The sequence below is a fragment of the Lactiplantibacillus brownii genome (assembly GCF_031085375.1).
Classification (GTDB): domain Bacteria; phylum Bacillota; class Bacilli; order Lactobacillales; family Lactobacillaceae; genus Lactiplantibacillus; species Lactiplantibacillus brownii.
In genome coordinates, this window is the sequence record NZ_JAVCWF010000001.1 from 2,364,531 (window position 1) to 2,479,873 (window position 115,343).

Annotated in this window: 99 protein-coding genes and 1 pseudogene (2 of these 100 cut by a window edge); 25 read left to right on the forward strand and 75 right to left on the reverse strand. The window is 43.7% G+C overall.

The window, feature by feature from the left end; genetic code table 11:
- From RA086_RS11160 to RA086_RS11170, 3 genes are all read right to left on the reverse strand, one after another.
- Nucleotides 1-794, reverse strand: partial view of an ABC transporter permease gene (locus RA086_RS11160; RefSeq protein ID WP_407659092.1) — the 5' portion only. The gene continues 1,783 nt to the left of window position 1, outside the view; the window shows 794 of its 2,577 coding nt (coding positions 1-794); it begins with the start codon at nucleotides 792-794; the stop codon falls past the left edge of the window.
- Between the two features lie 10 nt (nucleotides 795-804).
- Entirely contained in the window at nucleotides 805-1,506 is a 702-nt protein-coding gene (locus RA086_RS11165; protein ID WP_308703862.1) for an ABC transporter ATP-binding protein, read from the reverse strand.
- Between the two features lie 236 nt (nucleotides 1,507-1,742).
- Nucleotides 1,743-2,363, reverse strand: a complete 621-nt coding sequence (locus RA086_RS11170) for a sugar O-acetyltransferase (protein ID WP_308703863.1) — start codon at nucleotides 2,361-2,363, stop codon at nucleotides 1,743-1,745.
- Between the two features lie 222 nt (nucleotides 2,364-2,585).
- Between RA086_RS11170 and lepB the strand changes: the two genes are divergently transcribed.
- Nucleotides 2,586-3,212 carry a signal peptidase I gene (lepB, locus tag RA086_RS11175; RefSeq protein ID WP_308703864.1) on the forward strand — a complete coding sequence of 209 codons (627 nt, stop codon included), beginning with the start codon at nucleotides 2,586-2,588 and terminating at the stop codon, nucleotides 3,210-3,212.
- Nucleotides 3,213-3,435: 223 nt separating this feature from the next.
- On the opposite strand, the gene RA086_RS11180 is transcribed toward lepB, so the two are convergent.
- From RA086_RS11180 to RA086_RS11210, 7 genes are all read right to left on the reverse strand, one after another.
- Nucleotides 3,436-3,909 (reverse strand): hypothetical protein, encoded by a 474-nt coding sequence (locus tag RA086_RS11180; protein ID WP_308703865.1) that lies wholly within the window; start codon nucleotides 3,907-3,909, stop codon nucleotides 3,436-3,438.
- Between the two features lie 5 nt (nucleotides 3,910-3,914).
- Nucleotides 3,915-4,373: a GNAT family N-acetyltransferase gene (locus RA086_RS11185; RefSeq protein WP_308703866.1), complete on the reverse strand. Its 459-nt coding sequence runs from the start codon at nucleotides 4,371-4,373 to the stop codon at nucleotides 3,915-3,917.
- Entirely contained in the window at nucleotides 4,370-4,627 is a 258-nt protein-coding gene (locus tag RA086_RS11190; protein WP_308703867.1) for a hypothetical protein, read from the reverse strand. Before RA086_RS11190 ends, RA086_RS11185 begins: the two co-directional genes overlap by 4 nt.
- Nucleotides 4,628-4,651: 24 nt before the next feature.
- Nucleotides 4,652-4,957 carry a hypothetical protein gene (locus RA086_RS11195; RefSeq protein ID WP_308703868.1) on the reverse strand — a complete coding sequence of 102 codons (306 nt, stop codon included), beginning with the start codon at nucleotides 4,955-4,957 and terminating at the stop codon, nucleotides 4,652-4,654.
- A 95-nt stretch (nucleotides 4,958-5,052) separates the two neighbouring features.
- Entirely contained in the window at nucleotides 5,053-5,682 is a 630-nt protein-coding gene (locus RA086_RS11200) for a histidine phosphatase family protein (protein WP_308703869.1), read from the reverse strand.
- A gap of 172 nt (nucleotides 5,683-5,854) precedes the next feature.
- Nucleotides 5,855-6,298 (reverse strand): universal stress protein, encoded by a 444-nt coding sequence (locus RA086_RS11205; RefSeq protein WP_308703870.1) that lies wholly within the window; start codon nucleotides 6,296-6,298, stop codon nucleotides 5,855-5,857.
- A gap of 87 nt (nucleotides 6,299-6,385) precedes the next feature.
- On the reverse strand, nucleotides 6,386-6,955 hold the full coding sequence (locus RA086_RS11210; protein WP_308703871.1) for a sugar O-acetyltransferase: 570 nt from the start codon (nucleotides 6,953-6,955) through the stop codon (nucleotides 6,386-6,388).
- 124 nt (nucleotides 6,956-7,079) lie between these two features.
- Between RA086_RS11210 and RA086_RS11215 the strand changes: the two genes are divergently transcribed.
- The 3 genes from RA086_RS11215 (at nucleotide 7,080) to RA086_RS11225 (ending at nucleotide 9,540) form a co-directional block, all read left to right on the forward strand.
- A complete protein-coding gene (locus tag RA086_RS11215) occupies nucleotides 7,080-7,940 on the forward strand; it encodes an alpha/beta hydrolase (RefSeq protein WP_308703872.1) in 861 nt (286 codons plus the stop codon).
- A 15-nt stretch (nucleotides 7,941-7,955) separates the two neighbouring features.
- Nucleotides 7,956-8,639 carry a YjjG family noncanonical pyrimidine nucleotidase gene (locus RA086_RS11220; protein WP_308703873.1) on the forward strand — a complete coding sequence of 228 codons (684 nt, stop codon included), beginning with the start codon at nucleotides 7,956-7,958 and terminating at the stop codon, nucleotides 8,637-8,639.
- A gap of 190 nt (nucleotides 8,640-8,829) precedes the next feature.
- A complete protein-coding gene (locus RA086_RS11225; RefSeq protein ID WP_308703874.1) occupies nucleotides 8,830-9,540 on the forward strand; it encodes a uracil-DNA glycosylase family protein in 711 nt (236 codons plus the stop codon).
- A gap of 231 nt (nucleotides 9,541-9,771) precedes the next feature.
- On the opposite strand, the gene RA086_RS11230 is transcribed toward RA086_RS11225, so the two are convergent.
- The 13 genes and pseudogenes from RA086_RS11230 to RA086_RS11290 form a co-directional block, all read right to left on the reverse strand.
- Nucleotides 9,772-10,758 carry a zinc-binding dehydrogenase gene (locus tag RA086_RS11230; RefSeq protein WP_308703875.1) on the reverse strand — a complete coding sequence of 329 codons (987 nt, stop codon included), beginning with the start codon at nucleotides 10,756-10,758 and terminating at the stop codon, nucleotides 9,772-9,774.
- A 12-nt stretch (nucleotides 10,759-10,770) separates the two neighbouring features.
- Nucleotides 10,771-11,364, reverse strand: a complete 594-nt coding sequence (locus tag RA086_RS11235; RefSeq protein WP_308703876.1) for an NADPH-dependent F420 reductase — start codon at nucleotides 11,362-11,364, stop codon at nucleotides 10,771-10,773.
- A 114-nt stretch (nucleotides 11,365-11,478) separates the two neighbouring features.
- On the reverse strand, nucleotides 11,479-12,645 hold the full coding sequence (locus tag RA086_RS11240; protein WP_308704469.1) for a MalY/PatB family protein: 1,167 nt from the start codon (nucleotides 12,643-12,645) through the stop codon (nucleotides 11,479-11,481).
- A complete protein-coding gene (locus RA086_RS11245) occupies nucleotides 12,635-13,501 on the reverse strand; it encodes a DUF3737 family protein (RefSeq protein ID WP_308703877.1) in 867 nt (288 codons plus the stop codon). The genes RA086_RS11240 and RA086_RS11245 overlap by 11 nt, the downstream gene beginning before the upstream one ends.
- Before the next feature lie 112 nt (nucleotides 13,502-13,613).
- Nucleotides 13,614-14,717: pseudogene (locus RA086_RS11250) on the reverse strand (MFS transporter); the annotation flags it as partial.
- Between the two features lie 35 nt (nucleotides 14,718-14,752).
- On the reverse strand, nucleotides 14,753-15,646 hold the full coding sequence (locus tag RA086_RS11255; protein ID WP_308701964.1) for an IS982 family transposase: 894 nt from the start codon (nucleotides 15,644-15,646) through the stop codon (nucleotides 14,753-14,755).
- Between the two features lie 204 nt (nucleotides 15,647-15,850).
- Nucleotides 15,851-16,459 (reverse strand): L,D-transpeptidase, encoded by a 609-nt coding sequence (locus tag RA086_RS11260; protein ID WP_308703878.1) that lies wholly within the window; start codon nucleotides 16,457-16,459, stop codon nucleotides 15,851-15,853.
- A 195-nt stretch (nucleotides 16,460-16,654) separates the two neighbouring features.
- Nucleotides 16,655-16,789 carry a hypothetical protein gene (locus RA086_RS11265; RefSeq protein WP_308703879.1) on the reverse strand — a complete coding sequence of 45 codons (135 nt, stop codon included), beginning with the start codon at nucleotides 16,787-16,789 and terminating at the stop codon, nucleotides 16,655-16,657.
- Between the two features lie 44 nt (nucleotides 16,790-16,833).
- Entirely contained in the window at nucleotides 16,834-18,621 is a 1,788-nt protein-coding gene (locus tag RA086_RS11270) for an ABC transporter ATP-binding protein (protein WP_308703880.1), read from the reverse strand.
- Nucleotides 18,621-20,372: an ABC transporter ATP-binding protein gene (locus RA086_RS11275; RefSeq protein WP_308703881.1), complete on the reverse strand. Its 1,752-nt coding sequence runs from the start codon at nucleotides 20,370-20,372 to the stop codon at nucleotides 18,621-18,623. The genes RA086_RS11270 and RA086_RS11275 overlap by 1 nt, the downstream gene beginning before the upstream one ends.
- Before the next feature lie 170 nt (nucleotides 20,373-20,542).
- Entirely contained in the window at nucleotides 20,543-24,466 is a 3,924-nt protein-coding gene (locus RA086_RS11280; RefSeq protein WP_407659067.1) for a YhgE/Pip family protein, read from the reverse strand.
- A 25-nt stretch (nucleotides 24,467-24,491) separates the two neighbouring features.
- The gene (locus tag RA086_RS11285) at nucleotides 24,492-25,046 is read right to left on the reverse strand and encodes a TetR/AcrR family transcriptional regulator (RefSeq protein ID WP_308703882.1); all 555 of its coding nucleotides are present in this window, start codon (nucleotides 25,044-25,046) and stop codon (nucleotides 24,492-24,494) included.
- A gap of 87 nt (nucleotides 25,047-25,133) precedes the next feature.
- Nucleotides 25,134-25,463 (reverse strand): ArsR/SmtB family transcription factor, encoded by a 330-nt coding sequence (locus RA086_RS11290; protein ID WP_308703883.1) that lies wholly within the window; start codon nucleotides 25,461-25,463, stop codon nucleotides 25,134-25,136.
- Nucleotides 25,464-25,647: 184 nt separating this feature from the next.
- On the opposite strand from RA086_RS11290, the gene RA086_RS11295 reads away from it, so the two are divergent.
- A complete protein-coding gene (locus tag RA086_RS11295; RefSeq protein WP_308703884.1) occupies nucleotides 25,648-25,908 on the forward strand; it encodes a hypothetical protein in 261 nt (86 codons plus the stop codon).
- 592 nt (nucleotides 25,909-26,500) lie between these two features.
- Complete coding sequence (locus RA086_RS11300; protein WP_308703885.1) at nucleotides 26,501-26,968, forward strand: VOC family protein; 468 nt, start codon at nucleotides 26,501-26,503, stop codon at nucleotides 26,966-26,968.
- Nucleotides 26,969-27,016: 48 nt separating this feature from the next.
- On the opposite strand, the gene RA086_RS11305 is transcribed toward RA086_RS11300, so the two are convergent.
- The 14 genes from RA086_RS11305 to RA086_RS11370 all read right to left on the reverse strand — a co-directional run bounded on the left by RA086_RS11305 (nucleotide 27,017) and on the right by RA086_RS11370 (nucleotide 42,514).
- Nucleotides 27,017-27,958, reverse strand: coding sequence for a DNA/RNA non-specific endonuclease (locus RA086_RS11305; RefSeq protein ID WP_308703886.1), 942 nt, complete (start codon nucleotides 27,956-27,958; stop codon nucleotides 27,017-27,019).
- Nucleotides 27,959-28,032: 74 nt separating this feature from the next.
- Nucleotides 28,033-28,584 (reverse strand): GNAT family N-acetyltransferase, encoded by a 552-nt coding sequence (locus RA086_RS11310; protein ID WP_308703887.1) that lies wholly within the window; start codon nucleotides 28,582-28,584, stop codon nucleotides 28,033-28,035.
- 524 nt (nucleotides 28,585-29,108) lie between these two features.
- Complete coding sequence (locus RA086_RS11315; RefSeq protein ID WP_308703888.1) at nucleotides 29,109-30,617, reverse strand: MFS transporter; 1,509 nt, start codon at nucleotides 30,615-30,617, stop codon at nucleotides 29,109-29,111.
- Nucleotides 30,618-30,860: 243 nt separating this feature from the next.
- Nucleotides 30,861-31,391 (reverse strand): GNAT family N-acetyltransferase, encoded by a 531-nt coding sequence (locus tag RA086_RS11320; RefSeq protein ID WP_308703889.1) that lies wholly within the window; start codon nucleotides 31,389-31,391, stop codon nucleotides 30,861-30,863.
- A gap of 75 nt (nucleotides 31,392-31,466) precedes the next feature.
- The gene (locus tag RA086_RS11325; protein WP_308703890.1) at nucleotides 31,467-31,769 is read right to left on the reverse strand and encodes a metal-sulfur cluster assembly factor; all 303 of its coding nucleotides are present in this window, start codon (nucleotides 31,767-31,769) and stop codon (nucleotides 31,467-31,469) included.
- Complete coding sequence (gene sufB, locus RA086_RS11330) at nucleotides 31,769-33,178, reverse strand: Fe-S cluster assembly protein SufB (protein WP_308703891.1); 1,410 nt, start codon at nucleotides 33,176-33,178, stop codon at nucleotides 31,769-31,771. The genes RA086_RS11325 and sufB overlap by 1 nt, the downstream gene beginning before the upstream one ends.
- Nucleotides 33,171-33,617 carry a Fe-S cluster assembly sulfur transfer protein SufU gene (gene sufU, locus RA086_RS11335; protein WP_308703892.1) on the reverse strand — a complete coding sequence of 149 codons (447 nt, stop codon included), beginning with the start codon at nucleotides 33,615-33,617 and terminating at the stop codon, nucleotides 33,171-33,173. Before sufU ends, sufB begins: the two co-directional genes overlap by 8 nt.
- Nucleotides 33,614-34,831 (reverse strand): aminotransferase class V-fold PLP-dependent enzyme, encoded by a 1,218-nt coding sequence (locus RA086_RS11340; protein ID WP_308703893.1) that lies wholly within the window; start codon nucleotides 34,829-34,831, stop codon nucleotides 33,614-33,616. The genes sufU and RA086_RS11340 overlap by 4 nt, the downstream gene beginning before the upstream one ends.
- A complete protein-coding gene (sufD, locus tag RA086_RS11345) occupies nucleotides 34,824-36,098 on the reverse strand; it encodes a Fe-S cluster assembly protein SufD (RefSeq protein WP_308703894.1) in 1,275 nt (424 codons plus the stop codon). Before sufD ends, RA086_RS11340 begins: the two co-directional genes overlap by 8 nt.
- Nucleotides 36,099-36,108: 10 nt before the next feature.
- The gene (sufC, locus tag RA086_RS11350; RefSeq protein WP_308703895.1) at nucleotides 36,109-36,903 is read right to left on the reverse strand and encodes a Fe-S cluster assembly ATPase SufC; all 795 of its coding nucleotides are present in this window, start codon (nucleotides 36,901-36,903) and stop codon (nucleotides 36,109-36,111) included.
- Nucleotides 36,904-37,217: 314 nt separating this feature from the next.
- Nucleotides 37,218-38,045: a phosphotransferase gene (locus RA086_RS11355; RefSeq protein ID WP_308703896.1), complete on the reverse strand. Its 828-nt coding sequence runs from the start codon at nucleotides 38,043-38,045 to the stop codon at nucleotides 37,218-37,220.
- Nucleotides 38,046-38,461: 416 nt separating this feature from the next.
- Nucleotides 38,462-39,661 (reverse strand): CPBP family intramembrane glutamic endopeptidase, encoded by a 1,200-nt coding sequence (locus RA086_RS11360; RefSeq protein ID WP_308703897.1) that lies wholly within the window; start codon nucleotides 39,659-39,661, stop codon nucleotides 38,462-38,464.
- An 89-nt stretch (nucleotides 39,662-39,750) separates the two neighbouring features.
- Entirely contained in the window at nucleotides 39,751-41,373 is a 1,623-nt protein-coding gene (locus RA086_RS11365; protein ID WP_308703898.1) for an ABC-F family ATP-binding cassette domain-containing protein, read from the reverse strand.
- A gap of 343 nt (nucleotides 41,374-41,716) precedes the next feature.
- Entirely contained in the window at nucleotides 41,717-42,514 is a 798-nt protein-coding gene (locus tag RA086_RS11370) for a Cof-type HAD-IIB family hydrolase (protein WP_308703899.1), read from the reverse strand.
- A gap of 600 nt (nucleotides 42,515-43,114) precedes the next feature.
- On the opposite strand from RA086_RS11370, the gene RA086_RS11375 reads away from it, so the two are divergent.
- Nucleotides 43,115-46,606 (forward strand): SEC10/PgrA surface exclusion domain-containing protein, encoded by a 3,492-nt coding sequence (locus RA086_RS11375; RefSeq protein ID WP_308703900.1) that lies wholly within the window; start codon nucleotides 43,115-43,117, stop codon nucleotides 46,604-46,606.
- A gap of 181 nt (nucleotides 46,607-46,787) precedes the next feature.
- On the opposite strand, the gene RA086_RS11380 is transcribed toward RA086_RS11375, so the two are convergent.
- Nucleotides 46,788-48,614, reverse strand: coding sequence for a DUF2207 domain-containing protein (locus RA086_RS11380; RefSeq protein ID WP_308703901.1), 1,827 nt, complete (start codon nucleotides 48,612-48,614; stop codon nucleotides 46,788-46,790).
- Nucleotides 48,615-48,783: 169 nt separating this feature from the next.
- Nucleotides 48,784-50,439: a hypothetical protein gene (locus tag RA086_RS11385; protein WP_308703902.1), complete on the reverse strand. Its 1,656-nt coding sequence runs from the start codon at nucleotides 50,437-50,439 to the stop codon at nucleotides 48,784-48,786.
- A gap of 181 nt (nucleotides 50,440-50,620) precedes the next feature.
- Here RA086_RS11385 and RA086_RS11390 point away from each other — a divergent pair, with 181 nt between their 5' ends.
- From RA086_RS11390 to RA086_RS11410, 5 genes are all read left to right on the forward strand, one after another.
- On the forward strand, nucleotides 50,621-53,131 hold the full coding sequence (locus RA086_RS11390) for an excinuclease ABC subunit UvrA (RefSeq protein WP_308703903.1): 2,511 nt from the start codon (nucleotides 50,621-50,623) through the stop codon (nucleotides 53,129-53,131).
- Nucleotides 53,132-53,352: 221 nt separating this feature from the next.
- On the forward strand, nucleotides 53,353-54,273 hold the full coding sequence (locus RA086_RS11395) for a proline iminopeptidase-family hydrolase (protein WP_308703904.1): 921 nt from the start codon (nucleotides 53,353-53,355) through the stop codon (nucleotides 54,271-54,273).
- A 3-nt stretch (nucleotides 54,274-54,276) separates the two neighbouring features.
- Complete coding sequence (locus RA086_RS11400) at nucleotides 54,277-55,644, forward strand: APC family permease (RefSeq protein WP_308703905.1); 1,368 nt, start codon at nucleotides 54,277-54,279, stop codon at nucleotides 55,642-55,644.
- 670 nt (nucleotides 55,645-56,314) lie between these two features.
- Complete coding sequence (locus RA086_RS11405) at nucleotides 56,315-56,575, forward strand: type II toxin-antitoxin system Phd/YefM family antitoxin (protein WP_308703906.1); 261 nt, start codon at nucleotides 56,315-56,317, stop codon at nucleotides 56,573-56,575.
- Entirely contained in the window at nucleotides 56,575-56,835 is a 261-nt protein-coding gene (locus RA086_RS11410) for a Txe/YoeB family addiction module toxin (protein ID WP_308703907.1), read from the forward strand. The genes RA086_RS11405 and RA086_RS11410 overlap by 1 nt, the downstream gene beginning before the upstream one ends.
- A gap of 62 nt (nucleotides 56,836-56,897) precedes the next feature.
- On the opposite strand, the gene RA086_RS11415 is transcribed toward RA086_RS11410, so the two are convergent.
- Nucleotides 56,898-57,590 (reverse strand): EAL domain-containing protein, encoded by a 693-nt coding sequence (locus RA086_RS11415; protein ID WP_308703908.1) that lies wholly within the window; start codon nucleotides 57,588-57,590, stop codon nucleotides 56,898-56,900.
- 96 nt (nucleotides 57,591-57,686) lie between these two features.
- Between RA086_RS11415 and RA086_RS11420 the strand changes: the two genes are divergently transcribed.
- Nucleotides 57,687-59,042, forward strand: a complete 1,356-nt coding sequence (locus RA086_RS11420; protein WP_308703909.1) for an FAD-dependent oxidoreductase — start codon at nucleotides 57,687-57,689, stop codon at nucleotides 59,040-59,042.
- A 194-nt stretch (nucleotides 59,043-59,236) separates the two neighbouring features.
- Nucleotides 59,237-60,193, forward strand: a complete 957-nt coding sequence (locus RA086_RS11425; protein ID WP_308703910.1) for a Dyp-type peroxidase — start codon at nucleotides 59,237-59,239, stop codon at nucleotides 60,191-60,193.
- A 290-nt stretch (nucleotides 60,194-60,483) separates the two neighbouring features.
- Here the strand turns inward: RA086_RS11425 and RA086_RS11430 are convergent, their stop codons facing one another.
- Genes RA086_RS11430 through RA086_RS11440 form a run of 3 tightly spaced genes read right to left on the reverse strand, consistent with a single transcriptional unit; the run spans nucleotide 60,484 to nucleotide 62,528 of the window.
- Entirely contained in the window at nucleotides 60,484-60,840 is a 357-nt protein-coding gene (locus RA086_RS11430; RefSeq protein WP_308703911.1) for a hypothetical protein, read from the reverse strand.
- 19 nt (nucleotides 60,841-60,859) lie between these two features.
- Complete coding sequence (locus RA086_RS11435) at nucleotides 60,860-62,152, reverse strand: Y-family DNA polymerase (RefSeq protein WP_308703912.1); 1,293 nt, start codon at nucleotides 62,150-62,152, stop codon at nucleotides 60,860-60,862.
- On the reverse strand, nucleotides 62,133-62,528 hold the full coding sequence (locus RA086_RS11440; protein WP_308703913.1) for a hypothetical protein: 396 nt from the start codon (nucleotides 62,526-62,528) through the stop codon (nucleotides 62,133-62,135). The genes RA086_RS11435 and RA086_RS11440 overlap by 20 nt, the downstream gene beginning before the upstream one ends.
- Nucleotides 62,529-62,696: 168 nt before the next feature.
- On the opposite strand from RA086_RS11440, the gene RA086_RS11445 reads away from it, so the two are divergent.
- From RA086_RS11445 to RA086_RS11460, 4 genes are read left to right on the forward strand one after another with little or no spacing between them, the layout of a single operon-like run.
- Nucleotides 62,697-63,074 (forward strand): nuclear transport factor 2 family protein, encoded by a 378-nt coding sequence (locus RA086_RS11445; protein ID WP_308703914.1) that lies wholly within the window; start codon nucleotides 62,697-62,699, stop codon nucleotides 63,072-63,074.
- Nucleotides 63,075-63,100: 26 nt separating this feature from the next.
- Nucleotides 63,101-63,535 carry an Rrf2 family transcriptional regulator gene (locus tag RA086_RS11450; RefSeq protein ID WP_308703915.1) on the forward strand — a complete coding sequence of 145 codons (435 nt, stop codon included), beginning with the start codon at nucleotides 63,101-63,103 and terminating at the stop codon, nucleotides 63,533-63,535.
- A 30-nt stretch (nucleotides 63,536-63,565) separates the two neighbouring features.
- A complete protein-coding gene (locus RA086_RS11455; RefSeq protein ID WP_308703916.1) occupies nucleotides 63,566-63,976 on the forward strand; it encodes a nuclear transport factor 2 family protein in 411 nt (136 codons plus the stop codon).
- A 25-nt stretch (nucleotides 63,977-64,001) separates the two neighbouring features.
- Nucleotides 64,002-64,865, forward strand: a complete 864-nt coding sequence (locus RA086_RS11460; RefSeq protein ID WP_308703917.1) for an SDR family oxidoreductase — start codon at nucleotides 64,002-64,004, stop codon at nucleotides 64,863-64,865.
- 19 nt (nucleotides 64,866-64,884) lie between these two features.
- Here RA086_RS11460 and RA086_RS11465 read toward each other — a convergent pair whose 3' ends face one another.
- Nucleotides 64,885-65,208, reverse strand: coding sequence for a winged helix-turn-helix transcriptional regulator (locus RA086_RS11465; RefSeq protein ID WP_308703918.1), 324 nt, complete (start codon nucleotides 65,206-65,208; stop codon nucleotides 64,885-64,887).
- Between the two features lie 101 nt (nucleotides 65,209-65,309).
- On the opposite strand from RA086_RS11465, the gene RA086_RS11470 reads away from it, so the two are divergent.
- A complete protein-coding gene (locus RA086_RS11470) occupies nucleotides 65,310-65,717 on the forward strand; it encodes a nuclear transport factor 2 family protein (protein WP_308703919.1) in 408 nt (135 codons plus the stop codon).
- Nucleotides 65,718-65,801: 84 nt separating this feature from the next.
- Here RA086_RS11470 and RA086_RS11475 read toward each other — a convergent pair whose 3' ends face one another.
- The 11 genes from RA086_RS11475 to RA086_RS11525 all read right to left on the reverse strand — a co-directional run bounded on the left by RA086_RS11475 (nucleotide 65,802) and on the right by RA086_RS11525 (nucleotide 80,565).
- Nucleotides 65,802-66,281 (reverse strand): hypothetical protein, encoded by a 480-nt coding sequence (locus RA086_RS11475; protein ID WP_308703920.1) that lies wholly within the window; start codon nucleotides 66,279-66,281, stop codon nucleotides 65,802-65,804.
- Nucleotides 66,278-67,858, reverse strand: coding sequence for a tyrosine-type recombinase/integrase (locus RA086_RS11480; protein WP_308703921.1), 1,581 nt, complete (start codon nucleotides 67,856-67,858; stop codon nucleotides 66,278-66,280). Before RA086_RS11480 ends, RA086_RS11475 begins: the two co-directional genes overlap by 4 nt.
- Nucleotides 67,859-67,865: 7 nt before the next feature.
- Entirely contained in the window at nucleotides 67,866-69,962 is a 2,097-nt protein-coding gene (locus RA086_RS11485; protein ID WP_308703922.1) for a tyrosine-type recombinase/integrase, read from the reverse strand.
- Nucleotides 69,955-71,100: a tyrosine-type recombinase/integrase gene (locus RA086_RS11490; RefSeq protein ID WP_308703923.1), complete on the reverse strand. Its 1,146-nt coding sequence runs from the start codon at nucleotides 71,098-71,100 to the stop codon at nucleotides 69,955-69,957. The genes RA086_RS11485 and RA086_RS11490 overlap by 8 nt, the downstream gene beginning before the upstream one ends.
- Nucleotides 71,101-71,515: 415 nt before the next feature.
- Complete coding sequence (locus RA086_RS11495; RefSeq protein WP_308703924.1) at nucleotides 71,516-72,949, reverse strand: 6-phospho-beta-glucosidase; 1,434 nt, start codon at nucleotides 72,947-72,949, stop codon at nucleotides 71,516-71,518.
- On the reverse strand, nucleotides 72,942-73,892 hold the full coding sequence (locus tag RA086_RS11500; RefSeq protein WP_308703925.1) for an ROK family protein: 951 nt from the start codon (nucleotides 73,890-73,892) through the stop codon (nucleotides 72,942-72,944). The genes RA086_RS11495 and RA086_RS11500 overlap by 8 nt, the downstream gene beginning before the upstream one ends.
- A 35-nt stretch (nucleotides 73,893-73,927) precedes the next feature.
- Nucleotides 73,928-75,310: a PTS sugar transporter subunit IIC gene (locus RA086_RS11505; protein ID WP_308703926.1), complete on the reverse strand. Its 1,383-nt coding sequence runs from the start codon at nucleotides 75,308-75,310 to the stop codon at nucleotides 73,928-73,930.
- Between the two features lie 77 nt (nucleotides 75,311-75,387).
- The gene (locus RA086_RS11510; RefSeq protein WP_308703927.1) at nucleotides 75,388-76,383 is read right to left on the reverse strand and encodes a LacI family DNA-binding transcriptional regulator; all 996 of its coding nucleotides are present in this window, start codon (nucleotides 76,381-76,383) and stop codon (nucleotides 75,388-75,390) included.
- A 114-nt stretch (nucleotides 76,384-76,497) separates the two neighbouring features.
- A complete protein-coding gene (locus RA086_RS11515; RefSeq protein WP_308703928.1) occupies nucleotides 76,498-77,745 on the reverse strand; it encodes an MFS transporter in 1,248 nt (415 codons plus the stop codon).
- Nucleotides 77,742-79,043, reverse strand: a complete 1,302-nt coding sequence (locus tag RA086_RS11520) for an alkaline phosphatase family protein (protein WP_308703929.1) — start codon at nucleotides 79,041-79,043, stop codon at nucleotides 77,742-77,744. The genes RA086_RS11515 and RA086_RS11520 overlap by 4 nt, the downstream gene beginning before the upstream one ends.
- A gap of 691 nt (nucleotides 79,044-79,734) precedes the next feature.
- On the reverse strand, nucleotides 79,735-80,565 hold the full coding sequence (locus RA086_RS11525; RefSeq protein ID WP_308703930.1) for an alpha/beta hydrolase: 831 nt from the start codon (nucleotides 80,563-80,565) through the stop codon (nucleotides 79,735-79,737).
- 202 nt (nucleotides 80,566-80,767) lie between these two features.
- Between RA086_RS11525 and RA086_RS11530 the strand changes: the two genes are divergently transcribed.
- The gene (locus RA086_RS11530; protein WP_308703931.1) at nucleotides 80,768-81,490 is read left to right on the forward strand and encodes a GntR family transcriptional regulator; all 723 of its coding nucleotides are present in this window, start codon (nucleotides 80,768-80,770) and stop codon (nucleotides 81,488-81,490) included.
- A gap of 357 nt (nucleotides 81,491-81,847) precedes the next feature.
- Here RA086_RS11530 and RA086_RS11535 read toward each other — a convergent pair whose 3' ends face one another.
- From RA086_RS11535 to RA086_RS11550, 4 genes are all read right to left on the reverse strand, one after another.
- The gene (locus RA086_RS11535) at nucleotides 81,848-85,072 is read right to left on the reverse strand and encodes a mucin-binding protein (RefSeq protein WP_308703932.1); all 3,225 of its coding nucleotides are present in this window, start codon (nucleotides 85,070-85,072) and stop codon (nucleotides 81,848-81,850) included.
- A gap of 41 nt (nucleotides 85,073-85,113) precedes the next feature.
- The gene (locus tag RA086_RS11540; RefSeq protein ID WP_308703933.1) at nucleotides 85,114-87,417 is read right to left on the reverse strand and encodes a MucBP domain-containing protein; all 2,304 of its coding nucleotides are present in this window, start codon (nucleotides 87,415-87,417) and stop codon (nucleotides 85,114-85,116) included.
- Between the two features lie 72 nt (nucleotides 87,418-87,489).
- The gene (locus RA086_RS11545) at nucleotides 87,490-88,305 is read right to left on the reverse strand and encodes a KxYKxGKxW signal peptide domain-containing protein (protein ID WP_308703934.1); all 816 of its coding nucleotides are present in this window, start codon (nucleotides 88,303-88,305) and stop codon (nucleotides 87,490-87,492) included.
- An 820-nt stretch (nucleotides 88,306-89,125) separates the two neighbouring features.
- Nucleotides 89,126-91,426: a collagen-binding domain-containing protein gene (locus RA086_RS11550; RefSeq protein ID WP_308703935.1), complete on the reverse strand. Its 2,301-nt coding sequence runs from the start codon at nucleotides 91,424-91,426 to the stop codon at nucleotides 89,126-89,128.
- Between the two features lie 282 nt (nucleotides 91,427-91,708).
- Between RA086_RS11550 and RA086_RS11555 the strand changes: the two genes are divergently transcribed.
- Nucleotides 91,709-92,083, forward strand: coding sequence for a MarR family winged helix-turn-helix transcriptional regulator (locus RA086_RS11555; RefSeq protein ID WP_308703936.1), 375 nt, complete (start codon nucleotides 91,709-91,711; stop codon nucleotides 92,081-92,083).
- A gap of 1 nt (nucleotide 92,084) precedes the next feature.
- Complete coding sequence (locus RA086_RS11560) at nucleotides 92,085-92,453, forward strand: rhodanese-like domain-containing protein (protein ID WP_308703937.1); 369 nt, start codon at nucleotides 92,085-92,087, stop codon at nucleotides 92,451-92,453.
- A gap of 60 nt (nucleotides 92,454-92,513) precedes the next feature.
- Here RA086_RS11560 and rsgA read toward each other — a convergent pair whose 3' ends face one another.
- The 6 genes from rsgA to RA086_RS11590 all read right to left on the reverse strand — a co-directional run bounded on the left by rsgA (nucleotide 92,514) and on the right by RA086_RS11590 (nucleotide 98,314).
- Nucleotides 92,514-93,584 (reverse strand): ribosome small subunit-dependent GTPase A, encoded by a 1,071-nt coding sequence (gene rsgA, locus RA086_RS11565; protein WP_308703938.1) that lies wholly within the window; start codon nucleotides 93,582-93,584, stop codon nucleotides 92,514-92,516.
- Nucleotides 93,585-93,876: 292 nt separating this feature from the next.
- Nucleotides 93,877-94,932, reverse strand: a complete 1,056-nt coding sequence (locus tag RA086_RS11570; RefSeq protein WP_308703939.1) for a hypothetical protein — start codon at nucleotides 94,930-94,932, stop codon at nucleotides 93,877-93,879.
- 170 nt (nucleotides 94,933-95,102) lie between these two features.
- On the reverse strand, nucleotides 95,103-95,987 hold the full coding sequence (locus tag RA086_RS11575) for an ROK family protein (RefSeq protein WP_308703940.1): 885 nt from the start codon (nucleotides 95,985-95,987) through the stop codon (nucleotides 95,103-95,105).
- Between the two features lie 213 nt (nucleotides 95,988-96,200).
- On the reverse strand, nucleotides 96,201-96,707 hold the full coding sequence (locus tag RA086_RS11580) for a DUF2798 domain-containing protein (protein WP_308703941.1): 507 nt from the start codon (nucleotides 96,705-96,707) through the stop codon (nucleotides 96,201-96,203).
- 181 nt (nucleotides 96,708-96,888) lie between these two features.
- A complete protein-coding gene (locus RA086_RS11585; RefSeq protein ID WP_308703942.1) occupies nucleotides 96,889-97,128 on the reverse strand; it encodes a cytochrome b5 domain-containing protein in 240 nt (79 codons plus the stop codon).
- Between the two features lie 646 nt (nucleotides 97,129-97,774).
- Complete coding sequence (locus tag RA086_RS11590) at nucleotides 97,775-98,314, reverse strand: PTS glucose transporter subunit IIA (RefSeq protein ID WP_308703943.1); 540 nt, start codon at nucleotides 98,312-98,314, stop codon at nucleotides 97,775-97,777.
- Between the two features lie 415 nt (nucleotides 98,315-98,729).
- Here RA086_RS11590 and RA086_RS11595 point away from each other — a divergent pair, with 415 nt between their 5' ends.
- On the forward strand, nucleotides 98,730-100,292 hold the full coding sequence (locus tag RA086_RS11595; protein ID WP_308703944.1) for an Nramp family divalent metal transporter: 1,563 nt from the start codon (nucleotides 98,730-98,732) through the stop codon (nucleotides 100,290-100,292).
- Between the two features lie 675 nt (nucleotides 100,293-100,967).
- Here the strand turns inward: RA086_RS11595 and RA086_RS11600 are convergent.
- From RA086_RS11600 to nrdD, 5 genes are all read right to left on the reverse strand, one after another.
- Nucleotides 100,968-102,098, reverse strand: coding sequence for a GGDEF domain-containing protein (locus RA086_RS11600; RefSeq protein WP_308703945.1), 1,131 nt, complete (start codon nucleotides 102,096-102,098; stop codon nucleotides 100,968-100,970).
- A gap of 19 nt (nucleotides 102,099-102,117) precedes the next feature.
- Complete coding sequence (locus RA086_RS11605; RefSeq protein ID WP_308703946.1) at nucleotides 102,118-102,810, reverse strand: EAL domain-containing protein; 693 nt, start codon at nucleotides 102,808-102,810, stop codon at nucleotides 102,118-102,120.
- Between the two features lie 143 nt (nucleotides 102,811-102,953).
- Nucleotides 102,954-103,544: a VIT1/CCC1 transporter family protein gene (locus tag RA086_RS11610; protein ID WP_308703947.1), complete on the reverse strand. Its 591-nt coding sequence runs from the start codon at nucleotides 103,542-103,544 to the stop codon at nucleotides 102,954-102,956.
- 82 nt (nucleotides 103,545-103,626) lie between these two features.
- The gene (gene nrdG / locus RA086_RS11615) at nucleotides 103,627-104,175 is read right to left on the reverse strand and encodes an anaerobic ribonucleoside-triphosphate reductase activating protein (protein ID WP_407659068.1); all 549 of its coding nucleotides are present in this window, start codon (nucleotides 104,173-104,175) and stop codon (nucleotides 103,627-103,629) included.
- Nucleotides 104,141-106,363, reverse strand: coding sequence for an anaerobic ribonucleoside-triphosphate reductase (gene nrdD / locus RA086_RS11620; protein WP_308703949.1), 2,223 nt, complete (start codon nucleotides 106,361-106,363; stop codon nucleotides 104,141-104,143). The genes nrdG and nrdD overlap by 35 nt, the downstream gene beginning before the upstream one ends.
- Nucleotides 106,364-106,864: 501 nt before the next feature.
- Between nrdD and RA086_RS11625 the strand changes: the two genes are divergently transcribed.
- Nucleotides 106,865-107,356 carry a hypothetical protein gene (locus RA086_RS11625; protein WP_308703950.1) on the forward strand — a complete coding sequence of 164 codons (492 nt, stop codon included), beginning with the start codon at nucleotides 106,865-106,867 and terminating at the stop codon, nucleotides 107,354-107,356.
- 622 nt (nucleotides 107,357-107,978) lie between these two features.
- On the forward strand, nucleotides 107,979-108,536 hold the full coding sequence (locus RA086_RS11630) for a hypothetical protein (protein ID WP_308703951.1): 558 nt from the start codon (nucleotides 107,979-107,981) through the stop codon (nucleotides 108,534-108,536).
- A 95-nt stretch (nucleotides 108,537-108,631) separates the two neighbouring features.
- Here RA086_RS11630 and RA086_RS11635 read toward each other — a convergent pair whose 3' ends face one another.
- From RA086_RS11635 to RA086_RS11655, 5 genes are all read right to left on the reverse strand, one after another.
- Nucleotides 108,632-109,777, reverse strand: a complete 1,146-nt coding sequence (locus RA086_RS11635) for an ArgE/DapE family deacylase (protein WP_308703952.1) — start codon at nucleotides 109,775-109,777, stop codon at nucleotides 108,632-108,634.
- A gap of 130 nt (nucleotides 109,778-109,907) precedes the next feature.
- Nucleotides 109,908-111,890 (reverse strand): glucose PTS transporter subunit IIA, encoded by a 1,983-nt coding sequence (locus RA086_RS11640; RefSeq protein ID WP_308703953.1) that lies wholly within the window; start codon nucleotides 111,888-111,890, stop codon nucleotides 109,908-109,910.
- A 324-nt stretch (nucleotides 111,891-112,214) separates the two neighbouring features.
- Nucleotides 112,215-113,801, reverse strand: a complete 1,587-nt coding sequence (locus RA086_RS11645) for a TIGR03766 family XrtG-associated glycosyltransferase (protein ID WP_308703954.1) — start codon at nucleotides 113,799-113,801, stop codon at nucleotides 112,215-112,217.
- Nucleotides 113,791-114,219 carry a 6-carboxytetrahydropterin synthase gene (locus tag RA086_RS11650; RefSeq protein WP_308703955.1) on the reverse strand — a complete coding sequence of 143 codons (429 nt, stop codon included), beginning with the start codon at nucleotides 114,217-114,219 and terminating at the stop codon, nucleotides 113,791-113,793. Before RA086_RS11650 ends, RA086_RS11645 begins: the two co-directional genes overlap by 11 nt.
- A 2-nt stretch (nucleotides 114,220-114,221) precedes the next feature.
- Nucleotides 114,222-115,343, reverse strand: the 3' portion of a protein-coding gene (locus RA086_RS11655; protein ID WP_308703956.1) for a TIGR03111 family XrtG-associated glycosyltransferase. Its footprint extends 234 nt past the window's final position; 1,122 of the gene's 1,356 nt are visible here — the last part of the coding sequence; its start codon lies beyond the right edge, outside the window — the gene reads right to left on this strand; its stop codon occupies nucleotides 114,222-114,224.

Below are 115,343 nucleotides of genomic sequence, written 5' to 3' on the forward strand. Positions count from 1 at the left end.
GGTGCCAACCGACGACGTGCTTGTTGTTGCAAACGATATTGTCGTTTTTGAGCTTGTGGCTTCAACCAGCGTTTTAATTTGGCCGTATTCGCACGATTAAGTCGCCGATAAGTGGCCGTATACGGTTTGACACCCTTTAAATTTTTAAATTGGACATCAATACGAGTCGTAATGGTCATTTTCAACGTCTTGGGTCGGACATAGGCAAAGTAATCCAAGGTTCCCTTGCCAACCGTTGTCACACCACGACTAGTATTTTCAACGTAACGCGGTGAATTCACAAACCCGACCACTTTAAAACTGCGCCGTTTAAACTTTCGGTTAAGTGCTCGGCTGCTAACAATCCGGTAAGTCGAACCCAGTTTCAAGCTTGGCTGTAAGGTTTTAGCTTGCGAATCTAAGACAATCTCGTTCGCCTTTCGGGGCAACCGACCACTCACGACGCGCAATTGATTTAGTTTTTGCGTTGTGGGTAGCTCAGCAACCCGCACAACTCGATTATTATTCAATTGATTGACGTCAAGATACTTCACGGCTTGATAAGTCAGTTCATCCTGATGGTTTTTTAAAACTTGTTCATCAGCTTTAGTCAATCCTAGCGTTGATTGCACACTATTCGTGGCCAACCTTTGCTTTGCAAAATAATCCGTTGCTGCCTGCAACATATCTGGTCCAGTGGCTCGAATTCCCGTATAGAACGCCACTCCCAAGAAAATAATTAATAGAATCGAAAAGAAACGTGCTTTAGATCGCCAGATTTCACGTCGAATTGCTTTAAAATAGGCTTTTGTCATCATCATTCACCTACCATTCGATTTCTTCGATGGGCGTTGGATGATCATTGTGCACGATTGATTGGACTTGAGCGTCATTAATCCGGATAACTTGGTCACCTAACTTGGCAATCGCACTATTATGCGTGACGATGATGACCGTTGTTTGTGTTTCACGGGCCGCGGCCTGAATGACTTGTAACACTTGTTTGCCAGTCCGATAATCCAAGGCACCAGTCGGCTCATCACAAAGTAATAATTTAGGATTCTTAGCGACCGCGCGCGCAATCGCGACACGTTGCTGCTCCCCACCTGAAAGTTGCGCCGGAAAATTGCCAGCACGAGCGGTCAAACCGACTAGTTTTAACGTTTCATCAACATCACGCGCGTCTTTGGTGATCTGTGACGCCAACTCCACATTTTCACGTGCAGTCAAGTTCGGAACCAAATTATAAAATTGAAAAACAAAACCCACGGCCTGGCGGCGATAGGTCGTCAATTGTTTGGCCGAAAACTGAGCGATATCTTCGCCGTCAATCAAAACTTGACCACTAGTCGGCGTATCCATCCCGCCTAAGATATTCAACAACGTTGATTTGCCGGCACCACTGGGCCCTAAAATCGTTACGACAGACCCTTGGGCAACCTCAAACGATAGGTCTCGATTTGCGACCGTTCGTTGGTTGCCATTCTGAAATTCACGGGTCTCTTTAATTACTTCAATATACGCCATACTTGCGCCCTCCCTATGTATTCGGTTACATTTCTATCATACCTTAAATTGATTGATCTGCGCAGCTTGGATTGCTAAAAGGCCTGTTTACGACCATCCGTTTAGCTTGCCACTCTGGTTGGTCTGGACATGCTGGAACGTGGTGGGCACATTTGCGAGCCATAGTATAGTCACATCGATCAAAAAAATAGCGCTAACCTGACTCATCATCAAGTTATCGCTATCTCAATAGTTATTTATTCCTCATCACGATCCGCATAGTAGGCCTCTTTTTGCTTTTGCCAATACTGTTGATCTTGCGCGGTAATTTTCCGCAGGACGTGGCAGGGATTTCCTACAGCAACCACGCCATCCGGAATATCTTTTGTGACCACGGAGCCAGAACCGATCACAACATTGCTTCCTATAGTCACGCCTGGATTAACGACCACATTGCCGCCAAACCAGACATCGTTACCAATCGTGATTGGCAAGCCATACTCTAATTGTTCCGCCCGAATCGCCGCGTCGATTGGATGACCAGCAGTATATAAGCCGACACGTGGTCCCATAAAGACATTATTGCCAATCGTAATCGGTGCCACATCAATAAAAATTGCATCATAATTCGCGTAAAAGTTATCCCCAATGGTTGTATGACTACCATAATCCGTGTGAAATGGTGGTTCAATGTAGCCATTTTGTCCGATTTGCTTGAATAACTTTCCGCGCAATTCTTCGCGATAATCACTTTCACCTTCAGTGGTCTGATTGTAAAGTCGCGTCAATTTTTTACCGTGATGACTTTCCCGACTTAATTGCGCATCATCCGCAATGTACAATTCACCAGCCAACATGTGTTCTTTTTGTGTTTTCATAGACGAATCAATCCTCCGACATTCTAAAAATCAGTTACTGCTAAAGTTAACCATATTGTGATAACGATTTCAACGGCTTAACGGGCCATTTCTAAAAGCTAACTGTCCCATTTTCTCGACGCCCAATAATTAGTTCACCAAATCTTTTAGGCTTTTTTATCACTACTCTGTCAACCATTCGTATATAATAAGACATATACACACTTAAGGGAGTCGAATTCAGTGAAAACATTTAAGAATATTATGAGCTGGGTATTGCCAATTGTGATTGGACTCGGATTGGCACTGCTCATTAAGCAATTCTGGTTCACTATGGTACGTGTTGACGGGACCTCCATGCAACCAAACCTACAAAATAATGAACGGGTTGTCGCCTTCAAGACAAGTAAAATCAAAGCGGGATCAGTGGTCGTATTCAACGCCTACAACGTCGATCCAGACCAAACCGCGAAAGACGCCGTTTACGTGAAGCGGGTCATTGGGATGCCTGGGGATAGTGTCCGCTATACGAGCAATGGTAAATTGTATGTCAATAATAAACTCGTCAAGCAAACGTATTTGAAGAATAGTTATCAACAGACCACCGGCTCATATATGGCAAACAGCCACAGCAAATTTACTGGCTGGGACTTAACCAGTCTGAGTCATGATCAAGACGGCTGGCGAACTAAAGTCACGACCAACAAAGTGCCAAAAGGCTATTACTTTGTCCTCGGTGATCACCGTAGTGTTTCTAACGATGGGCGTTACTGGGGCTTCGTTCCTAAGAATAAAATGATTGGGGTCGTCAAAGCTTGGCCTTGGCAGAATCGCAAACAATACATCAATAGTTTCCAACCAAACGATTAGACCTAACTATCGAGCGTGTGACAAAAGCCATTTGTCACGCGTTCTTTTTTGATATTAGGATAATTTTTTAAAACGAATCATTCATTGTCCATTTTCGTTGGCCACCACGTTCCAGCATCGTTCCAGACCAACCGAAGCGACAAGTTATCCACAAAAAAGGCTGACCAACACTCAAAATTTCAAGTGCTGGTCAGCCTTAATTTTATCCACAGTGGATAACTTGTCATGACTTGTGTTGTTTAGCTTGATAATCTTTCACCCAGAAATAACCACAGATGATGGGACTAATTAAAACTAAAATCACTGCCATCAAAATATTTTTAAAGAAATTAATGAACTCATCCATAAAATCGCTTTTAGCTTCCACTTGCGGCGTTAACGCAGTCGGCACCGGTTTCGGCTTAGTCCGTTTAACAGGTGCCGACCAGGTGTGACCAGAATCCTGAATGATTTGATCATCGTCCGGCCGCGTCGACGGCGTCTCTTTAGGCTTACGCCGCCAGACTTGAAAAACTTTAGGCCACCGATATTTGATGATTGGCAACAAAACTAACGCACAAATAAGACTATAAATGACTATTGGATTAAATTCTAAAACAATGTGATTTACAGTCTGACGTGCAGTAAAAAACATAATGATAAATACCGCAATCGCCCCATAAAACCAACTCGTTATTAAATTACCTGCTCGCCACATCTCAGCTAACCTGCCTTCACGTTTAGCGCTAACCGCACCATACTTTTACATTGAATACCATTTTCATAAATTGGTTCCGCATAGTTATCCACAAAATAATTCACCCAAACGGTCGTTATTTCAAATCCAGCCCGCTGATATAGGGCTAATTGCCGTAAAGATGAATTACCAGTGCCGATTTGAAGTTGTTCACAGGTCGTAGCCTGTTGACAACTTTTAATAACTGTTTGTAATAATGCTCTGGCAATCCCCCGGTGTTGATAACTTGGGGATACTGCCACCACCATAATTTCTTGAACCTGTGGCTTCAGCGGTTTCAATACCAGCACACCCACAACTTTACCAGCCAGCTGATAACCATAAATGGTCGCACCTTCAAGTGAGCGCTGAACTTTTGACCAGTCGGGGTCTGCTAATAACAAAAGCTGTTTGGGCACCTGACTGGCTTTAACCAGCGTAATCATCGTGATTGTCGCCGACCCGCATGATGTTGAAACCCATTGCCCCAGCATACATAAGGAATGATCACCGCGATAATCGCTAAACAGTACTCAGGAATCGTTAAATTAGCCGCATGTAAAACGACCACGTACGCTAAAAATACGGTCCATAAAACAGGTACAATGCCGCCAACCCAAAAATAACGGCTGGCCGAAAACACCAATTCTTCTAGGACAAAAATAACGAGGCCAATGAGTCCCAATGTGATTAAGTTCATAACTTATGCCCCCCTGTTGATAACTTATTTGGTTTTTAATTGTGTCAACATATCCACAAAACGGCCAATTTGTAAGTTATCCACATCTTCATCTGAATAATAAATAATCATTTGTTGCTGCTGTTCCGCGGATAAATTGGCTTGTGACCCAAAATAAACTAAATAAACCGCGGCTTCCTTTTTGCTGAGTGTCTCACCGTAATCAGTATCCAAGGTGACCGTATAATCTGAACCTAATTGTTTGCTCAAGGCAGCGATAAAGCCTTGAATAGCCTTATTCGTCACTGTTTCTTGACCAGCAACAACACTTGTAACAACATAAACTTGCATGACTAAAACCTCGTTAATTATTAAATTTTATTCTTGATTCCTTACTCACATTATCGCAGATTTCTTGCAATCGCAAGGACGCTGGTGCTCCTGTTTTAACGCAGGGTAAACTTATCCCCAGCCTGATCCACAACCGTCACCGTGCCGGGTGCCACTTGTTCACTGGTCGCTGTCTGACCGGTAATGTCAAAACGCAAGCGCCGCAAGATCACCGCATCCACGATGACCAATGCTCGGCCATGATCCGGAGTCGTGGCAGCTACTTGTGCTAATCCTTTTTGATATCGTTGCCAGAATTCATCGCCACTTTCAGCTAAACTATCCACATCATGATCATGGATCAAATTCTGAATTTCAGTCGGTGTTTGGTCAGCTTCAAAAGCAGCAACCGTTGGATAGCCCAATTTTGTTGCAAAACCGGACCAAACAGCAGAACGTTCAATGCCCTCAAAGCCGCCGTAAAATGGTGACCGCAAAGCCGATTTGGTCTGTATTTCTACCGAATTTGCTTGTGCTGCTAAAATTGCGCGAGCGGTTTGCGTCCCACGACTGGTGTCGCTCGCAAAGGCCGTATCAAATTTAATCGTTGCCAATCGCTGGCCGACCGTTTGACTCGTTTGTTGACCCGCGGCCGTCAAAGGCGTGCCGCTCCAGCCTTGAAAGCGATCAAGTTGGTCAAAATAAGTCGTTCCAGTCACAGCTAAATACAAGGTGATAGTTTTCATATTGTGGTCCCACTTCCGTTTGTTTTTATCTTCCAATCATAGCATAAAAGTGCCTGTCTCACCGATTTCCCCACTTTTAAACGATTTTCTTAACAACTAATCGTCCCATTAAAAATACGCCTCATCATCAGCAACTAGGCCGATAACTAGGCGTATTGGATTTGTTTTAAAATTAACGCACGACCAAAACTGAAATTGGTGAATGTTTCGCCATGTAAGCTGCTTGCGACCCAAAATACTTGCGGACACCTTGCTTAGAAATCGACCCAATGACGAGTAGATCTGGTTTGATTGCCGGAATTATATCTTTCACAATCGTTTCGCCAGGATCACCTTCGTCAACGATTGAACGAACATCCTTAACACCAAATTTCGTCGCTAACTTTTCATATTGTCGGACATGTTCTTCCAAATCTGCCCGTTGGCCATGAATAAAATCTTTGCTCATGGCTTCGTACACATTCATATTATCTTGTTCCAAAATTGACACGATGGTCAACTTAGCACCATCCGTCTTGGCACGATTAATCGCATACCGGAAAGCTAACTGCGCATCGTCTGAATCATCGACGCCCACTAAAATATGCTTAAATTCCTTAGGACTCATTTCTGACATAATCAACGTCCTCCCCAATTGGTTAAATTTTAGACTGATGACTTACTGGTCAATCCCATTCTTACCGACTGATACGTGCTTGTCAACCTAGGCGCTTGGTTTGTTTTCCTTCAAGACTCGCGCTGGATTACCAACGACGACCACATTATCTGGAAATGAATGCGTGACCACGGCACCGGCACCGACGACCACGTTATTACCAAGCGTCACCCCTGGTAAAACCATCGCGCTACCACCGATCCAGCAATCATTGCCAATCGTAATTGGTGCGGTACGTTCAGCTTCAGTTCGGCGGACGGTTGGATCAAGTGGGTGAACTGGCGTGTATAAGCCGACCTTAGGGCCAAATTTACAATCATTTCCGATCGTGACTTGGCCTTCATCACAGATTTCGACACCATGGTTCGCGTAAAAATGATCCCCAATTGTGATATTAACGCCATAGCTAAATTCAAAAGTTGGTTCGACAAAGAACCGGTCACCAACTGAACGTAACAATGAAGCCATCCCTGCATTTCGTTCCTCATTATCAGCAATTTGATTGTACTTCATAATTTGGCCACGGACATAGTTTCGCCGTTTGAGTAATAATGGTGATTCCATGTACAAGTCACCGTTGATCATTTGTTGATACGCTGGGTCATTATCGATTTCCATACTGAACTTCCTTTATTAAAATTATTATGACTGATCAGCTTCGTCAACTGACCAATCTTCCTATTTAAGGATACCACATTGGGCCAACTTGCTGTATGATGACCCTAATCAGGAGGTCTTGAACATGAATGAAGCAACAGTAGAGCGTCAAAATCACGATCAACATCAAAATACCATCACCAACGACCAATGGGCTGCGGAACGGACTCGGACTGAATCCTTTAAACTTAGCACCGGCGATACCGCCAAAATTTTCAGCCATGAGCCCAACTACGTCCAGTCTAAGGGCATCATTATTGACTTCCATGGTAGCGGTTTTGTTCATTTACATAACGACCATGATACCTATTTTTGTAAACGCATCGGCATTGCCACTCAATATACGGTGCTCGATTTCGATTATCCATTAGCCCCAGAGCACCCTTTCCCAGCGGCATTGAATGCTTGTGATGAATTAGTCCAACACGTTCAGGCACACTATGCCGATTACTGTGCCGCCAAGCCACAACGCTTAATTTTAATCGGCCACAGTGCTGGCGGCAACTTAGTTGTTGGCACACAACTACGGGCTCTTAAACGCGCACAACCCGTGGCCACATTGGCCATTTTAGACTATCCAGCCCTCGACTTGGACACCGATCCCGATGACAAGTCCTATCCAGCCGGTGCAGTGATTTCGGCCGCACAAGCAAAACGCTTTAATCGTTTTTACCGTCAAAATGAACCGTTAGGCAATCCTGAAGTTTCCCCAGTACTTGCGAGCGTTTCGGCACTCGTGGGCTTCCCTAAAACCGTGATTCATACCGCTGACCATGACACATTGGCAGCTGAGGCGGAATTATTTGGGCAACATCTGCTGTTAGCACATACTTCGGTCACCATGCACCGTTATCTCAACTCCCTGCATGGCTTCACCGTTTCTTTGACCGGTGCTTATCAAGCCTCATTTGACGATCTGGTGCAACAAATCCAACAACTAATTTAGAAAAGAGTTGTCCACATGCTAAAATACGTCATTTTTGATTTAGACGATACACTACTGGATTTCAGCCGCGGTGAGCAGGAATGTATCACCTACCTGTTGCAAAAGTACGGCGTTACTGATTTGCCACACGGCATGCAAGTCTATCAAGCCCACAATCACTGGGTCTGGTCGCAAATTGAACACGGTGCTGAGCGTCAGCCGTTGCTAGATCAACGTTTTGCGGTTGTCTTTGCCAAATTAGGAATTAGCGTCAACGGCCACGCCTTACAACAAGAATACAACACGATGCTGGCCCATAATTTCCATGTGATTCCCGGCGCAACCACCTTATTGGACCAATTGCAATCAGCCGGCCTCACCTTAATTGTCGGTACCAATGGCGTTAAAACGACCCAGCTGAGTCGTTTACAAGGTTCTGGACTCGCGTCCTATTTCCGCCAAGCCTTTATTTCTGAAGACCTCGGCGTCTCGAAACCAGATTCAAATTTTTTCACGGCAATATTTAACCAACTGCCCAATATGACTGTCAATAACACCATCATGGTTGGGGATAGCCTGACCTCCGATATTCAAGGTGCCAACAGCGTAGACTTGCCAAGCATCTGGTATAATCCACGACATTTGAGCAATGATCACGACTACCGACCGACTAAAATAGTGACTGATTACGACCAATTGAAACGACTATTAAGTCACTAAAAAAGCTTTATTTGTAGTACAAAGAGTGTTAAAAACCGCAAGTAAAAATTACTTCTTTCGTTGGAAATAGCATCTGCCTGTTTTAATAAAATTCATATTTTCCCAACAGATCAGAAAACAAACATTTCCGCTATTGCTTTGGTTATATTGTTAACACAGTAAACATTATAGAAAAACGACAGGTGAGTAGATGGACAATCAGAATACTTTTGAAGAAAACATAGCGAGATTTAATGCAGCACTAGGGAACATTTCGATTGATTTACCAAAGAACTATATGATATTGAATCCATATTCTGGCGAAAAAAAAGAATTAATTAACAAAATGAGTGCTATTTTTTATAGGAAATTTTTTAACGATACTTATCCACGAAAATTGATATTGGGAAGTTCTCCGGCTAGAAGAGGGTCTGCAGTAACTGGGATTCCTTTTGAAGATATCGAGCATTTACAGCAAGAAACAGGTATAAAAATTGATGGCTTTCGTATAAATCAAGCTTCTTCAAGTTTTCTGTATGAAGTAGTGAGTAATTATGGCGGTATTCAAAAATTTTATTCAGATTTTTATATGAATTTTGTTTGTCCACTTGGAATAGTGCAAAAGAATTCTAAAGGAAACTATGTAAACTGTAACTACTATGAGAACAAAAATATTTTAAGTATTTTACTCCCATTTCTGGTTGATTCACTTCATAAAATTATTTCTTTTGGAATAGATACCTCAGTTTGTTATTGTATTGGCAGCGGCGAAAATTATAAAGTTTTAAGGACAATAAATGACAACTATAAGTTTTTCAAAAAAATCATTCCGCTAGAACACCCTAGATATATTACTCAATATCACTCGGAAGATAAATATGAATACTTAAATAAATACATGCAGGCACTCAGTGAAGGCTAATGCGTTAGAACAACTTTCAATAAAAATTAATTTCCAGAATGACAAGAATGAAATGAGAAATACTGGCAGAAAATTAAGTAGAACCTTTGGGATTAAAAAGTTCTTAAAATAACTAATAACGGTAGTAATCTTATTGGGAATACCGACTTGGTGATCTCAACTTATTAGACTGTGATCAAAAACTTGAACAGCTGCTATTGCACTAAAAAAGACGCTCATCAGCGTCTTTTTTTAAGCGGTCACTTGAATCACCAATTTACCCACATTACGGCCACTCTTAATTGTTTGTAGCGCCGTCGGAACTTGGTCAAACGGTTGAACGTCCCCAATCAATGGGTCCAATTTAGCCGCGACCACTAATTTTGCCACGGCCTGTGCCATCACTGCCAAGTCGTGAATCTGCACCGGATCATTTGAGCGATAAACGCCGCCAAGACCTGATCGAATCAGTGCTAACGCGTGGTCATCAAAATCAAAATGCTGCGGCATCCCATCACCAATCGCGACAATTTGACCATTGTAGGCCATTCGGGCTGCATCAGCGGCCAATTCGGACCCACCAATCGTGTTCAAACTCACATCCACCCCACGGCCCTCAGTGGCTTTTAATACTGCCGCCGTCACGTCTTCTTGGTGATAATCAATAATCGTGTCAGCCCCGACTTTTTCAACTAATGCGCGTTTACGCGCAGACACCGTCGTGATCGTCCGTAGCCCAAGCTGCTTCGCAAGTTGTAACGCCGCAAGACCAACGGCCCCACCCCCGGCATGGATCAAAACGGTTTGCGCATTGGTCAAGTTCACCTTACGTATTAATGCTTGATAGGCGGTCAAATTGGCACACAAAATAGCGGCGCCCTGAACATAGCTTAGCGCGTCGGGTAGTTTCGCGACGCTGGCTGCCAAAGTCACGTTGTACGTCGCCAGTGCCCCATTGCGACGAAGATCACTATGGTAAAAGACACGGTCACCGAGCTTGAAGTCAGTGACATCCGGCCCCACCGCGCTGACTTCACCGGCAACGTCGATCCCAATCGTATGCGGATATTGCCAAGCCGCCACACCACTATCAATAATTTTGTAATCAACTGGATTCAAGCCTACTGCCTGAACTTTTACTTGTAGCTCAGCCACTTGTGGTTTGGGGATCGGGACATCCAATAATCGTAACTGTTCCAAGCCTAAGTGTGCTTGATTTTTAACGACCCATGCTTTCAAATTATAGCCTTCCTATTCTTCGATTTGAATAAAGTGTGTGTTGCCTAAACCACCACCGACTTGCATGACACTGCCACCATGACGTAACCGCCCCAAATTAACTGGTCGGAAATTCAAGGGTCGTAGTAGCGCTGCAAATTCTTTCTTGGCAGCCACATCGTCTCCCGCGTAAAATAACACACGACGACCGTCACCGTTAACATGACCATCCATAAATTTGGGTGGTAAGGTGTTAAATGCTTTGATGACGCGCGCATTATGTGCCGCCGAGGCAATAACTTCGCTACCCGTTAATGGTGCCGTTTTAATTTTTTTGAAGTCCGCTGTAAATTGATTCGTCACGTCGATTACGAGTCGTTGCTCATAATCCGCAATTTGATGCAAAACAGCCGGCGCTTGTTCGAATGGGACCGCAATGATCACCATCGGCTGCTGTAACGCTACGTTGACTTCGACAAAATCGACTTTTGATGAAAATTCCGAACGTCGCGCCGCTAAACTTGACGCCCCACTATGCCGACTCAATTTAATTTGATTATCGCCGCGTGCAAAGGTCTGTGCTAAGACGGTTCCAACAGTGCCAGCACCAACAATTCCAATTTCCATCTGCTCACCCACTCGTAAATTTATAGTTAATACCACCATTTTAGTGGAAGATCGCCTGAATAGGAAATCATAAGCAAAAAAGACGCGCCAAAATTTCTAGGCGCGTTCTTATAATTATTGTTGTTGATAAGCGTCAATTCCGGCCTGTAATCGTTGTAAGCCATCCGTCAATTCCGCCGTTGGACAAGCGATATTAATTCTTAAAAAGTGTGACCCGTTACCGCGATAGACATCGCCAGCCGACAAGAATAACCCCGTCTTAGCACGAATAAATGTCGCTAAGTCATTGGCATCCGTCGCCACAGCACTAATATCTAACCAAATCAGATACGTCGCCTGGGCTTCAATTACTTTGACACTAGGCAACTCAGCCGCAATAAACTGCTGCAACTGACGTTGATTAGCCGCAATCTTAGTTCTTAACGCTGCTACCCAAGCATGACCCTCTTGATAAGCGGCCAAACTACCTGGAATTGCAAACGAGTTTGGTTCTGCTAGTTCATCATTATTGACGCCACGACTGACGCGCTCACGAATCGTTTGATCTGGCATAATCAAAGTAGCCGCATGCAAGGCAGCCACATTGAACGTCTTGCTTGGCGACACACAACTGATGCTGTTAGCTGCAACTGGCGCACTCAGTGATGAAAATGGCGTATAGTCATGGCCGTTTAAGGTCAGGTCACAATGAATTTCGTCAGCCAACACCAAAACATGGTGCTTCAAAGCTAATTCACCCAGTCGTTGTAAAATTTCACGCGACCAAACAATGCCAATAGGATTTTGCGGATTACAAAGAATCATCATCGTTGTGAGCGGGTCAGCCAATTTCTGCTCCAAATCTTTAAAGTCTATTTGGTATTGGCCATCCTGTTCAACTAAATCACTCGATAACGTGTGCCGGCCATTATTTTCAATTGAATGATAAAAAATATTATAGACCGGTGCCTGTACTAAAATATTATCCCCAGGCGTCGTCATCTTACGCACAATTGATGAAATAGCTGGCACAACGCCGGTACAGAACATGAGCCAGTCGACTTGCGGCCGAAAATGATGCTCAGTTGCCCACCAATCCGCGACTGCTTCATAATAAGCAGTTGGAATCTCTTCATAGCCAAAAACACCAAAGGCAGCGCGCTTTTTCAAGGCCGCCGTAATGGCTGGCGCCGTTTGAAAATCCATGTCGGCGATCCACATCGGGAGTTCGCCTGGTTGAACGTTCCACTTGGCCGAATTTGTGTGTCGGCGGTCAATGACCGTTTCAAAATCAAACGGCATGACGCGCACGGCTTTCATTGTCGACTGAGATCACAGTTTGTTGTGGATCAATTTCGGGATCATCAAAAATGACCTTTTGAATCGCCTGAGCATGAATTTTACCACTTATCGGATTCTTGACACTATCGATAGTTGAATTGATTTCGGCATCAATATTTTGACAATATTCAAAGGCCAAATCCGTATTCAGTAACGTACAATTTTCTAATGTCAGATCGTCCATGTAGCATAGGCCTTGGTCACTTTCAATCGTACAGTTCACAAAACGAACATGCTTGGAATTCCAGCCTAAATATTCACCAATAATTTTGGAATCATAAACGGTGACATTTTCACAATTCCAGAAAGCATCTTTGGTCATTAAAGTGGCGTTGTGAATTTCAACATTCTTGGCACCATCAAACGCATAGTTACCAACCAAATCAAAGTCACGAACCTGAATAGCTTCACTATTCATGCCAAAATAATCACCAGCGGCTTGAACGTCATGGATCTCAATATTTTGACTGTTCCACAGCGTTTCTTCCGCATGCGGCATATGCACATGGTCTAATTTAATGTGACTGGCGCGCCGGAATAGCTTAGGCGCTTGCAACGTACTGTTCGTAATTGCAATATCATCGGTATACCAAATACCGGAGCGTGACATCTCTTCAAAAATCGAGTTGTTCACTCGAATATGGCGACTATACCATAAGGGATATTTCCACTTGAAGATTGATTGTTCAAGCTCAATATTGGCACTCTCTTTCAATGGGGATTCACCATTGGCAAAAGTACTATTTTCAATGTGCAGATCACGAGCTTTAAATAGGGCCCGTTCACCAGTTGATAATTGTTGTTTAATTGTTTTCATTAAGATAAAACTTCCTTTTCAAAAACTGACGCCAACTAAGCATCTGTAATAACCTTACTAGCTTATAGTAGGTCGAAGGCAAGTGATTTATCTGAATTTTTTCAAAAAAGACTTAATCTTCCGGGCGTAATATTGAAACAGTTGTTTGATGGCGAAACTTCAGCTGAACCAATCCAGTCGCTACTATTAAGACACCACCTAGCCCAATCAATGCCCAGCGCCCCCACCATTGCGTTAAAAATGGTGCTAAATAAGCCCCTAGCGCGGCAGTGCCATCCGTAAATACGAGGGTGATAGCTAGTAGCCGACTCACAAAAGCCGGCGAAACCGCCGTTTGCAAGTGCGTATAAAAGGTCAGATTGAATAACCCCCGCAGTAATCCCAACAACCACAATCCCAGTCCTAATAACGGGGCTACCGGAATTAACAACCCTAGGCTCAACGGCAAGCCATAGCTCAGTTGCGTCACCGTCAGCCGTGGTAGCCAACGTTGCACAAATGGTGCCATGATGATGCCTAGTGCTTCGAGACCTAAATAGACACTCAGAACTAGTTTTGATTCCCAAGTTGCCAGCACTAACCAGGGGACAATGACCGCAACCACTGCATCCACAAGGCAACCAATAATGGCAAGCAACGTTAAATGACGAAGGTCCGACCGTTGGCGAAATAAGCGCCAAGCCGGACTTAACTTGGCATGCGTGCCAAGCTTCTTTTGGCGCCTTGGTCGCAAGTAGAACTGGCTATCTAATAACGCTGATAGCAAAAATGCCAGCCCCATCCCGAAAATAATCGTCTGTGCCGAGACCCATATCAATAAACTCGCAATGAACATTGAAGCACTAATAATAGCAACTTGGCGCACTTGTGTTTGAAATCCATTAACTTTGATAATCTGATTAGGGGCAAATAATTGTGGTACGATCGTCTTATTGCCTAATTTATAAAAGACCCCAATCGACTTATTACACACCGAAACAACTGCTAAAATGGCAATTTGCCAAGTTGACTTTACCATCAGTAACGCCGCAAAGACAAATAAAAGTCCCGTTAACAGGTCCGTCACCAACATGACTTGCTTTGGATTAGTTCGTTCAATGAGCACCCCGGCCACCAAGTTAAGTGCTAACGCTGGCGCCATGGTAATCGCCATGACTTGACCCAAAAGTTTGGGACTGCCGGTGGCTTCAATTAATTGTACGGAAACTAAATAACGCGTAGTGCTAGTTCCGTAATATTTCTAGTGAAGCACTAATTTATGCTAAGTCCGCTTTTACCTTGAGCTAGATTGCTATGAACCTTGATAATGTTCCATAAAAATAGTGCCGCTAATCGGCTACCTAGGCCGATTAGCGTTCGGGTTCCAGGATGTTCAAAATGGCCAACGATATTCAAATTATTAAAACCTGTTTCAATATATCGTCGTTGATTTTTTAGAAATGAGGAATTTATATGATCTGTTTTCCTCATGTTCTTTCGCAGTGGAAACCAGAAGTTGATTCCTTGTGATTTTAATCGTTCTTGAAGCTTCCGGCTCAAGTATCCGCCGTCTGCTAAGACTTGATGAGCCGGTGCTTCTCGTAAAAGCTCTTCAACTGGTTTTCTATCATCAACGTTTGCTGGTGTCAGTTCCCAGTTCACAAAATAACCGTCATTATCCATCACCGCATGTAGCTTGAAGCCATAATAATATAGTTGCTTGGTTGCGTTATAGCCTTTATGAGCTACACCTCGTAAGACTTTTGCTTGATTACTTCGTCTTGCTGAGACCAAAGTGATTGGGGCACTATCAATGATTTCATAAGTGCTGCCATGCCGATATCGCTTCAATAGATACTGACGGATCAACTTCATTATTTGAAGAAGGTCGCGACACCGACGATTGTAACGACTTCGTTCTGGAACAACCACTCCGGAAGCCGCCAAAGTTTGATGGAAGTGGGTTTCTGAAGGGTCACGTAACGCTATTCGCGCAAGCATACAAGCGATAATCGTGACGTCATTAACTTTTAGTTGACGATAATTTTGACGAAAACGAAATCTTTTTGGCAATAGTTGGTAAATTGGTGTAATTATTTTGATGAATTCTTGGACGGTTGCTTGAATTAAATTGAATTTTGGGATAGCTTTAAGGAGGCCTTGCATTTACGGTTCTTCTTTCTGGGTTTAGTCACCTTAGAAGCTACCGCAAATGCGGGCTTTTTGCATATAATTTGATTTAATCAATGAACTATCCGACAAATGTTACAAGACTAGCACTACGCGTTAAATACATAAACCCATAAAAGCCAAAGAATGTAATCGCCATACTAATCAGGTAATACCAGAAATTGTATCGCGTCCGCCGCATCAACTCACTGTCACGGGCGTGTTTTGCCGAATGTTTTCATAGAGCCATTTGGCATCCGCAATCGTTAATCGAACACAACCATGGGAATTCGCGACTTTACCCAGTTGTTCCGCTTCAGTGGTCACATATTTGCCACTCGCATCGACGGGAACTGAGTGGAATAAATAAATCCCATGATCCTTAAATGAGACCCAGTAGTTGGCCCCTTCTTTGGATTCAGCGTTATAAAAGTGTAACCCACGCTCAGCCTGGACTTGAAACTGCCCTTTAGGGGTTTCGTCACCTTGACGGCCAGTAGAAGCCAACATGGTATAAAGCACCTTGCCATTTTCACGTAAATAAACGCGTTGTTTAACTGTTGAAACCTCAATTTGCAAATTTGGATGGGCCTGAACTTTAGGATAAGCCTGAGACATTGACGGTTGATGCCAATCCAATTTCTTGGCGACCGTTTTCACCTTTGTGACTGACTTAGGCCGAACAGGTTTCACCCGTGCCCGCGCATTTTCCATTTGTTTAGCGGTGAAGACTTGATGAAAGCCCACTGCTAAAACACTACTGGCACTTAAAAGCGCCAGCACTAAAACCAATCTACTCTGCACCTTCATTTCAATACTCATCCTCATCTTATCATCTTTAGCTGCCTTGTACACTAACGATAACAGCAGCCCAGTTGTTCGTGCCCTAATTGTACGCGTCCCTTGGCCTAAAAACTAGCGCGTTTATATTTGTTAAAAATGATAATTTAATTGATAAAAAAATAGTTGGTAACGGCTCAAAATTCTGAGTCGTCCCAACTATTTTTACTTCAACTTGATTTTTACTTTGAGTTTCTTTGGATAAGTCGACTCTTGAATTTTCAAAACGGCTAGGATCAAATTCAAACCACCCAAGAGAAAACTTAAGCCAGCCACCAAGACCGAAAGTTTTCGTAACATTCGCGCCACCTCGCGTCCAATTTACGTTCAGCTTAACATAAGTTCTACTTCGCGTGGGCAGAATTCTGCAACTGGATCATATCGTAATAGTAACCACGTTGTGCCAACAAGTCGTCGTTGGAACCGCGCTCCACGATTTGACCTTGATGCAACACTAAGATCAAGTCCGCATTTTGAATGGTTGAGAGCCGATGGGCAATCGCAATCGTCGTCCGGTTTTGTTGAATCCGATTAAGACCAGTCTGGATCATCTCTTCGGTTTCAGTGTCGACGTTAGCCGTTGCTTCATCTAAAATTAAAATTTTAGGATCCGTCACAATGGTCCGTGCAAAAGAGATCAATTGACGTTGACCAGACGAATAACTCGCCCCACGTTCAATGACACGTGAGTCGTAGTTTTGTGGCAGTTCATCGATGAATTCATCGGCAGTCACAAACTTAGCCGCAGCTTGAACTTGTTCATCCGAAATTGTGTCATCAAACATCCGAATGTTCGACTTAATATCCCCATAAAACATGAACGGTTCCTGCAAAACGAGCCCTAGTTTTTGTCGAAGTTCTTTCGCAGGATAATCACGAATATCACGATCATCGATCAAAACTTCGCCGGACTGAAATTCATAGAATCGCATTAAAACATTGATTGTCGACGTCTTGCCACTCCCCGTTTGACCAACTAAGGCAATCGTTTGACCTGGTTCAGCCACAAACGACACATCTTTCAACACTGGATTCACCCCATCGTAGGCGAAAGTCACATGTTTAAACTCAATCTTTCCGCGGGTAATTTTAGCGTTAGGATCAGCATGCTGGGTGGGGGCAATCGTGGGATCGTCCATCACACGTAAGACCCGCGATCCGGCAACGACCCCATCTTGAAAGTCAGATAAATTATCCATCATTTGCGTCATTGGATTATAGAAATTATCCAGATAAGTGATGAAGGCATAAACGACCCCGGCAGCCACGTAACCATTTAGCCCACGTACCCCGAAGAAGCCTAAAATCATCACCGTGCCTAACGCGTAAAACAAATTAATAATTGGACTCAATAGTAGTGAGTTCGTCCGAATCATCGCTTGTCGCGTCTTAAAGTAAGCATTATTCGTCTGGTCAAACTCGCCATTGATCCGGCGTTCTTGCCGAAACTGTTGAATCACACTAATCCCGGTAATCGCTTCACTTAACTTAGTATTTAACTCACTCAACCGTTCCCGCATCCGCCGATAAACACGCGAACTATACCGTTGATAGTACCAAATAGCCACGGCTAAAAACGGCATAAAAACGAGTAACCAAAGCGCAATTTCATGATCGGTAAAATACATCGCTAAGAAAGACGAAATAACCGCAAAGAAAGCCGTAAATAACGTATTAAATAGCGCCCAAAAATTTGAAAACGACATCGTATCATTGGTCAGTCGCGATAAAATCGAGCCACCAGGGACTTGATCAAAATAACGCATCCCCATCCGATGCAATTTCTGGAACATTTTACGCCGGACATTTTCTAACATGTATTCGGCACCCATCGTACTGGTATAGTTTTGGAAAAACTGCATCGTTGCCCGCACAATCATGCCAAAGAAATATAAGCCGGCGAAATACCACATAATCGCCAACGTCGCATGCCCGGTCCGTAAATAGCGATCGATAAACAGTTGTAACACTTTTGGTAGATAAATATTAACTAAACTAATTAAACCTGACATGATAATGGTCGCAACAAAAAACCACTTGAAAGGTTTTGCGTATGGCAAGAGTCGGCGAATCACCGTCAGTTGTTCCTTGACTGGCATACTCCGTGCCCAAACTGATTGTCGTTCTGCCATTATTGCACCGCCCCTTCCACTTTGGTTTCTAATTGCTGACGATCAAAGATTTCACGATACCAACCATGTTGTTGCATTAATTGGCTGTGAGTCCCCCGTTCAATAATCCGACCGTCATCCATGACAATAATTTCATCCGCATTCATGACTGAACTCAACCGATGCGCCGCAATAATCGTCGTTTTATCGGCCCGTTCAGCTTTCAAATTAGCTAAGATTTCAGCTTCAGTTTCAGCATCGACCGCGGATAACGCATCATCCAAAATAAGCAATTCAGGATTAATCAATAAGGCGCGCGCAATCGCCAATCGTTGGCGCTGACCACCAGACAGTGAAATACCTTCTTCACCAACCTGGGTGTCGTAACCGGCCGCCATTCCAGCAATCTGACCACTCAGATCACTCTTGGCCGCCACCGCTTCAACCGTTTCCTGAGAAACTTTAGGATCAGCAAAGCGGATATTTTCACGAATCGTATTTGAGAATAAGAAGCTATCTTGTGGCACGTAGCCAATCGCCGGTAAATAACTGTCTAAAGCATAATGTTTAATATCGTGACCACCATACTGAATCTGACCATCATAATTATCAAATTCACGCAAAATCAGTTTCATAATAGTTGATTTACCGGAGCCAACCCGGCCAACGATTCCCAGCGTCTGGCCTGCTTTTAGGTCAAATTGAACCTGACTCAAACTCGTCCCAGCATCATCGGGATAATTAAATTTATCAATTGCATAATGCATACTTCCCGTTGGTCGTTGCTCCAAGCCATTTTTACGATCAATAATCGCACTTTTTTGATTTAAGAGTTCCATGACCCGATCGTAGGACGCATTACCACGCTCCATCGTGTTAAATAGCATGCCGACCGCAAACATCGGCCAAACCATCATCCCTAAATAAGTGATGAACGAGACAAGGTTACCGATCGTAATGACATGGTTAACCACATACATCCCGCCTAAAATGATCGTCGCGGCATATGATAACGCGATAATTAATGTAATAGCTGGGTCAAATAAAGAATCTAAGAAATTAACATGGCGATTGATCTTAATCGTTTGGTCAATTTGGCGGTCAAAGTCATCGACATCTGCTTTTTCCTGACCGAGCGCTTTGATCACTTTAATACCGCTGATACTTTCCTGAGCCTTGTTGTTCAACCGCGAAAAGGCGGCTTGCGAGGATCGGAAAGCCACGTGAATTTTTTGGCCTAAATACCATGAAACGACGGCCAACAATGGAAATGGCACAACGGCAATCAATGTTAAGCGCCAATCAATCAACATCATCATCGCAATCAACGTGGTGCCACCAGTAATGATGGAATCCGCAAACTGTAGAATTCCGCCACCGGCGACTCGTTCCACAGCGGTCAGATCATTGGTGGCATGTGCCATCAAATCACCAGTCCGATATTTCTGATAAAAGGTTGCATCCATCTTCATGAAATGCCAAAATAACCGTTCCCGTAGTGTTCGTTCCAAACCAGCCGCGCCACCCCAGATGGCATTTCGCCATAAATAACGCGTCAAATACTGTCCCACGGCCGCCACTGCAATAATTGCTAAATAAAGGGTCAAGGAACGCGCAGTCAACCGGTGTTGATTAATCCCGTCGACCACGTCCCCAATAATTCGTGGCGGCACAATCCCGATGACAGCCGTCAAAATAAGACCAATCACCCCCGCCAAATAGAGCTTCCACTCACGGCGAAAGTACCAGCCTAACTTTAAAAATATGCTCAAAATTGCACCTCCAAAATAAAAATTAAAATTCACTGTGACATCAAATCATCATACCACATTATGGGCCTAAACTTAGCGTTGCTGTTCGCACGTCCTGGCGATTAATTGAAACAAGTTGGCCAAACAAAAAGCCCTCAACTTGAGTTGGTTGAGGACTAATCGTTTAACGCTTATTTACCAGCCTTCATCTGAATTGGTTCTTCGGCTAGTTCTTGCATGTTGTGTTTTTTCAAAAATACCATTGATGCCCACAATAGGATCAATGCGATGATGGCAAAGACTGCCAAAATCACAATTGATGAAACGAACGTCCCATTGCCCCAGCCACCTGTTAAGGATTGCCGGAACGCCAGAATTGAGTACGTTAATGGTAAGAATGGATGGATCACATTGAAGAAGTGATTCGTAATTTCCATTGGGAAAGTCCCACCAGAACCACCAAGTTGTAGCATCAGTAAGACCATTGCGACAAATCGACCTGGATTATCGAACAACATCGATAAGAACATGACAATGAACATCGACGCCAGTGCGATCATAATTGCTGTCGTGAAGTAACCAGCCATGCTGATTGGCTTCAAGCCAACAATGAGTAAGGCCACACATTCAATAATCGCCATCAAAATTGCGACCGGTGCGCCAACTGCGACTTTGCTCAAGAACCATTGTGTTGGTGTGCCATCATCATCAGACATCCGCCGAATTGGATAAGCGAAGTTGAAGACGATTGCCCCAACATAAAGTGCTAAGGATAGCACATATGGTGCTAAAGCATGACCATAGTTAGGCACATAGCTGTAATTTGAATGCGTCAATTTTGAAGGTGTCGCGAACATTTGGGCATTCGCATTCTTCAAAGGTGTCGCATTGACCGTGTCAGCCCCACTCTTCAAGGACTTCGCTAAGGTTGCATTACCATTTTTGATCTTCTTATTACCAGCTAACAATTGTGGTGAATTTTCATCCAATTGATTGGCACCATCAGCGAGTTGTTGAACACCACTCGTTAATTGACCAGTACTGCCTTGTAAGGTTTGTAGACCAGTATTCAGTTGACCAGCACCTGTATCAAGTTGTTGGACACCGGAAACCAGCGTTGGCACTTTGCCATTCAAAGTAGTCAAGCCAGTGGTTACTTGGCTAGAACCGCTGAACAATTGTTGCACACCACTAACTAAAGCAGGCACTTTACCGTTCAAGGTCACTAAACCACCAGTCACTTGGCTTGAACCATTCTTTAATTGCTTAACGCCAGAAACTAAGGTTGGCACTTTACCATTTAACGTAACAAGGCCAGTCGTAACTTGACCAGAGCCATCCTTTAATTGTTTAACACCAGAAACTAGGGTTGGCACCTTGGTATTAAGTGTCACCAATCCAGTAGTCACTTGACCAGAACCATCAATCAGCTTCACAACGCCAACTTTAACTGCGCCAATGCCATTAGTAACTTTACCAGAACCTACTTGTAATTGATGAATACCCGTTACCATAGCAGGGACTTTGCCGTTTAAGGTCTTTAAGCCACCAGTCACTTGTTGAGAGCCATCAAATAATGCCGAAACCCCTGATACCAAGGTTGGCACTTTACCATTTAGTTCTGCTGAACCATTAGCTAGGTCACTAGCGCCTTTGGTTAATTCAGTAGACTTTGCCGTTAATTCTTTGGCACCAGCATTAGCTTTATTAATTCCACCAATCAGCAACGGTAATTTCGCATTTAAGTCAGTTAAACCACCACTAAGTTGACCTGCACCAGTATTTAAACCTACTGAACTCTTAACTAACTTACTAGTCCCATTAGATAACGCGATACTGCCAACAGATAGTTTATCAATGCCACCAACTAAGGTTGGCACTTTACTATTCAAATCAGTTAAGCCACTGCTTAATTGTGTCGTACCAGCTTGTAATTCTGCCAATCCGCTCGTTACGGTCGCTGAACCACTACCTAATTGATTAGCCGTTGAAGACATCGTATTAACATTCTTAATTAAAGCATTAACACCCGCTTCTAAATCCTTAAAGCTCGTCAATAAACTAGCATCAGTCTTACTTGTTGCGGCAGTATTAGTACTAATCAATGACTGCAACTTTGTCATGTTAGTATTTAGCGTTTTGGCAGCCTGTTGATCAGAACTATCCGTAGTCGCTTCAGTTTGACCAACCGTTGCTAAACTACTTTCCAAGGCTTTAACCTGAGCATCACTCAAATTTTGTGAGTCTTTTAATGCTTCAATTTTGGCATTAATTTGTTGTGTAACCGTACTATTATCAGCTGTTTTGGTAGCAGTTAACTGTTGTACGTTAGTTTGCATGTCGCTAACAACTGCATCCACTTTAGTCGTATCAGTTTGATTGTCTGAAGTAGTAGCTAATTGCTTTTCAAGATTTGTCAATGCAGTTTCCATTTGACTCATCTCACTTTGCAAGGCGGCAATCTCTTGTTTACTCGTATCGCTTCCACCAACAGCAGCTAGCTTTTGTAATCCTTGTGTCACTTGGTCACTACCAGATTTCAAGGCTGTCACACTACCATTAACAGTTGTCGCACCGGTAGTTAGCTTATCAACACTGCTTGGCAAAATTTTGCTCTTTGTTTTAAGTGTACTAACACCGCTGTTAACATTTTGAGCGCCATCATCAGCAGCAGCAACCCCAGAAGTATAGTCTGAGACACCAGTAGCCAACTTATTAGCACCCGTAGCTAAAAGTTCAACATTACTTGATACTTTGCCAGTACTCTCATCCAAAGCCTGCAGCCCTTCTGATAACGTGTAAACCCCATTGGTATAAGTAACCACACCAACGCTTAGTTTCTTAGAACCATCGGCTAAGTCTTTTGCACCTTTTGTTAACGTACCAGTTTCACCATTCAAACTGTCCAAACCTTTTGTGACCTTACTAGACCCTTTAAACAATGCCGCTACTGAGTCTGGTAATGCCGCAGTTTGATCACTTAGTGCAGTGAGACCAACTGTAACTTGATTAGAACCATCGCTCAAGGCTGGCAATTGTTTATTCAAACTATTTAAGCCACCTGTAACCTGACCAGAACCGTCAACTAGTTTAGTAACACCACTGGCCAATTCACCGGTCTGACTATCCATGGTCTTTAAGCCATTCGTTACTTGGCCTGAACCGTCAACTAATTTAGTGACACCACTGGCTAATTCACCCGTGCTGCCATCTAAGGTCGTCAAACCAGTCGTTACTTGACCTGAACCACTAACCAATTTAGTGACACCACTGGCTAACTGACCCGTACTGCCATTCATGGTCTTCAACCCATTGGTCACTTGACCTGAACCATCAGCTAACTTAGAAACACCGCTAGCTAATTCACCGGTACTCCCATTCAACGTGTCTAGCCCAGTCTTCAACGCACTACCACCGTTCGCTAACTTCGCGATTCCGGCTGGTAATTGTTGAACTTTGGTATTAAGTTCCGTGGTCCCGTCTTTCAACGTGTGCACGCCAGTTGTGTAAGTTGTCAAACCATCTTGTAGCTCAACACCACCATTTTTCAACTGGGTCGCACCAGCAGCGGCTTTACTAAAGCCTTTTCCAGCTGTTTTCACTTGTTTAAACATTGCTAAGGCATAAGCTTTGGTCACCGCGGCCCGCACGTTTTGGTTCAGCTGGGTCGCACCAGCGTCACTAATCACTTTAGCAATGTAATTCAGCGACGCATTTGTTGAGTAATGTAACTTCATCCGTTTGGGATGCTTACTCGTGACCGTCGTTGCGTGTTTTGAAAAATTAGCTGGAATCGTGACAACCGTATAATACTTGTGATTAGCTAAACCGGCCTGCGCTTCGTCCGCCGAAACGAAATGCCAGCCAAGCTGATCATTTTTCTTAATGTTCGTCACCATTTGTTCCCCAACTGCAAAACGTTTACCCTGATAAGTTACCGGTTTGTCTTCATTAACCACTGCGACCGGTAAATTCTTGGTATCTCCATATGGATCCCAGACCGAAGTCAGGAAGAATACACTATACAAAAATGGAATTAAAATCATGACTGCCACCGAAATCCATAGAATCTTGCTATGGAAAATCGACCGCCATTCCCCGCGAATCATTTTCACAACCTGAAACCTTCCTTCAAAAAAATTAAATCATATGTTGTTCTAATGAGAACAACGATGCTAACGTTGTCTCAATTGCTGCTTGAATCTTTGGATCGCCACCGTCACGGCGATCACTACTTAACCACTGCACGATACTTGTAATGGCCCCACTAACTAAGTATGCGGTCAGATCTGGTTGTCGCGCATTACGAATCATCACGAACACGCGATCCGTGGCCCCAGTACGCGCGATTGCCAAAAAACAATCATTGATCACTTGCTGCGAGCGTGCATTGTCACCCTCTGTATTTGTCACCAATAAGTGCCGTAAGATTTCGGTATGCGTGCCAATAAAACGTGACATCACGGCCGAACCAGCGGCATCCGTTTGTTCAGCCGCCAATAATTCTTCCAGCGCTCGCATGACCATCTGTGCTAATAAATCAAACTTATCAGTGTAATACCGATAAAAACTACTCCGATGAATCAACGCACGCTGACAAATTTGTTCCACGGTAATCTGTGAGATCGACCGTTGTGCCAATAACTCGTACATCGCACGTTGCAAATCCAGCTCCGTCCGAATTGAAATTGCCACCACCCCTTTTTATGATATTCGTTCATTCGAATATAAGAATACTATAGACCGAAAACAACGTTGCTCCCGCGGCAACGAATTTAGTCCCTAATGTAAATATGGCTTTAACTTTAAGTCTTCACGTAATGTATGAATTAAATGTTCAACCTTAGTTAAAGGGCCATCAAATGTCACACGGTAATAGTTTCGTGTTCCTTGACGCTCAACGCTCACAAAATGATGATCCTTTAACGTTTTCAACTGATGGGACACCGCTGGCTGCGAGATCTGCATAATCTTGGTCAATTCCCCGACCGTTAACCCCTTAGCATGCTGAGTCAACTCGATCATGATCTGCTGCCGGCGTTCATCCGCTAAGACTTCAAAAATTGGAATCGTTTCACGGAATTCTTGCAAAGCTGCTTCGTTTGGATTCATTTATTTCCCTCCTTATATTCTTATATTCAAATATTAGAATGTATCAATATTACCCCCATTTTTAAGTTTTTGCAACGGTTAGTTTATTCTGTCTGATTCTAAAACAAAACGAGTCAACTGGTCTGTTAGTTCTCAAAGATAGCGGTTACAATAATCTCAAATCAGTATTGGGGGGCGATATACCATGAAACCATTAAATCAAGATGCTATTATTTTACGTTTAGGATTAGTCACCGGTTGTTGGGTATTAGTCCAATTACTATTATTGCCGTCTGCATTGTTGGCCAATGCGACGGTCTTACGAGTTTCAGCCGATGCGCTACTGGCCATTATTCTGACCATTGGCTTATTAGATGGCTATCGTGCTTGGAAACAGCGCCTTAATTGGCGTTATGCCGCCACCGATTTAGTGTTACTGATCCTCGTTGCTATTTTACTGTGGTAACTTAAAAGCCAGCCTTACGCTGGCTTTTTTTGACGCTAAAATTTCATAATAACTGATTACTGGTCGGTCTCAGTGGGTGCTGTGAGACCGCACTTTGGCTCACAAACGTGACCACCAAGTTCCAGCATCAGTCCGGATCAACCGGAACGGCAAACAAGCATTTTGACAAGATTATAGATTTAAAAAAGTGGCACCAAAAAACGCCCGGCAAATTGCCAGACGCTACAAGGGTCTTAATTCCAATCAGACTGATTGAATAGTATAACTCAGTTGGGAGCCAAGTTATTTATATGGAAAATCACAGGTATCTCTGGGAAGGAATTACGTGTGATCTGAGTCTAATTTACTGACTAGCGTTACTTGCTAATTTATTGAGAGAAAAATTGCAATTAACGGCGGTTAAGCAACGCTATGCCAATTAGTATAGCGGGTTTTACAGACTTTACTAGCACCAAATCAGTTAGTTGTCGTAGAATACGACAATTTTCATAGATTGTCCTAATTTTGATTACCAAAGGCTTAATCGGTTGCCATTGGAAACGGTTAATGGGACAATTTGATTGCGTTCACAATATTACTTGGAGATGAAAAAATGCAATCAAAATTTTATCCTTACTTAGCTTTTGACAATGCCAAAACGGCAATCGCCTATTACCAAAAAGTTTTTGGTGCGACCGATGTTTATCGTTTGAGTCCCAAACCGGAACAGGCCAAAACGTTTGGCTTACCCGCGGATGCCGATCTTGATAATCTGACGATGCACGGTGGCTTCACCGTCCTCGGTGTAAAAGTCGAATGTGCGGATGCCTTCGGTCATAGCGCTAAGCCGTCAGATCAGATCACCTTAATGATCGATATTGATAGTGAAGACGAAACCAGTGCTCAGGCTGCTGACGCGTTCTATCAACAGTTAGTTGATTCTGGCGAAGTTGAGATTACAATGCCTTTCGCCGAACAATTCTGGGGTGGTAAAATGGGCCAGTTCACCGATAAATTTGGGGTTCACTGGAGCTTGCATTCTTCACCTTGGTCCATTGCTTACGACCATCAAAATAATTAACCTGTCAAAAATCCCAGCTAACGATTTTAAATTAGCTGGGATTTTTTATTAATTGACCGCTTTTTTTACTGCTTTATAACCATACTTTAGTAGCTCACGTTCAACTTGTTTTGAAGTCGTCGTGTGGCTTGAATACCGACTAGCCTTAGTGTTGGCCGTGCTAGTCACTTTATCAGCGCCCGCAACTTGCATTTGGCTATCTGCTTTGCCACGACCGGTCGCATAATCAAAACTGACACCGGGTTCGACATTCCAAATATAAACATTAAAATTGACGCTACCATCTGTCGAAACAGCTTGTGACCAGTAGCCCCGTGGCATTAATTCATTACCACGGAAAACCGTCGTAACACGATAAATGACTTTCTTACCTTGTTCCAATGCAGTCCGAACTTGATCCTCATAGATCTGCATGGTCCGTTGATTAGAATAAGCCGTTTGCGTCGCTAGGTTCTTAGGATTATCCAGACTGCCACCCTCGCCATTTCGGAACTGACCATCCTGTGTCAGATTAAACGAAATCGTATAGGCAATCAAATGACCACGATTTTGTGGAAAAACACGTTTGCCATTTACGGTAATCGGTTGATTATGCCAACCGGTTGGACTCCAAGTCTGTGCTGCACGTCCAGCAGACCGGCCTAAATTAGCCTTGCTCAAATAAGCCGTATCCGTAGTCGTTCGGTTCAAGCCATCTAAATTACCATAATCAATTTTAGAATTTTTCCACAAACTCGACTTCAAGGTACTTTTACCACTATTGACCTTGATAGCCGCTGCGGCACCGGATTGATAAGTCTGCTTTGCCAAAGTAGCATAAGTTGTTTTATCATCCCCACTCGTCCCTGCCGCAAACGCCGTGCGCTTACTGCTAGACGCGGTGTGACTACTCCCATCAGAAGAGAGTTGATTGACTGTGCTACAGCCACTAAGTAGTACGGTTAACCCCAAGATTCCCATTAAACGCGCCAAATGCAGTCGTTTTATCATTTTGAATTCCGCCCCATCTTTTTTTGATTACTGTTTTCATGATAACGTACTTTCATGAGGGGAACAAATGTTTTTTAATGAGATTTCAGTTGTAACAGTTGCCAGTCTGACCGTAAAATACCATACTTTACTGAATCATAATACTGTCCCTGCCAATACCGAACTTGTGGGATCCGTCCCTCTAAATTTAAACCAATGGCCGCGGCCAAATGCATCATCCGAGTATTGCCCGACCAAGTGGTTAGCCCAATATGTGGCAAAGTCGTCACTTCGGTAAATAAATGAGTCAACCATAACGTTAGCGCTCGCCGACCGACTTGTTGGCCCCAATGGCGATCATCATAAATCAGAATGCCAACTTCCAGCCAACGCTTTAAGTCGCCATCGACAAAATGCTGATTCACATTGCCAACAATCTGGTCATCGACAGTTATAACCCAGTTTTTAGGTTGCTTGAGCCAATCACGGGGACCAATCACCGTTTCAAAAGCTTGTTGACTTGGTAACTGATCTTTAAAATACGGCCCATTCCATTGCGTCCAAGCCGCTTGTGGCTGACTAAAACCAAGTCGCCACAATTGTGTTAATTCCGATGCTTGAACTGGTCTAATTTTAACAACTGTCATGCTGATCCCCTCTTTTTAATTGACTGCTAGTTATACCTAAAATAGATACAGATACACCGTAACTATCCTAATTTATAAGTATCTACTTAACTTTACCGCTCCGGTTGGTCTGGATTGATGCTGGAACGTGGTGGCCACGTTTGTGAGCCAAAGTGCGGTCTCACAAGCCGGGCTTTCTCTAAGCTGGAAGGCCACCAGCAAAGAGAAATTTCACCACTGAGCATCATTCAGCCCGCCCTGCGCTAATTAGTATTTCTAACATCAATTGTATTTTGGCGCTATTCAGATTCACAACCACTATTTGACGCCGGAGTGGACCAGTTTGTTTGCCGTGTCGAGACACTTAGCTGGGCGAACGTTACCCAGGTTAGTGTCTGGCCGACTTTTAAGACGTGATTTTCGGCTTGAAAGCGCCCTGCAGACCGTTCTTTGGCTGCAGGTCTGCCTCACAGCAAACGAACTGGTCCACGGAGGCGGACAAAATTAATCAATGATTCAAATATGACTGTTACAATGCATCAGAATCAATTGGAATGATGCATCACAGTCGTCTTGCCGACAATTCGGGATCGTTTAGCATGTGCGGGCCGAAAGACAAAGATATCGACCGCTAACCCAATCACCAATAGGACGAAAGCTAAGCCCATAATGTGGTGCAAACCAGCATGCAAAATCGTCCGCATAGCAGGTAATAACTTTGCCGACAGCGATTTGGCACTCGTAGCATCACTCAGTTGGTTCATCATCGTCATCGTGATTTTACCATTGGATTGGGCCACGCCTTGCGTTAAGGAGTGATTCAAAACAACACTATAAATCGACGACATGAACGTCTGCCCCAACATCCGTACCAGCAAACTAAAGGACGTCGCAATTGGGACATCACGATGCGCGGCTTGCTGCTGGACACTAACTTGCAACACGGTAAAACAGATCCCAATACCGACCCCTTGAAAAGCTCCCGCGACAAGTAAGAGCCAGTAACTCGTTTGCCGCGTCGCTAAGGCCAAGAGTCCAGCAGCAATTAACATGCCACCAAAACCAATCATGACGATCGTCCGGGTTGACCATTTTTGCTCTAAATTAGAGCTCCATTGGGCCCCCAAAAAGTTCGTGATAGACCCCGGAATCTGAGTGACACCCCCGATCACGGCCGTCGTCCCCAGTAACCCTTGCGCCCACATTGGCACGTAAACGTTGAAGCCAACGAAGAACCCATAGATCAAGAAAAACATAACAAATGAGGCGACTAAATAGCGATTTTTAAATAACCGACTGGGAATAATCGGGTCCGCAGCTCGCGTCTCAGCGACCAATAAACCGGCTAATAAACTTAGTGCCAAAGCTAAAATAAGGCCGACACCCCATGGCGATAATTTGCCAATCATTTCAATACCCACTAGCAAACTTACCAGACCACTCGTCAATAAGGCCGCGCCGAGGTAATCTACTTTGGAAACAGCTACTTTGATCTTTGGTGCTTGATAGAGCCATTGAATAATCGCAATCGACGCCAGGCCAATCGGAACATTGATATAGAAGACCCAGTGCCAACCAAAGTTATCCACGATAAACCCACCAACTAACGGACCAATGATGGCCGCCGTACTAAAGCTGGCCGTGACATAACCGAACACTTTGCCCCGTTTGACCGGATCTTTATAAATCTCCGCATAGATAATGTAAGGAATCGCAGTCATCCCGCCACTCCCAATCCCCATAATCGTCCGCGCAATAATTAAGAAATAAATATTTGGCGCTAACCCTTCAAATAATGCCCCTAACACAAAAATCGTGGTCGAAATTTGATAAGCACGTTTATTGCCAATCCGTTCACCTAGCTTGCTCCACAGAGGTGTTGTGACCGCGCCGCCCAACAGGAAGACCGCCACAATCCAACCCATCAACTGAATCCCATGTAGATCACTGATGATGGCCGGTAATGCCGTGCTGATAATCGTACTATCTAGACCATTCATGGCATTTGATAATAATAAAGCCACGGTCACGATCATAACTACTTTCTTCGACAACTCGATTCCTCCAAATATGTACTAAAAACTAATTCTAAAATAACGCTACCCTATTAGATTACACTATTTAGCACTGGTCGACCACGTGTTTTTCTGAAAATAAGGTTCAAAAAAAGAACTATCAATCTGGCTGAAGGACTGATAGTTCAACTATTTAGGCGATTCTACGTTAAATGATACTTTTCATTTAACATTGAGCGGTAACTCAACAAATTAAGTATATGACTTGAAACGCGTTCCAGGTCAAGCACTTTTTGTGCCTAACCAAGTTTTTTTCGATAAGGCATAACGCATGACGTGAATCAGCTCACCATTATCTAAAGTGAACGTGTCCATTTCACCAAAGTCTTGCATTCCCATTTTAGCCATGACCCGACCAGACCGTGGGTTAGCACTGGCATAGTGCGCTTCTAATTGGTCATAATGTAACGTTTCAAAAGCGTAGGACATCAAGGCCTGCCCGGCTTCAGCCACGTAACCGTGACCCCAAGCGCTTGGGCTTAACGCATAGGTCAAGACACCCGTATTGGCTTCATCATGAAATTCATAAAACCCGATCAAGCGCTGATCACTTTTCCGTTCAAGGCCAAAGACCGTCTTCGCATCGGCCAAAAAGTGGGTCTTAAATACTTCAGTAAATTGTGCCGGCGTTTGAATCGACCGATAACGTAGATAGGCCACCACTTGTGGCTCTAAAATCATCGCTTGTAAGGCGTCATGATCTGTCGGCCGTAAAGGGCGTATAATGAGGTGTTGCGTTTCAAATTGTGCCACTGTTTTCATCCTCCAAAAATCTGTTAATGAAAACAATTATATTTGTTTACAACATTTTTTCAACGATTCTGCTCGTTATACCCCCAAAGTTAGGCGAGCCGTCCGTGACATCCGCGCGATCGACCATGCCGGTGACCAGACTAAGTTAATTTCAACCGTTTTAACCGTTGGTAGTGCCAATAGTGCGGTCGTAATCCCATCGGCTAACAGGTCTGTCAATGGGCACCCCATCATCGTGAGCGTCATCGTGACCACACAATGGCCAGTTTCATCATTGGTCACATCATAAATCAAACCCAGACCCACAATGTCGACGCCTAATTCGGGGTCAATGACCTTAGCCAGTGCTGCCATACCGGTTGCTTTAAAAGTTGTCATTAGCCAATCGATCCTTCCATTTCAAAGCTGATCAAACGATTCAATTCAACCGCATATTCCATGGGAAGTTGTTTCGTAAATGGTTCAACAAATCCCATAATGATCATTTCAGTTGCTTTTTGTTCAGAAATTCCACGACTCATTAAGTAGTACAGCTGTTCTTCAGAAACCTTTGAGACCTTGGCTTCGTGTTCCATTGACACATTGCCATTTAAAATTTCGTTATACGGAATCGTGTCACTTGAAGACTGGTCATCCATAATGATCGTATCGCATTCAACGTGCGCAAACGACCCATCAGAATGGCGGCCAAATCGGACCGTGCCCCGATAATCAACCGCCCCACCATCTTTCGCAATAGATTTAGAAACGATTGACGAAGTCGTATGCTTAGCATTATGAATCATCCGCGCACCAGTATCTTGATCCACATTGTGCCCAGCGACCGCAATTGATAGCATAGTGCCATGGGCACCGTCGCCATTCAAATAAACTGAAGGATACTTCATCGTAATCTTTGACCCCAGGTTACCGTCGACCCATTCCATCGTCGCGTTCTCCAAGGCTTGGGCGCGCTTCGTTTCCAGACTATAAACATTGTTTGACCAGTTTTGGATTGTCGTGTAGCGACAAGTCGCGTTAGCTAACACGTTGACTTCAACGACGGCCGCATGCAAACTATCGGAATCATAACTCGGTGCCGTACAACCTTCAACATAATTCACACTAGCCCCCTCATCAACAATTATCAAGGTTCGTTCAAACTGCCCAGTCATTTCAGCGTTGATTCGAAAGTAAGCTTGAATCGGCGTCGTCACTTTGACCCCCTTAGGAACATAGATAAACGACCCACCAGACCAAACAGCCGCGTTCAAAGCCGCATAAATATTAGCATCCGGCGTCACTAATTTCCCAAACCATTTTTTAAACAACTTAGGATACTTTTGTAAAGCGGTATCGGTGTCGGTAAAAATAATTCCTGATTTTTCGAAGGCTTGCCGCATACGATGATAGACGACTTCCGACTCATACTGCGCACTAGAGCCCGCCAAATACTGCCGTTCAGCGGCTGGGACTCCTAAACGGTCAAAAGTTTGCTTAATTTTATCAGGGACATCCGCCCAATCACGGTATTGTTTATCGGTCGCCTTCTGAAAATATTTCATATGCACCAAATCTAAGCCGGATAAATCTGGCCCAAATTTAGGCGCCGCCATCGTCTGATACAGGGCATAGGCCTTTAACCGATAGGCCAACATCCACTCCGGCTCATGTTTTTCCGCTGAGATCTGACGAACCACCGCCTCACTCAAGCCCTCACCAGTAGAATAAACCGGGGTCACCTCATCATGAAAGCCATATTCGTAGTTTTCAGTCCCACGCACCACTGCCTGCACCTTATCACTCATTAGTCCCCACCTCCGCGATTGCCTGTGCGGCTGCATGCCAAGCCAGCATCGCACAACGAATCCGCGTTGGAAACGCTGCGACACTTCCGAGCACGGTCGCCTCACCTAAAGCTTTTTTCAGGGACGTCGAAATGGGCGTCCCAATCACTAACTTGGAAAACGCTGCAATCAACGCCGTCGCCTTAACGACCGTTTGACCAAGCAAGACATCCGTCATGACACTGGCCGAGGCTTGTGAAATCGTGCAGCCCGTGCCACTAAATTGCAATTGCGTAATTTTACCCGCCACGACCACCAATTGAACAGTGATGACGTCCCCACAAGTGGGATTCGTTAGTGTTGTGGCAGGAACACCGGCCAATACACCATGATGATGTGGGGTCTGAGCATGTTCTAGGATCAGGGTTTTATATAAATCTTTTAGTTGTAACAAACTCATGATTGGAAAAACTCCCTTACTTCTCGTAATATTGCCAAAAAATGGTCGATCTCAGCGGGCGTATTATAAAAAGCCACGCTGGCACGCACGGTGGCCGGGACTTGTAGCCACTGCATTAAGGGTTGCGCACAGTGATGTCCGGCACGCACTTCTATCCCAGCAAGGTCCAACCCCGTGGCGATATCGTGCGGATGACAACCGATCACATTGAACGCGACCACCGGACCATGTTCGGCCACTGATTTTGGCCCATAAACCGCCACACCGGGCATGTTCAGTAAGCCGTTCAGTAGTTGCGCCGTCAGCTGTTGTTCTTGTGTTCGCAAGGTGTCAAAGCCAATTTGTTGGATATAACTGATGGCTGCGCCCAAGCCAATGACCCCACTAATATTAGGCGTTCCGGCCTCAAAGCGTTGTGGGATTGCGGCTAGCGTGGTGTGTTCCCAAGTAACCTCACCGATCATTTCACCCCCGAATTGTGGCGGTGTCAGTGTTTTCAACAAAGCTAATTTGCCATACAAAACACCGACGCCAGTTGGACCAAACATTTTATGACCTGAAAAAGCATAGAAATCAGCGTCCAGTGCCTGAACATTGACCGGTTGATGCGCAACCGCTTGAGCGCCGTCAACGACTAAAATCGCGCCATGTTGATGAGCCAATTTCGCCAAAGCACTGATTGGATTTGTCACGCCTAAGACATTTGAAACCTGAGCGACCGCAACGATCTTAGTACGGTCAGTCACCATCGCTTCAGCGGATTGCCAATCCAATTCACCGTTTGGCAATAAGCCGATAACTTTTAACTGGGCGTGTTTGCGCAACGCTAACTGTTGCCAAGGAACGAGGTTACTGTGATGTTCCATGGCTGTCACCACGATCTCATCACCGGCCTGAACAGCTTGTTCACCATACGTTTGCGCCACCCAATTCAAACTATCTGTCGTTGAACGGGTAAAAAACACGCTTTCTCGCTGTGGCGCCTGAATAAATGCCGCCACTTGATCACGAACCGCTTCATATTGCGCCGTTGCGCGAGCTGCCAACGTGTAAACGCCGCGATGAACATTGGCATTGGCGGTAGCATAGTACCTACTGATCGCGTCAATCACCACTTGTGGCTTCTGCGAGGTCGCCGCATGATCTAAATAAATTAACGGTCCACCATTGATTTTAGTGGTTAAAATGGGGAAATCTGCCCGATAATCAGTCATTGTTCACCGTCAGCCGCCTTTCAATCAAATCGTTCAATTCTGTTCGCAATCGTTGCGACTTTAGTTCAGTAATGACTCCGGCTAAAAAGCCCCGAATCACTAATCGTTCAGCGACCGGTCGTGGGATGCCGCGACTCAACAAATAGTACATTTGTTGTTCATCAACGCGACCAACACTGGCTGCATGTCCAGCCTCCACATCATTTTCGTCAATCAACAGAATGGGATTCGCATCGCCACGCGCCTGAGATGACAACATTAAGAGTCGATTCTCTTGATCAGCTTTTGCGCCGTGTGCGCCCTTAATAATGTGACCAATCCCATTAAAAATTAACGTTGCGGCATCTAAAATAATGCCGCGTTGCACGATCTTAGCAGTCGTTTTCTGCCCATAATTCGTCACACGCGTGTCAATCCCTTGGGTTTGTTGCCTGTTCGCAATGGCGATTGTCTTAACTTGAGCGGTGGCACCTCGCCCTTTCAATTCTGTATCAAAATCCGCGACCACGCGACCGGCATTCATTTCGGCTAGCTCCCAGTTCAGCTGAGCATCCGTCGCCAAATAGCCGCGTCGATTCAAATAAGCTGTCGTTTGGGCATTCAACGCATCAATTCCGGCAAAATCCACTTGTGCCTGCGCTTCAGCAATCACTTCAACGAGAACATGTGCTGCGTTGGCTTCTGAGCCGATTGTTCGCAACCGTTGAATGACTTGCACACGACTATTTTCAGCCGCAATCACTAAACTGTGATTGAAAAAGTTTTGCGGTTGGCGACTATCTACGAATTGGGTGATCTCAATGGGTATCGTCAACTGAACATCAGCGGGAATATAGAGGAAGAAGCCATTCGTCATCAAGGCCGTGTTCAACGCGGTCAACTTATCCGTCCCAAGTTTCAAAGCTTTACGCATCAAATAGCGTTGAACTAAATCACCATGCGTCCGAATCGCTGCGCGCAAGTCTGACAAGATGACCCCTTGTTGAATCGCTTCAGTGGGTAAACTCAACTGGATCGTCGTCGACCCCACCGAGTAAAATTGTTGCTGCCTGCCCAAGTCACCGGCTGGTTCTAAGCTCTCGTGTCCAGTTGGCACCGTAAAGTCAAGTAGCGGCCAAGTTGCATAACTGATCTTCTCAAACTTCGGTAAAGGTAAGGCATCATAAACCGCCAAGGCTTGCTCTCGCAGCGCTAATAGCCAACTGGGTTCTTGTTGTAACCGAGAATATTGTCGAACTCCCGCTAATAACTCATCTTTGTTCACCATTGGCCCTCCCTTACTCGACATCATCGTCCGTCAAAGCAACGCTCAAACCGAGTTCATCACGTAAGCCAGCATAACCCTCTGCCTCTAGTTTCGTCGCCAGTTCAGGGCCGCCCGTTTTCACAATGCGACCAGCCATCATGACATGAACAAAATCGGGAACGATATAGTTCAGTAAACGCTGATAATGCGTGATCATCAAGGTACCAAAATCTGGCCCAGCCATGGCATTGACCCCTTTGGCAACCACTTGTAACGCGTCAATGTCTAATCCAGAATCAATTTCGTCAAGAATCGCAAATTTAGGACGAATCATTAATAACTGTAAGATCTCATTACGTTTTTTCTCGCCACCCGAAAAGCCTTCGTTCAAATAACGTTCAGCCATCGCATCAGACATATTTAACAAGGCTAAGTTATGATCCAACAAGGCCAAAAAATCGGATATCGGCAGCTGGTCATCATCGGCTCGGCGCGCATTAATCGCCGCCCGTAAGAACTCAATATTGGTCACACCTTTAATTTCAGCTGGATATTGCATCGCTAAAAAGAGGCCAGCACGTGCCCGCTGATCAACGGTCTGGCTCAGAACATCTACCCCATCTAGCGTGATACTGCCACTAACCACGTGATACGCTGGATTTCCCATGATTGTTTCAGACAACGTCGACTTACCAGTCCCGTTAGGCCCCATGATGGCATGCGTTTCACCCGTTTTTAACGTTAAGTTGACACCGGTCAGAATCAACCGTTCTTGCTCATTTTCTGTGACTGAAACTTGTAACTCTTTGATGACTAATGTTGACATAATCGGCCTCCATTTCTAGCTATGACTACTTTATGTAGTTAGTAATTTTATACTTGATACTATCCATTGTGTTTTTTGTCAATGAGTCCAGTATACGTTATTAAGTGCCAGCTTTGGGAATCAATTGTAAACAAGTTAGCCGCCAGTCAACCATCAGTTGACTAGTATGTACATGACATCTATGACACTTTTTAGCTTAAAACACGCTGATTGATCCGTGGTTAGTGTGTCCAATCCTCAACTAACCTAACCATCTCAAAATTTTTCATAAAAAAAGACCACTGCTTGTTCAACCCGCAGTGGCCTTACTTATCTCAAGTTAAATCGTGTTCAACCGCTTGCAGCATTCGCTGTCCGACTCGCTCAAATTGCGGGTCGGGCATTGCCTGGACATAGCAAAAAATCCCTACGGCAGTCCTAAAAGTTAGCCAACCTTTCGTCAGCGGCGATAAGATTGGTAAGGCCCCATAACCGGCCAAAAAAGCTGATCGACATGCCGGCTGATCAGCAAAATCTTGATAAAATAGTTTTTGCAACTCTTCTTGTGGATAGCCCATTTTAGCACGCTCAAAATCAATCAGTTGCAGTTTTCCCTCAACGAACTGATAATTACGACAACTGACATCACCATGCAAGCCCAGCAACTTAGTTTGCCCTAGTTCAGTTTTGATGGCGCCAGCCTGACGTTCAAAAATTGACATTAAGGCCGTTAACCGACCGACTAGCGGTGTCACTGGCAAACGCGCAATTTTAGCTTCAGTATCCGCAAAGTCAAACACTGCCAAAGTCTTCGGAACGGGTAAGCTGACTGTCTGATGAAAATGCGCCAGTACCTGACCCATCTGAGTCGCTAATGCTGGCGTGATTGGCGTGGACAATGGCGTCACTGATAAGTCACGCATCACCAAGATCCACTCACCAGCTGGACCTTGCCAACTCGTTAAGACCCGGTCATTGAGCTGCTGATTAACACAACGTTCTATTTCAAACTTACCACGCCGTTCCGGTGTAAATGCTTTAACAAAAACCACCTGTTGCCAACGTCGGCTGTACCCGGTAAACATCCGATTGAACGACGGATGCACGATTGGGACTAAATCCGCCTGCAACTGTGTGGCTAATTGATGACTCAAATGATCCATAACGGGCTCCTTTTTTGGCCAAAAAAAAGACTTAGACAAATTGCCCAAGCCCTTCCCAACAACGATCGGTTTCGACTACCCACTGAGGTAGTTGCTATATGTGCCCCGTCATGAATCCTGCCCATTCCGAGAGGTATTAAGCTGCCGCCAAACTTAAGCTGTGCCATCTGAGGTAGACCGACCCAACCCACCGATAGTCAAACCGTTTGGTGCAAAATATGTATAGTCCAATTAAACATTAACCACAGTATAACTGGCGGATATTGCTAAGGCGTGACATGGTTGTTACAAACAGATTACATCCAGTATAAATTGGTTAAGAATGGGGTAAAAAGCTTGTCTTTAATCGTTCGGCCTGCTTCTGAACAGTTAGTTAAACCAAAAAAGCCTCACAATCGCGAGACCTACTTAGTCCATCAATAACGATCCACTTGGGCTTGCATCACTTGACGCCGTTTCCCAGTCAAGAAGAAAATCGTGATCAAACCGAAAACAATGACCGTAAAAATAATTGTTTGCCATTCAAAGGCATCCGGTTTAGCCATCGTTTGCGAGCCGGAAGCCATCATACTAAAAATGTCAACGCCAGCGTGAATGGTCATCGGCACTAAGATACTCCCCGAATACAAATAGCTGATCGCCAAAAAGCCACCCAACGACGCCGCAAAAATCATTTGTTCAAGGGTGGCGGTCAACGCTTGACCAGCTAACGCATTTGTTAAATGCCACAGTCCAAACAAGCCACTACTGAGTCCGACCGCCCAATCCAATTGATGACGATGTTGCTTAAACGCTCGCAATAACAAGCCCAAAACGGCAAAACGGTAGAGCCATTCTTCAGCGATGCCCGGCTCCAGACCACCTAAAAACATCTTCCAAGAAAATGCCTGTAATTTGAATGCGAATTGGGTAAAAGTCGTTTGCCAAGACTCACCAGCGCCAAAAGCATTCCAAATGATGAACGCGACACTGACCACGCCAATCAACGTCAGCCAACGCCAATCGGCTTGTTGATTGAGTCGCCAAGCTGGCCCGCGAACGCCCCAAACCATTAGCAACACGCCCACCGTCAGAACGAACCCAAAGGCTCCCAAGATACCACTATTTCCAACCATCTCAAAAACGGCTGGCGCCTTTAGTACCGGCCAAGCCAGCATCGTTGCTTGGGCCCCAATCAAGCCACTAAACACTACCGAAATCAAAAGCAGGATACGCCCAATTAACGATTTAACCGGTTCCATCGTGACATAACCGATCGGCACAAACATAAAAATCAAGTAGAAAAAAGCCACCGCAATCAGGCCTTGTGAATCAAGCGGTGTCCATTTACTCAGCATGGCCACCAAATTCATGACTAACAATGGCATCACTGTAAATTGAAAAATCGCTTGAAAGTAATGATTAAAGCGACGAAAATGCGGCCAGTCACGATAATCGGTCCCCGTTTCATAGGCGGGTAATAAACCACCTAAAAACAGGATTATCAGTAAAAGACCCCCAGTCGCGAAATAATCACCATTTTGAACGATCAATAATTGTAATAACGCTGCCCCCATTAGAACCACCAGCTGACCTAGATACCAGCGGCGAAACGGCTGGTCCACATATGCGGTCATAAAAAAATCCCCCAATCTGATTATGAGTTAATCATACCAGATTGACGGATTTGGTTGGTCATTATTTGTTTAACTTAAGTGATTGCTTACTAATATAAATCTTTGACCCGACCTTGGGTAGCTTCATGATTCAAATAATCGTCGTAAGTCGTATCGCCACGGTCAACGACCCCTTTATCACTAACTTCAACAATATGATCCGCAATCGTTTGAATAAATTCGTGGTCATGTGACGTAAAGATAATGGCGCCAGTGAAATCAATCAAACTATCGTTTAACGCGGTAATGGATTCCAAATCTAAATGGTTCGTCGGATCGTCCAATAGTAAGACGTTGGCCCGACTTAACATCATCTTGGATAACATGCCGCGGACTTTTTCGCCCCCGGAAAGCACGTTAACCTTGCGTTTCACATCTTCGCCAGAGAACAACATCTTCCCTAAGAAACCACGCAAGAAGGTGTTATCACTTTCTTCTTTAGGTGCGTATTGACGTAACCAATCAATAATCGTTAAGTTTTCATCGGTGAATTGATCATTGATATCACGTGGTAAATACGTCCGTGACGTCGTTTGTCCCCAAGTGACGGTCCCCGAATCAGGCTCAATAGCCCCCGCAATAATCTGCATCAGAGTCGTCGTAGCTAAATCACTACGGCTAATCAGGGCCGTTTTTTCATTAGGACGTAACGTGAAGCTGATATGATCTAAAATCTTCACACCATCGATCGTCTTCGACACATTTTCAACCCGAACTAAATCATTCCCAATTTCGCGATCGGGCGTAAATTTAATAAATGGATATTTACGTGAGGATGGTTTAATATCATCCAGCGTAATCTTTTCCAATTGTTTCTTACGTGAAGTGGCTTGTTTCGACTTCGAGGCATTGGCACTAAACCGGGCCACGAATTCTTGTAATTCTTTGATTTGGTCAGCCTTTTTCGCATTAGCATCGGTCTTGAGCTTAGCGGCTAATTGGCTAGATTCCATCCAGAAATCATAATTTCCGACAAATAACGTAATCTTTCCGAAATCAACGTCACACATATGCGTACAAACTTGGTTCAAGAAATGACGGTCATGGGAAACCACAATAACGGTCTTATTATAATCAGCCAAGAAGTTTTCAAGCCAACTGATCGATTGCACATCTAACCCGTTGGTCGGTTCATCCAAAAGTAACACATCGGGACTGCCAAATAAGGCTTGTCCAAGCAAGACTTTAACCTTTTGTGGTTCCGTCAATTCACTCATCTTTTGATGTTGCATTGATTCGTCGATACCTAAGTTTTGTAACAATTGATCCGCTTCAGATTCCGCGTTCCAGCCGTCCATTTCAGCAAATTCGCCTTCAAGTTCAGCTGCCCGAATCCCGTCAGCGTCACTGAAATCAGGCTTGGCATACAAAGCATCTTTTTCGACCATGATATCGTATAACTTTTCGTGACCACGAATAACGGTGGACAAGACTTCTTCATTTTCAAAGGCGAAATGGTTTTGGTTCAAACTGGACATTCGTTCGTTTGGTCCCATCGACACATTCCCAGTCGTTGGTTGTAATTTACCTTCCAAGATCTTCAAGAAGGTCGACTTACCAGCCCCATTCGCACCAATAACGCCATAACAGTTGCCCGGCGTAAATTTCAAGTTAACATCATCATAAAGTTTGCGAGTCGAGAACTGCATACTGACATTACTTACGGTTAACATTCGTATCCCTCACTTTTCTAGAGTGTGTTTAAAGGCGCATAGCTGGTGAGCATTGGCTGAGCTAACAGCTTGATGCGCTTCTTGCATCCTGCTGCTAGCTTTGCCAAGCGGAACCCGCTGCCTTTAAACACACGTTTCGACAATATAAATAACCACCGTCAACGGCCAAAAATCATCGAATAATCACACTCAATCATTCAGCCTAAGCGATTCTGGTCGTTGACAATATAAAAGAGGTCAGGATATCGCGTCCCAGCCTCCGTTCGTTTCCATCTAGTTGCAGTGTAGCATGGCGCTGACCCTTTTGGCAATCAAAAACCGGCCATTTTCAGAAATCAGCTCTTTATTTTCGTAAAATTTCATTTTCAATGTAAGCTAAGACGCCATCTTGTTCATTCGATTCCGTGACAGTATCCCCTTTTGTCTGCATCATTGCTGGGGCATTGCCCATTACCACACCCGTTTTCACGTAACGCAACATTTCTAAATCATTGGTCCCATCGCCAAAAGCCACCATTTCTGTTGACCGAATGCCTAATCGACTGCCCAGTAATTTAAGCGCCCGACCTTTATGCATTCCCGGTTGAATGAGATCCATGCTCCCTTGACCACCCGAAGCCGGCACCGCAATGCCTGCCAATTTAGGCGTTAATTCATAAACAAGTTGATCCGTCATGGCGGGCGCACAAATAATATCGAACTTCACTACTGGATCAGTGACTTGTGTTAAATCGGTCACCGTTTCTAATTGATAGTAGTAATTACCCATAGCAGCAATAAATCCGGGATCAGCCTGTTTAAGCACATGCACCATTTTTGTGCCACACAGTGCGATCTGAATTTCAGGATAGGCGGCCAAAGTGGCCAAAATCTGTTGTGTCGCCGCAGCTGAAAAAGTTTCAGCCGATAAGCCAACTTTCGCATTCATTAATTCGGCCCCATTGCCGCCGATCATCCACATACTAGGATAGTCTTTAAAAAAATCAACCAGTTCGACTGCTTGGTGACCGCTAGCAATGACAAACTGAATGCCACGCCGTTGTAATTCCGCATAAATTTTAGCGAACCACGAACGATTGTAATCCCCGTGATTATTGAGAAAAGTCCCATCCATATCCGTCGCAATTAATTTTACTGTCATTAACCTCATCCATTCGTTTCCATTTATGTAAGCCTTTACTTTGTCAAGCGTACAGTTAATTGGACTGGACCGCAAGTTTTTTTAAACGTCATTAGTTCCTAGACGAATGTCCCGTTTGGTCTGTCGAAAATAAGCAGCCCTATTTAATAGTAAGATCATGATTCTGGTTTTCAATTTAGTGGCGCAAAACTGATTGGTTTCGACACTCTAATAACCGTCATCACTTCTGGAGATAATTACTAAGCTTTATCAAAGCTACTCTGCCCATTAATCATGGTTATTTACTAAATCGTACTGTTTAACTACAATCAGTAAAAAGTACAATTTCCATTAAAGTGGGGTAAATTTTGACCAGTCAACGGTGACGATAATCAGCCATTAATCAAATTATTTGGCCACCAATATGCGCCTTAATCGTTATGTGCTAAAGCTTTCAGTAATCTGATCATAATTTCATTAAAATACCATCCCTTTTTGATAGTTATTGGCGTAAACTATGTATATGGTCACGGATGGTAATGAGCGTCATTAATGTCATGCTTACAGGCCATTTGTGAACCACAAACTTTCTAAAACTATCCCAAAAGGAGTGTTTTAATTTTGAATCAATCCAAGTCCGTCACCACCGCTGTCTTAGTTAGTATTGCTGCTGTAGGTGCGGGGGTTGCACCTAGCCTCAATGCTAACGCCGCTACCACCGGAGATAACAGCCACATTGCCCGTTCAGTCACTACCGATTTCTCAGATATTAACCAAGCTCAAGTCAACGTTACCCAAGCCCAAGCCGCTAAGGACCAAGCTCAAGTTAACGTGGATTCTAAGACTCAGGCTGCCAAGGATACTCAAAACAAGTCTGATGCGACCAACCAATCGGTCCAAGACAACAAGAATACCGTCACCTCAGCTCAAAACAAGGTTAATTCAGCCCAAGCCATCAAAGATGAAGCTACGCCTGACAACATTTCAAAGGCTAAGGACAAGGTTACTACTGCTGACACCAGTGTCGGTGCTGCTAAGGACACACAAACTTCAAATCAAGGCGTGGTCAACCAAGCAACTGATGCTGTCAATACCCAACAAGGTCAGACTGATCAGGCCCAAAAGAATGTAAATGCGGCTCAATCTGCCGCTAACACTTCTCAACAAAATGTTGATGACAAGACAAACACTTACAATCAGTTGACCCCTGACAACTTAAAAGCTAAGCAAGATCAAGCCAACAAAACAATTAATACAACTGAGGCTGCTCAATCTGCTGCTGACACGAATTTAACCACGGCCAACGCAAATGTCCAGTCCACTCAACAAGCATCCGACAAGGCCAAACAAGACGCCAATGCTGCTGCCTCAACCACTGCGGATGCTCAACACAAGCAGACGGATGCACAAACAGCTTCTGACAAAGCCAATGCTGACAAGAACGCTGTCCAAGGTTCACATGATGGCGCAATTAATCAAGCCAACGAAGAACAAAAGAAGCTGGATGCACTAGACACGGGTAAATTAACTCAAAAGGTTACTGACACTCAAAACAGTATTAACCAAGACAACTCAGATATTGCTAATACGCAACAACAACAGCAACAAACTGCGGCTGACAAGGCAAATACTGATAAAGATGTTCAAAACAAAACCAACAATTTAAACAACGCTAACACTAACCTTTCAAATGCTCAAAACAAGGCTAACAGTGCGAATGCTAATCAGGTCAATGCCCAAAACGATTTGAATCAGAAGAACCAAACCATTAACGACATTCAAAGCCAAATTGATGCTGTACCTGTTTTGAACATTGATAAAGCAGCGTGGGAGAAAGCAGTTAATGGGCTGGTGCCTGCCGATCAAATTGCCAATATGACAGATGCCGAATACGCAGTTTATGAACAAAAATGGAATGCATATTGTCAAGAGTTCTTCAACAAAACCTATGAGGCTAACAAATTCAAATACACTACAAACGATCAGAACACTAAGATTACTAGCATTTCTCAACTAACAATCGCTCAATATCAAGACCTAGTGAACTATGCCTTAATTCTTTTAAATCAAGGTCGCAATATTTGGCGCGGCGATAATATCGAAATGAAATCACAAGTTGTTGATTTAAATGCCGCCAAAGATGTAGCACAAGCCTACAACGACGCCGGATTAAATGTATTTGACGAGAAAACCCATTTAAGTGATGCCGTAGATAAGGTTGCAGCGAAATACCATGTGGGTATCGGTAACTATGTAGGTCTTGGAGAAGACTGGGGCCAGACATTTATTGATAACATGATCAAAAAGAATGGTTCAATTTCAATTGCCCAAATAAAAGGGCAATTAGTAACCGTAATCGAGTTAATGTTATTTGGTGATGGTGGCAACAACAGCTGGGGCCATTTTCATTCAATGATGGGTGGTTCAGAAACTAGTGAAAATTACAACAACCAATATTACTTTGGATTGGCATTTGATCAATATGGCCATGTACATTTCACGACTCGCTCTGATGCAAATATCAACGGGACCACTCCAGATACAACGCCAATTATCACTACCCCGTCTTTGAACGAACTAAACACGTACTTGGGTACAGCAACTAACACTCGTAATTCCGCTCAATCAGCTTTGGACGCCGCTAAGCACGCTAATGTAACTGCAACTCAAAAACTTCAAGATGCGAAAACCACACTTACTAATGCGCAATATGACTTAGCTACAGCCCAAAACACTCAATCTAGTCTTGCCAACAAAATTCAAGCATTATCAGTGCAACTACAACAACAATCAGACAAGTTAAACACTGATCAGGCCACTTTAACACAAGCTAAGTCTGACTTAAGTAACTTGCAAGCCACACGAGATGCCCAAATTAAGGTTGTAGCTGCCGCGCAAGCCAAGGTACAATCAACCGGTGATGCTTTAGCTCAGGCAACTGCTAACGCTGACAATAAGGCTAAGTTACTAACTGCTGCTAACCAAACTTTGGATGCCGCTAAACAAGTTCAATCGATTGCGGATGGTAATGCCCAATCCGCTGCAACTGCCGCACAGGATGCCGTTACTAAGGCTAAAAACGCCACTGATGCTTTAGCAGCCACTAAACAACACGTTGCTGATGCCAAAGCTGAATTAGCATCCATCACGGCTGAACTGGCTGATTTTGCGAACGTGAAAGCCCACGCTTTATCTGAATTAAACAGCGCTAAGGCACTTTTAGCCAATGCACAAGCTCAATTGGATAGTGCTAAATCTACCCTTAACGGTCAGCAAAAAGCATTAGATACCGCTAACCAGGCACTCGCAAACGCCAAGACTAGTTTGGAAACTGCCACTCAAGCTGTTAAGGACCGCCAAAGCGAATACGAAACTGCTAAGGCAAAGTTATCACAACTGGAAAATGCGGACGCTACTTTAGCTGCTGCTAAAAGTGCATTAAACGATGCAACAATTACGCTAAAGCAAGCAGAACAAAATGACATGTCGGCCAAACAAAAAGCTGAAGCTGCCAAGCAATCACTTATAGAAGCAAAATTAGCCTTGATCAATGCCAATTCTGCTTATGATCGCGCTAAAACAGTCTTGGATAGTCTCCAAGTTAAGCATGACTTAGAAGTGAAATTGGCTGAAGAACGTGCCAAGCAAGCGGCTGACAACGCGGCAGCTCAGACCAAAATCGAGGAACTTGTCAATCAGTACAATGCTGCCAAAGAAGAGCTAGCCAGACTCAAACGGTTAGCTGAAGACACTGCAACGCCGACCAACCAAAATTATCAAGCTGCCCTCCTCAAAGTTCAATCACTGGCTAAAGCCATCGATGCTGCCAAAGCTGCTGCTAACTTAACGACACTAGCTATGACACAACAGTCGGAAAACGCTCAAGCAAATTCAGTTCTTTCAATTGGCAACCATACCGGTGTCGTTCTACCAACGAGTACTAATAATCATCGTGCCCAGCCACTATCCATGCTTAGCAAGAATAGTGCACTGCCACAAACTAGCGAATCTAGCCACAAAGCTACTTCAACTTTTGGCACTGCTCTTCTAGGCTTGTTATTGGGAATCCTAACTTTGGGAACCTTTAAGTTTCGCAAGCCTCACCGGAACTAAGTCAAACGATTAGTCCGCTTCTTTACTGAGTAATCAACATTCATAGCATACCAAAAGACCGGCTATTACTCGTTTCAGCTTCGAGTGATAGTCAGTCTTTTTTCTGATTTTTATAAATATCAAACAACCTGTAAGCTGTGATTGAAGCTAGCTTAATGCGATTCATCCGCTCAAAGCTCAGTTAAAATGCGCCCCCACCGGAGCCACCGCCAAAGCCACCCGAACTCCCGCCCGAAAAGCCACCGGAACCACCAGCTGGTGAGCTAGCCCCACTTGAGGCATCGAGTGCCCCTGAAAAGCTGTCACTTAGCGTCCCTGATAAATCAAAATCAAAGCCATCATTGGCAAAGAAGATTGGATAGTAAATGCCAATGCCCGCTGCGAGCGTGGCCGTACCGAAATCAATCGCCAACTTATTCGCAACCGGTTCTGCTAAGCCAAATGCAGCCGCATATGGTAAGATTTGTTCCCATAAAACCAAGTCACCGATCTCAGCTGTATTAAAATGGCCAATATCTTTTAGCATCTGCCGAAAACCAGTAATTTGATTCACCAGCGCAAGGCCCTCATCCGTATTGATCGTAATTTTACGATAATTAACGATTGCCAGCAGCCAGATCAGCCCAGTTAAAATTGCCACGACTATCCCAGTGATCAGCGCCAACAAAGGACTGATTAGTAATCCAACCAACGTCGCCAAGAGACTGATAATTGTCGTTGCCACACCAAAGCCTAACCAAATATGGCGTAACCGATAGTTAGTTTGATCTTGATAGGCGGCAACTGCCTCGTCAATCGTGTGTTGCCACTGTGTAAACCATTTATTTAGCCGTCCCTTGGTATCCTTTTCTCCAAACTTCTTTAGTTGATCTAACCGTAATTCATCACGAACCGCTACCTTATCAAAGCAGTGCGCTAAAAATGAATTCGTGATGGGCGCTAATTTAGTTAGTTTTACAGTCGGTTTTCGTTTTCCTAAGATTGGTTCAAGCGTCAACTCTTTGTCAGCGGCCGCTTGCAAAATTTCTGCCGATAGTGCCCGCGTATCCGGTGACGCGGTTCGCCACAAGGATTGCGCCACGGCTGGTTGCACTGTTGGCACATCAAATGAGTGATTGATTGGAATTGGCCGCTGATGCGAATTAGCAGGATGGCGTCGCAGCCACCACCAATAACCCAGCACAGTCACGACTAATGCGACTATCGCTAATCCATACAACACCTTGCCGATCAACGATTGTCGCCGCCGCTTAGCATTAGCCGCTTTCGCCAACGCAGCCTCTTGCTTTTGCGCTGCAACAAGACGTTTTTTGGAACTAGTTCGCTGATTAGTTGCTGTCACGCTAGTTGGAAATAGCAAGTGACTTTCAACAAAGGAATTCTCTGGATTGCTGGGCAAAGTCATCGTCACGCGACCGTTCCTTTTATCGACCTGCGTGTGACCAGTCAGCGGTCCATGCGTCCAAGCTTGCAACTGTTTAATATTTTTAGCGGGTAACTGGATGGTTAACCGGACCTTCTTCAGCGGTTCATCCCAACCCGTTCCAATAATTTTCCAGTTTAGTTCAGCCGTATCTTGATAATTCGTAATAACTCCGAGTAGGCGATAACGATAGGCGACCCGAAGTTCATCACCAGCGCTGACCGCGCGATAAAGTTTCACTCGAAATTGTTTTTTCGTTTGAGTCAGTTGATAGGTGTTATTAGCCTCGTTTTGCGTCGACCGCGCAGTTTCTGTCATCCCACCATTTAACCGCGTGGCGACCCCTTCAAATTGTGCACCTTGGATACCATGCAGATCTTGCACGTTATAGACCCCATGGTAATCGTCGCCAAAGAGATAGTTTATCTCCTGGCTGACTTCTGCACTCCCATCTTTAGCCACATCTACATGCACATCATAATTTTTGATCGTATAATCTGCTTGCACAGCCAACGGTCGCCAACTGAGTGTGATGATGGTTACAAACATGCTCGCAATGATGAACCACCAAAGTCGTCGTTTCATAGGCCACCCCTCATTTCCCCGATTTAGCTCAATTTTACCATACCAATTCGGGCACAGCTAATCTTACGATAAGGCGCTCAATTTTGGTGATTGCTGCTCGCTGCAGTGGTCCGAAAAGTTTCCATTCAACAAAAAATGGTCACCCGTTTAGGCGACCATTTGACCGTATTTAAGGCTTACGACTGAGACTAATTCCTAAACCAACCCAAGTAACTAAACTTATGGCAATTAAGGGGTAGTCAAAACTAGGCGCTTGGGCTTTGACGACCAACTGATTACGGCGTTTTGGCAATTTTAATCTGAGATGATCCGTCGCTAAGCTTTTAACTGGCTCACCATTAAGGGTCATGTGGTAAGTGACGCCACGATATTGTGCAAATGCCAGATCTGTCACCCGGCCCTTTTGTGGCGTTTCAACCAGATAAATGCCACGATCACCCGTGCTGTGTTCAAGCGTTAATTTAGTCTGATTGTGTATTTCTAAGACGTCCTTGCCAGCCTTCGACTTTGGATGATATTCAGGTAAATAACTCGTCGTATTTAACATCTGAAAATAGGTGCCGCGCGCAACGATGCGATGCGGATCACCCGCCGGCACCGGATGCATCGACTGGTTGAATAAACCCAGCGAGCTGAGCGCCATTAACGTGATGACTGCCATACCACTCCAATAAGTCCGGCGTTTCAACGGATGCTGATTACAATAAAGCACTAGCGTAACCATCGTTAATAACGCGGTGGCACACAACAGTCGACCCCAAAACTGAATCACGCCCACTGGTGACTGGGCTAACTTTTCCCATGGCCACCAGCTTAAAGTGATGACGATACTGAGCAAAGTTAGTTTTAACCACGGAATCCAGGTTTCCTGCTTATAACTTGCAGCATACCGGAACCATTGACTCACCAAGAAGCCCAAGAGCACCATGACTGGTAGCCCTACGCTCCAACTACTCGCAACTTCACTAAAACGATTAGTGAGCCACACTTGTTGCACCTGTGCCAAATCAATCGTGATTAAATTTCGAAATGGTACCGTCATTTGATTATTAAAGCTGACATAAATAAGATTGCCTAAGGAATAAGCTGAGGCCCCTAAGGCAACGATACCTGCTTTTAACAAACCAAATAACTCAGATCGTTTAAGCTTGCGTTGCCACCAACGGATTGCTTCGATCAAGCCAAGGACAAGGCTAACGACTAATAATGACAACACATGACTATTCGCGATTCCGGCCATGCCGACTGCCAACCATAGCCAACCCCGATTGACCCGTTCAGACTGCCAGAGCTGTAAACACCCCAACAAGACTAATGGTAAAAATAAGTACGCCAACAGCTCACCCATCGCAGTACGCGCATATAACAATGCCAAATGATAGGTATTCAATAAATAAATCGTCACACCTAATAGCTGATAACGGCGGCTACTGGTTAACTGTCGGCAGAGTAACCAACTAGTGAGGCCAGTCAGCCAGTTAACGAGTAAAAAACCTATCGCCATGGCTAATATCGGACTCGCCACTAAAAAGCGGGGCCCGATAAAAATAACTGCCGTCAGCCATGGATACATGCCATTGACCGCTAAGCCCTGCTGACCAAAGCCAAAGAAATTAACTAATGGTGGTAATTGTAAACCCTGCAATGACCGATAAACCTGTTCAAGTCGTGTAAAATGAATGCGACTATCCGAGGACATAATAACCGCATGATGCCAAAATTCGGGCACGGTGATTAATAATCCTAATCCTAAAATTCCTACAACCAATGCCATACTTCGATACCGCTCAATTCCCCATGAACGGCATTTTGCGATCACTTCCACAACTATTTCCCCCATACTTTTGACCAATCATTATGACCCAACCGTTTGCTTGATTGTACTAATTATCATAGTTTAACATACGTGCGAATCCGAATACACTTCAATGTGCAAATCTAGCCGGTTGTTGTAGCATAGAATTAATCGTTCAATCACCATTAATCAGAAAGGAAGTCTCGATTTCATGCCTAATTCCACCATCCCGACCCATATCAAGGTCCGCGGTGCCCATGTCAACAACTTAAAAAATATGTCTGTTGATATCCCTTTAAATTCATTTGTGGCCATCACCGGTCGTAGTGGCTCCGGTAAATCTTCACTCGCCATGGGCGTGCTTTACGCTGAAGGGGCACGGCGCTACTTAAATGCGCTCTCCACTTTCACTCGGCGCCGGATTAACCAAGTCGGCAAAGCCAATGTTGATTCGGTTGAATATTTGCCATCCGCATTGGCCTTGCGCCAACGCCCACAAGTCCCAGGAGTCCGTTCGACCGTTGGGACCATGTCTGAAAGTTTAAATATTCTGCGACTAGTCTTTTCGCGACTCGGTTCACCCGTCTGTCCTAATGGGCATCGCCTGAAACCAACCTTAGCGATTGCTGAAAATATGGGCCATTTAACTTGTCCAGTTTGTGGCGTACATTTTACCGCCTTTGGTGCAGAAAGCTTTGCCTTCAATTCCACCGGTGCTTGTCCCACCTGTGGCGGACTCGGTGAAGTCCGCCAGATCAACGCCGATTTGCTCATTGCGGATGAAGATCAAACCATTCGTGAAGGCGCGGTGGCTGCTTGGCACTTACCAGGCCGAAATTTCATGCCCATCGTCGCCAATGGTATCGGCATTCCTATCGACGTGCCCTACAAAGATCTCAGTGCCGCCGACAAGCAGCGAGTGCTACACGGCGACAAACAAACCGTTGAAATCAGCATTCCCAGTGCTAAAGGAAAAATTTTCCACATGAACAACGCAGTCTATGAGAATGCCTTTGCCGCAGTGGAAGACAGCATGGCAACGACTAAAAACGAACGGACCATCAAACGTTTGAATCGCTTCTATACTTTTGACACCTGTCCCGATTGCCACGGCTCTCGCTTCAATCCAAAATTGTTACAACAATTATTGGTTGGCAAAAACATCGCCGAAGTCAGTGATCTGACGGTCGCTGATCTACATCAATTTGCTAAAAAAATCGTGGCTTGGCTCCCAGACAGTATGCAGACTTTGGGTCAATCTCTAGTTTCTGAATTATTATTAAGCCTACAACCAATGGAAGACCTCGGCTTAGATTACCTCACTTTAAGTCGCCCAGGTGCGACCTTATCCACTGGTGAATTACAACGAATCCAATTAGGACGTACATTGCGGAGTGCCACTACCGGGGTTCTCTATGTTTTAGATGAACCCTCCGTTGGCTTACATCCGGCCAATGTCGCCGGGTTAATCAAGACCTTTCGTGGCCTAGTTGCCCAAGGAAACTCTGTGGTCGTCGTCGACCATGATACGAGTATCATCTCCGCCGCAGATTACGTGCTTGAAATTGGCCCAGGCGCGGGTAAAAACGGCGGCACGATTGTCGACCAAGGGACCGTTGCAACGATCAAGCAGCAATCGACCTCCTTGATTGCCCCATTTTTAAACGGCACAGCCACCTTGCGCGAGCGTCCCGTCTTAGCAGATCGTGACCTCTGGACTAAGGGCAGTCTTGATATTGAAGTAGCGCATCGTTTCAACATCCAAGATATTACCGCTCATATTCCCAAGAATCGGCTCACAACAATTACTGGGATGAGCGGTGCGGGTAAAACGACGCTGATCTTGGATAGCTTGATTCCAGCTTTAGAAGCGACGGCCAAACATCTACCACTACCAAAACACGTGACACATTTTAACAATAATCATGTCCGTCACGTCATTAAGGTAGATTCCGTTCCAGTTGGTAAGAATGTTCGGTCAACCGTGGCCACCTACACCAACATTTTGGATAATTTACGGCGCCTATTTGCAGCGACCCCTGCCGCTAAGCAAAAAGGTTGGACCGCCAGTCAATTTTCTTACAATGTCGCGGCGGGCGCTTGTCCAACTTGTGGCGGGACTGGCGAAATTTCGCTAGACGTGCAGTATCTGCCCGATATCAACGAAGTCTGCCCACAATGCCATGGCGCTCGTTACAATAAAGAAACTTTAACCATCGATTGGCAAGGCAAAAACATCGCCGAGATTCTCGCCCTATCCGTGGATGAAGCGTTGGACTTTTTCAAAGCCGAAACGAGCATTGAAAATACGTTACAGATTCTTCACGACATGGGACTAGGCTACTTGTTACTTGGTGAAAGTACCCCCGCACTATCCGGTGGTGAAGCGCAACGCCTAAAGTTAACTTCACGAATCGGGAAACGCCAAAATGGGACTTTATTTGTCTTCGATGAACCTTCCGTTGGCTTACATCCGCTAGACATTCAGCAACTGGTCAAAGTTTTCAATCAGCTGATCCAACAAGGTGCCACGGTCATCGCCATCGAGCATGATTTAGATGTCATCGCTAACGCCGACTATATTATTGATATGGGTCCGGCTGGTGGTATCAACGGTGGTCACATTGTGGCAACCGGGACACCTACCGAGGTTAGTCATAATTCGGCTAGTGTTACGGGTAAATATTTGAAACAACATTTAGCCTTATTTGGGCAAGCCTGACATGATTTAAACAAACAGAAGCAGTTGCGTTGACCTTGATGAACGGGTCATCGCAACTGCTTCTGTTTGTTTTTCCAGAGAATTAGTGTTTGTTAAGTGATAAATTGCTTCAAACCGATAGTCTACTGACAACTCGGTTTAAAATTAGAATTCGATTTGAAAAAGATGAGAATTAAGTGTATTTTAGTCAGTATTAACATAAAAAGGTGGGTGTCGGATTCATGCGAAATATCACGCGAATTTTAACACTAAAAAATGGCTATCATATCTGGACACATACAAATAATCTAGGCGGCAAAACTAAATTGCTCTGTCTTCACGGCGGCCCAGGTGATACTCACGAAGTTTTTGAACGCTTTGGCCCGGAGCTGGCAGACCTCGACATTGAAGTGACGATGTATGACCAACTTGGTTCTTGGTATTCGGATACGCCTGACTGGGATGACCCAGCGATTAAAGCGACGTATTTGACTGAAGACTATTATCTGAGTGAAGTCGACGAGGTTCGACAGCTACTCGGCTACGATCATTTCTTTTTAGCGGGGCATTCTTGGGGTGGTATGCTCGCCATGACCTACGCTGCGCAACATCAGGAACAACTCGCAGGTCTCATTATCATCAGTATGATCGATAATATTCCGGATTACGTGACCCACATCAAAGCGATTCGTGCCGCCGAATTCTCACCGGCAGAAAATGCCTTCATGGCGGCTATTGAACGCCGAGGGCAGTGGTCAAATCCACATTATCGGCAGTTGATTGCTCACTTGTATCACGGTTATGTCAATCGTCGCCAACCAGCGATGATGTCTCATACGGTCGATATTCAGGCCAAACCCGTCTACAACCATTTTCAAGGCGACAATGAATTTGTGGTTGAAGGTGACCTCGATCACTGGGACTTCTCTGAGCAATTAAAAACCATTCAGGTCCCCACGTTGTTGTCGTTTGCAGATCACGAAACGATGCCGCTGACAACGGCTAAACGCATGCAACACAACATGCCAAATGCGCAACTGGTCGTGACCTCGGATAGCGGTCATAACCACATGGTCGATAATCCAGTAGTCTTTTTTACTAACCTAAAAAATTACTTTTTAGATTTACGCCATGGCACCTTCAATCAAACTAAGGAGAACTAGCCAATGGCAACTAATCAGATTCACAATGATCAAAATGCCAAACTTAGCGATTTTGGTTATAAACAGGAGCTCGACCGAACGTTATCGGTCAAAGACTTAGTGGTGTACGGCTTGATCTTCATGGTGCCGATTGCTCCGATGGGAATTTATGGATCCGTCATTTCCGCGTCACGCGGCATGATTGCGCTCACTTACGCCATTGGGATGGTCGCTATGTTTTTTACTGCTTTGAGCTACGGTCAACTGTCACGTGCGTTCCCAATTGCCGGTTCAGTGTATGCTTATGCCAAACTTGGCATTAATCAAACTATCGGTTTCTTATCCGGTTGGATGATTATTTTGGACTACATTTTCGTCCCAGCGTTGCTCTATATCATTTCGGCCAATTCGCTCAAATCATTATTACCGACCGTCCCTACTTGGATCTGGTTAGTCATCTTCATCACGATCAATACCTTGATCAATGTCCGAGGCATTGAATTTACCGCCATTGCTAATCGAATCTTCTTGATTGGGGAATTAATTGTGCTCGCCTTCTTTGTCATCATGGGCGTCTACGGTTTAATGCACGGCGTGGGTAACGGCTTTACTTTGAAACCATTTTACGATGCCAAACAGTTCAATCTTAACTTTGTCATGACCGCAACTTCCGTGGCCGTCTTGAGTTTTCTAGGCTTTGACGGCATTAGCACCCTCGCTGAAGAAACCACTGGCGGCAACAAGACGGTGGGTCAAGGGATCATGTGGTCACTCATGATTGTCGGGATACTCTTTATCTTGCAAACTTATCTGGCCGCCTTAATTGTCCCTAATTGGCACTCATTTAGTGATTTAGATACAGCCTTTTACGTCGTGGCCGGTAAAGTCGGTGGCCCCTTTTTGATGTATTTGACCACCATTGCCACGATCCTTTCCTGGGGATTTGCCAACGCCTTAGCCGCTCAGGCCGCAATTTCAAGAATTCTCTTCGGCATGTCACGTGACCATAATTTGCCTAAAGTTTTAGCTAAAGTTCATCCTAAATATAAAACACCCTATGTCAGCACGATTCTGGTCTCAGTGATTTCCTTGCTCGTTGGCCTAGCCTTTATGAACAACAGTGGCGTTCTTTCTGAAATTGTGAATTGTGGTGCCCTGACGGCTTTTTTAGTCATCCATGTCGCCGTCATCAATCATTTTCTAATCAAAGAACGGTCCCACGATTATTGGCATCACCTGATTGTTCCCATTATCGGCTTTGCCGTCATCCTATTTGTCATGTTGAACTTAAACTTGCTTGCGAAAGAAATTGGGGGCACTTGGCTAGTTATTGGGCTCATTTACTATAGTATTTTGCGATTGACACAGCGAAATACGGAAATGACTTTATAGTTAAAGGTTGAAAGATTCAAAAGCATCACAAATGTTGTCGTACCGGTAACCAGACTCACCTAAATTTAGCGCTCCGTCAGTCAAAATCGGTGTGCTGTGGGGGGCGGCGCCAGCCAAGGTACGGTCTGACGCCTCAATTCCAAGCCGATAAAACACGTCTTTGAATTGCCCCGCGAGATTAGTCAGCCAAGAACGCCGACTAATCTCGCCGACACTGCACACCGATTTTGACTGACTCCGCTAACCGTAAATAACTACTGACTTAGCTGGAGGTTGTTGCTGATAGCATCGGACGTGCAGGTAGTGTTTGACCGGCGTTCTTTTGCCGGCCTTACACCACGGACGGTCCGGGAGATTTGCGGCTTTGGCAAAGTTTCCGGGCGAGGTTCAAGACGTTTCTATGGCTTGAACCGGTCCCTCGTCCGCATGTTATCGGCAACAACCGGAAGCGGCAGTAGTCGACTAGTTTTCATTACCGGATTGTTGACGTAGTGGTGCAGACCGGCAATTTTTAACTTTCAACCTTTAGTTTATAGTTAAAAACCGCATGACGAATTTCATGCGGTTTTTGCGTATTTGCTTCATGTCATCAGCTAAATGATCATCCTTTTTAATTGCGTACGCGAAACGCGTACGTTAAAATAACATTGAACAATTGGAGGTCAAAATAATGCAAGAAACCTTTACACCCACTAGTGCACGTAAAGATCTATACCAAATTTTAAAGCATGTCGCACTTGACCATCAACCTGTCACGATTCAGCAAAAGGACGAAAATCTGGATACCGTCATTCTCAGTAAAAGTGATTATGACGCACTCCAAGAAACCCTAACACTCGCAAGTGATGGGACTCTCGCCAAAGTTGCTGAACGTCAACACGATGCCTCAGGCGTAACCGCTATCGATGACCTTGACTGGAATAAACTGTAATGTATACCGTTGTGATTAAAAACTCAGCAAAAGCTGATCTAAAAATGGGTAAAGAATCTCAGCTGGTGACCAACTTTCTCACGATCATTGCACAACTCAAACAAGATCCTTATTTTCCTAACCAAAGTTTAGAAAAGTTGACACCACCGGCCTCAGGTCTATATTCACGCCGCTTAAACATTCACCATCGAGTCGTTTACACTATTGATCACAAAACTAAAACCGTTGTGATTTATTCTGCTTGGAATCACTACGCTTAATCACCGCACAAAACAAGCCCAGCACACTCAATCATCGTTGAGGGCGCTGGGCTTGTTTTAGGTTATGCTAATTGTGCATCTTGTGGTAATTTCAATAATTGTGGTCGACTGAAATAGTAACCTTGCTTGAGCTTAATTCCTAATTGCTTGCTCAATTGGTTGTCTTCATGATCCTCAATACCTTCTAGCACCATCCGCAAACCATACTCGCGGCTAATCGCATGCCAGAAATGAATTTTCTTTTGAATATTCGGATCTTTAAATTGCTTGTTAAAGTTTTGCAACGCAAATTTCACTTCTGAAACTAATGGCAATAAGTCTTGGATTTCATTAAAATAATTATCGCCAGTGCCGACATCATCCAGTGAAAGCTGCATGCCGCGATTGAGGAACGTTTTTAGCTGCGGCAATAATTCAGCAACCGTATACTTTTGTGGTCCGTCCTCTTCAGTTAGCTCAACAGTCAGCTTAGTTGGATAAAGTTGTTCTTGGCTCTTAATAATTGCCGCCGCAATGGAAGTCGTCATCAGCTGTTCACGGCTGACGTTAACCGAACAATAGCGCACTTTCAACGAAAGTACCCGCGTGGATTCTACTAAAAGATCCGCAATAATTTGTGGATCAATTGCCGAGAATGATTCCGGTAAGCGCCAGCCCTCCGGTGTCCATTGCTTCATCAGTAATTCATACCCAAAGATTGACTTAGTATCAGTATTAATTTGTGGTTGTACGAAATAACGATAAATTGGCTTCAATAAATTTATTCTCCTATAAAATGCGAACTAAAGGTTTAATTAAATTAACATTATACTATAATAAAGTAACTACTAGCAGAAAGAAAGGATTATTTTATGAAAGTTGTTGTGATTGGATGCACCCATGCGGGTATCGCAGCGGTAACGCAAATTTTAAAAAATTATCCCCAAGCAGATATTACCGTGTTTGAACGTCAAGCACAGATTTCCTACCTGTCATGTGCGACCTACTTACATATCAAAGGAACCGTCGAGACACTTTCAGATGCATTATACGCCGAACCGACCGACTTTGTGAAGCAAGGTGTTCATATGCAGATGCAACATGATGTGATTCGCGTCGATGCTAAGGACCATACGATTCTCGTTCAGAATTTAACGACGAAAGCTATGACGACGGTGAGCTACGACAAGCTCATCATGGCAACCGGCTCCGTGACGGCGATTCCGGCCATCACCGGGATTGAGAATCCTAAGGTCATGTTATGTAAGACTTACGACCAGGCTCACGATCTCTGTCAAAATACAGCCAATGTTAAACGGATTTTAATTGTTGGTGGTGGCTATGTCGGTGTCGAGCTTGCGGAAGGCTATGCGGATTCTGGGCATCAAGTTTTATTGATTCAGCAGCCTAGCCATTTGCTCAATGCCTATGTGGAACCTGAACTTTCGGAAGCGATTGCCAAAGTCATTCGCGACCATGGCGTTCAAGTTGTCACGAATACAACGGTGACGGCCTTTAAGGAAACCGACACGGGCAGCCTTCTTGTCAAAACGGATGATCAAGATTATGAAGTTGATATGGCCGCCATTAGCGCGGGGATTATCCCCCAAACGGACCTTTTGCAAGGTAAGGTGCGGATGACGCGCAACGGGGCAATTGAAACGGATGACTACATGCAAACTTCGGACCCCGATATTTTGGCCGCTGGTGACTGTGCGCTCGTTCATTTCAATCCTACCGGCACAATGGTCTATGCGCCCCTCGCTTCGCACGCCGTTCGTCAAGGCGCACTGGCTGGCCTAAACGTTTTCAAACGACGCGTTCGGTCAATTGGCACGCAGGTTTCTACTGGGATGTATATTTTCAAACACACCGTTGCTTGTACCGGATTAACGTATGCAGCGGCTAAAGCGGCCAAATTTGCGGCTGCCAAAGTCAGCTATACCGCGCCCTATCGGCCAGATTTCATGCCGGATGCTTATCCGGTGACCGTTGAATTAATTTACGATCGCAATAATCGCAAGATTTTAGGCGCCCAGCTGATGAGTAAACACGACGTTTCACAGTCGGCCAATGTGATCTCATCGCAAATTCAAAATGATAGTACGATTGATCAGCTGGCCTTTTTGGACATGCTATTTTCGCCCAATTTCAATAATCCATTCGATTATCTGAACATCGTGGCACAAAAAGCGGTTGCTCAAGAAGACGGCTATCTACGGACTTAATTGGCCACTACAGTTAATTATCAAAAAGGATTGAGAAAAATTTCGAGCTTTTCTCAATCCTTTTTTGACGCCAAATTTTCCTCGTTCAAAAATTGACTTAACTGTCGGCGAGCACCCTTTTATTATTCACTTTGATTGACGCAGTTTAAACCGACAGTTACCCTTGGTTTATCAATCATTTTGGAGGGATTTCCATGCCAATCACACCTAGTCACGCTCAAGATGTCTGGAAGGATGTCGGCGAACATGTTCAATTCACCGTTTTAGCTTTGGACCGCCATAACCTTGATCACACCCGGGCCGTTTTCCAAGAATTTGCGGATCGTTCGCAAGCCATTATTCGCTCGTTACGCATTCGCGACGCCAAACCTGAAACTGGCACCCAACTCAAAGTAAGTATTGGTCTCAGTAACACTGCTTGGGAAACACTCTTTCCTGGCGCACCCAAACCCAAAGAACTGACAACTTACACCACCTTAACTGGGGACCACTACCAGATGCCCGCAACTTCCGGTGACCTTTTCTTTCATATAAGAGCCAGTAATGAGGCTATCGTCTACGAATGTCAAACTCAGTTTCGGCGAGTTTTAGACGAAGTCACCACCGTCATTGATGAAACCAAAGGCTTCCGCTATTTCGAAGGCCGGGCGATCATTGGCTTTATTGACGGTACCGAAGCCCCGGCCGTTGAAGACGCCGCCGATTACGCTCTCGTTGGGGATGAAGACCGACAATTTGAAAATGGGTCCTACGCTTTTGCACAAAAATGGCAACATAATATGCCTGTTTGGGATCACATGAAAACAGAAGAACAAGAAAAAGCCGTTGGCCGTGAGAAGTTCAGTGATTTTGAACTAGCTGACAAAGATAAATTTAAGAACGCGCATAATGTCGCTTCAAAACTAGACATCAACGGCGTTGAACAAAAAATTGTTCGCATGAACGTGCCGTTTTCTGATCCAGCAGCTGGCAACACCGGGACTTATTTCATTGGCTATGCCCGCCACTGGACCGTTACTAAAGGGATGCTCCAAAACATGCTTGAACAGGATGATTTTCTGCTCAGCTTCTCGACGATTCTTTCAGGACAAATCTTCTTCATTCCATCTCGTGATTTACTGGCTAAAATTGCTGCGGATGATTTTCATTAGCTTCGTCAAAATAACTTGGTACCAGTGTATCGTAATTATAAATATCCGCTTAACTTGCCGTTCCGGTTGGTCTGGCTTGATGCTGGAACGTGGTGGCCACGTTTGTGAGCCAAGGTGCGGTCTCACAAGCCGGGCTTTTCCTAAGCCGGAAGCCCACCAGCAAAGGAAAATTTCATCAACTCTCTTGTCAACTTAGTGTAAGTAATATTGTAAATGATATTGATTCAAAATTAAGCAGTATGCATTTACTAATTATTTATACAAAACGGACTCTGGTCAGCGAGTCCGTTTTAGTTGTTTCTTTTAGCGTGTGAATGATAGCTTGTATTTGCATAGTAACCGTGCACGTTATCATTAATGATAGTTGCCCCGGGCCGGACAAGGTGATGGGTATCACGAAATTCTATGTTGAGCTGTGTATGTTTTTTTAAATCCACCAGAATCTCATAGTAAAGCTTATTATCGTGAGGTATTTCCAGTAGATCATGACTGTGCACCAATTTTTGCCCAGTACGTTGTGCCTGCAAAAAGAAGGTATAACAGTCAAACAAGTGGTTATCAACAATCAAGATATGATAGCGCCAATGAGTTTGACGCAGAAAATATTGATCAAAATTTTGAATTAAAACCTTGGACTCTGACAACATGTTTGTTTCCTCCATATATTCAGGCTTGATGACCCCCAACAAGTGTTGAACGGTCAATTGCGGTTCCCGCATTTGTCTTACTATAACCTCTAACAAGCGCTTTATAGCCATACCTAGATCGTATCTGGTCAATCGTATTTTCTAAGCGCAGATTAGCATCATGATGCTTAACATCTTCGAATAAGGATGTTTGAAAAGATGTGGGCTGACTAATTCGATTTACCCGGACACCCAAATTGCGTAATGCATTACCTTGCCAACGATTCTCAAATAAATATTTAACTGTCCTAATCAAATCGTTTGTTTCGTTAGTAGGATCGATCTTGGTCTGGGTTGACCAGCCACTGTGTCCTTGACTATCTGGTTCAGAAAAGCCAACCGAAATGCCAATTATTTCACCTAATACGTTGTGCTTTCTTAGGCGAGTTGCTACTTGATCAGCGATTTCAAATAACACTGTTTCAATTTCTATTTGATTAGTGTAATCATGCATTAAGACCTGATTATTACCATAGCCACGATTATCAGCTCGTGGTACATAGCGTTTGGTTAAATCAGTATAATCAATACCCCAGCTGTGAAAGTAGAGTGCATCACCTAAAACTCCGAAGTTTTGCTTTAACTTTTTCCGATTACTGTGAGCTAAATCATAAATAGAGTGAATTCCTAGATTTTCAAGTTTTTTTGCTGTTCTGGAACCAATGGACCAAAAGTCGGTTAACGATCCAATCCGCCAGAGCTTGCTTTCAACATCTTCATACCCCCAATAAGCGCGCCACGGTGCGCTTTCCTTAGCAGCATTATCCAAAGCTAGTTTAGCCATCAATGGATTAGGCCCCATACCAACGGTGGTTATAATTCCAGTTTCTTGAAAAATCCTTTGCTGCACCTTAAACGCAATCTCGTCGTTAGTGCCAAAGAGTGCATGGCTATGCGTAAAATCAGCCAACAATTCATCAATCGAGTAAATAAAAGTATGCTGTTCATCAGTAAACTGCTGGATAATTTTACTAATTCGATAGTTTAAATGAATATAATCCGCCATATGTGGCTCTACGAGTTGAATATCCATGTCAAGCTTAATTTCATATTGACGTGTTCCCAGCTTTACACCATAATCGCGCTTGGTGTCCGGAGAAGCGGCCAAAATTAGACCACCTTGTGATTCAGATCGCGATAGAACTACAATTTTGGCTGCAAGCGGATATTCTCCGTGACGAATTGCTTCAGTACTGGCAAAAAAGCTCTTACAGTCAATACACATAATATCATGTACTGGTAACCTGGTTGGGTCATCCAAAGGCGTTGTCATGTGACCACCACTTTCCATCTCTAACTAATTCGACATGGCGTATATTATCCATTGGCTTTGCTGAAATTCTCCCATCATTCATTTTGAGATAGATGTTGTTAGCTTCAAAACCAACAACTTCACCTATAAGTTCAGATTTTATAAGATTATTTTCTAATATATTAAATTGTAATCGGACTTCCAAATGATTTTGCCAACTAGCCTGCAAGGCTTTATCAATAGCAATCTTGTCCACTTCTGGCTTAACCGGCGTCAGTTGCTCGCATTTTTGCTCGTCTTCAACATAAGTACTGGCATCTGATAAAATCCAGCCCATCCATTTCATCATGCCACGATCATCATATAACCATTTCTCGCGTGGGACTGTACGTTCCATGATTTCACCAACCTTTATAGCTCATTATACGAACACACGTTCCTTTGTGCAAATTTTGTTTACCGTGTTAGATTTTAAAAAAATAAATTTCATCTGTTGACATTAAAGCAACAGGTGTTATGATATTACCTGTGCTTAATAAAGCAACAGAAAACGAGGTAATTAATTATGACAAACAAACAACGTGCTCTTGATTATATGAATGCTGTGTTCACCGAAAAGGATATGGATAAGGTTGAAACCTTCTTCGGCAATGACTGGACTCAACATAATCCTTCTGTAAAGAATGGTATTCAAGCTTTACGTGACGTCTTAACTGACAATGAAATGAATTGGGAACCTAGTATCGTGATGGAAGAAGACGACATTGTTGCTGTGCACGGAAGATATACAAACTTCTTTGGCAAAACAGTGATTGCTGTTGATTTCTTTAGATTCGATGACGATGGAAAGATCAATGAACATTGGGATGTTCTACAAGAAGAAGTTCCAGCTGAAAAAACTGCAAGTGGAAATGCGATGTTCCCAATTAGAGCAAGTCATTAGAATAAATTTCAAGGAGGTATTTTTATATGAAGTATTCATATAAGGTCAGTGACGCAATCCATATCTTAGCCTATGTAAGTATTGTTCCTGCCGGAAATCTTAGTAGCAATACTATTGCTGAAAGTATTGAGTCCAATTCAAGTGTCGTAAGACGTTTAATGTCTAACTTAAAAAATGCCGGTCTACTGGCCAGCACGGTAGGTGCCGCAAAGCCACGGTTGGCGAAACCAGCTTCTGAAATTACATTGTTAGATGTTTTTAAAGCCGTTGAAACTAATCATGATATTCTTCATGTAGATCCTCATACTAATATGGACTGCCCAATTGGTGCTAACATCCAGAAAACATTAAATGACGCTTACGATCGAATTCAAAGCGCCACTGAAAAAGAAATGCAAAAAATTACGGTTCAAGAAATTATTGATGGTATTCAAAAGCGCCGTCAACAAGACATCTCATAACAGATTAAACATTCAAAGGAGAAATTAATTATGACTACAGCTACTAAAACATTAAAAACATTCCTAGATTCAATCAATTCAATGGACATCGAAAAGGTTCAAGCCATGTTTGCAGATAACGTGACACAATTCGTACCGTTTGCACCTGCAGGCACTCCAGACAAGATTTCTGGTAAAGAGAAAGTATCTCAAACCTTTGGTAGCCTACCTATGATGTTTAAGAACATGGACTACAGCAATATTGAGATTGTCGAAACAAATGAGGATAACTTTGCTATTGGCTTTGCCCACGCCGACGCAACTCTGGTTAATGATATGCCTTACGATCAAAATTACGTTTTCTATGTAAAGACTAATGATGCTGGCCTAATTGAAGAATATCGTGAATATATGAATCCTGTTAAATTGAACGAAGCCATTTCACAATTATCAACAAAATAATTAATAATATTAGGAGGATAAAAATATGAAATATGCTATTTCAGCAGCTACTGGTCACTTAGGTCAAGGTGTTATTCGACAGCTACAAAAATTAGTACCTGATACAGAAATCGTTGCTATCGTACGAAATAGTGAAAAAGCTAAGCAACTTTTACCAACCAACATTGAAGTACGCCAGGCCGATTATACAGACCAATCGGCCATGGAAAAAGCATTAACGAGTATTGATCGCTTACTCTTTATTTCTTCAGTGCCGAATGGCGATACTCCACGACAAAGTCAGCATGCCAATGTTATCAAAGCCGCCGAAAACGCGGGCGTTCAATATGTGGCTTATACAAGCTTCGCTAAAGCGGACACAGCGACCTCACCACTATCGGCAGATCATGTCGCAACTGAAAAAATGATAAAAGAAAGCGGTTTGTCTTACTCGTTCCTGCGCAATGCTTGGTATTTGGAGAATGAGTCTGCGTACTTCAAAGCAGCACTAGCTGGTCAGAACGCTGTCTATGCTGCTGGAAATGGAAAGATTAGCTATGCACTTGAACGTGAATATGCAGAAGCTGCAGCTGACGTTTTAGTCACTAAAAATCCAAAAAGAGTCTATGAATTTGGTGGCCAACCAGCCACGTATCAAGATTTACAGGATGCTTTACGCAAGGCTACTAATAATTCATTCAGCTTTAAATCAGTATCAGATGATGAATACTATCAGGGTTTGATTGACGCTGGTATGGACCAGCAATTTGCCAATGTATTGTTATCCATGCAAATTATGATGCGTGAGAACGAATTAAACGTTAACTCAAATGATCTACCAGATGTATTGGGCCATCCAGTAGCATCACTTGCAGAGGCCGTTCAAGAAGTCATTAATGGACTAAAATAGACATTCATTGCTTTCAAGTTCATGAATGTTCCTCACGAACTTCGTGCCCCCAATCACCCAGAGCAAATAATGCTTGATCTAAATGACGCCCAATAGTTGTTAACCGGTATTCAACTTGTGGTGGTACTGAATCATACTGTTGTCGCACAATTATACCTAGTTTTTGCAGGCGTTTCAGCTCATTTGAAAGCGCAATTGGTGAGATACCAGTTACACGTCGCTGCAGCTCATTAAATCTAATTGACTCATCTTTTATGAGTTCCCAAATAATACGCAGGCACCATTTTCCTTGGATGATTTCCAAAGCAAATTTAGTATCACAATTTTCCATAATAGTCTCCATTTCTAACCCACTAAACTTTTTTTTAGTACTTGTTCAACAAATAGCTACCATTTACAATAAAAAACGTTCAAACAATCAGTCAAATTCAAGGAGGAATTACAATGTCACAAGCAACTAAAACCTTAGAAAAATTCTTAAACTCAATTTCAAAGATGGATATCGAAAGCGTCCAAAACAGGTTCGCTAATAATGTTACTCAATTTGTTCCATTTGCTCCAGCTGGGACACCTGATAAAATCGAGGGTAAGGAAGCTGTTGCTAGCACTTTCGGTAGCTTACCACAAATGTTTAAGAACATGGACTACAGCAATGTTGAAATTATCGAAACAAATGATGATAATTTTGCAATTGGTTTTGCTCATGCAGATGCTACCCTAGTTAACGATACGCCATATGATCAAAACTATGTTTTCTATGTCCGTACAAATAGTGATGGTTTAATTAGTGAATACCGCGAATATATGAACCCGGTTAAACTGGGAGAAGCTATTGCTCAATTAACCAAGTAATTACTATAGCTTAAAGTAAGATGCAAAAAACGGAACAGGCACGCTCAAATGTGAGTATCTGCCTGTTCCGTTTTTACTTCAAGTCTATTTTTCAGCGCAATTATGATTGTGAGATTTCAATAGCTCATCAACTAGATCGTCTGCACTAATCCCATATAATCGCATTCTTCTTAAAATAGATAAGTTCATGAATAACAACTCGCTGCATTGCTTTTTGAGTGTTTTATTTTCATTGAAGTAACGCTGTTTTAACACTTCTGATTGCGATAACTTAGATTCAAGTTGATCAATTGTAGATTGCAATTGATTTATAGTTGCAAACTGATCAAGAGTATCTATTTTGATATCACCTCTGGAATCAGTAACGGTATAATTACTATCCCAAAGAGTACGATAAACTGGTAACGATAATGTCTGTCTTGTAATACCGGTCAGTTTGCTCAATGCTGCTGCCGTAAAGATATAGTCTTGACCATGAATACCTCGGACAGCGGCTAACGTATCTTTGACTAATTTCATATTTTTATTGCGAGTTGTATTCTGATAAGCATATCTTTCAGTCATAGTTCACCTCGTTGACGAGCAACTTTAATAATCACAGTTAATTTATCACGAATTTGTGTAACTTGATCAATTGTTAGTTTTCCACTGTAATCGCTGGATTCAACAGTTGATAGTTTGACTTGCCAGTACGTTAACTCTTTTTCATAGGCTGGTAAGTATGCTTTATTAGGTCTGAACCACGGACAGAAATAGCAGCAAAAGCGGAATGGAGTTCCATCGCGCTTACAATTATCGATATCTTCACAAATACCTAACCCTTTTTCTGAGTTAACTTCCGATAAACCATAACAATTTTCATTAGTACTCAAATAGCTTGTTGTAGCAGCATTAAATTCAATAATTCTGGCCAGTGTTAATGGTACTTTGTCTGCATTTTGAGCAAGTTGCTTATGAATATCCTTGCGTTCATGAGTATAGTTCTGAATCATTCTTTCATTTTTGTGGCCAGTTAACTTCATGATTTGTTCTTGCGTGTAATTAGGAACATAAAGCCGGTCTGTGATAGCATTATGGCGGAAGTAATGGGATGTCAGCTGTAAGGGGTGCGACTGAGTGTCGCGTAAATCAAGTAGCTTACAGAGTTCACGCAATCGATTGTTTACGTATACCAGTGACATGTTTAAAATATGATGTTTGGTATTGTGAGCAATAAAAGTTATCTTTCCACCTTTGATGCCAAAGTGACCGGACTCTGTAATAAACAATAAGTTCTCATTTAGTGTTGCACTACAGACATGGCCAATTTTTATTAATTCTTTTTGTTGCAGCTTAACTTGTCGAACTAAATCAATGATATATTTTCCGTGATCCACATTGGTCACAGGGATTCGTTTTATTTCTGGGCGAGCAGTTGGTCCTTTTTGTTTATACATCGGAATTTCAAGAAAATATAAGTCTTCTAACTGTGAGATGCAATCAACTTTCATAGAAAGTACTTCATTAACTCTATTAGGAAACGAGCGAAGCATCCAATATAGTAATCGAAATGCTACTGGCATTACCACTGAATTACTCTGGAAAAAGGTATCTAGCTTTTTAGTAGCAGATTTAGGAATATATTTCTCTTCCGCAAATCGACGAGTTTGTCTGAATGGATTAATTTGTTTTACTGGTAATTCAAACGGAGATTCAACTAAATCAGCTATTTTAATAAAGAAATCTTGAATAGCACTGTATGAGAAGCTCTTAGTATTCCAACTGTCATCTGATAACATTAAATATTGTTCGTATGCATTGACGTGCCGATAACTTACACACTGAATCGAAATTTTTTCAAATTTCTCACTAAGCATGATCAAAAAGTCGGCTATTTTTAAGACTTTCTTTTGCGTTGTTCCTGGATTTCCAGGATTAAGTAACGCGTAATACTTAACAGTATCTCGATAAATCAATGGTACTTTATGAAAAGTAATCGTACAGGTACCTTTCATTGCTGAGCCACCATGAAGTTCAGAATAATACCAGGAATCATCTGAGAATGAGAACTCCCCGAAACTTGAGATAGTTCTTTTTAAATTCTGCTTGAGCCTTTTGTCTGAAAACGTACGTGGTTGATATTTTTGTGCTTGATTAGTCATTTTGCATCTATCCTTTTACATAGGCTTCTATTTTTTCGGTGATTTTATGGTAGGAGTGTAACAAAGTAACTTGTTGATCATAACCCTGTGCAGCAGGATCTAAATCATTTACTAAGACTGTTTGCTGTTGGGCCAACTTTTTCCAAGTATCTAATTTCTGGCTACCAGTTAGTAATAGTGGGCAATTCACACAACTTTCGACAGCACAGGGACCTAATTCCTCTGGTCGTGCGCAAAATCCTTGGCCATCTTTTGAAAGTCGATTAATTTTTTGAGGGTTTGCACCAACTAACAACGATTCTTTCATAAAATTAAGTTCTCGCGAAGCAAGGTAGCCACCAGTAATATGCTCGGCCCTTGAGTCAGGCTGAAACATTTTAAAAACTTCTTGATCTAGCTGCGCTAAACGTCTATCACGAATATCGTGATAGTATTGTCTGGTTGTTTTAACTTCACTATGGCCTAAAATATGGCTCACTTGTTCTAATGACGTTCCATTGCTAAGTAGCTCTGTAGCAAGTGTTTTTCGGCACTGATGAGTTGTGAAATACCACAATTTGTTGTGATATGTAATATTGTTTACTACAATGCATTTATTTACTTGCGCTTGAAAATCACCAGTACTTTGTGCAATTATTCGAGCACGAGACTGCCTGATGAAAATACTTTTAGTGTTAGCCTTTACTCGTAAAAGCTCCTTAGTCTGAATTTCTTGATTAATGAAGCCAGCAAGTACATCACTAATTGGAATGTCATGATTTGAGTCCTCATTATTTTTTGCACGTTGTTTGGCCGTTTTTCTTAACTGAAACCGTAATACATATTTTTTAAGCTTAGAATTATACCAAAAATCATCAGTATTTAGTCTGATGGCCTCTGAAGCCCGTACACCGGTTGCAATTAACGTTAAGAAGATCACAAAGGCTTGAAGATCAAACGTTTGTAGCGCTATTAGTAGCCGGTTTACGACTTCCTCTGGAATTGCTTCATGAGAAGTCGTTTCACTTTTGGCGTTCAAAAATTTGATCATTCGGAATGGATTTGGCAGTGCTTTGTGATAATGTATTTCAGCAACATAATCAAAGAATAATCTCATCTCGGAAAACATACCTTGAATAGTTTTTCGCTTATATAGTGGTTGATTATCCTTGTTTTTTAAGCGTTTCAGATCCTGAATCAACACTCTAATATCAACGCTTCTCAGCTTTAAAAACTCTTTTTCATGTAGGTATGCTAGGGTATTGGAAGCATTTTTAAAGCGGCGATATATTTTTAACGGTGTATCTCGATTATCAATTGCTTGCTGAATGTATTTTTTTAAATCGGCTTGATAGATTTTGGGAGCATCATTGAAATTGATTGTTTGCACTTTTAAACGCAGCCCATTTTTAGTATATATTTTTAAGCATTCACCACTTTGTGAGTAAATAAATCTCTTCTTTACGGCTTGATCAAGGCATTGTTGATGAACATGTTCATATATTTCTCTTAAATCTGCGCATAAATATTGGCCACCGCAAGTTGTTTCAAAACCAAGTAGTAACTTGGTAAATCTTCCCAATGTCATTGGCTGTGTTGCAATTGCTTCTTGGAACAGTCTAACCAGTACAGCTGAAAACTCTGGTTTAGCATACTGACAAATATCAGACTGTAACTCTTTACGATAATAGAGACGTTGCCCATTACTACTGGAGGGAATCAAAACTTTATAAGACTGTTCAATCATAGTTATAGCTCCCTCCATATTTGGCGCTTTAATAACTGACTTAAACCCCATGATACGAAATACTCGGATAAACTCAGCGTTAATAGCGTTTTCATTTTTCAATTCTATTAATCCTGCAACAAAGCTATGTGTGAGTAATCCGTTATAAGAAAGTATCAGGAGTGTTTCTAAATCAACTTCATGGTTAATAACGACATTTTGCATTTTTTGACCATCTAAGGTCTCCATACAGTCCAGTATCAATTCTTTCAATACCTCAAAATCAGCAATTTTGGTTATCAGGGCCAGTGAGGTCGTATTGATTGTAAGATGATATTTGAATAACCCAGTATCAGTAGCAGTGCAGTTATATAGCCTTATCTTGGTTAAATTATTCATACCATTCCTCCAATGACAGGTCATAACGCTTTTGAAGACCCGATAAAATCTGTTGTTTTTGCTGTAGCGAGTACCGTTTAATATAGGGCTTCGTGCTGCGTTCTGACGACCAGCCCATGTCTTCAAGAATAAAAGCCATCGTGACACCTGAATCTGGGTCGTTCCGCATCAATTCGATCAGTTTCTGCGCCCGGGTGCTGCGACCACTGTGAGTACGAAATAATTTTGGGTCAATACCACCGCGTCTGGCAGCACGCTTTAGTATGCTTAAGAAATTAGTGGGACTAACCGGATTTCCCCGATATGCACCATGATAATTAACAAACAAATAGCCCGTATTCTTCGGAATCTTATTACGGACTTCTATAAGATACTCACTCAATAAGTGTGTCAAATCGGAGCTAATATAATTGGTTCGATTACTTGTTTTGGCGTACGCTAAATTCTCGACGTTATTGTCACGTTCAACGGTTAATGATTTTTCATAACGGTCGAAATTATCAAGCTTTAACCCACATAGTTCTCCAATTCGCATTCCTGTTTCAATGCTGACAAGAAACATCGCTTTATCACGAATATTGGTAAAATGCTGACTTATTATAGTTATCTCTTCATTCGTATACCATTTAATATATTTTCTGGGTTCATGGTAATATACTCGGTTCAAAAACGTATTATCAATCTTATAATCATGTATTTGTCCATAAAGCATTTTTGTTTTGTTATAGTTTTGAGCATATCTTGTGGACGAGTGTAGAGATTTTGTAGGTGATTGTATTATTTCATGCTCTGATTCTAGCCATTTATACAAATTTTTGATGGCCGTAAGATGTTTTTGTAATCCTTTGTAGGGTATCTGTGATTTGATCTGTGTCACTGGAGTTGAAGCAAAGATAAGTTGTTTCAAGTATTCTTCAATCGTTGATCTAGTAACGTCTTTTCGAAAGTCTAACTGGTACTTATCTAGAAACCTAAAAAAAGAGCAAATGCAGTAGGCATAGGCTTTTCCAGTTAGTGGACTGCGCATGCTTTCCCAGTCCAGCCACAATGCAACTGATGGAATTGGAATAGCATTACGCGTTACAACATATCTCACTTCAATGTCGTTAGTTGCTTTTTTCACCTGTATATTATTCATTTATTTTCTCCTATTTTTGAATATCATATAACGTTCAGTAGTATAGAGAACACCACTGAGCATCATCCAGCCCGCCCTGCACTAATCAGTGATCCTTAATATCAGGATACCTAGTCTATTAATATCACTTTGATCACAACTACTATTTAACGTCGGAGTGGACCAGCTCATTTGCCGTGTCGAGACACTTAGCTGGGTGATTTACCCAGGTTAGTGTCTGGCCGACTTTTAAGACGTGGGTTTCGGCTTGAAAGCGCCCTGCAGACCGGTCTTTGGCTGCAGGTCTGCCTCACAGCAAACGAGCTGGTCCGCGGAGACGGACAACTAATCAATGAAAAAAGCTAGCCTCAAACTCGGTCATGAAGACGAGTGATGCTAGCTTTTTTCAGACGCTGTGTTCGAAGCAGCGCTGTTTCTATGACAGTTGTTCACCATTTGTTTCGATCACTTTTTGATACCAATAGAAAGAATCCTTCTTTGAACGAGCCAAAGTCCCGTTACCTTGATCGTCCTTATCGACATAAATAAAACCGTAGCGCTTTTCCATTTGACCAGTTCCCGCAGAGACTAGATCAATCACGCCCCATGGTGTATAGCCCATCAGATCCACGCCATCTTCGTCCACGGCCAGTTCAAGTTGTTCAATATGGCGTTTGAGGTAATCGACACGATACGGATCATGAATATGGCCGTCTGGTTCAACTTTGTCGGGAGCGCCCATCCCATTTTCAACGATAAATAATGGCAAATGATAACGATCCGTCAGCCAATTCAAGCTATAACGGAGTCCCACTGGATCGATGGGCCAACCCCATTCCGTTGCCTGCAGATTCGGATTTTCGACGTTAAGATCAGTCGCACGAGTCATAAAGTTTGCTGGTTCATTTTCCGCGGCCTTAATCACGCCAGAAGCATAATACGATAGGCCAATGTAATCCACCGTCCCCGCTGCCAGTATCTCCAAGTCAGCCGGCGTTATGTCCAGCTTAAAACCACGTTTCGCCTGATATCGCGTCAACCAGTTCGGGTAATGCCCCCAAACATGCACATCCGAGAACCAATAGTTTGCCTGCGCAAACCGCTCCGCTTTGAGCACATCTTTTGGATCTGATGAAGCCGGATAAGTCGGCCAAACCGCTATCATACAGCCAATCTGCATCGCCGGATTAATGGCATGCCCAATCTGAACTGCCTGCGCACTGGCAACCAGTTCATAATGTCCGACTTGATAGAGCACCTGTTCAGGATCTTCATCATCGTGCAACAAGACCCCGGAATTGGTGAACAGCGCCCACTTGTTCAGACCGTTCTGATTATTGATTTCATTGAACGTCATCCAATACTTCACTTGATGCTGATAACGTTCAAAAACGGTCGTCGCAAAATGCGTGAAGAAACCTATGACCCGCCGATCTCGCCAGCCACCATAAGCTTTGACGAGATGATAAGGCATTTCAAAGTGCGACAACGTGACCACGGGTTCAATACCATGAGCCAATAAATCGGCAAAGAGATCATCGTAGAATTTCAAACCTGCCTCATTCGGAGTCGTTTCATCCCCGTTCGGAAAAATCCGACTCCAAGCAATTGACGTTCGAAAACATTTCAAACCCATTTCAGCAAATAATGCGACGTCTTCATGATAGCGATGATAGAAATCAATCGCCTCATGATTCGGATAATTTTCGCCTGGCAAGACCCCATCCGTGATCTGTCGGTCAACGCCATTGGCACCAGCAGTCATCACATCCGCAATAGAGACCCCCTTGCCGTCAGCGTCACTGCCACCTTCCAGTTGATGCGCCGCCACGGCACCACCCCATAAAAAGCCTTTCGGTAACTTACTCATGCCCTGCCTCACTTTCTAATCGTTTTCTGAGTTGATACGCCGCCCCAATCAGGCCAGCATCATTCCGTAATTTGGCCGGTTTGACACGTCCTAAAGCAATATCCTTAATGCGATTCAAACTTTCATGGCGCGCAACCATTTCAGCGAGTTTAGCCTGCAATAACTGAATAAACGTCTCGTTAGCGCTAATGCCGCCACCCACCAAGATCAGTTCTGGATCAAAGTTAGCAAATAAATTCAGCAACATGATGGCAACATCCTGAACAAAAGCATCGACTTCCGCAACCGCAATCGTATCGCTATTTTTCGCTGCCGTAAAAATAGCTCTAGCATCCGTCACAGGTGTAAAATCGGCCATGACCTGCCGTTTGCTTTGATTGTACCGATTAACTAAACCGCTTACAACTGCGGCGTGTTGATTCAACGAAAAACTTTCAAGTTCATCGATCGGATCGATATTATGAATCACGTTCCAACCAAATTCACCGGCCATCCCGTGACTCCCACGATAAATATCGCCGTTGATCACAATGCCACCGCCGACCCCCGTTCCTAATACCACCGTCAAATAATTTTGACAACCAACGGCATTACCTTGCCACTGTTCGGCAATGGCCGCTGCATTGGCATCATTTTCAACTGTTACTGGCAATCCCGTTTGATCTGAAATTGCCCGTGCCAACGGATAGCCGTTGAAGGCTTGAATCGCGCCGCCAGTCACCATAAATCCGTCATGGCGCACAATTCCAGGCGCGGAAAATCCGACCCCCGCAACGGGCTGTTTAGCGGCATAGTCTTTAATCACCGCGACCATTTTGCTAATGAGTTGATCCGCATTGTCGACCGTTTGAAAGGCATTTTTCGCTGTCACTTGTCCTTGTTCATCAACATACGCATACTTAATCGTGGTGCCACCAACATCAAAACTGATTACTTTTGTCATTCATAAATTCCTCCAATAGCTATTGAAACTAGCTTTTAATGAGTCGATACTTTAGTCGTTGCGGTTGTCTCAGCAGCATCAATAGCGTCATCGACATCATCCACTGATTGACCCTGTTCAATTTTCAAATTTTGACGATCTTGAACCCGAGCAAATGGGAACCAGATGGCACATGATAGCAACATCATCAATATTTGCCACAGCATAAACTTCCAACCTTGTGCACCACCGACAATCAACCCTGAAATAATTGCTGGCGTCGTCCACGGCACGGACACCCCTGAAAGAACTGGTAAGATTCCCGTTGCCATCGCAGCGTATGTTAGCATACCCGTAGCTAGTGGTGCAATAATAAATGGTGGAATTAAAACGGGGTTTAAAACGATTGGTACCCCAAACATCAACGGTTCATTGATGTTAAAAAGAATTGGCCCAAATGCTAATTTACCCAAATCCTTGAACATTTTTGACTTGGCAAAAATTAACATGTAAAGTACCAGTCCGATCGTCATCCCAGAACCAGTAACTGTTACAAATTGGTCAATTAGTGGTTGCACAAACAAATGACCATGAGCTTGTAACGCGGCTTGTCCACCTTCTTGGAATAGTTTTACATTTTCAAGAGTTGTCGTCGTTAAAATTGGTCCCATAATTCCGCCAATCAAAACTGGCCCATGAATCCCAAATGACCACAAGAATGAAATTAAGAAGATGTAGATGAATAAACCGGCAGCACTGTCTGTCATTCCTTGTAGTGGAATCTGAACAACTTTATAAATTGCTTGAACCATCGTCATATGGAAAGCGCTATCAAAAATAATATAAATAAAGAACGCGCCAGTTAAAATAACACTGGCAGGAATTAAAGCGGTAAAAGCTCCAGAAACATTAGCAGGAACTTGTTCGGGTAGTTTGATACGAATATCACGCTTTAAGAACCAAGAATAGGTCCAACCAACTAGGACACCAAGGATAATCGCAGCAATCATTCCTTGACCACCTGTCCATGTTTTGTCGATCACGCCAGTAGCAACACCTAGTAACTTATTACCGGAAGCGTTCATCACATCTTTAGTGGGATTTAACGTGATGACGTATGCCGCTAACGCTAATATTCCGGCTGGTAATCCTTGGAAACCATCTTCATGTACCCACTGATAGGCAATTGCAAAAACAGCAATGATTGCCATTAAATCAAATGTTGCACCGGTAACCTGAGCGAACCATGGCGTCCAACCTGTTTTCATAAAGTATTCCGACACTGCTGGCACAGGGAAATTAGATAATAGCAAGAAAATTGAACCAACAATAGTCAACGGCATCGTATAAATCAAACCGTTTTTCATTGAAGAAATAACTTTGGTGTTGGCAAACTTCATCACTGCTGGTAAGAGTTTGTCATTCATCCACTTTTGCATGTGTGTAGCCTCCTAAAATTTAGCATAATTCCAGTAAATAAAAACGTTTTTATTTTTGCTCAAAACAACGAGAGACGTTAAGGCATCCCCGCCGACTCTCGCACCATAAACTGTCCAGTTAAAACTTGTTCACGGCCAGCCTGTTCACCGGCTAACATCGCGACCAGCTCATCGACCGCCAAACGACCCTGACGCACAATCGGATTACGAACAGTCGTTAAAGTTGGCTGAAAATAGCTGGCAATTTCAATGTCATCAAAACCGACCACACTAAAATCATGCGGCACTTCATAACCTTCCGCGTTGAGCGCTTTGATGGCCCCAATCGCACTGAGATCATTTCCGGCTAAGAAGGCCGAAACGTACGCGCCATCGGTTTCATGCAAATATCGTTTGACGGCATTGAACGAGGCGCCTTCTTCGAACAAGCCGCGTAAAATCACGGCTGAATCAGCTGCCAACCCAGCATCCGTCAACGCTTGTTTGAACCCAGCTAGTCGCTCATGACTATCGCGATTATTATCATACCCAGCCAAAAAAGCCAGCCGTCGGTGACCTAGTTTGATCAGATATCGGGTCGCTTGATAACTTTCTTTGAATGAATCAAAGATAATACTGCTGAGTTGTGGCCCAGCAATCGGTCGATCCAACATAATCGTTGGCACGCCTTGCGTCATCAATTGATCCAAATCTGTCGCTTGAATGCGGTGGTCAAAAATAATCGCACCATCACAAGTATTTCCCAGCAACGCGTTCATTAAGGCCTCATGATTATTCGCCAAAGTGACCGTCATCCCATAATCTTTAGCCGCAACCGCATGCGAAATTGCTTCAACTAAAGTATAAAAATATGGCCCAGCAACACTATCCGTGAAAACCCCAATTTGGTTCGTCTGACCAGAGCGCAATTGTTTCCCCATCAAATTGGGCGAATAATTCAATTGCGCTGCCGCCGCTAAAATTTTATCTCTAGTGCCTGGTTTGACGACATTCACGCCATTCAGCGCGTTTGAAACCGTTGATATTGAGACGTTCGCTAACTGCGCGACGTCTTTAATTGTTGCTTTTTTCAAATTATCACCACTAAAATAAAAACGTTTTTATCAATCATTATTGTATCCGTTTTCTCTTTGAAATGCAAGCAACAAAAAAGCCATTTCAGCACATTGGCCAAAATGACGAAAAAATTACTCTTTAGTTTTAGTCAAATGCGGCAATGATAGGAAAATAATCAAACCAACGAGGAACAATAGGCTTAACGAAGCAGCGCCAATCGTTGATTTACCAGTTATTTGTGTCACAATTCCGACTAATACCGGCCCCATAACCGCGGAGAATTTTCCTAAAATATTATAAAAACCGAAGAATTCACTTCCCGATTGTTTCGGAATCAAGCGGCCAAAGTAAGAACGGCTCAAGGCTTGAATGCCACCTTGGCTGGTCCCAACTAAGACAGCCAGAATCCAAAAATCGGTCACCGATTCCAATCGGAGCGCATACAGACAGATACCGAGGTAAATAATAATCCCTATGAGAATCCCCGTTCGAGTCGACGTTTTCTTGGCGATCCAACCATATAGAATCGAAAACGGAAACGCGACTAACTGGACAACTAATAGCACAATCATCAGTGTTGTGGTCGTAATTCCCATATCCATCCCAATTGAAGTCGCCATGGTGAAGATCGTATCGACTCCATCAATATAAAAGAAGTAAGCGACTAAAAACCAAGCGGCAGCACGATATTTTTTTATGTGCTTTAGCGTGGACCAAACTCGCTTAAAACTTGAACTTATCGGATGAGCGCTAGGTTTCAAGGCATAAACTTGGTGCACATTTTTCAACAACGGAATATAGAAAATAATCCACCAAATAGCCGCTAAGACGAAGCTCCAACGGGCAACACCATAACTGGTTAGTTGACCAAACCCGCTCGTCAGTTGTAACACGAGGAACAGGATAAAGGCCAAAACACCGCCAAGATAGCCGAAACCATAGCCATACGAAGAAATGCGATCCATTTCTTGGTTAGGCGCAACATCCGTTAGAAAACTATCATAAAATAAATTGCCACCGGAATACCCGATAATCGATAGAATATAGATGCCCAATAATAGTTTCCAAGCACTCGTTGGCGCCACACTCAGTCCTAACGTCATCAACATGCCCACCATCGAGAAAATATTGAGCAACCGCTTTTTAGCTTTGGGATAATCAGCTAAGGCCCCCAGTACTGGCGCCAAGATCGAGACTAATAAGGTCCCAATACTATTGGCGTAACCCCAATAAGCCGTCGCGTTCGCCGCCGAAACCCCATTACCTTGCGCAATGGCTTTAAAGTAAACCGGCAGTACCGCCGTCGTAACGATAATACCATAACCTGAATTCGCCCAATCGTAAAAGATCCAGCTCCATTGCGATTTGTTAAACTTCATTCGCGGTCCTCCTTAAAAATCCCATCCAAGCACTTACCGGGCATAGGACCGTCAAAATGTAACCCTAGTAACCGCGCAAAAGTTGGTGCTTCATCCACTAAGTTAGCGCGCTCGATGCGCGCACCCGCTTTGACGGCTGGACCGTTGACTAACAAAGTCGTTTGATAATCCGGCTTAGTTGGATCATAACCGTGTACCCCGTGATAGCGATCAGGTTGGCCCAGAGTAGCTGGATGAACAGGTTCCACCACGAGTGGTCGCCGACTCTCATCCGTAAAGTAATACCCTTCCTTGGCTTCCACCATTAAGGTACAGGCCGGATCAGCGCCACGTTTCGCCGCTTGTTCCCCAGTAATGGCAGTTTCAACACCTTCAACTTCAGCCACCAATTTTTTCAATTTGGCGAGTTCATCAAAGTTACGGGTATAAATGTAGGTCGACCCGTCCGCCGTTTTAGCCATCACTGTCCAGTCATCTTCAAACGTTTGGTCTTGGCGTGGCGTTAACCAGCCCTTTTGAGCAAATAAAGTATTCAAATGAATCATGTGCGTCACGTTAATTTGATAATGATCGCCTAAGATCACAAAATTAGTCTCCGCAAAAGTCCCGGCTCGTTTGGTCGCATCAATCAACTGACCTACATGGTGATCCAACCGATGCAACGCTGCCATTGCTTCCTTTGACCGCACGCCATACCGATGCCGCATACTGTCCATGTCAACCAAGTGAATCATGGTCAAATTAGGCTTTTTGTGCACCAAAGTGTCGACTGCACAGGCGGTAATAAACTCATCCAATTGCGGTTGTTTAATCCCATGCCGCAAATGACCGTATTTTTGATTCATTTTCAATAAAAATAACGGTGAGCTGGCTTTCAACGAAACCAACACTTGATTCGTCCAAATGCGATTAGGAAAGATTTCGGCTAAATTATATGTAATCTTGCTGCCAGCCGTTACTGGCCACAAAAACGCTGCCGTGGTCATTTTTTGTTGCCGAGCTAAATCGTATAATGTCGGAACTTTGACATCCTTTTGATACCAATACCAATCTGGTGACCGTCGTTCTGGTTGGATTTTAGTATTGTTCACAATCCCGTGAACTCGCGGATACTGGCCGGTGATGATGGTCGTATGCGAAGGATAGGTCAAAGTGGGATAGATGCCTGTCACCGATTTGACCCAGGCGCCACCGTTCATTAAATTATTTAATACGGGTAACGCTGCTTGATGTTCTCGCAAATCACGAAAACCGAGCGCATCTAACGAAATAATCACTAAATGCTGATTTGTTGCCATGGTTACCGCCCCTTTTTCATCTTAATTGCTGTCATGTTCAGTTAAATCACTTCATGCTAATTAGTTGAGCCGATTAAATGATACTTTAAAATTATACCGCAGAACTTAACTGAATGTCAGACGGACCTTTTCATCGTGTCGGCATGGGTATGTACTTGCCGCCTTACCGGTCGGTTCGTTTAGGGTGGAAACGTCATGAATCGCTTTTGAGCCACAAAGCGGTCTCAAACGTCGATTTTTGACTAACCGCGGCAAAATTCTCCGCGCTAAGTCAAACGCCACGGCTGAGCCCGAAATGACCCGACCTCTCGGCTAAATCGACTCAACATAGTCATCCCCTCAGTTTTGAGAAAGGACAAAGCTTCTTTGAATTCTCTCTATACTTAGAAATCACCATGCTGTGCCAATGACCATTAATTCCCCCTACCGAAAAAATTTGACACCCACGACCGGGTTTCAATTCGACTGAATAACACGATTTAACGAAGGGCGGGCTGGATGATGCTCAGTGGTGAAATTTCTCTTTGCTGGCGAATTTCCAGCTTAGAGAAAGCCCGGCTTGTGAGACCGCCCTTTGGCTCACAAACGTGGCCACCACGTTCCAGCATCAAGCCAGACCAACCGAAGTGGCAAGTTTAGCAATCCCAGCAAAAAAAGCCCAAGTACGCAACTTGGGCTTTGGGGGTTAGACTTAGTTTTCATCGTGCAAATAACCTTGTAACTGTAACCAACGAATCGCTAATGGCGCCCAGTGCGCCGCTTGATCGTTCAGATACTTAGTTTTATGTGGCTTTTTTGTCACGTGGTTAGCTAAAGCTAGCCCGTGAATGCCAGAGCCAAATAAATGATACTCGGTTTCAATGCCTAATTGCATTAACCGTTGCACGTATATCATTGAATTTATCGGTGGGACTAATTCGTCCGTCACCGTTTGCCAAACAAAGGCGGGCTTGCTTTGCGGACTTAATAACTTCTGCGCCGCAAACAAGGTTGGGTCGATCGTAACTTTATCACGTTCGGCGACACTCGTCGGAAAGCCAGCCGTTAAATCGATCACTGGATAACCCAGAATCGTCGCCGCATGTTGACCGGCAAACTGATCGAGTTGATACTTCGCACTCAATTCAGGATTGGTCGCAATCCCATTATAAGTGGCAACCACGTGACCACCCGCCGAAAAGCCAGCGAGAATAATGCGGTCAGGATCAATATGGCGACTAGGAGCTTGCTTTGTGACCCAGTCAATGGTTTTCCCCAACTGTTGAAAGGCCCATGGATAAACTTTGCTCGTCGGCGTTTCAAGCTGATAGTTCAAAACGATCGCATGCATCCCTTCCGCCAAAAATCGCATGGCGATGGGTGCTTCTTCACGCCCTGAATGGTAAGTAAAGCCCCCACCAGGACAAATAATGATTACTGGATAATTCACCGTTTCACCAAAATCTGAAATCTGATCCAACCAATAGGCCGTGACTTTAAAAGGATGTTCCTTCGTCACTAATGTTTGTTGTTCAACTTGCATGTTTGTTATCCCCCATTATTGAAGTTTGTTCATACCCCGAACTGACCTGCCCCATTACTGTTTACGCTTACATTATAAAGAGGAGAACCCCCTTCTGTCAATTTTGTTCGAATAAATAATTTAATTTGTTCGGATATTTATCACAAGTTAGCTATATTTTGTTATAATGGGGCTAATAATTAAGCGTATGAAGGTGACAACTATGACTAATAGTAGTTTTGAAACGATTTATCAAACTTTAAGAGAACGAATTTTAAAAGGAAAATACAGCATTAAAATGCGTCTTCCCATCGAAGACGATTTGATTACGGAATTCGCTAGCAGTCGTTATGCAGTCCGTAAGGCCATCAAGAAATTAGCACAAGATGGCTTAGTTTATAGTGTTAAGGGACGTGGCGTCGTCTTATTGGAACACAATCCACAAACCCAACAATTTAATTTAAATTTGGGTGAATTGACTGGCATTCATGCCAGCGATCCTGATCGCTCATTTGATTACAAAACCGATCTGGTCAGCTTCAAACAGCTCATTGTGGATCAGGCGCTCAGCCAACAAAGTGCCTTTGAGGTCGGCATACCGGTGTACGCCATCCAGAGAGTCCGTTCCATTAATGGCACTCGCGCAGTGATTGATATCAACTACTTTAATGCCCAATTGATTCCCGGCATCACGCCGACTATCGCTAAAACCTCGATTTACGATTACATTCAAAAACAACTCAAGATTAAAATTGCAGTCGTTAAACGAATGTTACGCGTTGATTCAGTTAAACCAGTGGATACCGATAACCTTGCTTTAGGTGAAAATAACTGTGTCGGTAATATGATCAGCATTGCTTTTAATGACTCTGGACGCCAATTTGAATATACTGAATCGCACTATATTCCAAATGAACTCGTCTTTACCCAACTGATTCGTAACTAAACCTTACCAACTGAATTTTACCCAGCCATCTAAAAATGGCTGGGCTTTTTGTGTCTCCGGCTTGTGGTTGACCCATTCGTCACCGCTTTATAATAAATAGACCATATTGATTCACATTACTACTAAAGATATGTTCGAACAAATATTGACAATTTAACAGATTTGTTTATAATAATAATTATAAAAGCTAATGGGGGTTAGCCTTTGTACCGTTTAACACACAACGTTAACGGTTCGATAATTCGGTGCCAAGGAATTAGGCGTGGTCACTAGGAGTAAAACTAAAAATAGCCGCTGAGCAGCTAGGTGTTCAGCGACTATTTTTGTGTTTTAAACTTTACCTGCTAACTTGATCCTTTACCGTTGTTCGCGCCGACGACGCAATCGCATGCCACCGAACAAGCCAACCATCGTCAAGGCTAAGAGACCCCAAATATCCGTTGGCCGTTGCTCACTAGTTTGTGGTAACGTCCGCGCAGTCGTTAAGGGTTGTAAAGACTGTCGACTTGAGACGTGTTGCTTGGCAACTGGTGCGGTCAACCGAATCGTCGTACGACTTGGTTGAATACGTGCTGCCATTGCCACTGGCTTAGTCATTGCAGTTGACTGGCTAGTTAACCGTTGTGCTGGCATCGCCGCGGACTTCACTGAAACTGGCGTTAATTTAGCGGTTGGCCGACTCGTCTTAGTGGTCAAATGACTCAATTTAGCGGTTGGACGGTTGGTCTTAGCCGTGACGTGCGTCATTTTAGCGGCTGGACGTTTAGTCGTCTTGGTCGTCATTGGCGACGACTGTGTTGGCTTAGTTGTTGATCCAGTAGTGGTTGACTGGCGTTGTTCAGGTTCATAATAGAACGCTACGGTCGTCGCAGAATCAGTATAGTGACCCCGAATCGTTTCAGGTTCATTGGCAACTAACCGGTAACCGGCAATCTTAGGTGCCGCCACATCATAAGGTGCCGCGAACTTCCCAGTCATTTCCGTCCCTGGCTTAACGGTTTGATCCGTCTTTGCCAAATAATATTTAACGTTGACACGCCCACTCGTCTGCTGATAAGTGATGGTCTGCATCAAGTCGGGACTCGTTTCGGTAACCGTGGTTGCTGGCACTTGAGTCATATCCGCACGATAATCCGCAATAACTGGCGCCGTCAAGGCTTCAAAGGTCGTTGTCCCAACTGGCTTCCAAGTCGTGTATTGAACCGTCCCAGTGACCGCATCACGAACCGCTTCACGTGTAAATTCAATCGTCCGTGTCACGGTTGGCGCAGCCATTTTACCATCCGCGTACTTAAATTGAACCGTTTGCTTAACCGCATGGGTCAAGTCAACACCAGCTGGTAATGTTTCACCAGGCTTCAAGGTTACCAAAGTATGGCTAAACATCACCCGATAAGCGAGAATTGGCGCAGCTGAAGTAAAGGCGGCATTATTTTCTGGATAACCATTATGAGCTAATTGATAGCCCTTAGCTTCATAACCGGCAATCGCACTCTTGGTTGGATCTGGTAACGTCCCTTGATAAGGTACCGTTATCGTGGTCTGACCAATACTCTTATTTGTCACCGCGTCCACATAATTAATGACTCGAGTGACCGTGACTGGCGCATAATCATAAACGATCGTGCCCTTGAGAAGAGGCAACGTCCCACTCATTGCGGCACTATTTGACCCCATTTGCTTGAAGACGTAATTCCCGATCGTTGCTGGCGTGGTTGTATAAGGATCACCAACATTCCCGTGAATTTGTTCAGGCGCCACAATTGGCTCATTGTCTGGATCAAGATATTCGACGGTCATTCCACCGGCGACCACGGGATTCTTAACAAATTGCAGGTCAACTTCTTGTGGATTTTGTAAATAAGTCCCAGTCGAGGCACTACTCTCGTTTGGTAAAAATTGATAACCAGGTAACGTGGTATAACTTTCAAAATTGTACTTGTCCCCAATCTTAGGACTCGTCGTGCTAATCAATGGCTTGATCAACTTGCCAGTATCATGATCGATTAGACCGACATCAACAGTTGGCGCAGTTTGCCAATTAGCAGCCTGGTAAATCATGCTGTCATAGGTAAATTGAACACTGCCAGGATAATAAAGATTAATGTCATCCTTCACATTACCAGTTGAATTGGCCGTGCCGACAAAACCATAAGTAAACCAGTTGGCATTCGCAACAGCTTGATAAGGTGTTGGAATTTCAAACTCATCATGGCCTAAATAGGTCAACGGCGTTTCAGTCGCGGCGTACTTAGTCGTGTCCGTCCCGTTCCAAGTTTCCTCATAATGGGACGATAAATCTTCACCTTCAAGTCCAATGATTGGCGTTGGCGTGAAGACAGCCGGTTGACCAATGACGATATTGACTGCTTGTGATAAGGTTTGATTTTCACCAACCGCACTCACTTGAGCCGCTTTGGTGAAACCTTTCAATGGTGAAAAGTCTGTCAATGAATCATCACTAAAGTTAAATATCTTTGGAAAACCATTCCGTGTGACATCATTATTATCAATGCTCGTCAACCATGGTCCTAACATTGCCAATTGCGCATTGGTCATCCCTTTAGAGTTTTGCTGATAAACATAGGTCGTGGTTTGACCATCTAGTTGAACTTCATTAATTTGACTAGGATCAATTTCAGTTAATGGTTTCAGATTAGCCGCACTCATATCAACAAGACCAATCGTGATATTACTAAAGCGTAGTGGAATCAGTGGTGTAAAATCAATCGTTGGATCTTGAATATTGACATTCATATTAATCAAAGTCGTCTTTGGCAAGTACTGTAGATATTGCATGCCTGCAAAGCTATCAGTCACGTTGACATAACCATCAGTCCCCAGTCCCAGCGACGTGCCATTAAAGTTACGAATCTCACCGACCGTAATCGGACCAGTGACCCCTAACGCTTGCTGAACCGCAGTTTCCATATTTGCGTCGCCAAATGTCACAACAGTTGCATCAGGAACCGTCGTTGCTTGTGAGCTAGCCGTGCTAGTGGTACTCGTAGCCGCTGAAGTGGCGGTTGAAGTCGTCCCACTAGTTATTGAGCTGGCACTGGTTGCCGTACTGCCAACCGAAGTAGCGGCTGACCCAGTTGTGGCCGTCGTGACCATCGTACTGGTCGCAGCAGATGTAGTGCTCGTGGCCGTTGAAGCGGCACTCGTTGTTGTCGCGGTGCTAGCCGTAGACGCTGCAGTAACTGAACTGGTTGCCGCCGACGTCGTTGAACTAGCACTGGTTGTCTTTGAAGCTGGTGCAGAACTCATTGCCGTTGAGCCCACACTCGCGGTCGTACTGGTCGCCGCGCTAGCCGTCGTTGATACCGGCGCACTAGTTGCTGCGGTACTCCCCGCTGACGTTGGTGTCTTAGCCGTCGTCGCGGTAGTGGTTGACGTCACGACCGTTGTCGTAGGTGTTGTCTCAGCCGCTTTAGCCGTGACTGGCTTGACCATTAGAGCTGCCCCTAAAGCACTAGTCCCAATCACGGCAATTAATGCTGTACACCACTTCTTACCAGATTTATAAAGACGATAATGATTTCGAACCATTCTTGTTCGTTGTAATTGCTTGAACCGCATCTTAAACACTCCTCTTGTTTAATGATGACTTAAAATAACTTTTATAAAATTTTATGCTTACGCAAACCACCGAGTAACCCGAATATTGTCAACCCTAGCAATCCCCAAATCGTCTTAGGTTGTTGCTCACTCGTTTGTGGCAATTTTTCTTTAGTCATTGGCACTGGCAACTGTTTAGTCGTCCGCAAGTGTTGCTGACTAGTCAATTTGACTGATGTCGACGCTTGAGACGTTGGCTTAATCATTGCCGGTTGTGTCATGACCGTTGTTCCTGATTTAACTGATTTCGTCGCAATCGACCTTACTGGTTGAACGACTGGCTTAACTAGTTTAGTCGGTGTGACCTTTTTAACTGGTTGCTCAACTGAATGAGCTGATTTAACCGGTGTGAAGGTTGCAACTGAACGAGTCTCTGGCTTGGTCCATTTAACTGATGTTAACTTCTTGGCCGGTGTGCCCTGCTTAGCTGGCGTAACTTTTTTAGCCGGTGTTGGCCGTTTAGCTGGTTTTTTAACCGGCGTTGTCGTTGTGGTTGAATGCACTGGCAGATAGTAGAACGTCACGGTCGCGTCAGTCGTTGCATAATGCCCCATCATTTCTGAACTCTGGGTTGCTAATGTATAGCCTTTAATCGCTGGTGCAGTGATTTGATAAGGTTGACCGACAATCCCAGTGAGCACACTCATTGGCGCTAACGCTTGCTTCGTCCCAGCCAAATAATAATTGACCGTGACTTTGCTAAGTGCTGGCCGATAGACAACGGTTTCAGTGCTGTCAGCACTAGTTGCGGTAACCGGCATGGTGTTAATTTGAGCCAAGTCAGGTTGATAACCCGTAATCATTGGTGATGGCACTGCTGGTAAACTTGCCGCACCCATCGCTGTCCAATTCGAATAGGTTGTCGCAGCCGTCACGCGATCAATCGTCGCCGTTCTCGTAAACATCACTTGTTGTGTCACGCTTGGCGCCGCCGTTTGACCGTCAGCGTAGTGATAAGTAATCGTTCGAGTGACTGGATGACTTAAACTCATGCCAGTTGGTAACGTGTCGCCAACTTTTAATTGATCAATCCGATGAGCTAAAGCCACGGTATAAGTTTTAGTCAACGTTGCCGAATCAAAGACTGAACCCGTCGCTGGAAAATCGTTGCTAACTAAGCGATAACCAGCGGCTTCATAGCCTTGAATAGCTGCTAAAGTTGGATTCTGAGCGGCACTTTGATACGCGCCAGTTAGTGTGGTACTCGTCAAAGTCTTGCCAGTCGTCGTATCAACGTAATTAATGATCCGGTTAACGGCGTCCGGCACATATTCATAAGTAACCGTACCAGCCGCTAATGCTAAAGTCCCCGTTGCTGGTGTGCTTGTTGGCAAAACTTGCCGATAAGTGTAATGCGCCACGGTTGCCGGTGTGGTGGTATAAGGATCACCAACATTACCTTTAATCATGGTTGCTGGTGCAATAATCTTGCCATCTGGATCAACGTAATTTACCGTAATGCCACCCGCAGGTACCGCCTTTTCAAAGACGAAGCTTAAGGTTTGTGGTGCTTGCATGTAATGACCAGTAGTGGTGCTGCTTGCCTTTGGTAAGAAAGTGTAGCCAGCGACTCGTGCCAAATTAGAAAAGTCATAACTGTCACCAATCTTAGGACTCGTCTTAGTCATCGCAGTAGCAATCGGTTGATCGGCTTGATCAACAAAGTTCAACGTGACACTTGGCGCAATCTCCCAATTGACAGCTTGGTAAACCATCACATCGTAAACAAACTGAACCCCGTCAGGATAAGTGATGCCAATGTAACCAGTTGAATTGGCAGCCGTATAAGGCACACCATGTAACCCATAAGAGAACCAATTACCATTGTTATAGACCGTTGGAATCTCAAACTCACCATTGCCTAAAGAGACTAACGGCGTTTGTTTCATTAATTGCGTAGCCGTAACTTCCGACCCACTCCAAGTCGTTGCATACCTAGAAGTCAGGTTTTCACCTTCAATCCCAGTCAACGGTGTCGCCGTAAAGTCAGCTGGTTGACCAATAACCATGGGTACTGGTTGCGAAACATCGATCGATTGACCACCAACAATAATATAAACTGGTTTCTTAAAGTCCCTTAGAGAACTGAGGTCAGTCAATGACCCGTCACTAAAGTCCATCCGTTTACTAGTCAAATCATTGTTGTCAATCGCCGTCAACCATGGCGCCAATTGCGCGAGTTGAGCATTCGTCAACCCATTTGGATTATGTTGATAACCCCCACCGCGGAACACACTGGCCAAATTAACGAAACTAATGGTACTTGGATCAATTTGTGTCAACGGTTCTAGGTTAGCTTCGGACATTTCGATCATCGAAACGGCTAATTCATTGAAGTGATCTGGAATCAGTGGCGTTAAATCAATCCCTGGATTGATTTATTGCGTCACTAAAGTAACCGTTGTGGTACTTGGCAAGTACTGCAAATCTTGCATCCCGGCTAAAGTCCCCGTAACTATGATTGGACTATAATCAATCCCGACGTAGAAGACACTGCCTTTAAAGTTTCGAATATCACCAACAGTTACCTCACCAGTGACACCCAAGTCTGTTTGAAAGGCGGCTTCGATGCCCGGATCACCAAAGGTCACGACCGTACTGTCTGGCACTGTTGCGGCAGTTGTTGTCGCACTGGCCGTACTCGTTGCGGTACTCGTAACAGGATTAGTCGCACTCGTTGCTGCTGAAGCGGAGCTCGTTACGGCGCTAGTTGTTGCACTCGTAACCGTTGACGTGTTGCTGGTTGTCGCACTAGTTGCCATGCTGGTTGCTGAAACTGGCGTCGCACTAGTTTGGCCGCTCATAACACTGCTGTTAGCACCCGCGCTCGTCGCCGCTGAAATGGTTCCAGCACGGGCCGCAACGGATGTCTGGTTGGAAGCGACACTAACTGGTGCCGTGTCGGTCGCTGCTGCACTTGAGTTGACTGTCTTAGTGCTTGCAGCACTGGTCACCGAAGCACTTGAAGCTGCCGTACTCGTTGCTGCTGCACTAGTAACTAATGTTGTTGTGGTACCCGTATTAGTCGTTGCAGTGGTCGCAGCAGTTGCCGTTACAGGCTGCATGAATAACGCAGCCCCTAATAAGCTGCCACCAACCAAAGTGACCAAAGCGGTACACCACTTTTTACCTGATTTATATAATAAATAATGCGTTTTAGTTAAATTAGTTCGTTGTAATTGCTTTAAACGCATTCTGAACGCCCCTTTTTCAAATAACCCGAAAAGGCGCCCTCAAGCAGCTATTAGTAGTTACTCGATGGCGACCTTTAATTAACACTTTTTATTAAATCTCCCAAAATGACTTCCCATTTCGGGAGAACTGCTACCGACCAATCAGTCGGCGCATCTCATCAAAGACTTGCTGAATAACTAAAACAATTTATTCAATCACGATCATAAAACTTTCGACCTGCAAGTCCTGATTGCAACTTAGGTGTAACATGGTCTGTTTTGGACAACAATTTCCTTCCCTAGAATACTAACTAAAGTAGCACTTCACCCTAACACCACGGTTAGTAAGCTTTCCTTAGTCGGCAATGCCAATTATCAATATATTTATAACGGGTGATTCAATTCCCAGGGTCGCTTTACGCCCACAGACATTTTAGCCATCGCTAAATTAATATCACATTCCTTTCTCAATGGCATTTATGCGCTATCCGTTCTTTTAACCAGACGGATACGCACACCAGATTATTCAGATTCTTTACATAAAATTATTCCAGTAAACTGATTTGATAAGTTTGACGGTCAAACTATTTTCGAAATTTAGCGAATAATCCCTGAAATCACTTTGTAATGCTTGCTGGCTCGCCAAATCATTATTATACTAATAATCGTAAAAGTGATTTATTGTAATCGATATTTACTAAGAATGAATCTCGTTTATGAATAGTGGGGGTCAAGGAGTCACTTTACATTGGGGGATTAAAAAATGAGATTGGGCTTAGCGTCCAATCTCATTTTATTTGTCTATTTTAGGCTTAAAGTATGCCACATTTTAAAACTATTACTAATTCTGATGCTTCCGACGACGACTACCCACAGCACCTAACGTTAGACCACCGGCTAAAATGAGTCCTAACAGTGCAGCCAACGAATTTGGTTGTTCATCAGTTTGTGGTAAGCGCTCGCCTTTGGCAACTTTCACAGCCGCTTCAACCCGCGCCTTCAAAGCTTCCAAACGTTGAACTAACGCTGTGTCACCCTTAGCTTGAGCGACTTTAATGGCTTCATCAATCTTAGTCAAAAGTACGTCATCAACTTTGACTTGATCACGATTAGAATCGTCCAAAGTCTCTTCGAAAATCTCTTCTAAGGCTTCCTCTTCAGCTTCAGTTCCTGGTTCGGCCTCAATCTCATCAATTTCTTCGATTTCATTGGCTTCTTCAGAATCATCGACATCAGGTTCGTCAATCGTGTCGCCATCTTCGTCAACAGCTGGCAATTCCGCATCAATACCAGGTTCTCCTGGCGTATCCGTTCCTGGCAGCTCTGCATCAATACCGGGTTTCCCTGGCGTATCCGTTCCTGGCATGTCAACGTCGATACCGGGTTTCCCTGGCGTATCTGTTCCTGGCATGTCAACATCGATACCGGGTTTCCCTGGCGTATCTGTTCCTGGCATGTCAACATCAATACCGGGTTTCCCTGGCGTATCTGTTCCTGGCATATCAACATCAATACCAGGTTTCCCTGGGATATCGTAGTCTCCTTCATCAGGATCAGGTTCTAGCGCTGGCTCATCAGGATCAGTTTCATTATCCACATTGTCTTGTAAATCCCAACGGTGCGTTTCACCTCTAACATTCACTTTATCTGCAATAATGTTACCATCTAAGTTTTGGTTAGCCGTTACTTCAGCTGCTGGTGCCAAAACGCTCCCTTGGAAAACGGCATTAAAATCAACTTTGCCAGTAACTTGTTTATCGCTAGCAGTGGAATCATAGAAGTTCCAGAGCAAATGATTATCCCCGAAGTATTCCGTTTCATGACTGTTTCGTTCTGAACCATCATCATAGATAATCTTGATTGCAGAATTAACATTATAATCCGTAGCGCCTTCCGTATCGACATTAATGATCACCGTGTTACCATCTTTATCCGCTGATAAACCACTGATGGTTAATGGCGTATTGCCAGCCAAAACGTCGGCCGTCAAATTAATCACGATACGGCCATCTTTATCCGGTTGTAAGTCGCTAACGTCGATAACCCGCTTATTCATGTCTTCGAAATCACTATTGGTATAGCTCTTGACGGGTGTCTGTTCACTTAAACTGGCACTCAACTTTTCCAACTTCGCAAATTCTTTATCAAAATCAATATAAACGTTACCATTTTTATCTTGATAAACTTCTTCGGCTAACAAATGATCAATATCGACCCCATTAATTTTAGGACGCTTAGGGTTACTGATATCGATCGCAACATCCTCGCCAAAGATTACTTTGTTGACACGGGTATCTCCAGCTGAAACGAAGGAGCTGCTGGCAATGTTAGTCACATTTTGAATGTAAGAAATATCTTTATCCAATAATTCTTCAATAATATTCGTCCCAAAGTTGACGTTACCAATTAAATTACCCACGGCAACGTTCCCATTTGTATGGGTGCCTAGGTCAGCTTCACGGGCAAAAATATGAAATTGTGAAGAAATTCCAAGAATGTTGTGCAAATCAGGATAGTCATCTTCAACGGTGCCACCATCTTTAACCGCATCATTGGCAGTTGGTGTCACAGCTGACTTAGTCAAGCTTGCCCGTGTCGCTTGTACTTTTGTGGGTGTCGCTGAAGTTTCAGTCGTTGTCTGATCCGTGGCTGCTGACTCAGTAGTATTAGTATTTTGATCAGTCGTTTCACTAGTTGATTGGTCAGTTGAAGAAGTTTGATCAGCTAAATCATCGTTAGTTACCGTGCTCTCATCACCATCAGAACTGGATGGCTCAGTAGCTTGGTTTTTAGTCGTTGACTGCGTCTTTTCCTGTGTTGCTGTTGCCGAAGTCGTTGCGGTCGTTGAATCAGCACTTGATTCTGACTTGGCCGAACTAGCATCAGAATCACCAGTTACTGTCTGTGATTGACTGTCACTAGCCGCAGTAGGCTGAGCAGCAGACGATTTTAAAAGTTGTGACTTACTATTCGATGATGACGCCGTCTGACTTGAACTAGTGTCACTAGCTTGTGTATCAGTCGCAGCCGTATCCGCGTTGGCAATGACGGTTGACGTCCCTAAAGTTAACAAAACTGCACAAGCAAAGGCCCAGCGACGACCAATCTTGTACATCTTAAAATTTGTTCGTTTACTTTCCATAATATCCCACCTAAAAATTCATTTATTCCTTAATATTTCCTTAATTCACTTCTATTTTCACGCTTTTCAAGTGAACAATCAACACCAACAAATGAATTTTTTAACTAAAATCATAAAATTTTTAAATGTTTGAAACGTTGTTATAGCAATTGTTTAAGCTGTTTACTAGTTGTTTTACTTGTCCACAAACAATTCAATCAGCATTAAATACTTATACTTTTAATGATGCAAACTTTTAATTGTATTTCATTACCAAACAGAATACTTTCTGTCCAATTAGCCTTGACAAAATACGACCTCACCGAAACGCGCTTCATTATCCTGATGTTTCTGTTGCGTGCAGATGACCAACAACTCACGCCAGCCGTGATTGCCACTAAATTAGGTGCAACCCGCGCTACTGTCAGTAAAATTTTGAAACGTTTAATTGCCAACGATTGGGTCGTCAAAACCAATTCTGTTAAGGACAAGCGTTCCGTTTTGATCCAACTGACCTCTGCTGGTGAAGCAGTCCTGCACACCTTTTTACCCCACAATTTCGAAGCCGTAAAAACCATTATGGCACCATTCTCTACTTCAGAAATTGCGACCTTAACCAAGTTACTGCACAAAGTTAATCAAGGGTCCCAAAAATCAAACTCAGAAAAGAGTCATTAACATGGAAAAAGCTAAAATTGATTTCTTAAAAACTACTCTCAGTCTCTACATTGATCACACCACGGTCCTAGCTAAGCTTCAACAGCCCAATTCAGAATTCGTCATTTTGGACGTTCGTAATGCCCCTGCTGCCATTAAAAAGGACCAGATCAAGGGTGCCATAGCGATGCCAGCCAAAGATTTGGGCTCACGGCTATCCGAATTAGATCATCGAAAAACTTACGTGGTTTATGATTGGACGGCGGGCACGACCCTTGGCAAAGTTGCGCTCCTGACCTTGCTATCTGCCGACTTCAAAGCATACGAACTTTCCTGCGCACTTGAAGGCTGGAAAGGGATGCACTTGCCTATTGAAGCCCTCTCGATTTAAGTCAAAAATGGTGCCGCGAAAGACAAACCTTCGCAGCACCATTTTATTTTCTAACTGAAATTACTTGCGGTTATTCTTAGCTTTTGCTTGCCGAACCACTTGTTTCATTTCATTTTTACTGCCAAACATGCGATCAATCTTCGCTTGTTCACGTTGTCGCGCGTTCAATCCATCATAGGCCATTTCACGTTGTAGTTTCTGATAGCTTTCAAATCGTTCAGTCGTCAACGTTCCGGACTGAATGGCGGCTTGAACCGCACATCCCGGTTCACTCGTATGGGTACAATTTCGGAACTTGCATTGTGTTGCTAATGTCGCAATATCCGCAAAGGTCCGTTCTAAATCACCCGTATAAAGTTGTAACTCCCGCATTCCGGGTGTATCGATCACAATACCACCCGTTGGTAAAACTAATAATTGCCGAAAAGTCGTGGCATGGCGCCCTTTATCGTCGTCGGCCCGAATCGTTTTCGTTGCCAATACCGTTTGTCCCATCAATCGATTGATCAGGGTTGACTTACCAACCCCCGAAGAACCCACAAACGCGACCGTGCGACCAGCCGGGACTTGTGCGACGACCTTGTCATACCCCGCGCCTGTTTTGGCGGAGCAAACAATGACGTCTACACCCATGCTCACTTCTGATAGCGCCGCGAGCTTGGCTGGCAAATCATCACACAGATCCGCTTTCGTTAACACAATGACCGGCATAGCTTGACTATCCCACGCCATCGTCAAATAACGCTCCATTCGTCGCACATTAAAATCAGCATTGAGTGACATGCAAATAAAAATGGTATCCACATTCGCCGCAATCACCTGACCAGCCTTTCGGTCACCAACGGCCTCCCGTGCAAGCACACTCTGGCGTGGCAAGACTTGATGAATCACCGCAATGTCCGCAGATAAAGTGACCAAGGCCCAATCCCCTACAGCTGGGAAACTGGTCGGATCTGTGTTCTCGTGGGCAAATTTGCCCGCAACCGTCGCTTGTCGTTCACCTTGGGTTGTGACAATCCGATATAAGTTATGATGTTGTTCGGTCACTCGTGCTAATGCTAAACCCTTAGCTGTCTTGCCTGCTTGTTCAAAATTGGCGTTTAAGCCATAGTTTACTAAATTAATTGTCAATTTTATTAAATCCTTTCATCGATCAGTTGCCCTCACAGCTGGACAAAAAAGCACACAGCACCACGGCTGTACGCTAAACGAACTAGGGCCATTTGTCCTAGTCAACCGTTTAACCAGCATTTGGGTACACTAAACAAAGCTGAGGCTTTCTCAGCAATTTTCGGTACTAAAATGAGATGGTTATTTAACGGCCGACATAGGCAGCTCCTCTAAGATTTAATAGTTACAAATTAACATGTGACTCATTGCTTGTCAATACTATGGGTAGGTGCTAGCCATGCTTGCTGAAGATTCAACTCTCCAGTCGCATTTTGGATTGATCAATCATCACATATTTGTTTAAGTCAGCTTGTACGATATTCAATTGCTCTAAACGAATCAACAACTGTGCAACAATTGATTCTAATCGCTCGATTGAATTCAAAATTGCGACGTTTTCATCTCGATAATCGCCGCCTAATTTGATTACATGGCGAACGACCCAATCCGATACATCATAATTGTCAAAAGATGCCTTATTTTCAATCACTTCTGCCAGGTAGTAACAAATATAGCTTGCTTCTAATTTTGTCAATTCACTATAGCCTAAATAATCGCCACCTTTGATGTTCTGAATTTTAAATTTCGTGAACAATCCGCCAAAATGATCTAAATAGGGCACTAACTGTTCTAACTTCGCTTGTTGCTGTTTTTTTCGAATACAACTCGCTTGCTCAGGATTTTTCCGAATAGTCGCCACCAATTCATGAACAACCTCAGATGTATTAAAACGTGCATCAATATCAAAGCGATTCAAAAACGCTAATTCTTTTAGATTAATCTGAAAGGGATTGCTGCCTATTAACTCTACCGGACTAATTGGCAGGCCCAACTGTACAAATTGCTTGATTTTCTTGCTCCAGGAACTTTCATCTAACTTTATAAAGGCCTTGACGGCTTTAGGTACCGGCATACCATTCCGATACATGGCTAAGATTTCATCAGTTCCCCCAAACTCTTGGTCAATGACCTGGACAAACTGACTAATGCTCTTTTCAGATAACACAAGCTGTTGTTTAAAATGAGTAATTCCCAATTTTTGAATATTTCCAGTTTTAACATCTATAAATGAAAACTGCTCTTTCAGACTTCGATGACATTTATCACACCTCAAACGACCCGTGAAATCTGCATCATAGCTAACTGTGACAAGTTTCCAGTTGAAACAATTATTCAGTGCAGTGGTTAATGCGCGATTCGTCATTTGGGTCTTCAAATTTTCTAACAGACAAGCACTCTGTGTCGAGGACAAACTTGGTAACAAGTGCTGTGGCACATTCGAGCTTAAGTTATTGTCTTTTGCAGTCATTTGAATTTTCCATCCGCTTCATTAAAGTAACACCAATTACGATAGCATGTTACTTCATAAGCAACTATCAAATTTGCGTAAACTTTATCCCAAATAAGAATTACCATTAAAAATAGCCAGCAGTGCACCTAAACACTACTGACTAATCACTTTAAGCTGACAAAAAGATCCTAACCCAAATCCGGATAGCTCTGCTCAAAATCAACGGCAGCGCCCCGTAAATTTGCTTCATCCGTATAAACACACGGCACGACATCGGGTTTGAGTGAGGCAATCTTCACTTGCGCTCGAATCTTTTCAATTTCGGTTTCAATCCCAGGAATCAAGGCCGGATTGTTGGAAACGCCCCCACCAAGCACGATTTTCTCTGGATCAAAGCTGTATTGAATATTGTAAATGGCTGTTGCTAAAGTCCGATAGATCGTCTGGACTTCTTTTCCAGCGGCCTCATCACCATTCGACGCCAATTCAAATAATTGCTTCCCATCAATTGGCGCCGCTTGCGGATTAGAAGCCTGATAACGCCGCAAAGCATTCGGAACGGTGCCGAGCTCACTGACCGTATGCGTTGCCGTCGCCATAGTGAACCCGAACTCCCCACCGAATAAGTGGGCACCGTGCCAGATTCGATGATTAATGATGATCGAACCCCCAACACCTGTTCCAACCACGAAAAAGGCTAAACTATTCGCACCGGCACCAGCACCACTGTCCAGTTCTGCAAGTGCCGCACAATTCGCATCATTTTCCATGCTAACGGGCAAGCCAAACTTTGCCGACAACTCCTGCTGAATCTTAAAATTATGAATGTAAGGTATTGCACTGGCCCCACCAATAATTCCCGTTTGCTTGTCGACCGCGCCGGGGGCACTGATGCCGACCCCCACAATTGGGGCCATTGCTTTCATTTTTTCAACTTCACTAGTCAGTAAGTCGAAAAAGTCCGTCAAATTTTTAGGGGTTGTGATAGCGTGATGCTCCTGTAACGCATGTCCATCCCAAATCGCAAACTTAATCGACGTCCCACCAATATCCACTAATCCTAATGATTGCATTTACTATTCCTCCGCTATTCGCTCAATCTTTGGCTGCACTTAGTTGGCACCGCTTTCTTTATTGAAATTGTATCATTAATTCACCCTTAGATTCAGGGCTTTTCACAAAAAGTAATCGCTCAATCGCTTTATCAGACTATTATGGTTACAAAAAAGCCAGCTTCCGAGCGGCCTTAACCGTTTCGAAAACTAGCTTCAAATCGTGCTATTTTTTTAATCTTCGTCTTCAACTGCTGAAGGTTGATCCCGTTTAGCAGTAGCTTGTTGCATCTTACCTAACACGCCGCGAGCGATTGGCCCAACGATAATGAGTTGTAAGGGTAAGGCAACAATCAAGTTAAAAATCCAAGTATGACCATAGGTAGCTAATACGTGCCCACCGGCCAACTTACCTTCCACCGCAATCCCAAAGAGGGACATGCAAGTTACCATGCCAAGAACCATTAAAACTGAGATCGTGATCCCAATTAAAACCGTCTTTTTCCGCATGTAATCATTAATGATATATTTGAAAGCTAATCCTTTTGCAATTGGTCCCACGACCAACAGATCTAAAATGATTGCTACGACTAAACCTAGCGGATAACCGCTCAAAATTGCCAAGATCAAACCATTGCTGAAGCCTTGCGCCATTGCAACATTATACGCAGTCATGACAAACACCATCAAACCCGCCATAATCGCCGTGAACACAACTTCTTCTTTTAAATTACGTGGCATTGTTCTTACCTCTTCCTAGATTTAGTTTCGAGTGTTCACTATAGCACTTTCAACTTGCGGTTCGTAAGTAACAATTAGATGACAAATTATAGAACGGTTACATTTTTGAACGAAAAAAGATCAGAACTGGTTTAGCCCTGATCCGATATTGATTGGTATTCAGTTATTAGCGACAGGCCGACTAATCCACATACTTTCCAATCACTGGCAACTTTTTCAAAACACCGCGCCCATGTGGTGAATGATTATCGATCACCGCAGTTAATTCTTGGCCGGCTAAATTACCATGGTGCTTGCCTGCAGCCCAAGCGTCGACACCAGTGACATCATAGACGACACCGGCAACCGCCACATAAGCTGGCTGCCCATTTTGACCATCAAATTTGGCCAATTCACTTTTATTAAAAGTTGCTTCACTCATCACGAATCACTCCTATTCAATTTACGCTAATAGTAAACTGAACTGCCAAACAAAAGCAAGTAATTCGTTTTCAATCTTCACTCTCTGCAGCCATGGTTAACCTAACAAAACTAACGAAAATGGTCAGGATTCACCGTTACTGACGTCCCCAAACGCCGGCATTATCCCTTGATGAACAGACCAGTTTCGACAGCGATAACCACCCCCCACGGGTTTAATCGCTCGATCGGAAGCCCTAACCTTTTGACCGCAACGAATCTAGTTTTTGACTTGCAGACTCACTAAGAGTCATCATGAACTCTCGATAATCAAGTCCGATTAATGCTGCCACATTAAGTTATTTTAGCCTAGATTCCTCACTAAAATTCGGTTCAATGATTATCGATTTGTTTTGTGAAAAATGGGTCACAAAACTTGACCAACGTCGTTTTCTCAAAAATGCCGTTGCCCCAGAATGCGCTATCACTAACGCAAAAACCTCAGCCACTTGCTATCCGATCATCAACTGATATCGACCACTAGCCGGTTACATCTAAACACCCCGTTCGATTGCCGGCTGGCTGATTAGCCTGACTGGATGATATTGCTATCGCCCAAGCGCTTCACTGATCTCATGACATTCCCATTCGTCACCCCAATGCTTGGGTCAACACAGTTGAATTTGTAACGGCGGACCTACCGTCGCTATCTGATGATTCGCCGCTGGATCTAGCGTCAGACTGGTTTTAACATTGCCTTCCGGCGCTATCCGGTGAGTCGCTGTAAAGAACAAGGCCTGCATCCGAGCATAGACCCGTAGAATCCGACGTGGAACAGTCGCTTTGGGTCGCCGTAAATGAGGTGCCGCTAAAGTCATGGTGGCGATTTCTTGACCAACTTGAACTTGCTCACCTAATTTAACCGTTAAGTGAAACGATGTCACGGCCACATTGACCATTGCCACACCTAGACGGATCAAAACTTCCAGCCCATTTAACGTCCGAAAGTATAACCGATGCTGCTTTTTGGCAATTTGTGTGACTCGTCCTGCTGCCGGCGCCACGATACGATCAGTTTGGGGCAAGACTCGCGCCGTTGCCAACCGCATGCCACACGAAAGGACCGTGTCGGCAACCGTTGTCAAACTGATCTTTCGACCAGCGACCGGTGCCACGACCGGAATTAAACTGCTCGTTGTTACTGGCATGCTTTCCACTTCCTTAAGTCCTTAAAACGACGTTCAGTTGACAATATTTCGTTCAAATCCAAGTGCTTTGCCAACTTGCTCACAAATTGATTGACCTGACTTTCCCTTTAATATTAGTTAAATACGTTGATTGTTATCCTTTTCAACTCCGACTTTACCATATTATGCACAAAATATCAGAACTATTTAACTGATTCAGTAAGGTTTACACTTGTTAACGCTAGTTCATAAAAACAATTAACAAACGATGCTCATTTAATGCCCGTCAGACCGGCAATCATGTTAGTTATCTCGCTAAACGCACCTCCCCTAAAAACTCACTAATTTTCGCCCGTATGCTTCTGAAATTATATTATTTATGACTGACCCAGCGTACAATGAGTCTGGTTTTAGAAATCGAAAGGTGGTCCGCAACATGGATAAAGATAAACGGCAACATAAATTAATTGAATATGCCAACGGTCCGTCACTAGAAGAAATCAACGGAAAAATCGAAGTACCCAAAAACATTGGTTTCTGGCGCACCTTATTTGCGTACTCCGGGCCCGGTGCCTTAGTTGCCGTCGGTTATATGGACCCTGGGAACTGGTCAACCTCAATTACTGGTGGTCAAAACTTTCAGTATTTATTAATGTCTGTTATCTTAATGTCAAGTTTGATTGCGATGCTTCTGCAGTACATGGCAGCTAAACTTGGCATCGTGACCCAGATGGATTTGGCACAGGCGATTCGTGCCCGTACCAGTAAAACATTGGGAATTGTCTTATGGATTCTGACTGAATTTGCGATTATGGCAACCGATATCGCTGAAGTTATCGGGGCAGCCATCGCACTTTACTTACTATTCCACATTCCGTTAGTCATTGCGGTATTCATAACCGTCTTTGATGTGTTATTACTATTATTATTAACTAAAATTGGTTTCCGAAAAATTGAAGCCATTGTTGTTTGTTTGATTTTAGTCATTCTACTCGTTTTTGCTTATGAAGTTGCTTTGTCTGATCCTAACTGGGGAGCTGTCTTTAAGGGCTTTATCCCAACCAGTGAAACTTTTTCCAATGATCGCACCGTTGCTGGGATGACACCCATGAGCGGGGCCTTAGGGATTATTGGCGCAACTGTGATGCCACATAACTTGTACTTACACTCCGCGATTTCGCAAACTCGGAAAATTGATCACAAAGATGCTGATGATGTTGCCCGAACCGTAAAATTTGCCAGCTTGGATTCTAACATTCAGCTGACAGCCGCCTTCTTCGTCAACGCGTTACTCCTCATCATGGGGGTAGCGGTCTTCAAGACCGGTGCCGTTAAAGACCCCTCATTCTTCGGGTTGTATCAAGCGTTATCTAACACTTCAACCTTAAGTAACGGCGTCTTAATTGATGTTGCCCGTTCCGGCGTGTTATCTGCCTTATTTGCGGTCGCTCTACTCGCTTCTGGACAAAACTCGACCATTACCGGGACACTAACCGGACAAGTAATCATGGAAGGTTTCGTGCACATGCGGATGCCATTATGGCTACGACGCTTGGTCACCCGACTACTATCCGTCATTCCCGTTTTGATCTGTGTCATGTTAACCAGTGGTAAATCAGCCATTGCTGAACATGAGGCCCTAAATAATTTGATGAATAATTCGCAGGTTTTCTTGGCGTTCGCCCTACCATTCTCAATGCTACCGTTGCTCATGATGACCGACAGTGCTGCGGAAATGGGCAAACGTTTCAAGAATGCTTTCTGGATCAAGGGACTCGGCTGGTTATCTGTCGTCGGCCTGACCGGTTTAAACTTAATTGGCCTGCCATCACAAGTTGAAGGCTTCTTCGGCAACAATCCTACCAAGGGCCAACTTGGTATTGCTGATACCATTGCTTGGCTATTAATTGCGGCTATCATTGCCTTACTTGCTTGGACCATTGTTGAGTTATATCGTGGCAACCAACGCCATATCGCACAACAAGCTGCTAACGATTAGTCTTAAAAAAGATAATGTCATTCTAACTCCTTCACTTTGGGGTTGTAGACTGGCATTATCTTTTTTTGTTTTTAGCTGTTCGTCTCCGTGGACCAGCACGTTCGCTGTGAGGCAGACCTGCAGCCAAAAAACGGTCTGCAGGGCGCTTTCAAGCCGAAAGCCCACGTCTTAAAAGTCGGCCAGACACTAACCTGGGAAAATCACCCAGCTAAGTGTCTCGACACGGCGAACGAACTGGTCCACTCCGACGTCAAACAGTGGCAGTAATCAAAAGCCAATTGGTATCAGGACTACTAATTAGCGCAGGGCGGGCTGGATGATGCTCAGTGGTGAAATTTTTCAGAGTGTGAGGTCCAACGGGTTGCTCCTGAGCATTGCCCAACCGTCACAATTACTCGGTGGTTTTCCGAGTGGTTGTGACGGTGTAGCAAGCGGAGGAAGCAGTTGGACCGAACACGTTTCAACTGCTGGTGGGTTTCCAGCTTAGGAAAAGCCCGGCTTGTGAGACCGCACTATGGCTCACAAACGTGGCCACCACGTTCCAGCATCAGTCCAGACCAACCGGAGCGGCAAGTTAAGCGACCGCTTTTAAACATGACCGCTACAACACGCCAGACTAAAAACACCGAAAAAAAGACCACCTAACATCAATAATGAGTTAGTTGATCTTGAGATTTAATCTGTCGTAATTTGCATCCGCCCATTCCGTTTCGAATGGTATAAATTCTGATCGACGCGGTTATAGAAATCAATCGGTGTCGCATCTTCTTTTGACAACGCTGAAACCCCAACGGAAATTGTAATTGGAATCTGTTGATTCCCAAAATTCACACCGAGATGATTCAACGCTAAGAAAATCTGTCGCACGATTGTTTCAGTGCTCGCTAAATCGTAACCGGGGAACAGAATGTTAAATTCCTCACCACCGGTTCGATACAACGTTACCTTTTCGTCGTTCGCATCGATGACCGTTTGCACAACATCGGTCACGTGTTGCAATACTCGGTCACCAGCTAAATGGCCATAAGTATCATTAACATGCTTAAAGTGATCAATATCGAACATCATCATCGACAATTTTAAGTTGTTTTTTGAACTGTCCTCAAAGAGATATTTGATTTCGCCGGTATACGCCGCAAAGTTCTCCGTTTGCGTGAGCGCATCGTGGCTGGCAAATTGGGCCAACCGCAACTTAAACTCACTATCACGTGTCAACATGCTGACGTAAGCGTACAGTAAAATTTCAAAGATGACTAAATAAACCCATTCTTGCCAGAACGTATTCCAGTCCAAACTAAATTTAACCTTCATCCACAACCATAAAACGCCGCCATACGGAATACCCGCGCACAAATAATAGATCCAAGCGTGCGCCTTACCCTGAAAATGAATCCGAATATAGTTCATCGTCCAGAATAACGCCACCATCGTAATGGCGTACCCCCACGATTCCCAATAAGTGATCGATTGGTTGAAAACCATGTACACTAAGACCACCGGAAACAGGAAATAGTATGGAATATGAATATTCAAAAAATAACCGCAAAAAATCAGCGCAATCAATTGAAAGTTCATAAACTGCCAAGAATCCGATTGCCCAACGATCAAGGTCTGCAAGCTAAACACGAATACCAGCATGTACAAGACCCCATGCCAAGAATTGACAACATCGTCATCAATATTAATATGATGGGCATGAAAAAACGCAGTGATCCAATTAAATAGCACCCAGTATAACGTTAACACGCCGAGGATGAAGAAAATGCTGGTTACAAATGGCGGTACCCGCCAATAAGCCCATGTCATATGTCGTTATCCTTCCCGGTTATTGACCATCCTGCTGTGACTCTGCACGCCGATCAGGACATTTCACGACCAACTGAGGTTTACCATAAAGGTAGCCCTGATGGAGATCAATGCCTAATGTCCGAGCAATTTCCTGGTCATGTGCATCTTCCACACCTTCCAAAATGAAGTCGAGGTGATACTGTAACGCGACCGTGTGCCAAAAAGATAAGGCAGTCGGAATTTGATCGGCTTTGCCACTCATCCGTAAATTCTGCATGGCAAATTTGATTTGGTCAACAAACGGTAATAATGGCTCCACATTATCAAAGGTATTGGAGCCCGTCCCAACATCATCAATACTTAATTTAATCCCGTATTGATGAAATAAAACACTATATTTTTGAATTTCGGCTAAGGTTGGATTTTCAGTTAATTCAATCGTTAACGCCGCCGGATTTAACCGTTTTTTTAAATAAATAATGGTGCCAAGCATCAAGTCGTCTTCTGCCTGTTCACGATTCAAATTAAGGGCTAAGACTTGATTAGTTGCTTTAGTTGATAATTGTAAGGCTAATTCTTCGAGTAGATGGACCTGTTTAGTTAGTGGCAATTCCGTGAAAGTTGCTGGAACTGCCCAGCGACCATGGGTTTCTTTGCGTAACAACAGTTCATATCCAAAAACGGATTTTTGGCTCTGATCAACTTGTGGTTGAACAAAAAAGCGATACATCTGATAAAAGACCTCGTTTCAACGCTTGATTTATGTCAATATAATTTAACTAATCAACATGCTTCTTAGTATAGCCTTTTAATTCTTAAATATCGACACTTAATGTCCAATTTGACCGGAAAAATAGCCTTTTTTAAGCAAATTTAACCCGCAATATTGCCGCCCAGTAAGGTTCCCATCAAAAAAGTGATCAATGCCGTTGCGACGCCAACCAAAACATTTCGCAAAATGACTTTCGGTAATGAGACTGCGGCATGCTGTGCGCTCACAGTGGCATTTAGGCTCAATGCCACCACCATGGCTAAAATCGTATTCACTAAGCGCCACGCGGGCGTCGACAAACTAATGGCAAGTAGCGGAATCAAAGCCCCCAAGATAAATGAGACAAACGATGTCGCCGCGGCATGTAATGGATTCAGCAAATCAATCTCTCGCAATCGCGTTTGGGTCAAATCAGCCCCAGTTGTGTGACCCAATTTGCTTAACTGCACCTCTTTTTGTGCACTGACTGACACATACTCCCCGCCGGCCATCGAACAGGCACCGGCTAACATGCCAGAAATACCACTAATAAATAGCGTCGTTGCACTCAAATCTGCGCCAACTGCCCCCAGCACGATCCCTGAAACTGAAATAATGCCATCATTTGCGCCTAAAATTCCTGCTCGTAACACGTTCAACCGATCCCAAAAGTGAAAATACCGATCCTGCCAAGCTTTAATTGTCGTTAACATGTTCAAAAAGACTCCCTCAATCACTAATTTTTGATAAAAAAACAGCGTATGACGTTCAGCCACACACTGCGGTGGAACTTATTTAGCGTTTTAATTTATCCCAGATCACCACATCGCCACGCGCTAACGACTTAGGCACATCAATGATCCGTTGATTGGCGCTACCACGAAACTGTAGTGTCAGATCCATCTGATCTTCTAAAAAGCGACCATCAACCAAAATATCGATTAGTGATAACATTTTTAATTTATCATCAGAATCCTTCAACAATTCATCCCAGGTATAACCAGACCAAGACCAGATATCCTTGTCATGACCGAATTCTGCCCGTACCCGTTCACAGATTCGAATCGCAACTTGCGTATTCAAGAACGGTTCTCCACCGAGTAATGTCAAGCCTTGAACGTAATCTTGACTTAAATCCGTGATAATCTGATCTTCTAATTCTTGTGTATAGGGCTGACCATAGTGAAAATTCTGTGCAGCCACGTTGTAGCAGCCTGGACAATGAAACGGACAACCGCTCAAATATAAACTACAGCGGACCCCTTCACCATCGACAAAATTAAAGGCTTTGTAATCAGCGACATATTGTTCACTTAAGTCCTCTGCCAACCATTCTTTCGGCATCGGATTGTTTGGTCCTTTCATAGCGCGCGGCATTCTTAATCATCTCCGGAGACATATTTTTTTGACGTGAAGCAATTTCAACATGACGACCATGCACCATCGGCCGTTGTTGGGGGTTACCTAGATAACCACAAGTCCGCTTCACCACATCACAATACTTGGGGTCATGGTTACCACATTGTGGGCACACGAACCCGCGGGCCGTTGCCTTAAACTCACCCTTGAAACCACATTTAAAGCATTGATCAATCGACGTGTTCGTTCCTAAATAACCCACGTGATCATAAGCCCAATCCCAAACTGCCTCTAAGGCCTTCGGATTTTGAGTTAAGTTTGGATATTCACAGTAATGGATAAAGCCGCCGGAAGCATATTGTGGGAATCGTTCTTCCATCGTCAACTTTTCAAATGGCGAAGGATGTTTCCGAACATCATAATGAAAACTATTTGTGTAGTATTCCTTGTCCGTAATATCCGGAATACGGCCAAACTTCTGAATATCATCACGACAGAACGTATCCGTCAATGATTCAGCCGGCGTTGAATACAAGCTGTAATGATAGCCACTTGCCTTAGCCCATTCGGCGCACTTGTCACGCAACCGTTTAACGACTGTTTCTGCAAAATCGAGGGCTTCGGTATTATGCTCCCAGTTTGGTCCGAAAAAGGTCGTGCAGACTTCATAGATTCCGATATAACCCAGTGAAATCGTGGCCCGTTCATGTTTAAACAAGTCGTCAACATTGCCACCCGCGGGCAAGCGTTTGCCAAAGGCACCATACATATACAGCAACGGCGCGTTTTCTGGTTGTGCTTCTTTCGTCCGTTCGATGCGGTAGGCCAGGGCTTGATGACAGGTCTGCATCCGTTCGTCAAAGATTTCCCAGAATAACTGGCGATCCCCATGTGCGGATAACGCGATTCGTGGCAAGTTAACCGTGACGACGCCCAAATTCATGCGCCCAGAGTTCACTTCCACGCCATGCTCATCACGCCATCCTTGTAAAAATGACCGACAGCCCATCGGCGTTTTAAAGCTCCCCGTTAATGATTTGATTTTATCGTACATTAAAAGATCGGGGTACATCCGCTTAGTCGAGCATTCAATAGCGAGCGTTTTAATATCATAATTGGGATCATCAGGCGCCAAATTCAAGCCACGCTTAATCGTAAAAATAAGTTTTGGAAAAATGGCAGTACGTCGTTCTTTACCAAGACCTTTAATCCGAATCTGTAAAATAGCCCGTTGAATCTCACGTTCAATCCAACCCGTCCCCAGACCGAAATTAACCGTGGTAAATGGCGTTTGGCCTTGAGAAGAGTACAAAGTATTGATTTCATATTCCAACGCTTGCATGGCGTCGTAAATGTCTTTTTTCGTTTTAGTCTGTGCATAAGCTTGCCGTTTGTCCACCGCGACCCACTTCTCAGCATCAGCTAAATGTTTTTGATAATTAATTTCAGCATAGGGTGCCAACAATTGATCGACCCGATTAGCTGAACAGCCACCATATTGAAGTGACGCGACGTTGGCGATGATTTGGGCCATTTGGGCCGTCGCCGTTTGAATTGAGCGTGGTGACGCCACTTCGGCATTACCAATCTTATAACCATTCTTAAACATACCGTCAAAATCAATCAGACAGCAATTCGTTTCAGGTGTCACGGGTGAATAATCCAGGTCATGCCAATGCAAATCACCACGAAGATGCGCCTTGGCAACTACATCTGGTAGCATCTTCAAGCCAATCGCCCGACTAGCCGCCCCCGCTTCCAAATCGCGTTGCGTATTAAAAACATTGCTATCTTTGTTCGCATTTTCGTGAACAACACTGGCATCCCGATTAAATAGCTTCTCAATTCGTTCACGAACATTCGTTGCGGCCGAAAATCGGGCCTGTTCCGCAATAAAATAATCTTGATAGGCTTTGGCGGCGGACACTAAATCTAAGTCCGTCAAGATTTTGATCAATGCTGGCCGTAATTCACGCGTTTCAATGACGGTCGTCTGTTGGTAATGAGCCACTAAGGCTTGTTTGACCGCAGTTTGTTCCGCAGCGTTTAAAGCTAACTGATCCAAAACAAAATTAAGCTTATACGGATGAAATTTAGTCTGCGTGCCGCCCCGTTTAATGACCGGTAATGGCCGCAATTGTTCTAAAAGTTCCGTTGTGTCGGTTGTTAACATGTGCATCCCCACTTTTTAATCACTTTGCGCAAATGGTCCAGCGGCACAACCAATTGTGCTACCCGTTTGCTTTCAATACTATATATAGTAGCTCATTTTTAAGAAACTGCCTATATGGTGTTATTGCCTGGTTAGGTAGCCAACAGCGATATTAACAACGTTTTCCGCGCTTATAATTAGCCAAAAAATTTGTTTTATATCAATCGATTGATAGATTTGGAATAATTAATTGATGACTTGAACGACCAGTCAGATGCGGACAGTGTCGCGATTTCATCATTATTTTCAAGCAAAGTTGCAACATAATCAATTGGTCAAAATTGAGTGATTAGCAATTTACTCGTAAACGGTAAGTTTTTTTGCCTCAATGACTCACGGTAAACTTAAATTTATTTATAAAGCGCAGCATTTCGGTTTCGATTACGACAAGCTTCATCTATAATGAGAGTTTGAGAGAACAAGAGTCGTGAGTGAAGCACTCCGACTTTGGAGGAGATTAGCATGAAAAGAGTAAGGGGACTATTGGGCATCGCGCTGATTCTAAGCATTGGCTTAGCCGGATGTCAGTCAGCAACCGGTGGGAATGGCGCGGCTGACAAACAAGTCAGCTCGGCGACTCCCACGATTAGCGCTGTGAGCAAGGTGCGCACAACGGATTACCTTGGCCGTTGGGTCAATTCATCTGAACGTTTAGCCTTATATTTAGATGCGAACCAACGCTTGGCTTTATTTCAGAGCGGGCACACCACCATTAAAGGCAATTTCAATTTAAAACTAGCGAAAAACAATCAGGCCACTTTGACACAAGCCAGTTTAGGCCAATCAACCTTAGCCTTGACGGACGCCACCAATATGACGTTAAAAACCGCTCATCAAACCATTCAGTTAACGAAAGACACCGGTTGGAGTCCGCAGCACAGTAAACTGCCGGCAACGACTAAGGTCGCTTTACAGGGGGCTTCCTTAATCCGCAATACCCCTTTGAAGCCTTAACGATTTAAAAGACCCACAGCCCATAAACTTGGGAGTTGTGGGCCTTTTTTATTAACCAACTAAAGGTTGAAAGTTAAAAATTGCCGGTCTGCACCACTACGTCAACAATCCGGTAATGAAAACTAGTCGACTACTGCCGCTTCCGGTTGTTGCCGATAACATGCGGACGAGGGACCGTCCGTGGTGTAAGGCCGGCAAAAGAACGCCGGTCAAACACTACCTGCACGTCCGATGCTATCAGCAACAACCTCCAGCTAAGTCAGTAGTTATTTACGGTTAGCGGAGTCAGTCAAAATCGGTGTGCAGTGTCGGCGAGATTAATCGGCGTTCTTGGCTGACTAATCTCGCGGGGCAATTCAAAGACGTGTTTTATCGGCTTGGAATTGAGGCGTCAGACCGTACCTTGGCTGGCGCCGTCCCCCACAGCACACCGATTTTGATTGACGGAGCGCTAAATTTAGGTAAGTCTACTTTAGGCTTATGGGTTACCGGTACTACAACATTTGTGATGCTTTTGAGTCTTTCAACCTTTAGTTAACCAAAAAGTCAGCTTTCACTTTAAGTGCATTTTACAAAATTTAATTGTAGACTTGACATAGGTTCAAGAAAGGGGTTCCATTTCATGACAAAATATATTGCTGAGATTAAACCATTAAACGCTGATAAGATTGGGACTGCGGCGCATGGGCAAGCCACTTTTGACTTAACTGCCGATCACTTGACCATTGACATTACCATGCATGATACGCCGGCAAACACCCAACATTGGGAACATTTCCATGGCTTTCCAACTGAAAAAGCGGCTCAAGTTGCGGGTCCCGCGCAAGACGCGAACGGTGACGGCTACATTGACCTGCCAGAAACTGAACCAGTTTCCGGGACGACCATGGTTCCCTTCAACGATGATCCAGCCGCAATGGACATTCCAAACGATAAGTACCCTGTGGCGGATAAGAACGGTGATTATCATTACACACGTGTCGTTTCGCTTGCCGACCTCACTAAAAAATTCAAGGCCGCATTTAACGATACTGACTTGAACTTGGCTCAACGCGTTGTCTACGTTCACGGCGTACCTGATAGTGTTAACTTACCCGCGACCGTTGCCGGTGCTGTTGGACCCTACGATGCTCACGTAACCTTACCAATTGCCGCTGGAAAAATCATTAAAGTTGATTAGAATCAGTTAACGCTAAAAAAACAAAATGGTTAGCCCAATTTCAATTAGAATTTGGGCTAACCATTTTTCTATGAGTACAACGACAAAAAGTTCTTTTATTGCAGATAACTAACGAATAAGTTTTCATAGAGCTTGATAAAATCAAGATACAGCTGTTTATCAATATTTTCATTAACTTGGTGCGGTGTGTCATTACCGGGGCCAAACATGATAAATGGAAAATCACTGGACTTCCCCTTCAATAAGTTTGACGCATCCGTCACCGCTGGAATGGCCACCTTTGGAATCGGCTGACCAGCATAGGTCGCGCCAATTTTAGCCGCTAAGTTGCTTAATCTAGTGTCCATGGGTGCTTGGACTGGATTCTGCGACATAAAGACAGTCATTGTTAAGTGGGCACCTTTAGCATTCTGCTGATCAACTAACTTTTGTAACGTTGCAATGGCAGTATCGTTGTCGAATTCTGGAATGGACCGAATATTTAGCTCCGTTTCCGCCTTGGCGGGAATTGAATTCACTTGATTACCGCCTTGCAAAACAGTGGCATTAAAGACAAGTTTACCCAACAAGTCACTTTGCCGATCACTATCACGAAAAGCGTGATTGGCTTGATTCAGTAAATCAATCAACGGATCTAACGCATTGTAACCTTGTTCTGGCATCGAACTATGCGCAGCTTTACCGGCGGATTCAATTCGAATATCGATTGATCCTTTCTGGGCAAAGGCAATGTTGTAGCCAGACGGTTCACCAATCAGCAGTGCATCGACATCTTGCATCGTCCCCGCCTCATAGAACTTCTGTGAGCCAGTTTCACCGACTTCTTCGGCAACCGTCGCCATCAATCGAATCCGGCCCTTAGTCAAGGTGTGCGCGGCATTGATTTCAATCATGGCAATGACCATCGCGGCCAAGCCACCCTTCATATCCGTCGCACCACGACCATAGAGCTTGCCACCCTTAGCCGTCAATTGAAACGGATCCGTATCCCACTGCTTGAGGTCGCCAGGTGTCACGACATCCATGTGTCCAGAAATTCCTAAAACTGAGCCACCACTCCCAATTTCGGCAACTAAATTACTACGCGTGGCGCTTAGTGGCATTAACTCAGCTTTAATTCCATGATCAGCAAACAACCGCTGTAAGTACTGAGCTACTTCTGTTTCATCATCATTAACGGATTTAATTTTAACTAAATCAGCAAAAATTTGAACTTTTTCGGCATTACTAAATACTGACATCGACACATCACCCTTTCTATATAAAGTTATCTTAACGCACATTTCAGTGACATTGGGCAAATCACGTTCGCAAAAAAAATGGCAACCTAAAATGAGCCCGGAAATTTTTCCAAGCTCATCTTATTAAAAATTATTTTGCCGCGTCTAACTTTGGCGTTTTATTTTTAGCTAACATTTTATCTGAGAATCCAAATAAGAAAACCAGTACGGTTGAAATAATTAACGTCCCATAATGTGAAATCAAATAGCCATAGAAATTACTGCCAATACCAACATTCGGCGTAATGAAGGCCGGAAAACCAATCAAGGAACCGGAAAGCGCGTAGTTATTGACTCGTAACAGACCGGTAATCAATCCACCAAAGGCACTCCCAATGCTGGCCCAAACGAAGACTCGCTTATATTTCAAGTTAACCCCGTATAAAGCCGGTTCAGTGACCCCGCAAAACGCTGAAACTGCGGCGGCCAGTGAGATTTCTTTTAACTTCTTATCTTTCGACTTCAGGAAGACTGCTAGAACGGCACCGCCTTGAGCAACCATCGTCACAGACAAGATAGCATTCAAGTAGCTATGACCATTGGTGGCAATATCGTTGATGACGATTGGAATGAGTCCCCAATGTAATCCGAAGATGACCATCGTTTGATATAATCCCCCAATGACGAATCCTGATAGTGCTGGACTAAAGTTGTAGATGGCCAAGATGCCGTCAGCTAAACCTTTACTGATAACAGTAATGATTGGGCCAACGCCAACCAGCACGATCACACTTAAAATCAAAGCCTCTAAAATTGGAATGAAGACGCTCCGTAAATAAAGTGGAATGACTTTTTTTAAGAATTTTTCCACGTACGCCCCCAACCAAGCCGCCACGATAATTGGGAAGACTGAGGCTGAATAAGAGACTAAATGTGTCGGGATGCCGAGAAATGAGATCTGGGCGGTTGCTGCCTTACCAGCTGCCGCGATAATCTGCGGATAGATCAAGATCCCCCCGACGATTGCTAAAACAATCGGATCCGAACCGAGCTTTTTTGCCGCCGTGAAGCCTAAAATAACTGGCAAGAAATAGAAGGTCGCATCACCAATGGCATTTAAGACCATGTACGTGCCACTTGTCGTACTTAATACTTTGAATCCAGTCAAGGCCGCCAGAATCCCTTTCAGAATCCCAGAGCCGGCTAAAATCCCGATGACCGGAATCATGGACGCCGTCATAACCCCAATGATATTCCCAAAACCATGTTGGATCAGTTCCAAAATATTTTGTGGGTGTTGCTTCTTTGCAGCGGCAGTCGTGTCCGCAACGGCTTGCTTAGTCGCATCATCATCCGCAAATTGTGACCCTAACTGGGCAATGACCGCGTCATACACATCGTTGACCGCGGGACCAATCACGACTTGATACTGGCCGCTACCCTTGGTCACATCAATCACACCATCTAGTCCGCTGATCACCGCTGTATTGGCGATACTTTCATCCTTTAAATAAAAACGTAGTCGCGTAATACAATGAATCAAACTTTTGATATTAGCTGGCCCACCGACATTCTTAATGATGTCATGCGCCAATTGATCATACTTGCCATCACCAACCGGTTCATCCGCTGGTTGCGAGGATGCCGCTGGCTTTGCCTTACCTGTCACCATAGCCACAGAATCACCCGCAGCGACCGCTTGATCGACTTCATTTAAAAATAATTGATAACCCATTGCGGCCGTGTTCGTGATAACGGTAATAATTGTGGTAGCTTTGCCAGCTTTTTTAACACTGGCCAGATCCATGGTTGCCATCGCTTGCCCAGCAGTGACTTGGTCACCCAATTTAACCATGATCTGATATGGCTTGCCGGCTAATTCGACCGTATCGATACCCATGTGTACCAGCACTTCCATGCCGTCAGCCGTCTTGACCCCAATCGCGTGTTTCGTACTCGCAATCATGGTTATGGCACCACTCACCGGCGCACTGATTTTGCCATCGCTTGGTTCAATGCCAAACCCTTTCCCCATCAGCCCTTTTGAAAAAACTGGATCGTGAATCACACTCAGTGGCACTAACTCCCCCGCGACCGGTGCAGTCACAGTTGTTTGCTTTAACTTCGCTGCCATTATTTGAACCTCCCCATCGATTTGTTGACGCTTACAATTATTAATGCGAATAAAAATTAATAATTTATTCGAACTTATTAATATAAATATATTTTACTGGTCTATTTCGTTAATTGAAAGCAAAACCGATGTTTTTTATTGATAGATAAATTAACCTACATCATAATTTCAAACCAATTAACCTCAAAACGCTCTGCAATAGTATTCTATCGAACCACCTTTCACAAGAGAAGAAAAGTGACATTTTTGATTGTAAGGATAACTAACAATTATTACCATCTAAAAAAGGTATTCAGCTATTAGGCCAAATACCAAAAACCACAACTATTCGTTGTCAATCTTAACACGATCTTTTTTTAATTCTAGATCATACCAGCCAAATAATCGTTGAAAGTTCACTACTACTCGTTCAAATGAAAAAGTACTTAGTAACAATAAGCATGGCAAATATTGAATCAAATACCGACTACGACCACCTTCAAACAAAAGTAAAAACATAAATCCACCAACCATTGACAACCGCAACATCTGGATTAAATCTCGACGCGGACCAAAACCGAGCGCAATAATGACCAATAACACAATCCACCAAAGCTGTGCTGCAAATCGAAAATCAGCAATGTGTCTGCCATATAAATAAATGTAATTTTTTAGTTTGTTACTAATGCCATGCTGATTTGGTTTTTGATTTTCACGAAAGAAATGACCTTCTTTCAACCAACCAAAAGTACCATCCGCGGTATTATTACGTTGTTTCATAATCAGAAACTTGAAATAGCCCCAACCACCCAACTTTTGTAAACGCCTTTTGAGCATTCTAATTGAGTAATCAGTCTTCTGCTTTTCTGTTGGTAGCACTGCCATTTCAATCGCTTGTTTCTCACTATAGCCACCCTCACCATAGACTCCCATCGCCATAAAGTGAATGGCGGGAATTGAACGTGAATAGTCTAATTTAATATAAGTTTGATTTTGAACTTTATCATTGACTATTTTATAAGTTAGACCCGCACTATCTACAATTAACACCAGCATAGCCAAAATTGTAAACACCCCACGACTTGTGAAATGTTTTCTTTGAACCAACCAAGCCAAAAGCTCAATAATGACAATGGCAATGACTGGAATAATTGATGATGGTTTCATAAAATATGTCAAAGTCACGAAGATGGCAAAAGCAACTGTCGCTGTTCCACGCAGCCACAAGGGCATCGTTGCCTTGCGCATTACAAAGTAACATAATAAGAAACCAGAAACGAGCGGCAAGACCCAAGCATCAGTATACGGCATAATAATACTTGGAAAAACAGCTAACCAACCAGCATGTAGATACATCGCTGCACCAAGCGCCCGTGGTTGTACAATTACAACACTCAATAGATTAAAAATTACCGATAAATCAACAAAAAATAGGGTAACATAATCAAAAAAAAGCCACGATGCTTGTCCACTAATTTCAGACAACCAATGCATAAATAACATAATTGGCATGTTGTTTTGGTTCAAACTATAGTAAGCAGTAACACCAATCTCTTGTACGTGTTTAGCACTCGTCGCAGCGTAGTGTAACATACCAGCATCGAATCCACTTACAGGATGAACGTAAGTCACGAAAAACACTTGACCAGCCAAGACGAATAATAATAGGATGCTTCCGGTAATCAATTGATGTGTCACAAAAATACTGACCAGACTAGCATGCACTCGTGGATAAGCATAATTCATAATCAGGATTGCCAGAATACCAATAACCAACCCACTTGTCATCATTGTTGTACTAGTCCCAAAAGTTGCATTATCCCCAATAATAATATTAGACGAAGTCAACGCAAAAAAAAGCATTAGAAAGAACAAGACCCGCCAAGCCAGATTAATTGTAGACTGACTAAAATTATAAAACTTACGCATCATTGTTTCCTGACTTTTGTTGTTCAGTATCAACCTCTTGTTCAGTTGGAAATTTCCGCTCAGTCACGTCAATACAAAACGATCGCGTGGGTGAATCGCTGACTTCAATTCGCAAAAGTACCGCATTGTTTTGGCGTAAAATACCATCAATATTGTCAAAAAGATATTCGGTCACATTTTCCACAGTTGGATTAATGACCTTGAACTCTGGTAAATCATTTAAAAACTTACCAGATAACCCATCAATAGCTTTATTCAGCGACTTCTCGATGTCAAAAAAAGAAACCATCCCTTCAAACACATGCAACTCACAAATGATTTCCCAAGTATGATTGTGTTTCTTACCCGTTCCTGACTTCCAACGGACTGCATGACTCGCATTAACATAAGATTTAATTTTATATGAACGTTGTTTAGCCATCCTCATTTTCCTCTCTTATCTCGACGACGCTGTTCACGAATCGTTTCAACATCATCCCGGACAACACTCTTTAATTGTGACATTTCCTGACCGAAGCCACGCATTTGCCAAGTCGCCCTCGTCGTCATTGCATTAATGATTCCAACTAAGCGAATCCACGAACTGACAAACATATAAAACGGCAATGTCAAAGTTATCCACCATAAATGCAAATAGTAACGACGCTCACCAGGATATTTAAGTAGCAACACACCCACACTGAGATAATTAATTACAGCGACAAATACATAAAGTGCATAGATCAATAAATAGGAAAGCAGCATCACCAATGAAGAATAACCAAAGGCAATCAACACAAAACTGGCAAAAGTCCAAATCATCCTTGGAAAACTAAAAGTGTGATCAATCATTACCCGTCGGATTAAAAAGTTATTAAAGAAACGCTTCAGACTCGCCGATCGATTCATATAGTTTTGGGTGACTTCCATTTCACCTCGTTGCCACCGTTGCCGTTGCGTATATAACTCCCCCATACCAGAGATTGGCTCGATATAAAAAATCGCATCCGCACAAATGACAACCTTTTTCCCCAGGCGCGTTCGAATCTGAAAGGTCATGTCAGTATCCTCCCCAATCGTATCAATATCATAAAGGAAGGTCTGCATAAGAACTTCGCGACGAAAAGCCGAAAAAGCCCCTGACATCGTAAATAGTTGATCACGTGAAGATTCAATCGTCCGACCAGAAAGAAAGGCCTGCGCATATTCATAATATTCATTTTTAGCAAGAAACTTATGCCACTTGCCCTTAATCCCATCAATCAATGCCCGTTTAGGTAAAATTGCGCCAGTCATGGCCGCAATGCTGAGATCATTTTCAAATCGCAAGACCATATTTTTAACCGCATTCGGTTCCAGCAAACCATCACTATCAATATTGATAATATAGGTCCCAATGCTTTCATAAATCGCGGTATTCAAAGCCCGTGCTTTACCTTGATCAGTATTAACATACCGTAAGATCAATTCTGGAAAAGTATTTTGTGCACGGGCATAGGCACCAAAACTGTCATCTGTACTTTTATTGTTAGCTAACACAATCTGCATGGCCTTTTTTGAATAAGT

Excerpts from the sequence above, each read along its gene's own strand:
- RA086_RS11630 (WP_308703951.1), top strand. The coding sequence starts at position 107,979 with ATGACAAAATATATTGCTGAGATTAAACCATTAAACGCTGATAAGATT.
- RA086_RS11560 (WP_308703937.1), top strand. The coding sequence starts at position 92,085 with ATGGAAAAAGCTAAAATTGATTTCTTAAAAACTACTCTCAGTCTCTAC.
- RA086_RS11470 (WP_308703919.1), top strand. The coding sequence starts at position 65,310 with ATGTCACAAGCAACTAAAACCTTAGAAAAATTCTTAAACTCAATTTCA.
- RA086_RS11605 (WP_308703946.1), bottom strand. The coding sequence starts at position 102,810 with ATGTATCGCTTTTTTGTTCAACCACAAGTTGATCAGAGCCAAAAATCC.
- RA086_RS11425 (WP_308703910.1), top strand. The coding sequence starts at position 59,237 with ATGCCAATCACACCTAGTCACGCTCAAGATGTCTGGAAGGATGTCGGC.
- RA086_RS11595 (WP_308703944.1), top strand. The coding sequence starts at position 98,730 with ATGGATAAAGATAAACGGCAACATAAATTAATTGAATATGCCAACGGT.
- RA086_RS11235 (WP_308703876.1), bottom strand. The coding sequence starts at position 11,364 with ATGGAAATTGGAATTGTTGGTGCTGGCACTGTTGGAACCGTCTTAGCA.
- RA086_RS11455 (WP_308703916.1), top strand. The coding sequence starts at position 63,566 with ATGACTACAGCTACTAAAACATTAAAAACATTCCTAGATTCAATCAAT.
- RA086_RS11305 (WP_308703886.1), bottom strand. The coding sequence starts at position 27,958 with ATGATAAAACGACTGCATTTGGCGCGTTTAATGGGAATCTTGGGGTTA.
- RA086_RS11480 (WP_308703921.1), bottom strand. The coding sequence starts at position 67,858 with ATGACTAATCAAGCACAAAAATATCAACCACGTACGTTTTCAGACAAA.
- RA086_RS11430 (WP_308703911.1), bottom strand. The coding sequence starts at position 60,840 with ATGTTGTCAGAGTCCAAGGTTTTAATTCAAAATTTTGATCAATATTTT.
- RA086_RS11420 (WP_308703909.1), top strand. The coding sequence starts at position 57,687 with ATGAAAGTTGTTGTGATTGGATGCACCCATGCGGGTATCGCAGCGGTA.
- RA086_RS11195 (WP_308703868.1), bottom strand. The coding sequence starts at position 4,957 with ATGCAAGTTTATGTTGTTACAAGTGTTGTTGCTGGTCAAGAAACAGTG.
- RA086_RS11210 (WP_308703871.1), bottom strand. The coding sequence starts at position 6,955 with ATGGAAATCGATAATGACCCAGCGTATCAACAAATGATCAACGGTGAC.
- RA086_RS11550 (WP_308703935.1), bottom strand. The coding sequence starts at position 91,426 with ATGGAAAGTAAACGAACAAATTTTAAGATGTACAAGATTGGTCGTCGC.
- RA086_RS11610 (WP_308703947.1), bottom strand. The coding sequence starts at position 103,544 with ATGTTAACGACAATTAAAGCTTGGCAGGATCGGTATTTTCACTTTTGG.
- RA086_RS11180 (WP_308703865.1), bottom strand. The coding sequence starts at position 3,909 with ATGTGGCGAGCAGGTAATTTAATAACGAGTTGGTTTTATGGGGCGATT.
- RA086_RS11450 (WP_308703915.1), top strand. The coding sequence starts at position 63,101 with ATGAAGTATTCATATAAGGTCAGTGACGCAATCCATATCTTAGCCTAT.
- RA086_RS11580 (WP_308703941.1), bottom strand. The coding sequence starts at position 96,707 with ATGCCACGTAATTTAAAAGAAGAAGTTGTGTTCACGGCGATTATGGCG.
- RA086_RS11200 (WP_308703869.1), bottom strand. The coding sequence starts at position 5,682 with ATGAAAACTATCACCTTGTATTTAGCTGTGACTGGAACGACTTATTTT.
- RA086_RS11220 (WP_308703873.1), top strand. The coding sequence starts at position 7,956 with ATGCTAAAATACGTCATTTTTGATTTAGACGATACACTACTGGATTTC.
- nrdD (WP_308703949.1), bottom strand. The coding sequence starts at position 106,363 with ATGTTAACAACCGACACAACGGAACTTTTAGAACAATTGCGGCCATTA.
- RA086_RS11410 (WP_308703907.1), top strand. The coding sequence starts at position 56,575 with ATGTATACCGTTGTGATTAAAAACTCAGCAAAAGCTGATCTAAAAATG.
- RA086_RS11255 (WP_308701964.1), bottom strand. The coding sequence starts at position 15,646 with ATGCAAGGCCTCCTTAAAGCTATCCCAAAATTCAATTTAATTCAAGCA.
- RA086_RS11205 (WP_308703870.1), bottom strand. The coding sequence starts at position 6,298 with ATGTCAGAAATGAGTCCTAAGGAATTTAAGCATATTTTAGTGGGCGTC.
- RA086_RS11445 (WP_308703914.1), top strand. The coding sequence starts at position 62,697 with ATGACAAACAAACAACGTGCTCTTGATTATATGAATGCTGTGTTCACC.
- RA086_RS11640 (WP_308703953.1), bottom strand. The coding sequence starts at position 111,890 with ATGGCAGCGAAGTTAAAGCAAACAACTGTGACTGCACCGGTCGCGGGG.
- RA086_RS11585 (WP_308703942.1), bottom strand. The coding sequence starts at position 97,128 with ATGAGTGAAGCAACTTTTAATAAAAGTGAATTGGCCAAATTTGATGGT.
- RA086_RS11515 (WP_308703928.1), bottom strand. The coding sequence starts at position 77,745 with ATGAAGTTTAACAAATCGCAATGGAGCTGGATCTTTTACGATTGGGCG.
- RA086_RS11310 (WP_308703887.1), bottom strand. The coding sequence starts at position 28,584 with ATGACAGTTGTTAAAATTAGACCAGTTCAAGCATCGGAATTAACACAA.
- RA086_RS11540 (WP_308703933.1), bottom strand. The coding sequence starts at position 87,417 with ATGTCCGAAGCTAACCTAGAACCGTTGACACAAATTGATCCAAGTACC.
- RA086_RS11575 (WP_308703940.1), bottom strand. The coding sequence starts at position 95,987 with ATGCAATCATTAGGATTAGTGGATATTGGTGGGACGTCGATTAAGTTT.
- RA086_RS11600 (WP_308703945.1), bottom strand. The coding sequence starts at position 102,098 with ATGACATGGGCTTATTGGCGGGTACCGCCATTTGTAACCAGCATTTTC.
- RA086_RS11535 (WP_308703932.1), bottom strand. The coding sequence starts at position 85,072 with ATGCGGTTCAAGCAATTACAACGAACAAGAATGGTTCGAAATCATTAT.
- RA086_RS11570 (WP_308703939.1), bottom strand. The coding sequence starts at position 94,932 with ATGACTGCAAAAGACAATAACTTAAGCTCGAATGTGCCACAGCACTTG.
- RA086_RS11245 (WP_308703877.1), bottom strand. The coding sequence starts at position 13,501 with ATGAAAACAATTAAACAACAATTATCAACTGGTGAACGGGCCCTATTT.
- RA086_RS11545 (WP_308703934.1), bottom strand. The coding sequence starts at position 88,305 with ATGCGTTTAAAGCAATTACAACGAACTAATTTAACTAAAACGCATTAT.
- RA086_RS11390 (WP_308703903.1), top strand. The coding sequence starts at position 50,621 with ATGCCTAATTCCACCATCCCGACCCATATCAAGGTCCGCGGTGCCCAT.
- RA086_RS11185 (WP_308703866.1), bottom strand. The coding sequence starts at position 4,373 with ATGATTACGCTGGTTAAAGCCAGTCAGGTGCCCAAACAGCTTTTGTTA.
- RA086_RS11635 (WP_308703952.1), bottom strand. The coding sequence starts at position 109,777 with ATGTCAGTATTTAGTAATGCCGAAAAAGTTCAAATTTTTGCTGATTTA.
- RA086_RS11475 (WP_308703920.1), bottom strand. The coding sequence starts at position 66,281 with ATGACTGAAAGATATGCTTATCAGAATACAACTCGCAATAAAAATATG.
- RA086_RS11240 (WP_308704469.1), bottom strand. The coding sequence starts at position 12,645 with ATGCCGTTTGATTTTGAAACGGTCATTGACCGCCGACACACAAATTCG.
- RA086_RS11625 (WP_308703950.1), top strand. The coding sequence starts at position 106,865 with ATGAAAAGAGTAAGGGGACTATTGGGCATCGCGCTGATTCTAAGCATT.
- sufU (WP_308703892.1), bottom strand. The coding sequence starts at position 33,617 with ATGAGTTTGTTACAACTAAAAGATTTATATAAAACCCTGATCCTAGAA.
- RA086_RS11590 (WP_308703943.1), bottom strand. The coding sequence starts at position 98,314 with ATGCCAGTAACAACGAGCAGTTTAATTCCGGTCGTGGCACCGGTCGCT.
- RA086_RS11265 (WP_308703879.1), bottom strand. The coding sequence starts at position 16,789 with ATGTTACGAAAACTTTCGGTCTTGGTGGCTGGCTTAAGTTTTCTCTTG.
- RA086_RS11500 (WP_308703925.1), bottom strand. The coding sequence starts at position 73,892 with ATGACAAAAGTAATCAGTTTTGATGTTGGTGGCACCACGATTAAGTAT.
- RA086_RS11190 (WP_308703867.1), bottom strand. The coding sequence starts at position 4,627 with ATGAACTTAATCACATTGGGACTCATTGGCCTCGTTATTTTTGTCCTA.
- RA086_RS11355 (WP_308703896.1), bottom strand. The coding sequence starts at position 38,045 with ATGGATCATTTGAGTCATCAATTAGCCACACAGTTGCAGGCGGATTTA.
- RA086_RS11525 (WP_308703930.1), bottom strand. The coding sequence starts at position 80,565 with ATGCAAGTTGAACAACAAACATTAGTGACGAAGGAACATCCTTTTAAA.
- RA086_RS11260 (WP_308703878.1), bottom strand. The coding sequence starts at position 16,459 with ATGAAGGTGCAGAGTAGATTGGTTTTAGTGCTGGCGCTTTTAAGTGCC.
- RA086_RS11225 (WP_308703874.1), top strand. The coding sequence starts at position 8,830 with ATGGACAATCAGAATACTTTTGAAGAAAACATAGCGAGATTTAATGCA.
- sufD (WP_308703894.1), bottom strand. The coding sequence starts at position 36,098 with ATGGTGAACAAAGATGAGTTATTAGCGGGAGTTCGACAATATTCTCGG.
- RA086_RS11170 (WP_308703863.1), bottom strand. The coding sequence starts at position 2,363 with ATGAAAACACAAAAAGAACACATGTTGGCTGGTGAATTGTACATTGCG.
- RA086_RS11435 (WP_308703912.1), bottom strand. The coding sequence starts at position 62,152 with ATGACAACGCCTTTGGATGACCCAACCAGGTTACCAGTACATGATATT.
- RA086_RS11325 (WP_308703890.1), bottom strand. The coding sequence starts at position 31,769 with ATGACAACTTTTAAAGCAACCGGTATGGCAGCACTGGCTAAGGTCATT.
- RA086_RS11405 (WP_308703906.1), top strand. The coding sequence starts at position 56,315 with ATGCAAGAAACCTTTACACCCACTAGTGCACGTAAAGATCTATACCAA.
- RA086_RS11495 (WP_308703924.1), bottom strand. The coding sequence starts at position 72,949 with ATGAGTAAGTTACCGAAAGGCTTTTTATGGGGTGGTGCCGTGGCGGCG.
- RA086_RS11465 (WP_308703918.1), bottom strand. The coding sequence starts at position 65,208 with ATGGAGACTATTATGGAAAATTGTGATACTAAATTTGCTTTGGAAATC.
- RA086_RS11440 (WP_308703913.1), bottom strand. The coding sequence starts at position 62,528 with ATGGAACGTACAGTCCCACGCGAGAAATGGTTATATGATGATCGTGGC.
- RA086_RS11165 (WP_308703862.1), bottom strand. The coding sequence starts at position 1,506 with ATGGCGTATATTGAAGTAATTAAAGAGACCCGTGAATTTCAGAATGGC.
- RA086_RS11270 (WP_308703880.1), bottom strand. The coding sequence starts at position 18,621 with ATGGCAGAACGACAATCAGTTTGGGCACGGAGTATGCCAGTCAAGGAA.
- RA086_RS11395 (WP_308703904.1), top strand. The coding sequence starts at position 53,353 with ATGCGAAATATCACGCGAATTTTAACACTAAAAAATGGCTATCATATC.
- RA086_RS11300 (WP_308703885.1), top strand. The coding sequence starts at position 26,501 with ATGCAATCAAAATTTTATCCTTACTTAGCTTTTGACAATGCCAAAACG.
- RA086_RS11485 (WP_308703922.1), bottom strand. The coding sequence starts at position 69,962 with ATGAATAATTTAACCAAGATAAGGCTATATAACTGCACTGCTACTGAT.
- RA086_RS11650 (WP_308703955.1), bottom strand. The coding sequence starts at position 114,219 with ATGGCTAAACAACGTTCATATAAAATTAAATCTTATGTTAATGCGAGT.
- RA086_RS11365 (WP_308703898.1), bottom strand. The coding sequence starts at position 41,373 with ATGTTAACCGTAAGTAATGTCAGTATGCAGTTCTCGACTCGCAAACTT.
- RA086_RS11400 (WP_308703905.1), top strand. The coding sequence starts at position 54,277 with ATGGCAACTAATCAGATTCACAATGATCAAAATGCCAAACTTAGCGAT.
- RA086_RS11340 (WP_308703893.1), bottom strand. The coding sequence starts at position 34,831 with ATGACTGATTATCGGGCAGATTTCCCCATTTTAACCACTAAAATCAAT.
- nrdG (WP_407659068.1), bottom strand. The coding sequence starts at position 104,175 with ATGCCGAAAGAATGGTTGGCAGAGGACTTAAGTGAACAATATGTCGCT.
- RA086_RS11290 (WP_308703883.1), bottom strand. The coding sequence starts at position 25,463 with ATGAATCCAAACGAAGCAGCTTTGCAAGAATTCCGTGAAACGATTCCA.
- sufB (WP_308703891.1), bottom strand. The coding sequence starts at position 33,178 with ATGAGTGATAAGGTGCAGGCAGTGGTGCGTGGGACTGAAAACTACGAA.
- RA086_RS11360 (WP_308703897.1), bottom strand. The coding sequence starts at position 39,661 with ATGACCGCATATGTGGACCAGCCGTTTCGCCGCTGGTATCTAGGTCAG.
- RA086_RS11505 (WP_308703926.1), bottom strand. The coding sequence starts at position 75,310 with ATGCAAAAGTGGATGAATGACAAACTCTTACCAGCAGTGATGAAGTTT.
- RA086_RS11370 (WP_308703899.1), bottom strand. The coding sequence starts at position 42,514 with ATGACAGTAAAATTAATTGCGACGGATATGGATGGGACTTTTCTCAAT.
- RA086_RS11645 (WP_308703954.1), bottom strand. The coding sequence starts at position 113,801 with ATGATGCGTAAGTTTTATAATTTTAGTCAGTCTACAATTAATCTGGCT.
- RA086_RS11490 (WP_308703923.1), bottom strand. The coding sequence starts at position 71,100 with ATGAATAATATACAGGTGAAAAAAGCAACTAACGACATTGAAGTGAGA.
- RA086_RS11530 (WP_308703931.1), top strand. The coding sequence starts at position 80,768 with ATGACTAATAGTAGTTTTGAAACGATTTATCAAACTTTAAGAGAACGA.
- RA086_RS11520 (WP_308703929.1), bottom strand. The coding sequence starts at position 79,043 with ATGGCAACAAATCAGCATTTAGTGATTATTTCGTTAGATGCGCTCGGT.
- RA086_RS11380 (WP_308703901.1), bottom strand. The coding sequence starts at position 48,614 with ATGAAACGACGACTTTGGTGGTTCATCATTGCGAGCATGTTTGTAACC.
- RA086_RS11295 (WP_308703884.1), top strand. The coding sequence starts at position 25,648 with ATGAAACCATTAAATCAAGATGCTATTATTTTACGTTTAGGATTAGTC.
- RA086_RS11460 (WP_308703917.1), top strand. The coding sequence starts at position 64,002 with ATGAAATATGCTATTTCAGCAGCTACTGGTCACTTAGGTCAAGGTGTT.
- RA086_RS11215 (WP_308703872.1), top strand. The coding sequence starts at position 7,080 with ATGAATGAAGCAACAGTAGAGCGTCAAAATCACGATCAACATCAAAAT.
- sufC (WP_308703895.1), bottom strand. The coding sequence starts at position 36,903 with ATGTCAACATTAGTCATCAAAGAGTTACAAGTTTCAGTCACAGAAAAT.